Annotated in this window: 99 protein-coding genes and 2 riboswitches (2 of these 101 only partly in view); of the genes, 46 read left to right on the top strand and 53 right to left on the bottom strand. The window is 39.6% G+C overall.

Annotation, left to right across the window (positions count from 1 at the left end; translation table 11 throughout):
* Positions 1 to 1,056, top strand: partial view of an ROK family transcriptional regulator gene (locus VXM68_RS07635; RefSeq protein ID WP_293953000.1) — the 3' portion only. 195 nt of this gene lie to the left of the window's left edge; 1,056 of the gene's 1,251 nt are visible here — the last part of the coding sequence; its start codon lies off the left edge, out of view; the stop codon is at positions 1,054 to 1,056.
* Here the strand turns inward: VXM68_RS07635 and VXM68_RS07630 are convergent.
* The 8 genes from VXM68_RS07630 to VXM68_RS07595 form a co-directional block, all read right to left on the bottom strand.
* Positions 1,053 to 1,412: a CoA-binding protein gene (locus VXM68_RS07630; RefSeq protein WP_293953002.1), complete on the bottom strand. Its 360-nt coding sequence runs from the start codon at positions 1,410 to 1,412 to the stop codon at positions 1,053 to 1,055. The genes VXM68_RS07635 and VXM68_RS07630 overlap by 4 nt on opposite strands.
* 42 nt (positions 1,413 to 1,454) lie before the next feature.
* On the bottom strand, positions 1,455 to 2,645 hold the full coding sequence (locus tag VXM68_RS07625) for a serine hydrolase (protein ID WP_294187222.1): 1,191 nt from the start codon (positions 2,643 to 2,645) through the stop codon (positions 1,455 to 1,457).
* Positions 2,646 to 3,015: 370 nt separating this feature from the next.
* On the bottom strand, positions 3,016 to 4,644 hold the full coding sequence (locus VXM68_RS07620) for a 2-oxo acid dehydrogenase subunit E2 (protein ID WP_367210937.1): 1,629 nt from the start codon (positions 4,642 to 4,644) through the stop codon (positions 3,016 to 3,018).
* A gap of 29 nt (positions 4,645 to 4,673) precedes the next feature.
* On the bottom strand, positions 4,674 to 5,669 hold the full coding sequence (gene pdhA / locus VXM68_RS07615; protein WP_046674850.1) for a pyruvate dehydrogenase (acetyl-transferring) E1 component subunit alpha: 996 nt from the start codon (positions 5,667 to 5,669) through the stop codon (positions 4,674 to 4,676).
* A 243-nt stretch (positions 5,670 to 5,912) separates the two neighbouring features.
* Positions 5,913 to 7,295 carry a histidine--tRNA ligase gene (gene hisS, locus VXM68_RS07610; protein WP_294187219.1) on the bottom strand — a complete coding sequence of 461 codons (1,383 nt, stop codon included), beginning with the start codon at positions 7,293 to 7,295 and terminating at the stop codon, positions 5,913 to 5,915.
* A 24-nt stretch (positions 7,296 to 7,319) separates the two neighbouring features.
* On the bottom strand, positions 7,320 to 8,060 hold the full coding sequence (gene rnc / locus VXM68_RS07605; protein ID WP_293953010.1) for a ribonuclease III: 741 nt from the start codon (positions 8,058 to 8,060) through the stop codon (positions 7,320 to 7,322).
* Positions 8,061 to 8,144: 84 nt separating this feature from the next.
* Positions 8,145 to 9,398: a beta-ketoacyl-ACP synthase II gene (fabF, locus tag VXM68_RS07600; RefSeq protein WP_293953012.1), complete on the bottom strand. Its 1,254-nt coding sequence runs from the start codon at positions 9,396 to 9,398 to the stop codon at positions 8,145 to 8,147.
* A 27-nt stretch (positions 9,399 to 9,425) separates the two neighbouring features.
* A complete protein-coding gene (locus VXM68_RS07595) occupies positions 9,426 to 9,662 on the bottom strand; it encodes an acyl carrier protein (protein ID WP_028070665.1) in 237 nt (78 codons plus the stop codon).
* Between the two features lie 317 nt (positions 9,663 to 9,979).
* Between VXM68_RS07595 and VXM68_RS07590 the strand changes: the two genes are divergently transcribed.
* On the top strand, positions 9,980 to 10,444 hold the full coding sequence (locus tag VXM68_RS07590; protein ID WP_293953014.1) for an IPExxxVDY family protein: 465 nt from the start codon (positions 9,980 to 9,982) through the stop codon (positions 10,442 to 10,444).
* Positions 10,445 to 10,578: 134 nt separating this feature from the next.
* Positions 10,579 to 12,006 carry a pyruvate kinase gene (gene pyk / locus VXM68_RS07585; protein ID WP_293953016.1) on the top strand — a complete coding sequence of 476 codons (1,428 nt, stop codon included), beginning with the start codon at positions 10,579 to 10,581 and terminating at the stop codon, positions 12,004 to 12,006.
* A 45-nt stretch (positions 12,007 to 12,051) separates the two neighbouring features.
* Here the strand turns inward: pyk and VXM68_RS07580 are convergent, their stop codons facing one another.
* Positions 12,052 to 12,381: a hypothetical protein gene (locus tag VXM68_RS07580; protein ID WP_294187217.1), complete on the bottom strand. Its 330-nt coding sequence runs from the start codon at positions 12,379 to 12,381 to the stop codon at positions 12,052 to 12,054.
* A 451-nt stretch (positions 12,382 to 12,832) separates the two neighbouring features.
* Between VXM68_RS07580 and VXM68_RS07575 the strand changes: the two genes are divergently transcribed.
* The 3 genes from VXM68_RS07575 to metE all read left to right on the top strand — a co-directional run bounded on the left by VXM68_RS07575 (position 12,833) and on the right by metE (position 18,136).
* A complete protein-coding gene (locus VXM68_RS07575) occupies positions 12,833 to 14,665 on the top strand; it encodes a sensor histidine kinase KdpD (protein WP_293953020.1) in 1,833 nt (610 codons plus the stop codon).
* Positions 14,666 to 14,767: 102 nt separating this feature from the next.
* Positions 14,768 to 15,457 carry a response regulator transcription factor gene (locus tag VXM68_RS07570; RefSeq protein ID WP_294187215.1) on the top strand — a complete coding sequence of 230 codons (690 nt, stop codon included), beginning with the start codon at positions 14,768 to 14,770 and terminating at the stop codon, positions 15,455 to 15,457.
* A 186-nt stretch (positions 15,458 to 15,643) separates the two neighbouring features.
* Positions 15,644 to 15,746: riboswitch (SAM riboswitch) on the top strand.
* A gap of 77 nt (positions 15,747 to 15,823) precedes the next feature.
* Positions 15,824 to 18,136 (top strand): 5-methyltetrahydropteroyltriglutamate--homocysteine S-methyltransferase, encoded by a 2,313-nt coding sequence (gene metE, locus VXM68_RS07565; protein ID WP_367210936.1) that lies wholly within the window; start codon positions 15,824 to 15,826, stop codon positions 18,134 to 18,136.
* Between the two features lie 93 nt (positions 18,137 to 18,229).
* On the opposite strand, the gene VXM68_RS07560 is transcribed toward metE, so the two are convergent.
* On the bottom strand, positions 18,230 to 18,760 hold the full coding sequence (locus VXM68_RS07560; RefSeq protein WP_367210935.1) for a hypothetical protein: 531 nt from the start codon (positions 18,758 to 18,760) through the stop codon (positions 18,230 to 18,232).
* A 427-nt stretch (positions 18,761 to 19,187) separates the two neighbouring features.
* Between VXM68_RS07560 and VXM68_RS07555 the strand changes: the two genes are divergently transcribed.
* Complete coding sequence (locus VXM68_RS07555; protein WP_367210934.1) at positions 19,188 to 19,778, top strand: helix-turn-helix domain-containing protein; 591 nt, start codon at positions 19,188 to 19,190, stop codon at positions 19,776 to 19,778.
* A 31-nt stretch (positions 19,779 to 19,809) separates the two neighbouring features.
* Here VXM68_RS07555 and VXM68_RS07550 read toward each other — a convergent pair whose 3' ends face one another.
* Positions 19,810 to 20,175: a hypothetical protein gene (locus VXM68_RS07550; protein WP_367210933.1), complete on the bottom strand. Its 366-nt coding sequence runs from the start codon at positions 20,173 to 20,175 to the stop codon at positions 19,810 to 19,812.
* A gap of 174 nt (positions 20,176 to 20,349) precedes the next feature.
* Here VXM68_RS07550 and VXM68_RS07545 point away from each other — a divergent pair, with 174 nt between their 5' ends.
* Positions 20,350 to 20,745, top strand: coding sequence for a single-stranded DNA-binding protein (locus VXM68_RS07545; protein WP_293953029.1), 396 nt, complete (start codon positions 20,350 to 20,352; stop codon positions 20,743 to 20,745).
* Positions 20,746 to 20,884: 139 nt separating this feature from the next.
* Here the strand turns inward: VXM68_RS07545 and VXM68_RS07540 are convergent, their stop codons facing one another.
* Positions 20,885 to 22,420, bottom strand: coding sequence for an IS1182 family transposase (locus VXM68_RS07540; protein ID WP_367210932.1), 1,536 nt, complete (start codon positions 22,418 to 22,420; stop codon positions 20,885 to 20,887).
* Between the two features lie 178 nt (positions 22,421 to 22,598).
* The gene (locus VXM68_RS07535) at positions 22,599 to 23,258 is read right to left on the bottom strand and encodes a helix-turn-helix domain-containing protein (RefSeq protein ID WP_367210931.1); all 660 of its coding nucleotides are present in this window, start codon (positions 23,256 to 23,258) and stop codon (positions 22,599 to 22,601) included.
* A 90-nt stretch (positions 23,259 to 23,348) separates the two neighbouring features.
* Between VXM68_RS07535 and VXM68_RS07530 the strand changes: the two genes are divergently transcribed.
* From VXM68_RS07530 to VXM68_RS07505, 6 genes are all read left to right on the top strand, one after another.
* The gene (locus VXM68_RS07530) at positions 23,349 to 23,738 is read left to right on the top strand and encodes a YbjN domain-containing protein (protein ID WP_209577641.1); all 390 of its coding nucleotides are present in this window, start codon (positions 23,349 to 23,351) and stop codon (positions 23,736 to 23,738) included.
* Between the two features lie 4 nt (positions 23,739 to 23,742).
* A complete protein-coding gene (locus VXM68_RS07525; protein ID WP_367210930.1) occupies positions 23,743 to 24,450 on the top strand; it encodes a PspA/IM30 family protein in 708 nt (235 codons plus the stop codon).
* The gene (locus VXM68_RS07520; protein ID WP_293953035.1) at positions 24,437 to 24,631 is read left to right on the top strand and encodes a DUF4177 domain-containing protein; all 195 of its coding nucleotides are present in this window, start codon (positions 24,437 to 24,439) and stop codon (positions 24,629 to 24,631) included. The genes VXM68_RS07525 and VXM68_RS07520 overlap by 14 nt, the downstream gene beginning before the upstream one ends.
* Positions 24,632 to 24,642: 11 nt before the next feature.
* Positions 24,643 to 25,374 carry an OB-fold-containig protein gene (locus VXM68_RS07515; RefSeq protein WP_294187202.1) on the top strand — a complete coding sequence of 244 codons (732 nt, stop codon included), beginning with the start codon at positions 24,643 to 24,645 and terminating at the stop codon, positions 25,372 to 25,374.
* A gap of 81 nt (positions 25,375 to 25,455) precedes the next feature.
* Positions 25,456 to 27,573 carry a flotillin family protein gene (locus VXM68_RS07510; protein WP_294187199.1) on the top strand — a complete coding sequence of 706 codons (2,118 nt, stop codon included), beginning with the start codon at positions 25,456 to 25,458 and terminating at the stop codon, positions 27,571 to 27,573.
* Between the two features lie 104 nt (positions 27,574 to 27,677).
* The gene (locus VXM68_RS07505; protein ID WP_367210929.1) at positions 27,678 to 32,522 is read left to right on the top strand and encodes a DNA repair ATPase; all 4,845 of its coding nucleotides are present in this window, start codon (positions 27,678 to 27,680) and stop codon (positions 32,520 to 32,522) included.
* 310 nt (positions 32,523 to 32,832) lie between these two features.
* Here the strand turns inward: VXM68_RS07505 and VXM68_RS07500 are convergent, their stop codons facing one another.
* The 9 genes from VXM68_RS07500 to VXM68_RS07460 all read right to left on the bottom strand — a co-directional run bounded on the left by VXM68_RS07500 (position 32,833) and on the right by VXM68_RS07460 (position 44,137).
* On the bottom strand, positions 32,833 to 34,539 hold the full coding sequence (locus tag VXM68_RS07500; RefSeq protein ID WP_294187195.1) for a bifunctional alpha/beta hydrolase/class I SAM-dependent methyltransferase: 1,707 nt from the start codon (positions 34,537 to 34,539) through the stop codon (positions 32,833 to 32,835).
* A gap of 107 nt (positions 34,540 to 34,646) precedes the next feature.
* Positions 34,647 to 35,972 carry a phosphatase PAP2 family protein gene (locus tag VXM68_RS07495; RefSeq protein ID WP_367210928.1) on the bottom strand — a complete coding sequence of 442 codons (1,326 nt, stop codon included), beginning with the start codon at positions 35,970 to 35,972 and terminating at the stop codon, positions 34,647 to 34,649.
* Positions 35,954 to 36,709: an SDR family oxidoreductase gene (locus VXM68_RS07490; protein ID WP_294187191.1), complete on the bottom strand. Its 756-nt coding sequence runs from the start codon at positions 36,707 to 36,709 to the stop codon at positions 35,954 to 35,956. The genes VXM68_RS07495 and VXM68_RS07490 overlap by 19 nt, the downstream gene beginning before the upstream one ends.
* An 82-nt stretch (positions 36,710 to 36,791) precedes the next feature.
* Positions 36,792 to 37,823, bottom strand: coding sequence for a patatin-like phospholipase family protein (locus VXM68_RS07485; RefSeq protein WP_367210927.1), 1,032 nt, complete (start codon positions 37,821 to 37,823; stop codon positions 36,792 to 36,794).
* 72 nt (positions 37,824 to 37,895) lie between these two features.
* Positions 37,896 to 38,741 (bottom strand): phosphatidate cytidylyltransferase, encoded by an 846-nt coding sequence (locus tag VXM68_RS07480; protein WP_294187188.1) that lies wholly within the window; start codon positions 38,739 to 38,741, stop codon positions 37,896 to 37,898.
* A complete protein-coding gene (locus tag VXM68_RS07475) occupies positions 38,734 to 39,339 on the bottom strand; it encodes a CDP-alcohol phosphatidyltransferase family protein (protein WP_367210926.1) in 606 nt (201 codons plus the stop codon). Before VXM68_RS07475 ends, VXM68_RS07480 begins: the two co-directional genes overlap by 8 nt.
* A gap of 164 nt (positions 39,340 to 39,503) precedes the next feature.
* Entirely contained in the window at positions 39,504 to 40,988 is a 1,485-nt protein-coding gene (locus tag VXM68_RS07470; RefSeq protein WP_367210925.1) for a YgcG family protein, read from the bottom strand.
* Positions 40,989 to 41,283: 295 nt separating this feature from the next.
* The gene (locus VXM68_RS07465) at positions 41,284 to 42,606 is read right to left on the bottom strand and encodes a gluconate:H+ symporter (protein ID WP_294187182.1); all 1,323 of its coding nucleotides are present in this window, start codon (positions 42,604 to 42,606) and stop codon (positions 41,284 to 41,286) included.
* 16 nt (positions 42,607 to 42,622) lie between these two features.
* On the bottom strand, positions 42,623 to 44,137 hold the full coding sequence (locus VXM68_RS07460) for a gluconokinase (protein ID WP_367210924.1): 1,515 nt from the start codon (positions 44,135 to 44,137) through the stop codon (positions 42,623 to 42,625).
* Between the two features lie 180 nt (positions 44,138 to 44,317).
* Between VXM68_RS07460 and gndA the strand changes: the two genes are divergently transcribed.
* Positions 44,318 to 45,733, top strand: coding sequence for an NADP-dependent phosphogluconate dehydrogenase (gndA, locus tag VXM68_RS07455; RefSeq protein WP_367210923.1), 1,416 nt, complete (start codon positions 44,318 to 44,320; stop codon positions 45,731 to 45,733).
* Positions 45,734 to 45,854: 121 nt separating this feature from the next.
* Here the strand turns inward: gndA and VXM68_RS07450 are convergent, their stop codons facing one another.
* On the bottom strand, positions 45,855 to 47,486 hold the full coding sequence (locus VXM68_RS07450; protein ID WP_294187177.1) for an ABC-F family ATP-binding cassette domain-containing protein: 1,632 nt from the start codon (positions 47,484 to 47,486) through the stop codon (positions 45,855 to 45,857).
* Positions 47,487 to 47,570: 84 nt separating this feature from the next.
* On the opposite strand from VXM68_RS07450, the gene trmD reads away from it, so the two are divergent.
* The 13 genes from trmD (at position 47,571) to dusB (ending at position 62,577) form a co-directional block, all read left to right on the top strand.
* The gene (gene trmD, locus VXM68_RS07445) at positions 47,571 to 48,248 is read left to right on the top strand and encodes a tRNA (guanosine(37)-N1)-methyltransferase TrmD (RefSeq protein WP_294187175.1); all 678 of its coding nucleotides are present in this window, start codon (positions 47,571 to 47,573) and stop codon (positions 48,246 to 48,248) included.
* A 259-nt stretch (positions 48,249 to 48,507) separates the two neighbouring features.
* On the top strand, positions 48,508 to 49,911 hold the full coding sequence (locus VXM68_RS07440) for an anthranilate synthase component I family protein (protein WP_294187173.1): 1,404 nt from the start codon (positions 48,508 to 48,510) through the stop codon (positions 49,909 to 49,911).
* The gene (locus VXM68_RS07435) at positions 49,908 to 50,201 is read left to right on the top strand and encodes an isochorismate pyruvate-lyase (RefSeq protein ID WP_294187171.1); all 294 of its coding nucleotides are present in this window, start codon (positions 49,908 to 49,910) and stop codon (positions 50,199 to 50,201) included. Before VXM68_RS07440 ends, VXM68_RS07435 begins: the two co-directional genes overlap by 4 nt.
* Positions 50,188 to 50,763, top strand: a complete 576-nt coding sequence (locus tag VXM68_RS07430) for an aminodeoxychorismate/anthranilate synthase component II (protein ID WP_294187169.1) — start codon at positions 50,188 to 50,190, stop codon at positions 50,761 to 50,763. Before VXM68_RS07435 ends, VXM68_RS07430 begins: the two co-directional genes overlap by 14 nt.
* An 11-nt stretch (positions 50,764 to 50,774) precedes the next feature.
* On the top strand, positions 50,775 to 51,557 hold the full coding sequence (gene trpC / locus VXM68_RS07425) for an indole-3-glycerol phosphate synthase TrpC (RefSeq protein WP_294187167.1): 783 nt from the start codon (positions 50,775 to 50,777) through the stop codon (positions 51,555 to 51,557).
* A 34-nt stretch (positions 51,558 to 51,591) separates the two neighbouring features.
* Positions 51,592 to 52,137 (top strand): RNA polymerase sigma-70 factor, encoded by a 546-nt coding sequence (locus VXM68_RS07420; RefSeq protein ID WP_294187165.1) that lies wholly within the window; start codon positions 51,592 to 51,594, stop codon positions 52,135 to 52,137.
* A gap of 49 nt (positions 52,138 to 52,186) precedes the next feature.
* The gene (locus tag VXM68_RS07415; protein WP_367210922.1) at positions 52,187 to 52,825 is read left to right on the top strand and encodes a hypothetical protein; all 639 of its coding nucleotides are present in this window, start codon (positions 52,187 to 52,189) and stop codon (positions 52,823 to 52,825) included.
* Positions 52,826 to 52,970: 145 nt separating this feature from the next.
* A complete protein-coding gene (locus VXM68_RS07410; RefSeq protein WP_367210921.1) occupies positions 52,971 to 54,059 on the top strand; it encodes a DUF4374 domain-containing protein in 1,089 nt (362 codons plus the stop codon).
* A 113-nt stretch (positions 54,060 to 54,172) separates the two neighbouring features.
* Entirely contained in the window at positions 54,173 to 56,563 is a 2,391-nt protein-coding gene (locus VXM68_RS07405) for a TonB-dependent receptor (RefSeq protein WP_367210920.1), read from the top strand.
* A gap of 25 nt (positions 56,564 to 56,588) precedes the next feature.
* A complete protein-coding gene (locus VXM68_RS07400) occupies positions 56,589 to 57,845 on the top strand; it encodes a DUF4374 domain-containing protein (RefSeq protein WP_367210919.1) in 1,257 nt (418 codons plus the stop codon).
* A gap of 67 nt (positions 57,846 to 57,912) precedes the next feature.
* Positions 57,913 to 59,034, top strand: a complete 1,122-nt coding sequence (locus VXM68_RS07395; RefSeq protein WP_367210918.1) for a PepSY-associated TM helix domain-containing protein — start codon at positions 57,913 to 57,915, stop codon at positions 59,032 to 59,034.
* 39 nt (positions 59,035 to 59,073) lie between these two features.
* A complete protein-coding gene (locus VXM68_RS07390; protein ID WP_367210916.1) occupies positions 59,074 to 61,515 on the top strand; it encodes an outer membrane beta-barrel protein in 2,442 nt (813 codons plus the stop codon).
* 66 nt (positions 61,516 to 61,581) lie between these two features.
* Positions 61,582 to 62,577 carry a tRNA dihydrouridine synthase DusB gene (dusB, locus tag VXM68_RS07385; protein ID WP_293953085.1) on the top strand — a complete coding sequence of 332 codons (996 nt, stop codon included), beginning with the start codon at positions 61,582 to 61,584 and terminating at the stop codon, positions 62,575 to 62,577.
* Between the two features lie 60 nt (positions 62,578 to 62,637).
* Here the strand turns inward: dusB and VXM68_RS07380 are convergent, their stop codons facing one another.
* The 3 genes from VXM68_RS07380 to VXM68_RS07370 all read right to left on the bottom strand — a co-directional run bounded on the left by VXM68_RS07380 (position 62,638) and on the right by VXM68_RS07370 (position 65,721).
* The gene (locus tag VXM68_RS07380; protein WP_367210915.1) at positions 62,638 to 64,140 is read right to left on the bottom strand and encodes a lipopolysaccharide biosynthesis protein; all 1,503 of its coding nucleotides are present in this window, start codon (positions 64,138 to 64,140) and stop codon (positions 62,638 to 62,640) included.
* A gap of 5 nt (positions 64,141 to 64,145) precedes the next feature.
* Positions 64,146 to 64,427 carry an acylphosphatase gene (locus tag VXM68_RS07375; protein ID WP_312362728.1) on the bottom strand — a complete coding sequence of 94 codons (282 nt, stop codon included), beginning with the start codon at positions 64,425 to 64,427 and terminating at the stop codon, positions 64,146 to 64,148.
* A 118-nt stretch (positions 64,428 to 64,545) separates the two neighbouring features.
* Positions 64,546 to 65,721 carry an amidohydrolase family protein gene (locus VXM68_RS07370; protein ID WP_367210914.1) on the bottom strand — a complete coding sequence of 392 codons (1,176 nt, stop codon included), beginning with the start codon at positions 65,719 to 65,721 and terminating at the stop codon, positions 64,546 to 64,548.
* A gap of 227 nt (positions 65,722 to 65,948) precedes the next feature.
* A riboswitch (TPP riboswitch) is annotated at positions 65,949 to 66,074 on the top strand.
* 54 nt (positions 66,075 to 66,128) lie between these two features.
* On the opposite strand from VXM68_RS07370, the gene VXM68_RS07365 reads away from it, so the two are divergent.
* The 5 genes from VXM68_RS07365 to ggt all read left to right on the top strand — a co-directional run bounded on the left by VXM68_RS07365 (position 66,129) and on the right by ggt (position 71,338).
* On the top strand, positions 66,129 to 67,646 hold the full coding sequence (locus VXM68_RS07365; protein WP_367210913.1) for a TonB-dependent receptor plug domain-containing protein: 1,518 nt from the start codon (positions 66,129 to 66,131) through the stop codon (positions 67,644 to 67,646).
* Positions 67,559 to 68,563, top strand: a complete 1,005-nt coding sequence (locus VXM68_RS07360) for a TonB-dependent receptor (RefSeq protein ID WP_367211294.1) — start codon at positions 67,559 to 67,561, stop codon at positions 68,561 to 68,563. The genes VXM68_RS07365 and VXM68_RS07360 overlap by 88 nt, the downstream gene beginning before the upstream one ends.
* Positions 68,564 to 68,770: 207 nt before the next feature.
* The gene (gene dtd, locus VXM68_RS07355; RefSeq protein ID WP_367210912.1) at positions 68,771 to 69,229 is read left to right on the top strand and encodes a D-aminoacyl-tRNA deacylase; all 459 of its coding nucleotides are present in this window, start codon (positions 68,771 to 68,773) and stop codon (positions 69,227 to 69,229) included.
* A gap of 18 nt (positions 69,230 to 69,247) precedes the next feature.
* Positions 69,248 to 69,574: a nucleotide pyrophosphohydrolase gene (locus VXM68_RS07350; protein ID WP_367210911.1), complete on the top strand. Its 327-nt coding sequence runs from the start codon at positions 69,248 to 69,250 to the stop codon at positions 69,572 to 69,574.
* Positions 69,575 to 69,637: 63 nt separating this feature from the next.
* Positions 69,638 to 71,338, top strand: coding sequence for a gamma-glutamyltransferase (gene ggt / locus VXM68_RS07345; protein ID WP_367210910.1), 1,701 nt, complete (start codon positions 69,638 to 69,640; stop codon positions 71,336 to 71,338).
* Between the two features lie 68 nt (positions 71,339 to 71,406).
* Here the strand turns inward: ggt and groL are convergent, their stop codons facing one another.
* From groL to mutY, 15 genes are all read right to left on the bottom strand, one after another.
* Positions 71,407 to 73,044 carry a chaperonin GroEL gene (gene groL / locus VXM68_RS07340; RefSeq protein WP_209577580.1) on the bottom strand — a complete coding sequence of 546 codons (1,638 nt, stop codon included), beginning with the start codon at positions 73,042 to 73,044 and terminating at the stop codon, positions 71,407 to 71,409.
* A gap of 160 nt (positions 73,045 to 73,204) precedes the next feature.
* The gene (gene groES / locus VXM68_RS07335) at positions 73,205 to 73,480 is read right to left on the bottom strand and encodes a co-chaperone GroES (protein WP_028070710.1); all 276 of its coding nucleotides are present in this window, start codon (positions 73,478 to 73,480) and stop codon (positions 73,205 to 73,207) included.
* Positions 73,481 to 73,817: 337 nt separating this feature from the next.
* Positions 73,818 to 74,231 carry a preprotein translocase subunit SecG gene (gene secG, locus VXM68_RS07330; protein WP_294187143.1) on the bottom strand — a complete coding sequence of 138 codons (414 nt, stop codon included), beginning with the start codon at positions 74,229 to 74,231 and terminating at the stop codon, positions 73,818 to 73,820.
* A gap of 12 nt (positions 74,232 to 74,243) precedes the next feature.
* Positions 74,244 to 75,287: a hypothetical protein gene (locus VXM68_RS07325; RefSeq protein ID WP_367210909.1), complete on the bottom strand. Its 1,044-nt coding sequence runs from the start codon at positions 75,285 to 75,287 to the stop codon at positions 74,244 to 74,246.
* Between the two features lie 13 nt (positions 75,288 to 75,300).
* On the bottom strand, positions 75,301 to 75,816 hold the full coding sequence (locus VXM68_RS07320; protein ID WP_293953101.1) for an LptE family protein: 516 nt from the start codon (positions 75,814 to 75,816) through the stop codon (positions 75,301 to 75,303).
* Positions 75,817 to 75,825: 9 nt separating this feature from the next.
* Positions 75,826 to 77,097, bottom strand: a complete 1,272-nt coding sequence (locus tag VXM68_RS07315) for a sigma-54-dependent Fis family transcriptional regulator (RefSeq protein ID WP_293953103.1) — start codon at positions 77,095 to 77,097, stop codon at positions 75,826 to 75,828.
* Between the two features lie 36 nt (positions 77,098 to 77,133).
* A complete protein-coding gene (gene miaB, locus VXM68_RS07310) occupies positions 77,134 to 78,570 on the bottom strand; it encodes a tRNA (N6-isopentenyl adenosine(37)-C2)-methylthiotransferase MiaB (protein WP_294187138.1) in 1,437 nt (478 codons plus the stop codon).
* A 311-nt stretch (positions 78,571 to 78,881) separates the two neighbouring features.
* Positions 78,882 to 79,571, bottom strand: a complete 690-nt coding sequence (locus VXM68_RS07305) for an OmpA family protein (protein ID WP_294187136.1) — start codon at positions 79,569 to 79,571, stop codon at positions 78,882 to 78,884.
* Between the two features lie 198 nt (positions 79,572 to 79,769).
* On the bottom strand, positions 79,770 to 80,522 hold the full coding sequence (locus tag VXM68_RS07300) for a hypothetical protein (RefSeq protein ID WP_294187133.1): 753 nt from the start codon (positions 80,520 to 80,522) through the stop codon (positions 79,770 to 79,772).
* Between the two features lie 196 nt (positions 80,523 to 80,718).
* The gene (locus tag VXM68_RS07295) at positions 80,719 to 81,117 is read right to left on the bottom strand and encodes a hypothetical protein (protein WP_293953111.1); all 399 of its coding nucleotides are present in this window, start codon (positions 81,115 to 81,117) and stop codon (positions 80,719 to 80,721) included.
* A 7-nt stretch (positions 81,118 to 81,124) separates the two neighbouring features.
* Positions 81,125 to 82,537, bottom strand: coding sequence for a 23S rRNA (uracil(1939)-C(5))-methyltransferase RlmD (gene rlmD, locus VXM68_RS07290; RefSeq protein ID WP_293953112.1), 1,413 nt, complete (start codon positions 82,535 to 82,537; stop codon positions 81,125 to 81,127).
* A gap of 233 nt (positions 82,538 to 82,770) precedes the next feature.
* Entirely contained in the window at positions 82,771 to 83,346 is a 576-nt protein-coding gene (locus VXM68_RS07285) for a TetR/AcrR family transcriptional regulator (RefSeq protein ID WP_293953114.1), read from the bottom strand.
* Between the two features lie 123 nt (positions 83,347 to 83,469).
* Positions 83,470 to 84,510, bottom strand: coding sequence for a phenylalanine--tRNA ligase subunit alpha (pheS, locus tag VXM68_RS07280; protein WP_293953116.1), 1,041 nt, complete (start codon positions 84,508 to 84,510; stop codon positions 83,470 to 83,472).
* Between the two features lie 233 nt (positions 84,511 to 84,743).
* On the bottom strand, positions 84,744 to 85,202 hold the full coding sequence (locus tag VXM68_RS07275) for a single-stranded DNA-binding protein (protein WP_293953118.1): 459 nt from the start codon (positions 85,200 to 85,202) through the stop codon (positions 84,744 to 84,746).
* Between the two features lie 19 nt (positions 85,203 to 85,221).
* Positions 85,222 to 86,271 carry an A/G-specific adenine glycosylase gene (gene mutY / locus VXM68_RS07270; protein WP_293953120.1) on the bottom strand — a complete coding sequence of 350 codons (1,050 nt, stop codon included), beginning with the start codon at positions 86,269 to 86,271 and terminating at the stop codon, positions 85,222 to 85,224.
* A gap of 174 nt (positions 86,272 to 86,445) precedes the next feature.
* Between mutY and VXM68_RS07265 the strand changes: the two genes are divergently transcribed.
* The 5 genes from VXM68_RS07265 to VXM68_RS07245 all read left to right on the top strand — a co-directional run bounded on the left by VXM68_RS07265 (position 86,446) and on the right by VXM68_RS07245 (position 90,255).
* Positions 86,446 to 86,886, top strand: a complete 441-nt coding sequence (locus tag VXM68_RS07265; protein WP_293953122.1) for a hypothetical protein — start codon at positions 86,446 to 86,448, stop codon at positions 86,884 to 86,886.
* An 83-nt stretch (positions 86,887 to 86,969) separates the two neighbouring features.
* A complete protein-coding gene (locus VXM68_RS07260) occupies positions 86,970 to 87,530 on the top strand; it encodes a YeeE/YedE thiosulfate transporter family protein (RefSeq protein ID WP_293953124.1) in 561 nt (186 codons plus the stop codon).
* A gap of 1 nt (position 87,531) precedes the next feature.
* Positions 87,532 to 87,945 (top strand): DUF6691 family protein, encoded by a 414-nt coding sequence (locus tag VXM68_RS07255; protein ID WP_293953126.1) that lies wholly within the window; start codon positions 87,532 to 87,534, stop codon positions 87,943 to 87,945.
* A 64-nt stretch (positions 87,946 to 88,009) separates the two neighbouring features.
* Positions 88,010 to 88,825, top strand: a complete 816-nt coding sequence (locus tag VXM68_RS07250) for a sulfite exporter TauE/SafE family protein (RefSeq protein WP_293953128.1) — start codon at positions 88,010 to 88,012, stop codon at positions 88,823 to 88,825.
* 11 nt (positions 88,826 to 88,836) lie between these two features.
* On the top strand, positions 88,837 to 90,255 hold the full coding sequence (locus VXM68_RS07245) for a rhodanese-like domain-containing protein (protein WP_367210908.1): 1,419 nt from the start codon (positions 88,837 to 88,839) through the stop codon (positions 90,253 to 90,255).
* 174 nt (positions 90,256 to 90,429) lie between these two features.
* On the opposite strand, the gene VXM68_RS07240 is transcribed toward VXM68_RS07245, so the two are convergent.
* Positions 90,430 to 91,287, bottom strand: coding sequence for a hypothetical protein (locus tag VXM68_RS07240; protein WP_294345733.1), 858 nt, complete (start codon positions 91,285 to 91,287; stop codon positions 90,430 to 90,432).
* Between the two features lie 161 nt (positions 91,288 to 91,448).
* On the opposite strand from VXM68_RS07240, the gene VXM68_RS07235 reads away from it, so the two are divergent.
* From VXM68_RS07235 to VXM68_RS07225, 3 genes are all read left to right on the top strand, one after another.
* On the top strand, positions 91,449 to 93,326 hold the full coding sequence (locus VXM68_RS07235) for a M1 family metallopeptidase (protein ID WP_367210907.1): 1,878 nt from the start codon (positions 91,449 to 91,451) through the stop codon (positions 93,324 to 93,326).
* A 316-nt stretch (positions 93,327 to 93,642) separates the two neighbouring features.
* Positions 93,643 to 94,770 carry a radical SAM family heme chaperone HemW gene (gene hemW / locus VXM68_RS07230; protein WP_367210906.1) on the top strand — a complete coding sequence of 376 codons (1,128 nt, stop codon included), beginning with the start codon at positions 93,643 to 93,645 and terminating at the stop codon, positions 94,768 to 94,770.
* Positions 94,771 to 94,907: 137 nt separating this feature from the next.
* Positions 94,908 to 96,356 (top strand): glyceraldehyde-3-phosphate dehydrogenase, encoded by a 1,449-nt coding sequence (locus VXM68_RS07225; protein ID WP_293953138.1) that lies wholly within the window; start codon positions 94,908 to 94,910, stop codon positions 96,354 to 96,356.
* A 36-nt stretch (positions 96,357 to 96,392) separates the two neighbouring features.
* Here VXM68_RS07225 and VXM68_RS07220 read toward each other — a convergent pair whose 3' ends face one another.
* Positions 96,393 to 97,637: a 3-deoxy-D-manno-octulosonic acid transferase gene (locus VXM68_RS07220; RefSeq protein ID WP_367210905.1), complete on the bottom strand. Its 1,245-nt coding sequence runs from the start codon at positions 97,635 to 97,637 to the stop codon at positions 96,393 to 96,395.
* Positions 97,638 to 97,807: 170 nt separating this feature from the next.
* Here VXM68_RS07220 and galE point away from each other — a divergent pair, with 170 nt between their 5' ends.
* On the top strand, positions 97,808 to 98,839 hold the full coding sequence (gene galE, locus VXM68_RS07215; RefSeq protein WP_293953142.1) for a UDP-glucose 4-epimerase GalE: 1,032 nt from the start codon (positions 97,808 to 97,810) through the stop codon (positions 98,837 to 98,839).
* Positions 98,840 to 99,012: 173 nt separating this feature from the next.
* Here the strand turns inward: galE and VXM68_RS07210 are convergent, their stop codons facing one another.
* The 8 genes from VXM68_RS07210 to VXM68_RS07175 form a co-directional block, all read right to left on the bottom strand.
* The gene (locus VXM68_RS07210) at positions 99,013 to 100,755 is read right to left on the bottom strand and encodes a hypothetical protein (protein WP_367210904.1); all 1,743 of its coding nucleotides are present in this window, start codon (positions 100,753 to 100,755) and stop codon (positions 99,013 to 99,015) included.
* A gap of 175 nt (positions 100,756 to 100,930) precedes the next feature.
* Complete coding sequence (locus VXM68_RS07205) at positions 100,931 to 101,512, bottom strand: 5-formyltetrahydrofolate cyclo-ligase (protein ID WP_293953146.1); 582 nt, start codon at positions 101,510 to 101,512, stop codon at positions 100,931 to 100,933.
* 251 nt (positions 101,513 to 101,763) lie between these two features.
* Positions 101,764 to 102,324 carry an elongation factor P gene (gene efp / locus VXM68_RS07200; protein ID WP_209577505.1) on the bottom strand — a complete coding sequence of 187 codons (561 nt, stop codon included), beginning with the start codon at positions 102,322 to 102,324 and terminating at the stop codon, positions 101,764 to 101,766.
* 228 nt (positions 102,325 to 102,552) lie between these two features.
* Positions 102,553 to 103,182, bottom strand: coding sequence for an ATP-binding cassette domain-containing protein (locus VXM68_RS07195; protein ID WP_312332356.1), 630 nt, complete (start codon positions 103,180 to 103,182; stop codon positions 102,553 to 102,555).
* A gap of 17 nt (positions 103,183 to 103,199) precedes the next feature.
* On the bottom strand, positions 103,200 to 103,988 hold the full coding sequence (lpxA, locus tag VXM68_RS07190; RefSeq protein ID WP_209577503.1) for an acyl-ACP--UDP-N-acetylglucosamine O-acyltransferase: 789 nt from the start codon (positions 103,986 to 103,988) through the stop codon (positions 103,200 to 103,202).
* Positions 103,989 to 103,998: 10 nt separating this feature from the next.
* A complete protein-coding gene (locus VXM68_RS07185) occupies positions 103,999 to 105,399 on the bottom strand; it encodes a bifunctional UDP-3-O-[3-hydroxymyristoyl] N-acetylglucosamine deacetylase/3-hydroxyacyl-ACP dehydratase (RefSeq protein WP_209577816.1) in 1,401 nt (466 codons plus the stop codon).
* 139 nt (positions 105,400 to 105,538) lie between these two features.
* Positions 105,539 to 106,579, bottom strand: a complete 1,041-nt coding sequence (lpxD, locus tag VXM68_RS07180) for a UDP-3-O-(3-hydroxymyristoyl)glucosamine N-acyltransferase (protein WP_367210903.1) — start codon at positions 106,577 to 106,579, stop codon at positions 105,539 to 105,541.
* Positions 106,580 to 106,612: 33 nt separating this feature from the next.
* A complete protein-coding gene (locus VXM68_RS07175; RefSeq protein ID WP_293953152.1) occupies positions 106,613 to 107,863 on the bottom strand; it encodes an HD domain-containing protein in 1,251 nt (416 codons plus the stop codon).
* A 267-nt stretch (positions 107,864 to 108,130) separates the two neighbouring features.
* On the opposite strand from VXM68_RS07175, the gene VXM68_RS07170 reads away from it, so the two are divergent.
* Genes VXM68_RS07170 through VXM68_RS07160 form a run of 3 tightly spaced genes read left to right on the top strand, consistent with a single transcriptional unit; the run spans position 108,131 to position 111,175 of the window.
* Entirely contained in the window at positions 108,131 to 109,684 is a 1,554-nt protein-coding gene (locus tag VXM68_RS07170) for a PglZ domain-containing protein (protein WP_209577497.1), read from the top strand.
* A gap of 12 nt (positions 109,685 to 109,696) precedes the next feature.
* Positions 109,697 to 110,107 carry a tRNA (adenosine(37)-N6)-threonylcarbamoyltransferase complex ATPase subunit type 1 TsaE gene (tsaE, locus tag VXM68_RS07165; protein ID WP_293953154.1) on the top strand — a complete coding sequence of 137 codons (411 nt, stop codon included), beginning with the start codon at positions 109,697 to 109,699 and terminating at the stop codon, positions 110,105 to 110,107.
* Positions 110,108 to 110,128: 21 nt separating this feature from the next.
* Positions 110,129 to 111,175: an ABC transporter ATP-binding protein gene (locus VXM68_RS07160; RefSeq protein ID WP_367210902.1), complete on the top strand. Its 1,047-nt coding sequence runs from the start codon at positions 110,129 to 110,131 to the stop codon at positions 111,173 to 111,175.
* Between the two features lie 9 nt (positions 111,176 to 111,184).
* Here the strand turns inward: VXM68_RS07160 and VXM68_RS07155 are convergent, their stop codons facing one another.
* Together VXM68_RS07155 and VXM68_RS07150 are read right to left on the bottom strand one after the other, a co-directional pair.
* The gene (locus VXM68_RS07155) at positions 111,185 to 112,036 is read right to left on the bottom strand and encodes an alpha/beta hydrolase (RefSeq protein WP_367210901.1); all 852 of its coding nucleotides are present in this window, start codon (positions 112,034 to 112,036) and stop codon (positions 111,185 to 111,187) included.
* An 80-nt stretch (positions 112,037 to 112,116) separates the two neighbouring features.
* Entirely contained in the window at positions 112,117 to 113,328 is a 1,212-nt protein-coding gene (locus VXM68_RS07150) for an alanine dehydrogenase (protein ID WP_293953160.1), read from the bottom strand.
* Positions 113,329 to 113,434: 106 nt separating this feature from the next.
* Here VXM68_RS07150 and VXM68_RS07145 point away from each other — a divergent pair, with 106 nt between their 5' ends.
* Positions 113,435 to 115,343 carry the 5' portion of an SDR family NAD(P)-dependent oxidoreductase gene (locus tag VXM68_RS07145; RefSeq protein ID WP_367210900.1) on the top strand. 38 nt of this gene lie beyond the right edge of the window, so only the first 1,909 of its 1,947 coding nucleotides appear in the window; its start codon is at positions 113,435 to 113,437; its stop codon lies beyond the right edge, outside the window.

The raw sequence follows: 115,343 nt of genomic DNA, 5'->3' as shown, positions 1-115,343 counted from the left end.
TTTATACGTCAATTTGATAAAGGTGAATCTATTGGTGGGCGCAAACCTAATTTATATAAATTACGGGATGGATTGTTTCAGGTTTTATCGATTGAGCTTCAACGCTTCTCGATTACTATGAGCATCATGGATAATAATCAGCATGTCATTGCAGAAATGATCGAGCTTGAAAATGAATTATCCCGCAATGCAGAAAATCTGGTAACCATCACACAAATTATTGATCAATACCTTATCGACAAATCTGTTGATATCGAAAACTTAACAGGATTGATTATTGGCATGCCTGGATTGATTAATGCAGAGGAGGGTACCAATGAGACATTTTTACACGACGATAATCAATCTATTTCGGACTATTTCGAGCGTAAATATAAAAAACCAGTCTTCATTCTGAATGATGTTAAAGGAGCAGCATACGCTGAATTGAAATTTGGTTTGGCAAAAAACACCAAAAACAGCCTAATTATTTTAATGGATTGGGGAATAGGTTTAGGAATCGTTTCAAATGGTGAAGTCTATCTTGGTCGGGATGGCTACTCTGGTGAAGTGGGTCATATGCCTTTTATCGACAACGGTGAACTTTGTTACTGCGGCAAAAGAGGCTGCTTAGAGACTGTTGCTTCGGGAATCGCATTAGTTAACAATGCCAAGCAGGAAATCCAAAAAGGAGAACTGACTAAATTAAACGAATTACTAGCCGATGATTTACAACATTTAACACCAACCCATATTATTGAAGCTGCAAATAAAGGCGATCAATTCGCTATAAATCAGATTTCAAAACTGGGAACAAACCTTGGAAAAGCATTTGCGTCACTGATACAACTCCTCAATCCGGAATTAATCGTGTTAGGTGGAAAAATTGCAAAAGCAAATGAATTGATCACTATTCCGATACAACAGGCTATTAATTCGTACACCATGGCAATATTGAAAGAACATTGTGAAATAAAAGTTTCCAGTTTGAATCTTGACAGCAATACTGTGGGCCTTACAAACTATTTTATCACAAAGTACTTATCGGTTGAACTACTTCGAAAATCCAAAATTTAAAATTGTCCTGTACTCAATAAGACCAAGGTACAGGCTCTTTCAGTTTTAATACCGTGCTCCATTGCGAGCTGCTCTAATTCAGGATTCTCTGCGCCCGGGTTAAATATAATCCGTTTAGGTTTCGTTGCCAAAATATAGTCATAATATTCTTTCTGATTATGTTCACCGACGTACATCGTCACAGTATCGATATCGGAATAGACCTCGCCTTTCTTTTCAATAGAAACTCCAGCAGCTTCGCCCCCACTCAGACCGATATTAACAATACCGTGTCCATGCCTATGCAGCATATTAGCCGCTTTATTTGAATAACGAGAAGGATTGCTACTAGCACCCAAAATCAATGTTTTTTTCATTTTTATATTCGTTTATATCACCTATTGATCACGCCCGAAAACTTACTCATCAATGATAAAATCCCCGTGACTACTATAGGCGTTTTTACGCAATACCGGCATTCCCAAGATTTTATAAAGCTCGTCTAATTTAACCAAACTTCCATTAGTCATATTAGAAAGCAGAACAATGACAATATTTCTTTTTAGATCTCTTACATAAATATGTCTAAAACCGTGCCACCAACCTGTATGGTATACGATATGATCATTACCATGCTCAAACGTACGCCAACCATAACCATAGCTAAAAATCCCTTTTTTCGCATCAGGATATCCTCTATATGCCGAATCTAATGTGGACTGTTTTAACAGCTTTCCATCCCTCAAAGCGAGGTCAAAGCGATAAAGATCACGAACGGTACTATAGATCCCCTTGTCACCAAGCGGTCCATCCTGAAAATTTTGTACAACGGATCTCCTCCATATCTTATCGTGACCAATAACGTTGGTAGGAATTTTATCATATACAGCCTTTGAAAGAGCAGCCGTATTTGTCATCCCTGCGACATTGAACACGCTATCTTTCATATAAGTAGCGTAGTCTTGCTTTGAAACCTTCTCTATGATAGCCCCTAAGACCATAAAGTTCGAGTTATTATAAAAAAAACGTCCCCCTGGCGCCCCATAGCGATTAGGCTTAAACTCGGTCAGCATTTTCATTACATCCTGATTAGTCATCCCCTTTTTACGATCAGGCCAGTGTTTTTCTGAAAAGTATACGTAATTAGGTAATCCCGAACGATGAGTCAATAACATTTTTATTGTAATGCCTGGATATGGAAAATCAGGATAGAAGTCATTGATCGTTTGATCGAGGCGCAACTTTCCAGCCTCCACCAACTTTAAAGTCCCGACGGCTGTAAGCGGCTTAGAAACGGAAGCCAACTCAAATTTGTCGTCAATTTTTAGGCTATCCCGTTTTAAGTAATTAGCCCAACCGAATGTATTTTGATATAAAATTTTTCCATCTTTGGCAATAAGAACATTTCCGTTGAAGGCAGCTTTTGAATGAAGATTTTTCATAAAAGCATCGATCTTCAAATCTGCATTATTGGAATTATAAACCAGTCTTGTACTATCTACTTTTGCCTGCGCGATTGCTGCTTCTTTTTGTTTTTTCTCTTTTGAACTACAGGCAACTGTAGATGCCAACAAAAGAGCGACCATTCCCTTTAAAAAAAATAATTTCACTATATTATGTCTCCCGGATTTTTGTGATTTGTACTGTATATCAATAAATATCACCTATTTCTCTTTTATTAAATGATATAAAATTATCGAAGTTCATAATCGAAGAACAAGCGTATTGATAATAATGCTAAAATGAAGATTTTAGTATAAAAAAACGAATTTTTTCCTCACTATATTGTTATTCATCGTTTATGTTACCTAATCGACTTACTACGTTATTCCGTTTTAAGAACATTCAAGCCTAATTAGGTAAACATCCGGTAAATGGCCAAGATAATAGAAGCTATTCACTTTCACGAGCTTAGACTAATTTATAAAACAAAAAAAGCCACTTTATTGCTAAAGTGGCTTTCATTCCTTTGTTAAAGGACTATGCTAACAATCTCACTGGATTTTCAACCAAAGATTTCAATGTCTGTAAAAATGCAGCTCCAGTTGCGCCATCTACCACACGGTGATCACAGCCTAATGTCACTTTCATTACATTACCTGGAACTACTGCGCCATTTTTGACAACAGGAACAGCCTGAATCGCTCCAACAGAAAGGATTGCACCATCTGGAGAGTTTATGATGGAAGTAAATTCATCAATTCCGAACATCCCCAGGTTGGAAACTGTAAATGTAGATCCTTCCCAATCCGCAGGTTGCAGTTTTTTAGCTTTTGCTTTTTGAGCGAAGTCTTTCACCTCGGCAGAGATATGCGATAATGATTTACCATCTGCAAAACGCACAACTGGAACTAATAAACCATCTTCAACAGCCATTGCAACACCAATGTTGGTATGCTCATTGAAACGGATTTTATCGCCTTGCCACGAAGAGTTTACAGCTGGATGTTTTTTCAACGCAACAGCTACAGCTTTTACAACGATATCATTAAAAGAAACTTTTACTGGAGCAACTTCATTGATCTGCGCACGAGCAGCCATAGCATTATCCATGTCTATAGATACTGTCAAATAGAAGTGCGGTGCGGTAAACAATGATTCAGCCAAACGACGCGCAATAGTTTTACGCATTTGGTTAACTGGTTTTTCTGTGTAACGTTCTTCCCCCACATACGTAGGTAAAGTAATCGCCTTTGCTTCTGCAGGAGCAGCTGCGGATTTTGTCTCTACAGGTTGTGCAGCTGCAGGAACAAAAGACTCAACGTCTTTCTTCACAATACGGCCACCATCTGCAGACCCCTTAATATCACTTAAGTTGATCCCCTTTTCTTGCGCAATTTTACGTGCTAAAGGCGAAGCTTTCACACGAGAATCATCGTTGCTAACGGCCGCAGGAGCCGCAGGAGATGATGCAGTTGAAGTAGCATCAGCTTTAGGAGTTTCAGTCGTTTCCGCCTTTGGCGCATCAGATTTTTGATTCAACAACGGAGTAATGTCAGTTCCAGCAGGACCAACGATTGCTATGATGTCGTTAACCTTTGCAGCTTCTCCAGCTTCAAGACCTACATATAACAAGGTACCGTCAGCATAGGCAGTAACTTCCATCGTAGCTTTATCCGTTTCTACATCTGCAATGGCATCGTCAGATTTAATAGTATCACCAACTTTAAAGTTCCATTGCGCGATCACACCTTCTTTCATGGTATCACTCAACAACGGCATTGTGATCACAGTACACCCTAATTCTTCGGGGGTAACTGTACTCGCTGAAGATTGTGGAGTAGAAACTTCTTCTTTTTTGTCTTCAGTCTTTTCTGGTGCTTTCTCAGCTTCAGGAGCATCTCCGCTCAACAGCGCTTGAAAATCTTCTCCTGGTTCGCCCAAAACTGCAATAACAGCGTCAATAGCTACTGCTTCGCCTTCTTTGGGACCAATATATAAAAGAGTTCCTTCTTGGTAAGACTCAAAGTCCATAGTAGCTTTGTCCGTTTCGATCTCCGCTACTAAATCGCCAGAATTCACTTTATCACCAACTTTTTTGTGCCATTTAGCGATAACCCCTTCGGTCATCGTATCGCTCATTTTCGGCATTCTTACTACTTCAGCCATTCTTTATTATATTATCAAGTTAAAGAGTATTAATCTAAAATAAATGGATAGTCTTGTTGTACATAGACATCTTTGTACAATTCATCTGCAGTTGGATAAGGAGATTCCTCTGCAAATTTAACTGATTCCTCAACTACTTTTTTCACATCAGCTTCTACTTCAGCAAACCAAGCGTCATCAGCATAGTTGTTTTCTAAGATAGCATGTTTGGTCGACAACAATGGATCACGGTCTTTATAAGCTTCTAGCTCTTCTTTAGTACGATACTTCGCTGGATCAGACATCGAGTGTCCTTTGTAACGATAAGTACGAATTTCCAAGAATGTAGGTCCTTCGCCCGCACGAGCACGTTGAACAGCCTCATCCATCGCGTTGTGTACAGCAACAACATCCATTCCATCTACTGGAGCTGAAGGCATATCAAAGCCCAAGCCCATTTTGTAAATATCCTGCATATTAGTTGTACGTTGGACAGACGTACCCATGGCATAACCATTGTTTTCACAAACAAAAATAACAGGCAATTTCCACAACATCGCCATGTTCAATGTTTCGTTGAATGCACCTTGACGTACAGCTCCGTCGCCCATATAACAGATGTTTACATTATCTGTACCGAGATATTTTTCAGCAAAGGCAATACCAGCACCTAAAGGAATCTGACCACCAACAATACCATGGCCACCCATGAATTTATGCTCTTTGGAGAAGAAGTGCATGGAGCCTCCTTTACCTTTGGAACAACCTGTGATCTTTCCATATAATTCAGCCATACAAGCATTGGCAGAAACGCCTTTAGCCAAAGCGTGGGCGTGATCACGATAAGCAGTGATTAAAGAATCTTCAGGTTTAATAACCGACATCGTTCCAGCGACAACTGCTTCTTGTCCTATGTACAAGTGACAGAAACCACGAATCTTTTGCTGTCCGTAAAGTTGACCTGCTTTTTCTTCAAACTTACGCATAAGTAACATTGACTTATACCACTCCAAATATGTCTCTTTTGTTATAGGTGTTGAACTCATTTCAAAGTTTTGATTTTCTTACTATTCTAGACTACAAATCTAATAATTTTGGACGAATTTCCTTGTTCAAAAATCAATTTTATTTCTACTTTAAGACACTTCTAAGACATTTGATTTAAAGTATATAGCATTTGATTACAAATAAATGAACGGCACAACCAAATAAATCAAAAACTTATGAAAATAAAAAAGCCAAACGACTTAATAATCATTTGGCTTAACCTATTCTACACAAACAGTGCGTTATCGAAGTTTTTGGATCAGCTCACTTTCAGTAACCTTTATTTGCTCACCACTTTCCATGTCTTTTAAAGACAATTGCCCCGAAGCAGCCTCTTCTTCCCCTACCAATAACACATAGGGAATTCCTTTTCCATCCGCATACCCCATTTGCTTTTTCAATTTGACAGGAGTAGCATAAAGTTCCGAAGCAATATTTTCTTGACGAAGTTTGTTTAGTAAGCGAAGTGTATACACTTCGAGTTGCTTATCAAAATTAATAATAAGAAGTTTTGTGGTTTCGGCTTTACCAGTTGGAAAAAGATTCAATTCTTCGAGTACATCATAAATTCGGTCAGCACCAAAAGAAACTCCAACTCCGGTCAACCCCTTCAGTCCAAACATCCCTGTGAGATCATCGTAACGACCGCCGCCACCGATGCTTCCCATCGCAACCTCATTGGTCTTGACCTCAAAAATACAGCCCGTGTAATAATTTAGACCACGAGCCAATGTTATGTCCAAGTCTATGATTTGATTCAGCAATTTTTCTTCTGCACCTAATTTGCCAACATAGTCAAACACTTCCTCAATCTCCGCAATACCATTCAAACCGACAGCAGAAGTGGCTAAAATCATTTTTAAGGAAGAAATTTTCTCTTCATTCGAGCCTTCCAATAAAATGATAGGTTTCAAAATAGCAAGATCCGCTTCAGTAAAGCCTCGCTCAAGCAATTCTTTGTTGACACCATCCAAGCCGATTTTATCCAATTTGTCGATCGCTACCGTCATATCGACAATCAACTCCGGCTTTCCGATAATTTCGGCAATACCTGAGAGAATTTTCCGGTTGTTGATTTTAATCGCAAAATCTTTCAGTCCAAAACGCTCGAAGGCCTCTTGATAAATCAGAATGAACTCCGCTTCATTCAGTAAACTTTCAGATCCAACCACATCCACATCACATTGATAAAACTCACGATATCTTCCGCGCTGCGGACGATCAGCACGCCATACGGGTTGTACTTGAAAACGCTTAAATGGTAAAGCAATATCATTCTGGTGCATTACGACGTAACGTGCGAAAGGCACAGTAAGGTCATATCTTAGCGCTTTCTCTGAAATATGTGGAATGAGTTTATTGGAATTTTTATCTTGAAGCAGGCTGTCTGGCGCTTTTGCCATGTAATCACCCGAATTAAGAATCTTAAAGATCAGCTTATCACCCTCATCGCCATATTTACCGGTAAGCGTGGTTAAATTTTCAAATGAAGGGGTTTGTATTTCACTATAGCCATATTTTCTGAATACCGTTTTCAGTGTATCGAAAATATAGTTGCGTTTGATCATTTCGGAAGGCGAAAAATCACGCGTTCCTTTTGCCAAAGAAGGTTTTACTACTGCCATATTTGGCAAAGTTAACAAAATCCTTTATTCTACTTCTAGAATTTTAAGGAATTCACAGGCTTTCTCCGCAGCTGATTTCTCTGCAGATTTTTTATTGAAATCGCGACCTAGTCCGCATACGACACCATCAACAACGGCTTCAATACTAAACATTTTAGAAGATTCACCCTGCGGATTGTCTGTTTGCTGAAAGACAATCTCTTTGCCCGTATGCTGACACCATTCAATCAACCTACTTTTAAAGTTTGTTTCAGTCTGTTCTAATAGAAGAATATCAACATGAGGCTTAATGATTCTATTCAGCAGGAAGTTTTTTGTAAAAACATAGCCTTTATCGAGATAAACGGCTCCTATTAATGCCTCGAAAGCATCGCCCAGTAACGACCCTTGTTTATTAGGAAAACTAATCATTCGTGCATCAAACTGAATCAGTTCATTAAATCCTAATTTTCGGGAAAGCTGATTCAGATTTGCCCTACTGACAATCTTCGAGCGCATTTCAGTCAAGAAACCTTCATCTTTATAAGGATATTTCTTAAATAACAATTCGGCGACAACCGAACCCAAAACAGCATCACCTAAGAATTCCAAACGTTCGTTGCTATTCTTTGCGCCCTCTTTAATTGTAATAGCCACAGACTTATGTCTGAAGGCCATTTTGTACAAGTGTACATTTCCGGGAACAAATCCAAGCAGGTTTTTTAGTTTTCTAACGTATTCCCGCTCCGGCGAAATATATAATTTATATATCCTAGCAAAAGGCATCTCTTCTAAAAATAAGGCGACAAGTCCTAATTAAAGAACCTGTCGCTAGCTCATATTATCAAACCATGTTTGAAGGATCAAACATTAAGCTTTATATTTTTTCACAATAACGGTAGCATTATGCCCTCCGAAACCAAATGTGTTACTCAATGCTGCGTTAACAGTTCGTTTCTGCGCTTTATTGAATGTAAAATTCAATTTATTATCAATTTCTGGATCATCCGTAAAGTGATTGATTGTCGGTGGGACAATATCATTTTGGACAGCCAGAATAGAGGCAATAGCTTCTATCGCTCCTGCAGCTCCGAGAAGGTGCCCAGTCATCGATTTCGTTGAACTGATATTCAGTTTATATGCGTGCTCACCGAACAAGTCGACAATAGCCTTAGTTTCACTAATATCGCCAACAGGGGTAGAGGTTCCGTGAACATTGATATAATCAATATCTGAAAAATCCATCTCTGCATCGTTGACTGCCATTGTCATGGCTAGTTTAGCACCCAAACCTTCAGGATGCGAGGCCGTGATATGATGTGCATCGGCACTCATTCCACCACCAGCAATCTCTGCATAGATTTTTGCTCCACGTGCCAAAGCATGCTCTAAGCTTTCTAAAATCAAAGCACCTGAACCCTCACCAGAAACAAAACCATCTCTATCTTTATCAAAAGGACGCGAAGCTGTTTTTGGATCGTCATTCCGAGTTGACAAAGCGTGCATTGCATTAAATCCACCAATTCCAGCTTCATTAACTGTTGCCTCTGAACCACCCGTAACAATCACATCAGCTTTCCCCATACGAATATAATTGAAAGCATCTATCATTGCATTGGTAGCTGACGCACAAGCCGATACTGCAGAAAAGTTAGGACCACGAAGGCCATGACGCATAGAAATATGTCCTGGAGCAATATCAACGAGCATCTTAGGAATGAAGAAAGGATTGAAACGCGGGGTTCCATCTCCTTTTGCAAAATTTGCAACTTCTTCAGTAAAGGTTGTTAAGCCCCCAATTCCTGAACCCCAAATTACCCCGATACGGTTGGTATCAAGTTTTTCAAAATCTAAGCCAGCATCTTTAATTGCCTCATCGGTTGATGCAATTGCATACTGTACAAAAGGATCGACTTTACGAGCTTCCTTACGATCCATAAAATCATGTGGATCAAACCCCTTTACCTCACACGCAAACTGAGTTTTGAATTTTGACGCATCAAAATGCGTAATAGGAGCGGCCCCGCTTACACCATTTATTAAAGCCTCCCAGTAAGCTGAGACGGTATTACCAATTGGTGTAAGGGCGCCTAATCCTGTTACTACTACTCTTTTAAGCTCCATTTATTACGATTAGCCTAATTAAATTAGTTAGTTAACGTTTTTTTCTAAATAAGCGATTGCTTGACCAACAGTACCAATAGTTTCTGCTTGATCATCAGGAATAGCAACGTTGAATTCTTTTTCAAACTCCATGATCAACTCAACAGTGTCAAGTGAATCAGCACCTAAATCATTAGTGAATGAAGCTTCTGGCGTTACTTCGTTTTCGTCAACACCTAATTTTTCAACGATAATTGCTTTTACTCTTGAAGCGATATCTGACATGATTTTATAGTTTAATTGTTTAATAAATCTGTGCAAAGAAAAATAAATTTCATCAAAATTCAAACCTAAAATGATATTTAGATGAAAGTCACCATGTTAGGCGACCGAACTTATTCGCGTATTATACTAGCTAACCCACTCTATATTAACTTAGTTCAAGTATAATAAAAAATATTTTGTATTCCAAACGCTCAGCTAATTAACTCAAATTTTACACAAAAAGTATATTCCAACCTTAAAATTATTAGTACCTTCGTTACAAAAGGCAGACAAATTTAAGCATTAAAGTGGTCAATAAGTTAGTAACGCGATTAGATATGGACATGGAAGAAGAGTTGGATTTCACCCTACTCGCCATCACCTGCCCGTTGAAAGATTACCGACTCTGTCACTTCATCAACAAGGAGACTAACCTCAATTTTTCCAGAGGAAAGGAAAGCAAATATGATCATGATGGACGACAAAAAAATAAATCCGAAGAGGAGCTAGAATATCATATTGTCTTTGACCCAAAGAAAAAAAATAACTACCACTTCACTGCTTATCATTACATTGTACCCGACGCTGACACAGAATATTTCCTGATCAACAATAAGAGCATCGAAGGAACTTATTTAATTCCTGAAAACCCGCACTTTGATTTTTTTATCATTATCAAAAACTTCATCTGCGAAGAAGATGTAGAGCATATGATCAAAAGGATCAGCAAATTACCCGAAGTGGTCATCGCAAAAGAAATATCACCAAAAATATTGAAATCTAAAGAAAATCTCATATTTTAGCAAACTGTAGGTTAGTGTAGCAAATACACTCCCGTTTAGATCTAAATTAATTCGATTTAGTTTTGACAAAACACAACAACATAGCTCGCTATTTGTTGTGATTAATGAAGAACATTTAAAATACAAAATAACAGATGGAAAAAGTTCAAAAAAGGACTAAAATTGTCGCAACATTAGGCCCTGCTTCGGCAGACAAACAAGTTTTGACCAGCATGATTGCCAAAGGGGTTGATGTGTGTCGGTTGAATTTCTCTCATGGCAGCCAGGCAGATCACCTTAAGGTAATCGAAACTATAAATGCAATAAATAATGAAACAGGATTCAATGTTGCCATCTTAGCTGATTTACAAGGTCCGAAAATTCGGATCGGAAAAATGAAAGAAGGTGGCGCTGTTCTGGTTAACGGTTCAAAAGTTGAAATCACCACACAAGAACTTATCGGAGACGAAAACAGAATTTACATCACATACGAAAACTTTCCAAACGATGTTGAAGCCAACGAAATCATTTTACTTGACGACGGAAAACTTCAACTTCGTGTTTTAGAGACTAATCATAAAGATACAGTTACTTGTGAAGTCGTACACGGTGGTGTCCTTACTTCACGTAAAGGTGTTAATTTACCGAATACAAAAGTATCTATTCCTTCATTGACAGAGGAAGATTTAGATAACCTGAACTTTGCTTTGGACCATGGCGCTGACTGGATAGCTATGTCATTCGTACGCTCTGCTGAAGACATCGCGCAATGTAAAAAAATCATAGCGGCAAAAGGAAGTCATGCGCGCATAATCGCAAAAATTGAAAAGCCTGAAGCGATCGAAAATATTGATGCAATTATCGAAGCAACAGATGCTGTTATGGTTGCTCGTGGAGATTTGGGTGTTGAGCTTCCCATGGAAGAGGTACCAGGACTTCAAAAGATCATCGTACAGAAATGTAGAGATCTTTCAAAACCTGTAATCATTGCAACGCAGATGTTGGAAAGCATGATCACTACACCTCGTCCTACACGCGCTGAAGTAAATGACGTCGCAAACTCTGTATTAGACGGGGCTGACGCAGTTATGTTAAGTGGAGAAACATCTGTAGGTGAATTCCCTGAAATTGTGATCGAAACAATGAGTAAAATCATTATTCACGTGGAACAAACTTCTTATCCTTATTATAATGAGAAAGTTAGTGAAATCCACGATGGCACACTAATTCCTGATGCTATCTGTGCTTCCTCCGTCTATCTCGCTCAAAAAACAAATGCCTCAGCAATTGCTGTTTTGACCTCGTCTGGAGCAACAGCGTTTGAAATTACTAGCTATAGACCAAATGTAGATATCTTAGTTTTCACAGGAACACAAAAACTTTTGAAACAATTAAGCCTGCTTTGGGGTGTAAAAACCTTTATCTATGACAAGTTCGAAAGCACAGATGGTTCTATCCATGATGTTAACAAGTTTATTGTAAAAAACAACTATGTTAAACCAGGTTCAATTATCATCAATACGGCTTCTACTCCGTTAATTGAAAAAGGTAAAACAAATACTATCCGTGTTTCTCAGTTATAGGAAGTATAGGATTAGGCAAAAAAAAATAGCGTTCTAAATTGAACGCTATTTTTTTTGCCTGTTTTTATATAAAGAATCAATCTTTAATTTAAACCCTTCCATCTTTAGTGAATCACTTATTCGTTTGAGTGGAAGATCAACAGCTTCCCGATCTGCCTTAGGCATCTTTTCTGTTCCGGGCATCGGAGCCAGACTGTCCATACGCCTTAACTTCTTAACGGGCATGCGATACTTTTCATCTGCCGAATCCAATTTAAGAATAGGCATTTTTGTTTCTTTTTCCTCAATTAAGGGAACCTGTGGTTTCACCTTAACCTGCCCCAAAGCGACGGTTCCCACCGAAGCCAATGTCAGTAATAATACGTAACTTCTCATCTGTATATCGTTATTTAATAGTATTTAAATGCATATAAGTATAAGCAAACGTACACACTCCACTTATTCACTCCTGATTATTTTAAATTGCATTCAATAATATTGCTCACACCTACTCATGAATTCACCAGCGCGTTCATTCATCAGTCAAACTCCATGGCATTGATTAAAAATCGACTACTATGCTCAAATTCACAGCATAACTCGTCACTATCCACTAATTTACAAACAACAACACCTATATTTAAAAAGCTTGCTGTTAAACATTGTTAAAACAGCTTCAAAACACATCAGCATCTTTATATTTGTAACAATTCAAGAAAATGAGCTATAGCATCTCTATGGCCCTTAGAATGGTAGAAGGCATGCAGGCACAAATAGTAAATAACGAATTGAGTGCTCTAAACTTTGTGATACAGTAAAACTTATATTTATTTAACCGTCTATTCAAATGAAGAAAAATAGCATTGTATTGATCATTGGACTGATGTCATTGGCCCTTATCGGCGTTTTGGCTATGCAATTCTATTTTTTAAGAGATTCTTATCGTCAAAAATCTCAATTGTTTGATGAATCTGTCAATGCTGCGATAACAGCTGTTGCAGGAAAGTTAGAGCGGCGAGAAGTTGTTGACTTCGCTAAAGTTCAACAAGAACGAAATCTTGAAAAATCCAAACAAGAACAGGCAAAACAACGCCTTTTGGCCGAGCAACTCGAAATACAATATAGAATTGAAGAGCTAAAGAACAAGCAGCATACTATTTTCTCCAACTTCAAAGAGCAAGAAGATCAATTACGTGCGTTATATCCTAATGTTATTGAAATAAAAAATTCATTTTACGAGACATATATTAAAAGACCAGAGTACCAGAAATACATCAAATTTTCTGTTTCAAATGAGCTTACCGATGACAATCTCGTACAAGCCTTTATCATGCTCAACGCATCAAAGGTAGATGATCAGGTGAGCGGAAAAGATGATAGTACGCGCTTTGTTATTCCCTTACTGGATGGCCTGGTTGATCAGCAAACCAAATTCAGGGTAGCCACCTTACCCCCAAGAGAGGATGCAAAACTTACAAAAACGATCGCTGATTTAGAAAAAAGACTGGATGTGCTTAATAAAAAGAACTCCTGGTCGGGGTTTAACGTTTACGATTCTGTTGCCATGTTGGGGGGCAAAAAGGCTGACTATATCGAAGATGTCGCTATTGGAATGGAATTGGCTAAACGCCCATTGAAAGATAGGTTAAATATTATCATCGTTCAAGAGCTTATCAAGGAGGAATTGGCTCAACGCGACATCAGAGCGCCATTTAATATCGAAATATGGAGCACAAACAATATTTTACTTAATAATATCCTTAACGAAGCGGCATTAAAGAATCCTTCAAATACAACACGGTACTCCACTGCTCTCTTTAAAGGCGACATTGGTGCTGCGCCGGGAAAATTAACGATTTATTTTCCAGACAAAAAGGCGATTATTGCAGATAACATGGGTTATCTCCTTTTGCCTATGCTTGCACTACTTTTTTTATTAGTAGGGTGTTTTGCATACACGTTGATTATCATCTTTAGACAAAAGAAAGTTTCGGAGATGAAAACAGATTTTATCAACAACATGACACATGAGTTTAAGACGCCAGTTGCGACTATCATGATTGCTAGTGAATCGCTTAAGGACCCCGATATCAATGCCGACCATAAACGCGTTCAAAAATTGGCCAATATCATTTACGACGAGAATGTTAGATTAGGAAATCACATTGAACGTGTACTTGATTTAGCTCGACTAGAAAAAGAAACCTTAAAATTAGATCAGGTAGATGTTCATATTAACGATCTTGTTTCTGCGGTTACAGACAGTATGCAGCTCAGAATGCAGAATATTGGCGGAAAATTTACTATTGATCTGGCAGCCACTAAAGATATCGTCGTTGGCGACGAACTGCATTTCTCAAACGTATTTTATAACCTATTGGATAATGCAATTAAATACAACAAAGGTGATCTACATGTGAATATACAATCAAAAAACGTCGGTGATAGTATTGTGGTCACTATAGCTGACAATGGTATCGGTATGAGCCGAGATCACCTTCAAAAGATTTTTGACCAGTTTTACCGCATACCTACGGGGAATGTCCACAATGTAAAAGGATTTGGTCTCGGTCTAAGTTATGTACAAGATATTCTGAGGAGACTGAATGGAAAAATTACGGTTAAAAGCGAAAAAGATAAGGGCACGACCTTTGAGGTAATATTGCCTACAAAAAAATAAAAGGTTCCTTTTTTGTATATTTCCTCTGTAAAAGAATTTTAAAGGTAGAGGAAGCTGATTTATCAGCATCAAGGGAATTCGTTAAAATTTAAAGTATTCATTATGCAAAAGATATTATTAGCAGAAGACGATCCTAATTTAGGGGATCTTTTAAAAGACTATCTCGAATTAAAGGGAAAATTTGACGTCACACTATGTACAGATGGTGATGAAGCAATATCCCAATTCAAGAAAAATAACTACGACCTCTGCATCTTCGATGTGATGATGCCTAAAAAAGACGGCTTCTCGGTTGGGCGTGAAATCAGAAAAACGAACAATACTGTTCCTATAATCTTTGCCACAGCAAAAGGTATGATGGAAGATAAAACTGAAGCTTTTGAACTTGGAGGAGATGATTATATCACCAAGCCGTTTCGCGTTGAGGAATTGTTACTTCGCATCAATGCTCTGCTTAAACGCAGTGTTCGTGATAAAGAGGAAGAGATCGTTGCAGACAAATTTGAAATTGGCGATTATTTCTTTGATTATACAAGCCAGCAGATTTCCTATAAAGGGCAGATGCAAAAACTATCGACTAAAGAGGCTGAACTATTACGCCTGCTCTGCCTAAAGAAAAATGATGTATTGACAAGAGAGGAGGCTTTATTAAAAATATGGCATGATGACAACTATTTTACGGGTAGAAGTATGGATGTCTTTCTCAGTAAACTTCGAAAATATTTGAAAGAGGATAGTAAAGTGGAGATTGTAAATGTACATGGAAAAGGTTACAAACTTTTGGTAAGCTAAAAACAGAGGGAAGGAGTAATAGGATCATTCCCATTTTTTTTGTCTATAGTGTATAGAATTATGAAATAAAGTAATAATTCGATGAAAAGAAGAGAAAAAAACAATTTTATTCTTAGTAGAATATAAAAAATAAATACACTTTTCTAAAAAATTTGCATTTTTAAAATAATTACGTTACCTTAGCATCGCTTATAGAGAAAGGCAGAGGGAATAGACCCGATGAAGCCTTAGCAACCTGTCCCTTGACAAGGTGCTAAATTCTACCCATTGTATATGGGAATGATAAGCCGAAGTCACCAAATTCTAGTGTGTCCTTCTCTCTCTAGCAAGAAATATAGTTGAAAAAAAATATTAAAAACATTCATTATGTTATTGACTAACAATTTAGGTTACCCTCGTGTGGGCGCGTTCCGCGAATTGAAAAAAGCCAATGAGGCCTATTGGGCTAAAAAATCTTCTGTTGAGGAATTATTGGATACCGCAAAAAAAATACGTGAAGGCAATTGGAAAACACAAAAAGATGCTGGAATAGATTTGATCCCTTCCAATGATTTCTCCTTTTACGATCAAGTATTGGATTTAACCCTTACGGTTGGTGCAATTCCTGCCCGTTACCATTCTTTATTGAATAAAGTAGACAACAATTACAGTTTAGATCTATATTTCGCTATGGCTCGTGGTTTCCAACAGGAAGGAATCGACGTGACTGCAATGGAAATGACCAAGTGGTTAGATACCAACTACCATTACATGGTACCAGAATTTACAAAAGATCAAGAATTTAAATTGACTTCTGAAAAATTCTTAAACGAATACAACGAAGCAAAATCCTTGGGCATTGATACTAAACCAGTTTTACTCGGTCCGATCACTTACCTATTGATCGGTAAAGAAAAAGAAACTGGCTTCGACCGTATCGATTTATTGGATAAACTTGTTCCTGTATACGAGGAAATATTGGCTAAACTAGCTGATGCTGGTGCACAATATGTCCAGATTGACGAGCCTTTCTTAGCTTTGGATTTAGATGCTAAAGTAAAAGCTTTATATCAACCTACTTTCGAAAAATTAGCTGCAGCAGCAAAAAATATCAAATTAATCGCAACGACTTACTTCGAAGCTTTAAAAGACAACGAAGATATCGCAGTTAACTTACCTGTCCATGCTTTACATTTGGATCTGGTACGTGGTGAAAACCAATTGGATACGGTACTAGCTAAAGTTCCAGCTTCATTAACATTATCTTTAGGTATTGTTGAAGGTCGTAACATCTGGAAAAATGATTACGAAAAATCATTGGTTAAAATCAAACAGGCTGTTGATGCATTAGGAAAAGACCGCGTTTGGGTGGCTCCTTCTTCATCATTGTTGCATGTTCCTTTTGACCTAGATAATGAGCATAATGAACAATCATTACCTGCTGAAGTAAAGAATTGGTTAGCTTTTGCCAAACAAAAATTAGCTGAAGTGAAAGACTTAGCTGTACTGGCAGAAGGCGAAGTTGATGCGGAAACAGCGAAACGTTTTGAAGCGAACAAAGCTGCTGCTGAGAGCCGCCGCACTTCTCCATTAATTCACAAACCTGAAGTTAAGACACGTACAAGCAATATCACTGATGACGATGCAAAACGTACTTCATCATTTGCAGACCGTAAAGCAGCGCAACAAGCGAAATTTAACTTGCCGGCATTCCCTACCACAACGATAGGTTCTTTTCCACAAACAAAAGATGTTCGTAAATGGAGAGCAGATTTGAAAAAAGGTGCTATTACTCAAGAGGAATACGATAAAGCAATCGCAGAAGAAACGGAAAACACCATCCGTCTTCAAGAGCAATTGGATATCGACGTATTAGTACACGGCGAATTTGAGCGTAATGACATGGTTGAATACTTCGGTGAACAACTAGCTGGCTACGCTTTCACACAAAACGGTTGGGTTCAGTCTTACGGTTCTCGTTGTGTTAAACCTCCGATTATCTATGGTGACGTTTACCGTCCAAAGGACATGACTGTACGTTGGTCATCTTACGCACAATCGTTGACAAACCGTCCGGTGAAAGGTATGTTGACTGGTCCGGTTACCATCTTACAATGGTCTTTCGTACGTAACGATCAACCGCGTTCAACAACAACTTACCAAATTGCTTTGGCTATCCTGGATGAAGTACAAGCTTTGGAAAAAGCAGGTATCAAAATTATTCAAATTGATGAACCAGCTATCCGTGAAGGATTACCTTTACGTAAGGCTGATCAGAAAGATTACTTAAACTGGGCAGTACGTGCTTTCCGTGTTTCTTCTTCAAATGTAGAAAACGATACACAAATTCACACACACATGTGTTATTCAGAATTCAATAATGTAATCGAAGATATCGCTGCAATGGATGCTGATGTTATCACGATCGAGACTTCACGTTCTCAAATGAAATTATTGAATGCTTTCGCTGGCGACTTTAAATATCCAAATGATATTGGTCCGGGTGTTTATGATATTCACTCTCCACGTGTGCCCAGCAAAGACGAGATGGTAGATCTATTGCGTAAAGCAAAAGCAGTAGTTCCGGCAGAACAACTTTGGGTTAATCCTGACTGCGGATTGAAGACCCGTGCTTGGCCAGAAACCAAAGCAGCTTTAGAATCTATGGTGGAAGCTGCCAAAATCTTAAGAGCAGAATAATTCCTAAACGCTATTGATTAAGCCCTAGGTGAAATCTCACCTAGGGCTTTTTTTTTCGCATATTAATCTAAAAATTGTAGCCAGATCAAGGGCCTACTTATGATCAGGATTACTTTCTTTCTTCCTAATCTTCCCACTACCTTTACTAATTTCCTGCTTTCCTCTAATCCGCTCCTCAATCGACTTCAGGCTTGACGAAAAATCAAGATCAACATTTTCAAGTTTCGCGATTTTTAACGCCTTCAACGCCTTTTTGTATTTTCTTAATTTTTCAAATAGAAGTGCTTTCTTTAGCCAGATCCCTGCCAGAGGCATCCCCGGAAGTGTCAAAGCGAATTTAATCGTTTTTTTTGCAGCTTCATATTCTCCCATATCAATCAATGTCTGAATGAAATAAGGATAAACTTCCACTGCCCGCACATTATGCGCCAAGGCTTCCTGGAAATACCTTTTTGCCTGCTCATAATCAAACAACTGTTCGGCATGAACTCTTCCCATCAAACAAAGCGCCATTGTATTGGACTCATCATAGGATAGCGCATAAGATAAGGACTCTATTGTCTCCTCCAAATATATCGGATAGTTATCCAGTGCCTGAAGGACATATTTATTGACTGAATTCATAAAATTTTCTAAAACATAACATTCACATCCAGCTTTCACAATAACTTTGAAAGTACTGGATTTTAAAACTCCTTAATTAAGCTTTAAGCTAAGCATATTGGACAAGTGGACTACCATTTAGAGGGCCAAGTTTTAGCCAATAGCAACCTAGGTTACTTAACGTATTAAGAAAGAAGATTAGGAAAGGGCCGTATTCCGAAGAATATTCCCGAGAATCTTCTCTGTGGACGAAGCGGGATTTTTTAATATTGCAAACATATTCTTCCGTTTTTATTAATTATTCTGTTGAATTGCAAAGATTCAAAATATTTACCAAATTACAAAAACTTTTGATTATTAACATGTTATATTGTTCAGAACGATATTGGCATATTATTGTCGCATCAATTTCACTAAAATTCACTGACAATTTCCCCATCTTTGAACCATGGAAAGTCAGCCAGCTAATCAATTCATCAAACTATCAAGAAAACGTAAGGGACTAACGCAGCAGGAACTCGCTGATCGAGCAGGTGTATCGCTAAGAACTGTGCAAAGCATAGAAAAAGGCACGGAAGAAATCAGTGGATTTAGTCTCAAACAGATCAGTCAAATTTTGGAAATACCATTAGAACAACTCATTATGCCAAATGTAAATCAAATCAGTATCGACAACAATCAAACAGGAAGTATTAAAGCCTTATATTTAGCATCGCTTACCTTTCTGGTCAATCCATTATTGGGGTTATTGGTGCCTGCAATTATGGGCTATACGAAACAAAACAGAGACGCCTTATACAGTAAGCACCTAAAAAGAATAATTACAACACATGCTGTTGGACTATTTTTTCTCGGAAGTTTCATAGGCTATATCATTATTGCAGATTTTTTTAAGATTTCGTTACCGTCTTTTTTAAGCGATATCTTTAATAGCGCCTACTTTTTACTCATCCCAGTATGCTATTACCTATTGATTCTAACCTTCACTATTTTTAATTATATCGCAATAAGGAAGGCCAAACTCAGTTCTGCAAACTAGACCAATACTAAGGAATCTGTTGCGATTAAAATCACAGTGGTTTCTTTTGAACGATCAATACCCAATCATTCTCCAGCAACAGATAGCCTGTTTCATAAATAAAGTTATAGGTCTGTCCCTTGTTATTGGAAAAAGTATGTGTATGAAACTTAAAATCAAATCCCAACCGCTTTAACTTTTCCCGTTGTATCTTGATCATACCCTCCCCACTCAACGCTTCCAATAAAATACGACGGTTTTTTCGCAGAATATTATTCACATTGCGCACCATATTGGTCTGGTCGCTATTTAATTTATTGTTATAGGCGTTCCGGCAAGCATCATCACAAAATCGCTTGTCAGAACGGCCACGTATACCCTTGCCACATTCAAGGCAAGCTCTTTCAACAGAACTCATAGCAAATTACTAAACGACAACAAACGGTTACAATCGACTACAGTCGAATACAAATGGTAAACAGACGAATAAGATCTTTCTCCCTTCTCATCTTTGCTCTAGATCATTCGGTGTTAAAAGCCAATGAACATCAACTAAAATAAGAATTATTAAAAACATTTAAAAATTAGACACATGAGTACATTACGTAACAAAGTACAGTTAGTGGGTCATCTTGGAAATGATCCGATCATCAAAACAACTTCCACAGGTACAAATTATTCCATATTACGTCTCGCCACCAATGATCTATTTAAGAACAAAGCCGGAGAATGGGTTGAAGAAGTCCAGTGGCATACACTTGTGGTGTGGGGCAATCAAAACACAACCATAGAAAAGAAATGCCAACGCGGAACGAAGCTGATGGTTGAAGGTAAGCTTACCTATCGTAACTATGAGAATGCAGAAGGAGTAAAGCAGTATATCACTGAAATTAAAGTGGATAGTTTCATGGTTTTATCAGACCCTAACAATGCTAAAGAAGAATCTCCTACCCTTGAAGATGAAAATGAAGATGACCTACCCTTCTAATAAAAGAAAAAGAGGCTGTCTCAAATTTATTTGGGACAGTTTTTTTGTTTAAAAAGTCTATGAGATAGATTTGTGTGTTGTTTGTTGGTTATTTGAAAAAGACTCATATGGAGGGGAGAAATGAACAAAAAGCAGCTTTTTAGGCCGCTTTTTTTCTTAGATTTTGTGCTATTGCCAATAATCCCCATTCTATGGACACTTTTTCTTTACCCCGGAGCATAAATCTTCGGAACCCATGGTTCTGTTTAATGTTTGCAAAGACAGGTTCGACGTCACAACACCTCTGTTTTCGTTTAGCTACACCTACATCGCTGTTGAGCAATTGGTATGCCCTGTTCCTGTAAATCTCAAGTTGCTTATTCACCCCGATGATCCTATTTCCATGTGATTTGTGACAGGCGCCATTCAACGGGCAGTTTGTGCAGTTTTTTGCCTGATACTTTTTGATTTCCTGCCGGAAGCCTGCGGAGGTCTTTTGGCTAAATGTACCTATACAATGCATTTCCTGTCCCATTGGACAGATATAGCAATCTTGTGAAGGATTATAATGTAATTTATCTACAGAAAATGGTTTCTTATCCCCACAGCTCTTTTTCTGTCCTTTGTCAAACATACCATATTTCACATAGCCCTCAATATTTTTTGCTGCCAGTAATGCATAGTTTTCTTCACTGCCATAACCGGCATCCGCGGTAAGGGTTCCCGGTGTTTTTCCAAAGCTGTCCTCATGTTGTTGCAAATGACCGGATAATGTTCTGGTATCTGTGGGATTGGAATGTATGGTGTAATTGACGATGTATTGATTGGACGTGGATATCTGGATATTATATCCTGGTCTGAGCTGGCCATTTTTCATATGATCCTCTTTCATCCGCATAAAGGTGGCATCGGGATCTGTTTTGCTATAACTGTTTCTGTCTCCCAGAGTAGCTTCCTGCTCTTCATATTGTACGATCTTCTCCGGATAGTTTTTGGTTACATAACGCAACTTTGCCTTCATCTTTTTATTTACCGAAGGTTTGTCGGATAAGACTCTGTTCAGCTTATCGACCGTAGCCCGGACTTTTTCGCTGTCAATTGTCGTCAGATCGGGAGGATCCGGGAGGTTGTCCTCCGACTTGGCAATACTTTGGGCGTAGTCCCATATATCTTTTAAGGCAGCTTTCATCTTTTCCTTATTGGTATGGATAGCTTTCTTCCAAACGAAAGTGTATCTGTTTGCATTAGCCTCTATCTTGGTGCCATCGGTGTAGACATCTTCTATGCTTAACAACCCTTCTTCGGCCAGGAGCTTAACAACTTCTTCAAATACACTGCGAAGTGCTTCTTTTAAGCGGACACCACGAAATCTGTTGATGGTATTGTGATCGGGATAGCTTATGCCGCTCAGCCACATGAAGTTGATATTCTCCCGGCAGGCTGTTTCCAGTTTCCGACTGCTGTACACATTGCTTACATAGCCAAACACCAGAACCTTCAACAGCATTTGCGGATGATAACTGGAACAGCCTTTTATCTTGTAGGCATCCAAAAGACCCTGTATGTTGATACGGTTGATCACATCGTTAACAATACGTACCGGATGTCTTTTGGAGACCAATTCGTCCAAAGTTGGGGGAATTGCCATAATCTGATCCTGATAGTAAGGCTTAAAAGTAGGTCTTTGAGATGACATATATCTTTTTTTTGAAATATAAATATATGAAAATCAATTAATTAAATCAAATTAAATGTCATGAAATAACATAAAAAAGAGGCTGTCTTTTTGAGACAGCCTCTTAAACCGCATGTCCATTGCTGACACACTTTATTTTAAACGGTAAACAACCTTAGCCTCTGAAGCCTTACCCCTATCAGATACGCTCATATTTACCATATAACTTCCAAAAATATTCTTTTTCAGTCAATATAAAATCAACTTTCTTCCAAGCATTTAGGACTAGATTAATTTCCTTCTCCGCTAAGCTATATTTCCCAATAAAAAATTCCTGAGCGGAGAAGTATAAACCAAAAGCGTTGTCCAAGGTATGCAAACTTTCGAGATCGACCTCTTCGAAAAACAAAATTACATGCGAACCCGCTACGAAATCGCTCGGCACGGGGATAGCATCCGAAAATTCGATAGCTATACATCTATTGCGGCCTTGCAACGGAAATTCAATGATCGGAAGTTCGTTGAATTTTGAGAAATGAGCGCTCGCGTCAAGAACAACTTCCCTATCCAAAAAAGGGATGTGCAAAAACTTCTTATTGCCAATCACCGGTACATTAGCCTGGAAATAATCATTGAAATTGAGAATTTCATTGACAGAAAGATTCTTTTCAATAAGATGCTGCACAGGAATGCCAAAATAATTTGCAATCTTCAGGACAGTTTCAATTTTCGGCTCTGCGCGCATTTCTTCGTAAGAAGAAATATTACCTCTAGTAAGATTAAAAACATCCCCAAAAGCCTGCTGGCTCATTCCTTTCACTTTTCTTAATTTCTTAATGTTGTTTCCTACGTGACTCATTTTAAAAAAAATTGAATTATTTTTGCAAAATATTTTTGCATTTTATTATCTTTATGCAAAGAATATGTGCAATATATAAAAAACTTGATTATGTACTTCTCAAAAATTGAAAATTATATCGCCAATATTGGTTATACCATTACTCATAAGGATAAAAAAGAGGGGGTTTTTGTCATCGAAAATGAAGATGATGGAATTCGCAACCTCATCGTAGGCGTTGCACAGCCCATCGTTATTTTTGAGCAATACCTTTTTACCATAAGCAATGAGAACATCGATATGTTCAAATCATTATTGATAAAAAATAGAGATATTATCCACGGTGGTTTTGCATTGACGGAAGACGGTACCAAAGTTATATTTCGATATACATTACAAATACATAATCTCGACCAGAACGAATTTGATGCTGCTATCAATTCGCTGAGTCTTTTAATGAGTGAGTACTACAATCAGTTAATAAGTTTTTCAAAATTATAGAACAATGAATATTTTTAAGAGAATTTTCAGAATCGGTCAAGCAGAGATTCACGCAGTCGTGGATAAAATGGAAGACCCCATCAAAATGACGGAACAAGGTATCCGTGAGATGAAAGAAGACCTAGAGCAATCGTTAGAAGCTTACGCAAAAGTAAAAGCGCTAGCTATACGTACGCAAAATAATGGTGAGAAGAAAAAAGAAGAGGCCAATGAATTTGAAAAGAAAGCTATTCTATTACTGCAAAAAGCACAAAAGGGAGAGCTGACAACAGAAAAGGCAGAAGGTTTGGCAAAAGAGGCATTGCTGCTGAAAAAACAGCTATTAATCGAAGCTGGAGAGTTAGAGAAACAAGCAGTGATTCATCAAAGTTCAGCAGACGAGCTCCACAAAAATGTAGACATTCTAAAATTCAACATATCGAAGTGGGAAAGCGAACTTTCAACTTTAAAAGCACGTGTGAAAGTTTCCAATGCAGCCAAAATGGTCAACAAGCAGCTCGCTAATATCGATTCTAACAGCACAATTTCCATGTTGGAGCGCATGAAAGAAAAGGTCGAAGAAGATGAAGCCTTGGCCAAAGCCTATGGTGAAATCGCAACGAACAAAAAAAGTAAGATCGATGAGATCAATGAGAACCTCGGTGGTTCTGACTCTGTCAACAATGAATTAGAAGAGTTAAAACGAAAATTAAATGGCGATGCGGAGATTTGAGTATAAGACAGTCAAAATCGAGCCCAAAGGTTTTTGGGGAACCAAATTGGATTCGGACAAAATCGACGAGATACTGAATGATCTAGGTAGTCAGGGCTGGGAATTGGTTGCGATGCAAGACTTGGAGGTCAATGGTCACTCCTGGTCGTTTCATTACACATTCAAACGAGAAAAAATTTAAAAGAAAATACGATGACAGAATTAATCAATATCTTATTTAATCCATTATCGAATGGAATTATGACAGTACTAACAGGCCTGTCTGTAGTGTATTGGTTATTTATGTTTCTGATGGGCGACGGAGTGAATTTATTTGATGCAGATGCAGATATAGACCTTCACCCTACGCCCGATGTTACTGATGTTGACGGCACCCATGATATCGCACATGAGGGATCCGATCATGCAAACCATCATCATACATATACCGATAGTCATGGAGAACCAGGTTTCTTCGCAAAGGCGATGGATTACATCAATGTTGGAAAAGTACCCATCATGCTTATCGTGACCTTGTTTAAATTTATAGGATGGATTATTACGATTGTTTCCTCACTCTTTATCAACGTTGCTTCATGGGGAATAAAGTCGGTATTAATCCTAATTCCTGTATTCATTATCACCTTTATTTTAATGCATTTTCTCACTAAGCCACTAGCTAGGATGTTTAAAAACATTGGTTACAATGGAGAGGAAAGACATGATTTTCTTGGACGAATGGGAAAAATGAGAGCGAGCATTGAAGGAAAGAAAATAGGCTCCGCAGAATTTATCATTCAACAGGATCCGATCCGCCTCAATGTAGTCAGCCATAATGGGGAGAAAATCGCTTATGGAGATGACGTCATTATCGTCGATGAATCCAGGGACAAAAAATATTATTATGTCACAAAGGAAATCACCATAGATAATATTCAAAATTGATGCGGAAACAGAATCGCCGTGTCATTCAGAAGCTTTTGCAAGCAAAATTTAAATACTAAAATCTAAATAAATACGAATCATATGCTATATCAACCTCTTTTATTTTTAAGCGGCTTAAACGGAATTATATTGCTGATTGTCGGTTTAGCTGTCTTTTTAATATTTGCATTCTTTGTTGTACTGAGTGCCTTCTATAAGAAAATCCCTCAGGGTAAGGCGATTGTCAGGACAGGTGTCGGCGGCACGAAAGTTGCCTTCAACAAGGGTATGTATGTCGTTCCGGTTTTCCACAAGATGGAAATCATGGACATCTCCATCAAAAAAATTGAGATTGCCCGGATGCAAGGCGAAGGACTGATCTGTAAAGACAATATCCGTGCTGATATCAAAGTGGCCTTTTTTGTCCGCGTCAACAAAAATGTAGACGATGTGATTAACGTTGCCCAGAACCTTGGCTGCGATCGTGCCAGCGAACCTGAAACATTAAAGAGCATCTTCGAATCCAAATTTTCTGAAGCACTCAAGACCGTAGGGAAGAAATTTGACTTCATCGAATTGTATGAAGCCCGTCGTGAGTTTCGCGATGAAATCCTCGACATCATCGGCACAGACCTGAACGGCTATATCCTTGATGACTGTGCGATCGACTATCTCGAACAAACAGATATCGAACATTTGAATCCTAGCAATATCCTGGATAGTGAAGGTATCAAGAAGATTACTGAGCTGACTGCAAAACAAAATATCAATGCCAACTTTATCCGTCGAGATGAAGAGAAGCTGATTAAAAAGCAGAACGTTGAAGCGCGTGAGGCTATTTTAGAACTGGATCGCCAACTTGCTGAAAAAGAAGAAAAACAAAAGCGTGAAATTGATAATATCAAGGCAAGGGAAGAAGCGGAAATCGCAAAAGTGCGTGAGGAAGAGCGCCTGAAATATGAAAGCGTCCGCATTTCGACCGAAGAGCAGCTGGCCGTACAGGAAGAAAATAAACTACGTCAGATCATCATTGCCGAGAAGAACAAACAACGTACAGATGCTGTCGAAGCAGAACGTGTAGAGAAAGATCGTGCATTGGAGCAGACCGAACGTGAGCGTATCGTTACCTTGGCTCAGATTGACAAAGAACGTTCGATTGAGACCGAAAAGAAAAGCATCCAGGGTGTTATTAAGGAACGGGTACAATTGGAGAAGGGTGTTATTGAAGAACAACAGGGCGTCCGAGACATTGAAGTATTCCGGGAAGTAGAACGGAAGAAACAAGCAGGCGTTATCGCAGCATCACAAGAAGCCGAAGAGAAATTAATTTCTACGGTAAAAGCTGCTGAAGCAGCGAAAATTGCGGCAGAACAAGAAGCTGAGAAAAAAGTGATCGACGCCGAAGCAGCACGTAAGATTGCTGAAAAACGTGCACAGGAATTATTAATAGATGCCGAAGCGAAAAAAGAAGCATCACTCAAAGAGGCTGAAAGCCGTAAGATCATAGCTGAAGCGCAGGCGAAAGAAGAAGCCGCATTAGGTTTGTCAGAAGCCGAAGTAATGGTTGCAAAAGCCGAAGCCGAAGAAAAGCAAGGCACTGTACAGGCAACTGTGATCGAGAAAAAAGCCGAAGCCATGCGCAAAGAAGGTTTAGCACAGGCGGAAGTCGTTCGAGAAAAAGCACTAGCCGAAGCAAAAGGTATCGAAGAGAAAGCCGAGGCCATGAAAAAACTTGACGGTGTAGGTAAAGATCACGAAGAGTTCAAATTACAGTTACAGAAAGAGCGTGACATCGAACTTGCACAGATCAACATCCAAAAAGATATTGCACAAGCACAGGCTGGGGTATTATCCGAGGCACTTAAAACGGCGAAGATTGACATCGTGGGTGGTGAAACCATGTTCTTCGAAAACATCGTACGCCAGGTGTCAAATTCGAAAGGTTTTGATCATCTGATCGATAATTCCAAACATGCTACGGATATCAAGAATTCACTATTGGGCCCAGACGGGAAAGGTGATCTTGCTGAAAAAGTCCGGGGATTAGCGGATAAATACGGAATCTCTTCCAATGACATCAAGAACTTAACAGTTTCTGCGGCGTTGATCAAATTGCAACAGGCAGCTACAGATGCCGAAAACGGTGAAGATGCCGGTTTTATCAATTCCCTATTTGGACTAGCAAAAAACTTAGGCATTTCAAACAAGAAGTTGTCTTAAGACATGTTAAGCCTACACATACTGCGTGTAAGATAAGCGAAAACTTCTCTTATACGCACTACATTGATTTTTTCACAGCAATACAGTAGAGAACTGTCCATTTTATGCCAGAAGAAAACGTAATTAATCAGAACGACAGCCTTGACCAAGGTGCATATGAGATTATCCGAAAGCGACTTCTTACACAAAAAGAAGAACTAGCGACCAAGCTCCAGCAGCTGAATGAAGCCCGTAAAGAAGTCTTCAATTCAACGAGCTTTGTGCTCAAAGCCAATCAACGGATCACCACAGAAAACAACTGTGTTGCCCGCGGCATTCTAGCCTTGGATAACCAATGTATTTTTGGGTATAACGTGCATTTTGGACTGCGTACCGAGATCAAGCTGGAAGATGTTTTCAGTGTTTACGCATTTGAGAATAATCAATTTATTCCGCAGTCCCTCGACCTGATCAACGATCAAAATTTCATCTCAGATTATCAAAATCTATATAAATACTATCGGGACTCTATATTCTCCAAATTTCGTAGGACGGAGAACTATTTGTATATGATCTTTCAGACCAGCAAAAATCCCGCTGATCTGAAAGCATTCAAATGGCTGATCAAAGATGGTCAGCTCCAATATCAGGATGACCGCAGCATCCACGAAGTCAAATTGCCCAATCAATTTGAATTTGACTGGACGAAAACCACGCTTGAAGACCGTCGGCTCGGCAAGCATCCCCATATATCCATTATGGATAAGATCTTTATCGAAGCAATCAATGGCGACATCACCTTCAAGATCGAAAACAACACAGACAGCGGCAAAGGGATCTATTCCGAAAAAGTGGTCAATGCAGACCAACAACTCGATGATGCAGATTATTACTACGCTGATCTTGGCAATCTTATCGCAGTTCGCATAAAGCCATATCAGGAAGATTTCAGAGCCTTTGTCTATAACCAACGGACTAAGGAGGTGGTCAACCTCAAATCGCTGAATGAATCCGCCATATTACTACCGGACAATCAAGGCATTATTTTTTCCAATGGATATTACTTACAAAATGGTACACACAAGGTTTTTGATGCACAGTTTGAACATGTATCGTTCCTGCGTAGGATAGCCTCCCCAAATGGTGAAGATTTTCTGTATATATTCTGCCAGGAGGAAACCAATACCTATATCTTACTGTCGTATAACATCATTCAGCAGCATGTTGAGACCCCGATTATCTGCAACGGATTTACCCTGTTCAAAGATGGTAGCTTAATTTATTTCCGCACCGAAGCGGAAGCCACCAGACATCATCAGGTGCAGATCTGGGAAACACCCTATATGGCCATGCTTAAAGAAAATGAGCAGAAGAAAGATGATCCCCTTTATAAAGTAGGTAATAAACAGATCGTTCAGGCCATGGCCGAGGCCCAGGAAGTCATCCAACTGATCAACAAAGAGGACAGTTACGAAGGTTTATATGAAGATATCCTCAAAAAATCCACGGTTTTATTGGATTCCTATTTCTGGATCAAAGATGACGCTTTATCAAATCTGGGCCAGCCATTAACACAGATCAAGGAAGTCGCCAATACCGCTATAGATGAATTCGTAAAAGTACAGGCGCAACGCAAACATGCCGCAGAATTAAATATAGCAGCAGAAAAGAAAATGGAAGAACTCACCTTCTCCATCAATAGTACCGTTGTGGACAAACTCGATCAGCTCGTCCATCAATTGGCCGACTCCCGTCGTCTTCAGGGTGAGATCATCGACCTTAAAAATGTAAAATATATTGATACGGTCAGGATAGACCGTCTGTTGGAAAAATTGCAGCGCATCACCTCCGAACTGGCCGAAAAAACCATTGCTTTTCTGCTACGTGATGAAGCGCTGCTTCCATATGAACAGAAAGTAGAGCAGCAAAAGAAGAATGTAGAGGCCATAGTGAAGGTCTACGATGCCAAAGCAATTGAGGAAGCCAATTCGTCCATTTCAAGCGAACTGGAACTATTGATTGATATCCTCAATAGTCTAAAAATTGACGACTCCACGCAGACTACCAAAATCATTGAGAAGATTTCGGTTATCTTTTCCTCCTTAAATGAGGTTCGTGCACAGCTTACGCGAAAACTCAATTCATTGAAAAGTACGGAAGCGATAGCGGAGTTCTCAGCACAGCTGACGTTGTTGGAACAATCGGTTACCAACTACCTCGAACTGTCAACGACAACCGAAAAGGTAGACGAATATTACACAAAAGTCATCGTTCAGCTGGAGGAACTCGAAAGCAAGTTTTCTGAATTTGAAGATTTTGCCCTCAAAATCGCGGACAAACGTGATGAGGTTATCAAGGCTTTTAATTCTCGTAGAGAACAAATCGTTGAACAGATCAACAAGCGTACCTCCTCGCTCGAACAGATTGGTCTGCGTGTATTAAAGAACATTGAAAACAAATCCAAGACATTTTTAACGCGGGAAGAAATCCTCAGCTTTTTTGCCTCGGACCTGATGATCGACAAGATCAGACAGTTGGTACAGGAGCTAAAAACACTGCAGGATGTCTCAAAAGCAGAAAATCTCGAAAACCTATTAAAGAAATCACAGGAAGACGCTTTACGGGTTTTACGGGATAAGAATGACCTCTTTGTGGACGGTGAAAATATCATCGCGCTGGGCAAGCATAAGTTTGCGGTCAATAGTCAATCCCTCAGCCTTACCTTACTGCGCAGAAATGACGAACTGTATTTCCACCTGACTGGGACAAGTTTCTATCATAAGGTGCAGGCCGAGGAAATCAACAGTTTTCAGGATATCTGGGATCAGGAACTTGTCTCTGAAAATAAGGAAGTTTATCGTGCAGAATACCTTGCATACAAAGCTTTCGTTGCTTCAAAAGGACAACAAGATTTTGATGCCGCATTATTTATCACACAAACTGTGGAGCAAAGTTATTCGGAAGGTTATGTCAAAGGAGTGCACAATGTGGATGCATTGATGATCTATGATACGGTCAAACAGTTGGATACCAAATTGGACCTACTTCGCTATAATCCACTATTGCGTACGATGGCTCAGCTATTTTGGCAATCCCTTTCGGATAATCAACGGACAAAGCAGCTGGCACTGATACACTCGACATACACGATATTAAAAACATTTCCAAATTCAAATCGTTACCAATCTGTCATTGATGAATTGACCAAGCTATTCAATGCATGGGAGACACATTTGGATCGCTCCACCATTCACGGCCCTGAACTGGCGACTTACCTTTTTCAGACGTTTACGAGCTACAATACCTTTGTCGTCAGTGAACAGTCTGACGAACTGAAAAAGGCTTTTATTCGATTGCTTGAATCCAAGAAAAGTTACAAGCTATTTCAAGAGGATATTCAGAATGAACAATTTAGCTTGGTAGATCGCTTTTACCTGACCTTAAACTGGCTCAACTCCTTCGTTGATGAGCATCCTGAATATCATACGCTACGCAAATATATCGAGGAAGCGGCGATCTTGTTGCTTTATCCAACCCATGCGTATCACCTGATCATCGCAAAGGACCAGGCACATGTCAGCGGATTAAAAGGCAATCATGCAACCCTGAACAATGGAGAAGAACATATCCAATATCATGAATTTTTAGCACGTCTGGCTCAATTCAGTGAGTATAACGTTCCTCGTTTTGTGGCTTTCTCCACATTGAAAGAGCAGCTTGCGAAGTCATATGCCAAAGAACTAAAGATCGGTGAGTTTGAACCCAAAGTACTGACTTCCTTTGTACGTAATAAACTGATCAACGAAGTTTACTTTCCATTGATCGGAAATAACCTCGCCAAACAGCTGGGAGCCGCAGGCGACAACAAGCGTACGGCCCGTATGGGTATGCTGCTATTGATATCGCCTCCGGGTTATGGTAAGACCACCTTGATGGAATACCTTGCCAAAACGATGGGTTTACATTTTGTAAAAATCAACGGCCCCACCATTGGTCATTCGATTACATCCATTGATCCGATTGAAGCGAAAACATCCGGAGAACGGGAAGAGCTCAAAAAGATCAATCTTGCATTTGAGATGGCTGACAATGTTATGCTGTATTTGGACGATATTCAGCACCTAAATCCCGAGTTTTTACAGAAATTTATCTCTCTGGCCGATGGTCAACGTAAGATTGATGGTATTTTTGAGGGTGAGAGCAAGACCTACGACCTCCGTGGCAAGCGCTTCTGCATTGTGATGGCCGGAAATCCGTATACCGAGAGTGGCTCTAAGTTTCAGATTCCCGACATGCTTGCCAATCGGGCCGACGTATACAATCTTGGCGATGTAATCGGTGATACCGAAGCATTATTCAACCTCAGCTTGATTGAAAATGCGGCTATTGAAAACAGTTACCTCGAGAAGATTGCAAGCAAGTCATTTAACGACTTCTATGCACTGGTTAACTATGCACAGTCTGTTATGGATCAATTGCCAAATTTAGAGGGAAACTATCTGAAACAGGATATTGACGACTTTATCGCTGTGCTACGGCATGTGCTAAAAATCAGAAATGTCGTGATCAAAGTAAATCAGAATTATATTCAGAGTGCAGCGATGCAGGATAATTACCGCACCGAACCGCCATTTAAAATGCAGGGATCGTATCGGAATATGAACAAACTTGTTGCTCAGGTAGTTCCTATGATGAATGAGCAAGAAATTGATCAGGTTCTTCTCGCACACTATGAGAGCGAATCGCAGACACTAACTGCGGACACGGAAAGTAACCTTTTGAAACTAAAAGAGCTTGCCGGACTACTGAACACTGTCGAGCAGGAACGTTGGGAAGCCATCAAAGAAATCTTTCGCAAAAACAATAAACATGGAGGACTAGCAAAAGATGATAAAGTCTTCGGTCAGCTACTAGACTTCAATGAAAATCTGGAAGGTATTATTCAGGCAATTCGGGAGTATAAGAATTAAGATTTTCTACTGCTATGCCAGCTGACTTTTTTTGTCTGTTCAGCTGGGATAGCAGTGTTTTTGATACGATTACTATCAACTTTTTTAAGCTTAAGCAAATTTAGGCTGATTAATGATTGTCTTTCCCTTTATTATCTACTTCACAGTTTCATCATGACCAAATAATACGACCATCTTCTGCTCGAAGGCGATCTTAGCAATTTCAAGTAAACTTTCAAGTTCAACGATATCGGGAATATGACGTTTCATACGCAATAAATCTTCCTCAAGTCAAACGGATCGGATCTGCATTTCCGAGCAGTGGAAGCGATTATCCCGCTTTCACAGCACCAGAAGAAACAGTAAATATCCCGTAATCATCAATAAGCATCCGCTCCTTAACTACCCCGTTATAAGCCATAATCCGATCCAGTTCTTTCTGCGAACGTCGGCGCATGACCCAGTCTTTCTTCTGATGACTGTTCAGCACATAAGCGATCATTTTCAATTGTGGATGCCATGGTTGTCCGGTATACACCAGATGACTGTTTTCCTCACAAATGGAAGTCGCACCATATACCGCCCTGCTCGCCATTTCATTGTTGCCAAATAATTCGAAAATACCAGATATCACCACAATATTAGGTACAAAATCCAGTTTTTCGTAAGTCTCGGGATCAAAACAGTCGTAGTTGCTGAAACGTATTCCTTCTAGCCCATTCTTCTTGATGATTTTCTCCCCCACTGCAATATTTGACAACATAAACTCGTTGATCAGGATCTCCACTTCTGGATATTTTTCTTTGATGTCAAACAAATAATTTCCGGTACCACCAGCAATATCCAGAATCTTCACGGGTCGGCCTGTAGACTTGATCTGCTCAATCTTCTCTTCTAATAGACTTAACAGATGCTGTTTGCGTATACGGATCCCTTTCCAACCGATCGCTTCCAAGTACCCTTTATCGATAATTTTACCTAATCCCAACCGACCCTTTGGCTCATTGCGATAGACGTAATCCAATGAAATTCCTGAATCAAAACCAAACTGAAGCCCTAAGTTCATCCCATGACTCAATGATCCGATCTTGCCTAAAGTCCATTTCTGAAAAGCATAGTTTAGCTTCTCAGCCGCAGGCATCACCTTATGGTACAATTTCTCATATTCCTTTACCGAAAACTCGTCAGGCTCCAGCCCCTGTTCAGGCTTTTGCCTTGCGTAGGCTTTCGTAATAAAATCTTTTAAATAGGTATAGACTTTCTGCCTGTTGGATTCAAACAGGATACCATGATAAAAATTGCGCAGGGTAATAAATGTCTTTAGCTTGGAAGCGATAGACACAAAGAATTGCTTTTGCACTGAGTTTTTGACCACATAGTCCTTTTCAGCAGATAGCACAATCACAGGAATATCGATTGCGGCTGCATCGTCTACGATACGCTCACCGGCTTTCAACAGGTCAACTAATAAAGCGCCGTTAATGGATTTTGAGATTAAGGGATCAGCATCATAAGCCTGTTGTTGCTCAATGTCATGGGTCAGTACCTTCGCCTTGACATAGCTTTGGATAACGAGATCCTTTTTCAGCTTGGTTCCAAGCGCAATCATCGGGTTGGCCAGCGGTACATACAGTTTAATCTCAAAAGCAGGAGCCAATAAAGCCATACCTGCGATTGGAGGGGCAAAATCATGTACCCAAGCACTTACAATAACCCCGGCAATGCTGTTGGCGATGACAAAGACGTCGTCGGTGTCAACTGCATATTCGGTACGCATATAGGAGACAAAACAATCCAGATCGCGCACATTATCCATGAATACCGGTGATACGGGCACTTTGGTATGGCCATGTCCCCGCAAATCAAATGCAAAGATGGAATAATCGGCAAACTGCGGATCGGTAGCCATCTCCTGCAGGCGTTCTGAATGTTCATGCCCGCGGTGCAATACAACCAAAGCTTTTTGCCCCTCTTGATAATTCCACACACGATATAGCAGTTCACCCTGATCGAAACTCTTAAAATAACCTGATTTCATCTTTTTATAATTTATCCCATCTATACAATGGCGTATGTAAGTATGTAATTTCCGTATCTATTCAGCTGTTGCTACTAAAAACAAAGATCAAGCCACCATTTTTTTGATCAGGATCGAACAGCGACGATAATTTTCATCAACTGTATCGCGTGACCTCGCAGCACCATATGCCTATTGATCGACTTTACGTGATCTATAGCATTATTTAAATCTAAAGATAAAAACTCGCGCGTCATCAGAATAGCGAAAATCATACTTCTACTGTACCCCATGGTACAATGAATGATCATATTTTCATGTTCATCCAAGTTCCGGTAAGCAGATAGCATAGCGTCTATGATCTCATGGGCATAATCCACATCGACCTCCGCAATATCCAATAAAGGAAGAGAATAATATTTTCGCATGGCACCTGAGAGTTTTACCTCCTTCAGTTCCGCTGCGAGGTCAAAAACAACCAGATCGCGACCTAGCCCCAACGCTACAAGCTCCGAATCACTCAATCTTGGCCCCACGTAACAGCGCGGAAGTAACTCGATCAGCGGCGGATTGTTTCTCTTTCTAAAAAAACGCCACATTAGCCAATAAGCAAATTGGTAAGGAGCATAAAATACTTTCTTTATCAGCGGTATTCGCCCCAGATGATCCTTTAAAAACCTTTTATTATTGCGCTGGTAACTGTAACCTACGGCAAAGCAGACGAAGGCTATCCAAGCAACAACAATCAAAGGAAACACATATCCCTCGCAGAGGAGTGCCAGTAACGTGAATATCCAGCCGATGAGGTAATAACTATTCGCTATAGCCAACCTTTGTGCCGATTGTTCGATGGCATTCGGGAAGAGGATAAAACTGAACTGAACCAGTATACAAGCTGTCAACAGGTCGATCACGTGGTGCTGATATACCGTCAATGTTCCTAAGCCCATCATCAGTATCCAGATGCCCAAGATTATTTTCTTCCATCCGTTGAACCTCCAGCGCAGTACCGACCAAAAAAGACAGGCATAGGCGACATGAAGGGAGGGCGCCTGATTGAAAGGCGAATCATATTCCGTTAAGAAAGAAAAGAAAATGGTGAACAAAGGATTTTCAACCTGCGGTCGGTCAAAAGAAAACCGCAGCGGAACAAGAAGAAAACATAGGGCCGCAATCAGGGTGATAAACGTAAATCGCTTTGCATAGCACAGAAGTTCCTTCTTTTTCCCACAGTAAAAAGGCACTAGACAAAAAAACAGTCCACTGCTCATATAAGGCAAAATCATCCATGGAATGAACGGAATATGCTGTTCAAAGTCGAATATAAAGGAAGGTACCGCAGCTAAATTGGATGCGTAGGCAGCTGTAAAGGGATAGGTAAGTTGAAAAAGTAGCAGGCAATAGATGGCAACGAGGAGCTGCCTCCCTATTTTATTTAATCGTTTTTCATCCATTTGGCTTTCCTAAACATGATTTTACTTAATAATACATGGGGGATAAGGCCTAAAAATCCCATCAGCCATTTCATACGCTTCGGAAAAATAACGATTTCTTTCTTTTGCTGTATCGCTTTTAAGATGCGCTGCGTGGCATCATCTACACTGATCAAAAAGGGCTTTTTGGAGAGATCCTGCTGATTAAGCTGACGGAGTTTGCATGTATCCACATACCCGGGTGCGATGACTGTCACTGCAATCCCAAACGGAAGCAACGCCCTCCGATAAGCATCAGCCAATTGGATTGCTGCTCGCTTTGTTTTACTGTACAAACTTGAATTCGGAAAGTCTAAAGTTCCCGAGACAGATGCTATTGTTGCAATTTGTCCCTTTGATTGTCTACACATGACTTCGCGGGCGACTTCAAAACAATTCAGGGTACCCAACATATTGACTCGGAGCATAGCACTTGCCTCCTCATAGCTGATGCGCTGTGCTACATCATCAGCATAGCTTCCCGTACAATTGATAAAAAGATCCAATGTTTCATGGTGACAGAAAGAATCAACGGCAGCAGCCAAAGCATCCCGATCACATACATCCACTTTAAACTTGACCAGCGCATCATATGCTGGCTTATTAGTCAGCCTTGAAAGGTCCCGGCCACATACGGCAACTTCCGCCACTTGCTGGAGGTAGCTTTTTGCCAATGCTAGACCTATTCCACTTGTTCCTCCCGCGATAAATACCTTCATATTAAAAGAATGATCAAATCATATACAATTTCCATCTCTTCCGAACCTCTCCCGAATTCCACGTATTCCAATCCATCGTGTCTCAGCCCAGCTGCAGTTTCATCGTCTTGCTATATCCATAATTCCACTGAGCTTCCATAGCAGCCGCAAATTCATCCAGACTGGTCGGCAGTGACAATGTTATTTCAAATCTACGCCAATCTATACCTTTTCTGCAATAGTTTCCTACCAGTTGTTGCGCAGCATCCCTTGTATCAATCCATCGGATATCCCGAAATTGCTGATTAATATCTCGTAGGCGTTGATTCCCACTGAAGCCCAATACAGCTCTGACCAATCCTTCTTCCTGCAATTTATATAACTGCTTCCGTTCACCGATCACTTCCGTCGCCAAAGACTGCGCCAGCTCCACAGGCACCAGATCAATGGCTCCGCCGGCATAATATTCCCCATTCCGCTCTATTGGCTCAATATAAAACATATCGGACATCGAAATACGAACAGCCTCTAACAATGTTACCGATGAATTGATCACTGTCGTTGGAGCAACAGCACTTTGTGCATAATTTTCACCTTGAAGTTGAATACGATCCAGATTTACGTTCGACAGGGCAGTTGCATTCCCCATCAGGACTTTCTGATAGAGCTTACGTTCGCCACGTCTCTCCCCAACTTCCGAACGGTCAAAAAGCATTCTCGAACCAATAATAATTGAGGGTATTTCCTGTGAAAACGGGCGGTTCAAAGTCGGTAATAAAGGGGAAAGATCATGTTCCATTTTGACCAGATAACGATCAAAGACATCTTCCAAATAAGGAGCAGATCGTTTATCCCATTGCTTTTTTAACACATATAAACCAAGTTTGCCCAGATGACGCTGCTCTGTAAGCCGATGTCCACAGAAGAAGCGGTAAAACTCTTCGGACTGGAGATAGGATTTCCGGTTTTCATCCCTTGCAAAAGCCTGAATAATCGCAGCGGCCAATGATCCACCGCAGGTAGCTATCAGTAAGTCCGGCTTTAATCCTAGTTCGTCCAACGCCGCATACATTCCCAGGTACAAGCCAAAACGAGTACCACCACCTGAAAATAAAACTGTCCGTTGATACTTCATTTTACGATATATTAGATGTATGTGTATCCTTTTACAAAGTCAAGACCTATAATTCCAATTTTTTATTCACCATTACAAATTCATCATTTCTATCAAACAAATCAAACCATAGAAAACAGGCGCATTAAAAAGCAGGCTATCTATCCTATCCAACAATCCACCATGTCCGGGGATTAATGTTCCCGTATCCTTGACTCCCGTCCTACGTTTCAAAAAGGAAAAAAGTACATCACCAAAAAATCCTAAAACACCGAAGAGTAGACCCAACAAAAAAAAGCCAATAAAATCTCCAAATGGTAATAACAAATAGCCCAAGATATTACTCAAAATTATCGTCAGTCCGATACCACCGAGACATCCGGCAACCGTTTTATTTGGGCTGATGCGCGGAACGATCTTTCGTTTACCAAAGAATTTGCCCATGAGGTATTGGAATACATCATTCAGTTCCGTTAAAACGATGATAAAGGCCACCAGCCGCAATCCCATCCACTCATTCTGATGAATTTCTACTGCCCGAATAAAAGCCAGGTGGCTGAATGCAAGTAAGCAAGCAGCCGCTCCAATTGTCATTCCGATAGCAGCACCCATTGCTGTTTTCTGTCCCAACCGGAAAAACAGCCCGATCCCGATGCACAATAGTGTCGCCCACAATAGGTAGCCACTGTATGAACAGTACAATAACAGGATCAGCTGCAATAGGCCTGTTACAACCGCAAAGACCAATACAAGATTAAAATGTGGCACAAACATCTTCATAAATTCGCGCATGCCCTGAAATGTCAGCCAGGAAACAAACAGCAAAGATGTTGTTTGGGAAACGAAAGCTATCGCCAATACAAGCACGATATAGCCCCAGCTTCTTACCCGGACAGGTACATCAGCAAACTTGTCCTTCGGATTGGATAACTCACTCATGGACTACCAATGCCTTTCTCAATCGCGTTGTCGAACTCAAGACCAATAACAAACACAGCACAGCAAAAATATAGACCGAAATAGTCGTTATCGAGATCTGCAACAAGTTCAAAATACCATATAACCCCAACAGCAGTGCCCGGTCACTTTTCCCCATGGGCCCATCATAACGACGGTCATTGGCGACCACTTTTCCAATTAGACCACAGAATTCATTGATCACGCTCAGTATAATAAAGCATACAACCAGGTATAAACTCTCGGGATGAAATTTCAGCAAGGGAAAAAAGATCAGGACATCGGAGACAATATCGCCCACCTCGTTCAGAACTTCTCCTGTTTTACTCGTTTGGTTAAAAAGACGGGCCATCATACCGTCCAGTGCATTCAACGCCATACGCAACAATAATCCGACTGGCAACGCCAGAAAGAAAACAGGGAAACGGTCGGCATACCAAAACAGCAGCGCTATAAGTATAGACAGCGCGATCGACCCAATCGTAATTTGATTTGCAGTCACCTTTTTTCGATGCAAAAAGTTCAAAATCGGCATCAACAACTGCTGAAATTTTGGTTTTAATTTATAAACAGAAATCATATTGTACGAGCTATAGCTATCTTTTTTATTTTTTTTTAAAAAAAAATTTGCATAGTGTAATAAATACACTATATTTGTGTCATCATAATTTAGGTTTATAATTGGTTATTTAAGGTTTTCATTCTCCCCGTTTGAAAACCTTTTTTTTATCCTTAAATTATGGATTACCATCGTCCGCCTGCACCACCGCCGCCAGAAGATCCACCACCAAAGCTACCGCCACCACCGCTACTACTAGATCCGCCGCCAGAACTGCTCGATGTAGATCGCACCTTGACAGGAATTGAATGCTCCCCATGAGACACACGATGTCCACAATTCTTACAGAGGTCAAAACGTTCTTCTAGCCCTTGTGAACTATACGTTGCGGCTCGGATCGTTTTAGTACGCCCTGTTTCAAAGGTTCTATAATGGCATGCAGGGCAATCGACAAAGCCAGCATTTTCATCCCATGGAACCAGCTTGATTTCATTGCTTGTCTGGTTTATCCAGATCTCGTAAGATCGACTGCCAATTTTCTTTTCCAAAAGTTGGCCAGGATCCAGATATGCGCTTTCTCGCATCGATACATCATCCTTATTCATCCGTAACCAATTTCCTGAATTATCAGGCGGGGCCAGCCGCAGTTTACTTCTCCGAATCCGTTTATTTAATCCAATAAGATCAAATAAGGCAAATGGACTAAGCAATAATGGTACAAGTCCCCACACACGAAATTTACGTAAGGCCCGCTGAATATTCTCCTCATCGCGATAGGAGTTAACAATCTGTGTGCGACTAGCATTATATTTCATCGCCAAAGTGATGCTGCCAAATACAAATATAAAATAGGGTAAATTTTTCCACTGATAAACCACCTCAAAATTTTTTAAGGCAAAGGCACAGATAAACACACTGATAAACATGAGTATTCCCATGCAGCCACATCCGCTTACCAAAGGTGGAAAATATTTACTCTTTTTAGTCAGCTGCCCCTTTATCGCTCTAGTCACCTCACCCAGCCAGATATAACATATTGCAAACAAGATCAATACCAAAAAAGAGTTGCGCAGAATAGGACTTTTAAAGCTCCAAACAGGTATCGCTTCTGGCATTAAGCGCTCCAGTTCAGCTTTGCTGTCTGCAGACGTCAGTATTGTTTTTATAAAACCCGAAGCTTCTAAAACACCGCGGTCATAATCTTCATTTCGAAAGTTGGGTACGAGATACTTCCCTCCTATACGTTTAAGATAAGCATCTGGCAAGATACTCTCCATACCATATCCAGTAATAAAGCGGTATTCATGCCGCTCTTTAGCAATAAATAACAAAAGCCCATTGTTACTTTCCTTCTTACCGATACCCCAGGTATTGAATAATTTTAAAGCAAATTCGAAATCACTGTCGCCAACATAATCATTTACAACAACGATGGCAAATTCACTTTTTGTAGCAGCCTCAATCTGCGTCGATAAGCCATCTAATTCGGCCACTGTACCCGAGGAAAGGATTCCATCAGGATTGGAAACAAAATAATCCTGTCCTTTTACTTTGGGACTTGGCAAATTGTCGACGGTATAGGCGATAAATTGCCCAAAAGCTGACAGCCCGGCGAGGCAGCTTCCTACCCAAATCAATAAAAAAATATAAAAACGATATAATCTCTGCATAGTTTTATAACAACAAAATTTGGCTCATTGTCACGATATTAAGAAAAAAAAATCAAACAAAGGTTTTCATCAAAAAAAAGCCCATAATCAACCGATTATGGGCCTTTATAATTCAATATTCGTTTAAGACTTTCTGCCCCATTAGTGTATCCTAACAATTACTTTCTATAATCATTTTGTTGAGCTCCAGCGACAGCACACGATCCTGTTTATGCTGTTTGTAAAGAAGCAATACTCAGAAGGGATAGATTATTAACTAAAGCAGTATGCCGATATGAAACTTTCCCATTCGCTGTCAATGACCAAGCCAGTGCAAAACCAATACACCGATCAATCCAACCACAGAAACGAGCGTTTCCATCACCGTCCATGAGCGAAACGTATCCTTCATGCTCACGCCAAAATAAGATTTAAACATCCAAAACCCCGGGTCGTTGACGTGGGAGAACATGAGACTACCCGCTCCCGTCGCTAGCACCATTAATTCAGGAGTAACATTCCCTGCCTGTACAATGGGAAGCATAATACCCGCAGCCGTTAGCCCAGCAACACTTGCTGAACCGATAACCAGACGAATGACACCCGCTATTAGCCATGCAAGCACAAGAGGCGACAAGCTAAGGTCTGCGGTTAGGTCAGCGATGTAATTCGCTACACCACTATCTACCAAAATTTGCTTGAAGGCGCCTGATGCTGCAATAATAAAAAGGATCATCATGATCCCGCGGATTGCTTCTTCCACACTTGCTGACTGCTCCCGCAAACTTTTACCTTGACGAATACCCATCGTATACATCGCCACTAAAGCTGCAATCATTAAAGCAACAACCGGGTCGCCCACGAAACGTAGCGCCGCCAGCCAAGAGGAGTCTTTTGGGAATAGTAGATGTGCAAATGAACCTAAAGCAATTAAAACTATTGGAAAAAGACCCGTGAATATACTAATTGCAAATCCGGGAAGCTCTTTTCGATCTGCCTCATTGTCTTCAGGAAAAAACTCGGTCGGTGGGTTGGTCGGAATATGCTTAAGCATCCTGCCAAAGAGTGGCCCACCGATAATGATGGCAGGAATTGCTACAACAATGCCATAAGCCATTGTTAAACCTATATCCGCATTGTAAGTAACCGCTATGGCTGTAGCTCCCGGATGTGGTGGCAAATAACCGTGCGTCACGGAAAGCGCTGCGAGCAGCGGAATAGCGACATAAAGTAAGGGCATTTTATTGGAAGCACATACCATGAAAACAAACGGAACCAAGACAATAAAACCGACATTGTAAAATAAGGGAATTCCTACTAAAAAGCCCGTGAGAACCATTGCCCACGGTAAGTTCTTTCGCCCAAATACAGCCGTTAGTACCGTTGTAATCTTTTCTGCAGCACCACCCTCCGCCATCAACTTCCCGAGTAAAGACCCGAAAGCCAACAAAAGTGCCAACTGGCCCATGGTACTGCTCACTCCGGTTTCAACAGATTTAAGGATATCGACAGCACTCATATTCATAGCAAAACCGACCGCAACAGAGGTTATCAGTAATGAAAAGATTGTGTTTAACCTGACGACAGTAACTAAGAGAAGTAATAAAGCTACTCCCAAAATAACGATGATTAGCGGCATAATAATTTATATCTAGTTAAAACTCGCCTTCCAATACATGGTACAGGCGTTCAAATTTCTGGAAGTTTTTCATATATACAGCGTGATTCTCCTCACGCGGTTTATAATAGTGCTCGGTATCTTGCTCTGCTTCCGCTTGATTCTTTTTTATAGTAGGATGATCACCCCCCAGTATACCCAAAGCTTCCAAGCCGATCAATGCTGCGCCCCATGCAGAGCTTTCAACCGTATTTTTGGTGTATACAGATTTATTGAAAATGTCTGCAAGCATCTGTACCAACAGTGATGAACGCGCTAACCCGCCGCTTGCGAAGATCGTATGAATTGGACCGGTGTTGTCCTCTAATGCAACTCCTACACTGTAAATTGCAAATAACATCCCTTCCATCATGGCACGGGCAAAGTGCGCTCTGCCATGATGCAACTGTATTCCAAAATAAACGCCCTTTGCATTGGAATTCCAATGTGGGGCGCGTTCACCAGTGAGATAGGGTAAAAATATCAAACCCTCTGCCCCGGGAACGACGGAGTTGATTAAAGCATCTAACGACGCGGAAGGATCTCCATCTGCTTCCATTTGAATAAATTCGCTTAAAAAGTTGTCATGAAACCAATTGCGCAATACTCCGCCATTGTTGACCGCGCCACCGATTATATATTCATTTGGTCTCAGTAGGTATGTAAATAGCCTTTGCTTTTTTTCTCGATTTGCCTGCGAACTCGCTACGCGAATAGCTCCACTCGTACCAATAGTTACCGAAGCCACTCCAGGACGTATAGCTCCTACACCGAGATTAGCCAGACAACCATCACTTCCACCTATCACAAAAGGGGTATCTTCAGGGATGTGCATCAAGGCCGCAATTTCTCGGTTAGGCACATTTAAAATATAATCGACGGGAACTGGAGATGCTAATTGCTCTTCCGATATACCGGCCAACCTTAACGCCTGATCAGACCATATTAGTTCATGTATGTCGAAAAGCCCTGTTGCAGATGCAATGGAATGATCGACCACATAGACGCCAAAGAGCCTGTAAAAAAGAAATTCTTTAATACCAATAAACTTATACGACTGAGCAAATAATTTTTGATCATTAGACTTTATCCACATTAATTTGCAGAGCAAAGACATGGGATGTATTGGTGTACCCGTTTGTTGATAAAGCAGCCTGCCGGCCTCACTTGCCTCCAAGGCTACCGCAATATCCTCGCTTCTGCGATCTGCCCATATTATGCAATTGCTAAGTGGCTTTCCAGCTGAGTCAACAGCAATCAGTCCGTGCATAGCACTGCTCACCGAAATGCATACGGGTTTCTGTATCTCGGCACTAGATTGCTTTAAGCCAATCATGACATACCTAATAGACTCAATACATGCAGCATAAACAATCTCCGGATCTTGCTCGTACCAGCCTTCTGACGGGTTTAATATGGGATAGGATATACTATGCTGTGACAAGATGTTACCCGCATAGTCAAATGCTACAGCTTTCGCAGATGAGGTACCAATGTCTAATCCAATGATCATAAATAAAATTGATTTTAGCAGAGTTCAATATACGGATAATCCGTTGGTTTACAACAAAAGACTCAAAACCAGCAAGGTAATTTGAAGAGAGAAAAGCGCTTTATAACGAGCTGCTGATAATTGTCTTTCATAGTATCAACAAAAATGGTAAATTTCAACTTAGAAAAACGATATTAAACGATGAGTATAAATAAAAAGAATAACTACGATTTTGGAATAGTTGGACTAGGCGTAATGGGACGTAATTTATTGCTGAACATGGCCGACAACGGTTTCGCAGTAGCAGGGTTAGATCTCGATTTACAAAAAGCGAAGTCATTGGAAGCTGAAGCAAGTGAAGGACATCGCATCAAAGTGACGACACAAGTCGAAGAGTTTATAGGAGCTTTGCAACAACCCAGAGCAATTATGCTGTTGGTGCCGGCCGGAAAGCCGGTTGATATGGCGATTGCCAGTCTTGTTCCGCTTTTGGATAAAGGAGATATCATCATTGACGGCGGAAACACGTACTTCGCGGATACGGACAGAAGATTTAATGAACTTTCCGTTATGGGTATACATTTCTTCGGAATGGGCATCTCGGGAGGAGAAAGTGGCGCTCGTCGTGGTCCAAGCTTGATGCCCGGTGGCGATCGAAAGGCCTACGAAAGACTGAGGCCAATATTCGAGGCGGTTTCGGCCAAGGTAGCCGACGAACCCTGTGTGGAATTTTTAGGCAACGGGTCGGCCGGAAATTATGTAAAGATGGTACATAACGGTATCGAATATGGTATCATGCAGTTAATTGCAGAGACCTATGACCTGATGAAAAGATTATATGGTTTTGACACCCAAACCATACAGCAGACTTTCGAAGAATGGAATAAGGGCGATTTAAACTCGTTCTTGCTTGAAATTACCGCTCAGATTCTGAAGAAAAAAGAGGGTGACCAGTATTTGGTAGACCTGATTTCAGATTGGGCAAGATCGAAGGGAACAGGTAAATGGACTTCGCAAAATGCAATGGATTTACAGGTGCCAGTGCCGGTAATCGATGCGGCGGTCAATATGCGCGATATGTCCAAATACAAACCCGAACGTGTAGAGGCGGCAAAACTACTTAAATGGGATGGACAACCTATTGACCTGCCCGCCGAAACGCTTATCGCTCGCTTAAAAGATGCAGTGTACTTTGTGATCATCACGACCTATGCGCAAGGTTTGGCACAGCTTACTGTTGCATCGGAAAGCTATAGTTATGAGCTAGATTTACAGGTGGTAACGAAAATTTGGCGCGGCGGCTGCATTATTCGTGCGTCTTTGCTCGAAGATTTTAGAAAAGCCTATGCGACTAATCCAGGCTTGCGCAATATCCTACTCGATAGCACCATTGCACAGAAGCTACTGAACACGCAGGCAAGCGTTCGAGAGGTATTGAAAGATGCTATCGCAAACGGGATACCCGTATCCGGATACGTAAACGCACTCGCTTATTTTGATGCCTACCGATCGGAGAAATTACCTACAAATCTTATACAAGCACAACGAGACTATTTTGGCGCACATACCTATGAACGTATTGATCAGGAAGGTATCTTTCACACGCTTTGGGATTAAAGAAAAATGCTTAAAGATTCCATTGGATCTTCAGTTGAAACGCAAAAAAGCGGCTCTTTTTATAAAAGCCGCTTTTTAAAACTGTACTCCCTATCGATTTTATATGCCGTTTATCTAGAGGCTAACGTTCGATATCTTTTAAGCTGCTCATTTTCTTGTATTCCAAGAAACCTTTGATATCCTCGAAATGCTCACGCACACGCTTGTTTCCAAATTCAAAAACTTTCTCGGCTAAGCCATCCAAAAAGTCACGGTCGTGCGAAACAAGGATCAAAGTACCATCAAAATCTTTTAAAGCATCTTTGATAATGTCCTTGGTCTTCATATCTAAATGGTTGGTCGGCTCATCGAGAATCAAGACATTGACCGGTTCCAACAATAATTTTATCATCGCCAGACGCGTTCTCTCCCCTCCAGATAATACTTTCACCTTTTTAGTTGTATCATCGCCGCTAAACATGAAGGCTCCTAAAAGATCTTTCATTTTAACACGCACTTCACCCACAGCAATTTGATCAATGGTATCAAAAACAGTCATTTCACCATCAAGTAAGGCTGCCTGATTCTGTGCGAAATAGCCAATTTTTGCATTGTGCCCAACTTTTAACGTACCTTCGAAATCTATTTCCCCCATAATTGCTTTGATCATGGTCGATTTACCTTCACCGTTCTTTCCGACAAAAGCGACCTTTTCACCACGTTCGATGACCATATTTGCTTTTTGAAAGACGACATGATCGCCATAAGCTTTCGTCAGATCTTCCACAATAACCGGATATTGGCCTGAGCGTGGAGATGGCGGAAATTTAAGACGCAACGCCGAGGTATCCACCTCATCGATCTCAATAATCTCCAATTTTTCCAGCATTTTCACCCGCGACTGTACTTGCAAAGTCTTTGAATACGTACCCCTAAAACGGTCTATAAACTCCTGGTTGTCTGCAATAAAACGTTGCTGTTCTTCATACGCTTTTAGCTGATGCTGACGACGCTCCTGACGTAATTCCAGATAATGACTGTACTTGGCACGATAGTCATAAATTCGTCCCATCGTCACCTCAATGGTTCGATTCGTAATATTATCAACAAATGCTCTATCGTGCGAGATTACAATAACGGCTTTCGCCGAATTGACCAAAAAATCCTCAAGCCATTGAATACTCTCAATATCCATGTGATTGGTAGGCTCATCCAATAAAATCAAATCTGGCTTTTTCAGTAATATCTTCGCCAACTCGATGCGCATACGCCAGCCGCCAGAAAATTCAGAGGTCTGCCTAGTAAAATCCGTGCGCTCAAAACCAAGACCCTTCAAGACCTTCTCAACCTCCGCATCATAGTTGACTTCTTCAATCGAATAGAACTTCTCGCTTAATTCCGACACACGTTCGATCAATTGCATATAATCATCAGATTCATAATCCGTACGAATATTCAACTGCTCATTCAGGTTTTCCAACTCATCACGCATACCATAGACTTCTTCGAAAGCCTTTGATGTTTCCTCAAAAACAGTCACATTATCCTCTGTTAGCAAATGTTGCGGTAAATAGGCTATAATGGCATCTTTCGGGCCAGCAACATTACCTGTCGTAGGTTTACCCACTCCAGCAATAATTTTCAACAAGGTGGACTTACCAGCACCATTTTTTCCCATCAATGCGATTTTGTCATTCTCATTGATGGAGAAAGATACATCTGAAAAAAGAGTTGTTCCCCCAAAGGAAACAGAAATATTATTTACGTCAATCACTGTATATACACTTAATTTTGGCACAAAGATAAGCGAATCAATCTTATAAATAGACAATGGTGCATTTTTGTGTATCTTTGCGCCATGCGTTTTGATATTATTACGGTCTTACCAGACCTACTGGAAAGTCCATTTGCACACTCCATTTTGCAACGAGCAAAGAACAAAGGTTTGGCTGAAATACATGTTCACAACTTAAGAGACTATTCAACCAATAAACACAAAAGTGTCGATGATTATCCCTACGGCGGCGGATCCGGTATGGTTCTCCAAATTGAGCCTTTTGCAAAGTGTATTGAGCGATTGCAATCCGAACGTGTATACGATGAGATCATCTACATGACTCCAGACGGTGAAACATTCAATCAGGATATTGCGAACGGACTATCTACAAAAGGAAATATGATGATCCTTTGTGGACATTATAAGGGCATTGACCAACGTATCCGTGATATTTATGTAACAAAAGAGATTTCAGTCGGTGACTATGTGCTATCTGGCGGAGAACTTCCAGCCGCAATTGTTACAGACGCTATTATCAGATTGATTCCTGGAGTATTGTCAGACGAAACTTCCGCTCTTTCCGATTCATTTCAGGATGGATTGCTCGACGCACCAATCTATACACGCCCTGCAGAGTGGAAAGGCCATAAAGTACCAGCTATTCTACTTAGTGGTCACGAAGCAAAAATTGCGGCCTGGAAAGATGAACAACAGTTAAAAAGGACACAAGAAAGACGTCCTGATTTATTAAATGATTAAGAAATAAGGGGAATTTTTGTTTTTTTGTCACAAAAAGTTTGCTTATTTATTTTTTTTTATAAATTTGTGTAATAATGACACGAAGATATACAAATACAAATTGGTGGTGGCCTGGAGCAATAAGCATCGGGAATCAATTGGTATTGTTATAATATTTCATAATCAACCAAAACCATTTATGGAAATTCCAACCCCGATGCTAACCAGTATCGGGGTTTTTTTATGCATAAATTTACAACAAGAAGATAAGACACAAAAAATGAAGTATACATTCAAAACACAAAGCAGAAAGTTGCTTGCGGATACAACTACGCCAGTGAGCATCTATCTTCGTCTAAGAGATATCTTTCCAAACTCATTGCTATTGGAAAGCTCCGACTATCATAGCCGCGACAATAACATTAGCTACATCTGTTGTCAGCCAATTGCCGGGATCCAGCTCGATGAAAAAGAGCTAACGCTTACGTATCCTAACAGCAAGCGTATCGTAAAAAATGCGAAGGAAATCGAATTACGTCAGGAAGTATCCGATTTTAGAAATTCCTTCGAAGACCATACAATCGCCGAACTTAACCTCATCTCTAATGGCTTATTTGGATATTTCACCTTCGATTGTATCGAACACTTTGAAGATATCAAACTGACTACTTCAGCCGATCCGGCGCGGAAAATACCATTTATGCAATATTATATCTACAAATATGTCATTGCTATTGACCACTTCCGAAACCAACTCTACATCTTTGAACACCTGCTGGATGATGATGAATCAGAACTGGAAAGAATGCAGTTTCTTATTCAAAACAAAAACTTTCCCGAATATTCCTTCAAACTTGCCGGTGAAGAAAGCTCCAATCGTACCGATGAAGAACACCGTCAGTTGGTCAAGAAAATGAAAGAACATATCCAACGTGGAGATGTTTTTCAGATTGTTCCATCCAGAGGGTTTAAAACACCGTTCGCTGGTGATGAGTTCAACGTCTATCGTGCATTGCGATCCATCAATCCCTCTCCTTACCTTTTCTATTTCGATTACGGTGATTTTAAACTTTTCGGATCCTCGCCGGAAGCGCAATTGCGCATTCACGGAAAACAGGCAACCATCTTCCCCATCGCAGGAACATTCAAACGTACGGGCAACATGGAGGAAGATCAGAAAATAGCCTCTAGACTCAAAGATGATCCAAAGGAGACTTCTGAACACGTTATGCTTGTCGATCTTGCCCGCAATGACTTAAGTAGACATTGTACACAAGTTAAAGTTGAGTCCTACATGGAACCGCAATATTACTCCCATATTATCCATCTGGTATCCAAAGTAACGGGCACATTAAAAGATAACATCAATCCGTTTGACATTGTAGGCGATACATACCCCGCTGGCACATTGTCGGGGGCACCGAAACATATGGCGTTGACCTTAATCGATCGCTATGAAGGATTGCAACGTTCTTTTTATTCCGGTGCAATTGGATTTATGGGTTTTAACGGAGACTTTAATCACGCCATTATGATTCGTTCCTTCCTAAGCAAACAAAACACCTTACATTACCAAGCAGGCGGTGGTATTGTTCTCGATTCAGATCCCGAAATGGAGCTACAAGAAGTAAATAACAAAATTGCTGCGCTACGAAAAGCATTACAATTAGCAGAAACATTATGATCAGACCATTAGAATACTGCGTCGATAAACATCATATCCGCACGTCAATAGATACCATTGATAACCGTATTGTGGAGTTACTGGCCCTACGAAAATCCTATATTGACAAAGGCAAATCGCTAGACGATGAGCAAACAGAAGAACAGCCACCAATTCGGAATTTAAACAATCATTATGGGGTATTAGCAAAAAAATTTAATTTGCCCACTGAATTTATTCAATCCATATTCCAAGAAATTGAACATTACATTCATCAAGATTTTATAGCAAAAGGTTATGAGCAACAATAAAATAGTCGTTATAGATAACTACGATTCATTCACTTACAACTTAGTCCATTTATTACAGGAGCTAGATCAGGAGTATGTTGTATGGAGAAATGATAAGTTTAAACTGGAAGATATTGATGCTTTCGATAAGATACTCCTTTCGCCCGGTCCAGGTATTCCGGAAGAAGCAGGCCTACTGCTTGATGTCATCCGCACTTACGCCCCGCACAAAAGTATATTGGGTATTTGTTTGGGCCAACAGGCTATTGCGGAGGTATTTGGAGGCACACTGTTCAATATGGAGAAACCATTACATGGTGTGGCAACAAATATCACCGTTATTGATGAATCGGAAAAGCTTTTTCAAGACTTCCCAAAAGATTCGAAAATTGGACGCTACCACTCCTGGGCCGTAAGTAAAGACACATTACCGACGAGCCTTAAGGTAACAGCAGTTGATGAAAATGGGATTATTATGGCCTTAACCCATACTGAATACGATGTTAGAGGAATGCAATTCCACCCAGAATCTGTACTGACTACAAATGGTAAGAAATTAATTGAAAATTGGTTGGGAATCTAAAACCTAAAAAAATGACTATACTGGATAAAATCATTGAACGAAAAAAAGTAGAAGTAGAAAAAGCAAAAGCACTAGTTCCGTTGGAACAGCTATTAAACTACCCCTATTTCAGTGTAGCTTGTCTTTCACTGAGAGAATCTATTCTTGATCCTGAAAAAACAGGAATCATCGCCGAGTATAAAAGAGCATCACCATCAAAAGGAGACATCAACAATACTGCTGCGGTTGAAGATGTTGTTAAGGGATACGAGGAGGCTGGTGCATCAGCAGTGTCTGTCCTTACTGACGGAGAGTTTTTCAAAGGAAATTTAGCGGATCTATCGAAAGCCCGTGAAGCAATCAGCATCCCTATCTTAAGAAAAGAATTTATCGTGGATAAATATCAGATTACTGAAGCTAAGGCCTATGGTGCAGACATCATCCTTTTAATCGCTGCATGCCTGAAAAAGGAAGAAGTAAAAGAATTCGCGGCATATGCTAAACAAATTGGTTTAAATGTCTTGCTAGAAGTACACAATGAACAGGAGCTATTAGACAATCTGTTCGAGGAAATTGATGCAATTGGCGTCAATAACCGAAACCTAAAAGACTTTTCAGTGGATCTTCAACATTCTTATGATCTTTTAAATCAGATTCCATCGGAATACATTAAAGTATCTGAAAGTGGCATATCGGATCCTGAAACTATTAAGGCGCTAAAAGCAGCTGGTTTTCAAGGTTTTTTAATTGGTGAAAATTTCATGAAAACCTCCGATCCAGGGCAAGCGATTAAAGATTTCGTAAAAGAAATTTAAATTCTATTTAAAACGAATCTAAATAAGCCTATCTTTGCGTCAGAATAAGCAGCGCACTGGTATTTTGGAAAAAGAGTTTTTTATTATAGATAAAGCAGGTTTTGAGCAAATATATCTTCAATACTGGGAAGGTATGTTTGCCTTTTGCCTGAGCAGTATCAAAGATGAAGAACACTCCAAGGAAATTGTACAGGATGTTTTCAAATCGCTCTGGGAACGGCGTGATGAGCTTCGTCTCATCGAGGTTGAACGGTATCTGATCAGATCGGTAAAGCTCAAAACATTTGAATATATTCGCAATAAAGTATCCCGCCAGCAACATCTTGACAACATTTCAAATACGCGAGAAGAGCATTACGTAGATAATTCACTGATCGCCGACGAACTTGCCGAGAAAATATCAATGCTGATCGATAGTCTACCCAAACAATGTAAGAACGTCTTTCGCATGAGCAGAGAACAGGGACTCACCAACAAGCAAATTGCACATAAACTCTACATTTCAGAAAGAGCGGTAGAATACCATATTTCACGAGCACTAAAAACATTAAAAACAGAACTAACAGAATATATATCCTAAATTTAGCTATACAAAAGAAATCCTGTACTTTTGTCAGGAAGTATATTATATGAAAATAGACCATAAACTCATCGAGAAATATCATTTAGGCAAATGTTCTCCCGCAGAAAAAAATCTTGTGGAAGAATGGTTGTTGGATGATAGCCTCGAGTCGGAGCACTTGTCTATTTCCACCACTAAAAGAGCAAAATTAGAAACGGATATCTGGGCGGTGCTGAGCAGCCATGTTGATCAGTCCGAAGTCACGAAAATAGTTCCTTCTAAAAAATATAACTTTAAATATATTGGAATAGCAGCCAGTATGGTATTTTTAATCTGTTTTGGTTTTTATCAATTCAGTAAGGATGCCGAAAATACTGCCACCATCTTTGATAACAGAACGAGTGCTGGACTAAAGTATATTAACCAGAATGGTTATAATATCATCCTGGGTAAAAACGCACGGGCTGAGATCAATACGGATACCGGTGAATTCAAAACCTCGGGCAATATGATGTTCATTCCCAAAAAAGATTTTGCCTTTAGCGTTTCTGGAACCGATAAAAAGAAGGAACTCAAACATGGGGAAACCTATTTTGTATTACAACCGAAAAAAAATGGCAAGCAGGTAATAATTTCCAAATCGGAACTTACTTTTTTAGCCCCTACCATCCAACACGAACTGAAAGTCCAATTTAATATCATCTAAATAAGAAGAACTTCAATTAGTCCATACACTCATGCTATCCTACCGCTTAACACTATTCTTATCCTTGTTTTTACTCCACTTAGTAATAAGCTGTAGAACGGAAGATGGGGGCAAAAATATCGACGGGAAGTTTAGTCTCTATACGATGAATAAAGATCTCGGAAACACGATCATCACCTCAAATACAATCGATAGTGGAAATCTAACCATTTCAAAAAATGGCATCGACATTCCAACACAACAATTCGATCGAAGCATCATCGTTAAGGACAGGCATTTTTATTTTTTAAGAGCGGGAAAGTTCAGAAAATATTCACTAGGATCAAATGGTTTAAAGGAAATTGCACAATTGGCTATGCAAGATCAGCATATTGAAAATATAAACTGGCTTGATCGAGACACATTGCTCCTATTTACTTCAGACAACAAAACTAACCGTCGGCTTTGGGCCTATAAAATTGCAGTCCATGATTTCAAAATTCAACAACAACGAGAGATAAAACTACCCACGGCAGCAGCGGATTTTAATATTCTTTCCGTCGGCTTTAGCACAATCCATCAACACCAGTTGCTGGTCGGTTATACCTTTAACAAGGTAATAAACGAAACTGATTTTACCACAATAGACACACTCTATGTCGCTGCATTGGATCAGACGACTTTGACGTTGGAAAATATACAAAAAGATACACGATCGACTTACCCCGGAGGAGTAAATACTGTTCAATCTTACAGCTTTCATGACGAAAATGGCAATTTCTATTTTATGTCCTGCCCTGGTATAGCACTCGGCAACAGCCCATCAAAACCTACTGGAATTTTTAGAATAGACAGCAATTCCACGCACATCAACCCTACTTATTTTTTCAATTTAACAGCCAACACGCGCAATCATGCGTATGGAATGTGGTATTTGGGTAACAGTCAGGCTATCATCCGTAGTGAACGTAGTGATCGCTACACCGACTTTAGTGATCATCATTCCACCTATCAATTTGAGTACTATGTGGTCGATCTTATCAGCCGAACGACCAAAAAATTAAATCTACCCTTTGACAAAGGGACACGCAAAGAATCCGTTCTCGTTGAAAATGGGAAAGCCTATATCGCGATTGATGATGTAAAGGATCAGCACCAGGTTTGGGTCTATGATATCAAATCAAAAAACATTCAAGTTGGTCTTACCCTAGATCAAGCGACTGATTTTATTGTCCGAATAGACCGATTACATTAATTTACAACTGATATTCAATACATTAAAAAATAATCATTTTTATTTACTTTTTTGACCTTCGGTAGATTTAGAGTTACGCAACTTCTCTATGTGTAATTAATCTAAATAAAGTAATGTCAAAATTTAAAATAGTATGGTTATTGTTTTTACTAATCATATCCTTTCCTTCACATGCCCAACAATTAGCCGAAGTAAAAGGCCGTGTTACCAATACATCGAACGAGCCTATTCCTGGGGCCACCATTCTGCTATCTAGTACAAAGAAAGGAGCCAAAGCAGACAGAAATGGTTTTTTCAAAATAAGCGGAATTTCTTTCGGTAATCATCAGGTTACGATTTCCGCGGTCGGATATCAGATCATCAATCGGCCAATAACCTGTAATAAAGGTGTTATTGATCTATTTGAAATACAGATGATCCCAGATCAAAAAATCATGGCGGAGGTTGAAGTGATAGGTCGATCTACTGCAAATGAAGTAACACGACAACCTTACAACGTCTCCGCAATAGATGCAAAAAAACTGTACAATACGACTTTAGATATCGGTCAGGCACTGAATAGAGTCTCGGGCGTACGTTTGAGAGAATCCGGAGGCGTCGGATCTAATATATCGTTTAGTATCAATGGATTTTCCGGTAATCAGGTCAAGTTATTTTTGGATGGTATTCCAATGGACAATTTTGGTTCATCATTTCAATTGAATAATATCCCCATCAATTTTGCCGAACGCGTGGAAGTGTATAAAGGTGTTGTTCCAGTATGGCTAGGTGGCGATGCTTTAGGTGGTGCTGTGAATATTGTCACCAAAAATGACCCTGGCAAATACCTTGATGTTTCTTATTCTTATGGTTCCTTCAATACACATAAAACTGCGGTAAACGCAGGATATATATCGAATAATGGATTAACGATGACCTTGTCAGCCTTCCAAAATTATTCGGACAACAATTACTGGGTGAATGTGCGGACGGCTGATTTCGAAACCGGAAAATATACTAAGGGAAGAAGAAGGCGCTTTCATGACACCTACCGAAATGAAACCCTTGTGTACAATATCGGGGTCTCCAACAAGAACTATGCAGATCAGCTTCTCTTTGGAATAACACTAGGAGAAAACAAAAAAGAAATCCAGACCGGAAACCACATGGACGATGTTTATGGCGGCAGAGAAGCTTTGGGCAATATCATCCAACCCAATGTAAAATACGTCAAAAAAGATCTATTTGTAAAGGGGCTAGATGTCAACATATTTGGTCGATACAACTTCGGCAAAGAACGCAGTCTGGATACAGTGAATAGAAGATTCACCTGGTCCGGAGAGAGTGAACCCAAAGACAAGAATAACCCGAATGCTCCCGGCGGTGAAAACGAACTACGCGATTATCGTTTCAACAATAACAATGGCAACTTCATTGCCAATCTCTCCTATGCGATCAATGAAAAAAACCATCTTATGGTCAATCACCTATTGACAACATTTGACCGCAAAGGGAAAGATAAATATTACCCTGATCTCGAAATCAACAAGTTACCACGGAAAACAATTAAAAACAGTACTGCATTAGGTTATCGTACCAACATAGCCGATCAATGGGACGTAAATATATTTGTAAAAAATTACAACCAAAAAGGGAAGTACTTTGAAGAAGTCAAGAAAAATGAAAGCTACAAAAATGTAGAAACGACGGTCAATAAATTAGGTTATGGATTTGCGGCTTCTTACTTTGTCAATCCAACCCTACAATTGAAAGCTTCCTATGAGAAAGCTTCCAGATTACCTGAAAACAACGAATTATTTGGCGACGCGCAGGATCTCAGCGCAAACCCAACGCTTAAACCAGAGGACAGCCACAACATCAATATCGGCCTCTCCTACACAAAAAAATGGAATGAGAATAACCATATCATTATAGATGCTAACTATACCTATAGAAATGCAACTGATTTTATAAGACTTTACATCAGTCCGCTAAACTCAAGCAATAAGAGAGAAAGTAAATACCTCAATTTAAGGAGTGTACTCAATAACGGGGTCGATATTAATGTAAAATATTTCTATAAAAATAGGTTCTCTATCGGTGGGAATCTAACCTACCAAAACATAATCAATAATACAAAGGTTGAGCCCGGCCAAGTCGTAGAAAGCAGTGTTTATAAGGATCGCATGCCCAATATCCCGTATTTATATGGGAATGCGGATGCCGCCTATTATTTGCATCACTTCGGAGGTAAACACAATACATTGACGATCGGTTACAATCTCCAATATATCCATGCTTTCTTTTTGGATTTTCCAAGTTTGGGCACACCAGCACAGCGTTTCATTATCCCTGAACAGCTATCCCACGATGTCAACATTGTCTATGCGATGGCTTCGGGGAAATACAATGTGGCATTGGAATGTAATAACCTAACCGACGCAACACGATACGACAACTTTGAGATGCAGAAACCGAGTCGATCCTTCAATGTCAAATTCAGATACTTTATACGTAAAAAATAACAAACAATTTATTAAATAACTCAAAATGAAAAAGTCAAATTACTTCAGATTGCTTACTGTAGCCTGTAGCGTATTAGCAATTACCGCATGCTCCAAGGACAAACCTGTCGAAGGAGGAGAAGATCAGGGAAACTCGAAAAAAAAGGAAAAATTTGTCTTTATCGTAACTGGTCAAGGGAGTTCGGAGTCGGGCTCATCAGGTACTTATATTGTTACTACGGACGATGTTAGTCAAGGTAATTTAAGTATTGTTGGTAACGGTATGCCTGCAACAGAATTCTCTTTTATCAATCAAAACAATCATGTTTTTGGCCTGACATACGGTGGACAAGGCCCTATCACTCCTTATACTATCGATACCAAAGGCGATCTGCAAAGACTTACAGATGATCAGGTAAACGCCGAAACCGCAGGTATCTTTGGTAATTATGGCGAGAAAAATGTGATTTTAGGGACAACCAACAGAAGCATGGCAAATCCTGTCGCCACACTACGAAATTATGATGCGCAAAATTTCTCCATCGCCAACAAAAATACGGTCGACCTTTCAAAAGTATTAGGGGATAAACGTATGGCAATATGGACCGGTGTATTCCAGGTAGGTAATAAAATCTATATTCCTTTCCAATCCGGAGATGGTTCAGATAACTGGGGTGGAGATTTTACGACGACAGATACGACCTATATCGGTATCTTCTCTTACCCTGAACTTAAATTTGAAAAAACAATCCGTGATGGACGAGGTTCCCATATAGGGAACTGGTTTGCTCAACAAGGTTTAGCAGTAGACGATCAAGGTGATGCATATGTTTGGTTCTCGGCAAATGAAGCATCATTGCCCACAAAAAACAAATCTGGATTCCTGAGAATCAAAAAGGGGACAGATGAATTTGATAAAGACTATTATTTCGATATCGAATCTCTTGGAAAGGGCAAAATAGGAAGGGGTAGTTATCTTAAAGACAATAAATTTTTAATGACGATCTATAATAAAGGCGAACAAGCTGAAGGTATCGGCGGTGGTCTTGTCAAATTGTATATCGTTGATATACAAACAAAAAAAATGACAGAACTCTTAGAGATTCCTGCACATGAACAACAGGGATACAAAGATGTCGTGTATGTTGACAAAGGTGGCGCTCAGGCTTACTATACCTGTCAGGATAAAGACGACAAACAATATTATACCTACATCATCGATATCAACAACGCTACAGCAAAAAGAGGATTGAAGTTTACTGGTATATCCCAAGTATCATCAATGAGCAAAATCAGCTATTAATCATCATCAATCATCCGATCTGCCAAACAACATGTACAGATCGGATGATAAAAAACCGTTTCTCATTATGCTTAGTAAAATTAATGCCTGGCTACACCTTTGGTTAGGAATCGCTGCGGGTATTCCAGTTATCATTTTAGGCATTACAGGCTGCGTACTTGTGTTTGAACATGACATCAAAGAATTGACTACAAACTATATACAGGTCGCAGCGCAGAAATCAGAAGAACAGCTCCCTCCATCTGCGATATATACATCTGTTAAAGCGACTCTTCCTGAGTATGAAATTGCGAGTGCCTGGTATTATGGACTTGATAAATCAGTTAAAGTCACCCTAGATCATTCTGACAGTCTTGTCTATGTAAACCCTTACACAGCCGAAGTACTTGCGATCGTCAACCATGAGGATTTTTTCCATTTCATGGATGAAGGGCATCGTCATCTTTGGATGCCACAAAAAATAGGCAGGCAAGTCGTTGGCTGGAGCACTCTAATCTTTTTCATACTACTGCTCACCGGCCTAGTATTATGGTGGCCAAAGAAATGGAACCGCAGATCGAGAGAACAGAGCTTTACCATCAAATGGAAAGCAAAATTCAAACGTATCAATTATGACCTTCACAACGTATTGGGTTTCTATTCACTAACAATCGCATTTGTCATGTGCTTTACGGGGCTCATTATGAGTTTTCCATGGATTCGAAGTTCTGTCGTTTGGATGGCGGGAGGCTATCCCAACAAACCAAAAACGGAAAAGAATAATAAACCTGAACTTCCGGATCAGCCACTAAATGACGCGCTAGCTGTCGCAGACCAAATTTGGTATAAGGTACGCCATGAGTATGCAAAGTATAACAAAGAGGCAGTTATTGTGCATTATCCTGAACCTGACGAAAAAACGGTATCAGCATGTACAGATATGGAAGGCGGCACCTGGCGAGATCTCAATTTCGATCGAAATACACTTGAACTTACAGGCCGGAAACAAGGCCCCATTGATGAAGCCAATGCAGCAGAATGGTTGATGCGATCCAACTATGCGCTTCATACGGGTTTTATTGGTGGAATGACAACCAAAATCATCTACTTTGTTGCCTCACTTGTATGCGCAACTTTACCTATCACAGGATTTTACATCTGGTGGGGAAAGAAAAGAAAAACGATAAAAAAACGAAACGCACTCCATTAGCAACACCTTAAATTTTAGCAATACCGTAACTATACCATTATGCTCTACTTCAATCGTCATATCTTTAGTCTACTATTAATTTGTACAGTATACAGTAGCTTTGCCCAAAAAAACAGCCACATCAAAGGTCAAATTATCGGTGAAGATAAGCAGGCAATTCCGTATGTGAATATCAGCCTCCATCAAGCGAAAGACAGCACATTAACAAAAACTATTGTCGCAGATAGTACCGGACATTTTATTTTCCGTGACACAAAGGCCGGCCGTTATTATATAAAAGTAAAAAGCATCACGCACAAAGAGACCTTTAGTCCACATTTCAGTTTGGACGAACAACTCGGAGGATACGACCTTGGTCAGATTGTACTGCTAACAAATAACGAGTACTTAGCCGAGGTACTTGTGGTACGCAAAAAGCAATTTATTGAACAGCAACGGGATAAACTAGTATTTAATATTGAAAACTCCATGCTTGCGGAGGGAAATAACGGACTTGAACTGCTCAACAAGCTACCGGGTGTAGTTGCAGATGACAACGGAACATTATTCATTAAAGGGAAATCAGGCGCAACGGTAATGATCAATGGAAAACTGACTTATCTTTCTGGTGACCAATTGGCCAATCTATTGCGTAGCACATCTTCCGTTGATATCAGCAAAATTGAAGTCATGACCAATCCTAGTGCCAAAGAAGATGCGGCCGGGTCGGCCGGAATCATCAACATTATCTTGAAAAAAGGAATAAGAGAAGGATGGAATGGTTCTATTTCCCTCAATGGCGGTGCAGGCCGAGGGCCGCATTTTGGCGGAGGTATTAATCTTAATTACCGCACTGAAAAACTAAATGTATTTGGAATCTATAATCAGTATCATCAAAACCTTGAATACTTTAATTCCCTCACACGCTACTTCTATACGGATCAAGGCACCCGCCCCGAATCGTATACACAACAGGAAAATAAGATACAGCCCAAACTTCGATCTAATAACTTTAGAGCTGGTATAGATTACAACATAGATTCTAGACAAACACTTGGAGTGCTTATTAATGGCGGATTCGGCAAATACCCGAAGTATGAACCCACGACAAATAACTTCAGTACCGTTGACAATAATCGATTAATATGGTCTTCATCTACGATAACGGAAGGGAAAGAACGTTGGCGGGATATGCTTTATAATTTCAACTACGGCATTAAGTTTAATGAGACAGGGCACGAATTAAAAATCGATCTTGATCTTATAGATCATTATTCCAAAATGGATCAACAACTGAACACAAATTATTTAAAAGCAGATGGCACTCCGCTCGACCGGCCTTCGTCACGTCGAGGCGACATCCCCTCAGACAATAAAGTATATGTTGCCAAACTAGATTATATACACCCGCTGGCCCATGCCTATCGACTGGAGGCAGGCTGGAAAGCCAGTCATGTCCGCACAGAAAATGACCTGCATTACGATACCTTACAAAATGACCAATATGTCGCTGACCTGACAACGAGCAATCATTACATTTACAAAGAGACCATACAGGCAGGCTATATTAATCTTTCCAAAAGTTGGAAAAAAATTTCGGTTCAGGTTGGTTTGCGAGGAGAACATACACATACATCAGGCCATCAAATCACGCTAAATGAACACGTTGAAAAATCCTATTTCAAGCTATTTCCATCAGCATTTCTAACTTACGCAGTCGATGAAAAAAACAAATTACAGACAAGTTATAGTTATCGTGTTCAGAGACCCTCTTTTTGGGACCTCAATCCATTTCGTGTATACACCGATCCGTTTTCCTATACGGAGGGCAATGCCAGTCTGAACCCGGCATATGAACATGCATTTGAGCTGGGCTATACTTTTTCCAATAAATATATTTTCACACTGAATTATGCTTCACGAACAGACGTTGTCAACGACATTCTAGGAAGGGATTTATCCAATCCGTATATAACTTACGAACGGCCAGAGAATATCGGCTCATTCAAAAACTTTGGAATTTCTTTTATCGCTCCGACTCAATTGACAAGTTGGTGGTCAGCCACGCACTTCACAAACTACTATCGTAATGAATATGAAATTCCGCAGGACGGCATACTGATTAGCCGCAAAGGCAATACGCTGACCCTGAATAGCCAGAACACAATCAAACTACCGAACGACTGGTCCATAGAAGTGGGCGGAAGCTATACCTCCGGATTGACGACAGGGTTAAGCCAGATCAAGAGCTATGGCCAGTTGTACAGCGGAATTCAAAAGAAAATTCTCAATAAAAAAGCTTCTGTTAAACTGGTGGTAAATGATATTTTTAGGACTAACAGTCGCCGATACGAAACGGTTTCTTCAACAATTCGGCTTAATGGGAGATCAAATCCCGACAGCAGGACAGCCATCCTATCTTTCAATTATCGCTTTGGAGGAGCTGGAATCTTGAACAGTCAACGTTCAACAAGCTCCGAAGAAATCAAAAGTCGACTCTAAACTCCTGACAGTTCGCTAACTTTATACTAACACCAAATTTTGTACCTTTGTAAAAAATTATCGAAGATGTCGGTCAAGATTGGTGAAAATATTGATTTGGGTGAATTCCCGTTGCTATTAGCTCCTATGGAGGATGTAAGTGATCCCCCGTTTCGTTACGTGTGCAAACAAAATGGGGTTGATTTAATGTATACTGAATTTATTTCATCCGAAGGGCTAATTCGTGATGCTGCCAAATCTGTTCAAAAGCTAGATATTTTTGAATATGAACGACCTATTGGTATCCAGATCTTCGGCGGTGATATCGAAAGCATGCGTCAATCGGCTGAAATCTGCGCAAAAGCAGGACCTAATTTAATTGACATCAATTATGGTTGTCCTGTAAAAAAAGTGGTCTGCAAAGGTGCTGGCTCATCCCTTTTACAGGATATTGATAAAATGGTTGCCATGACCAAAGCTGTTGTTGAAGCTACTGATTTACCCGTAACTGTGAAAACACGCCTTGGATGGGATGACAATACAAAAAATGTGTATGAGGTTGCTGAAAGATTACAAGATGTCGGCATCAAAGCACTTGCTATTCATGGACGTACGCGTGCACAATTGTATAAAGGACAAGCAGACTGGTCCATGATTCGCGATATCAAACGCAATCCGCGGATCAAGATCCCAATTTTCGGTAATGGCGATGTCGATTCTGTCGAAAAAGCAGCAGCTTGGCGCCAGGAGTTTGAAGTGGATGGCATCATGATTGGCCGTGCAGCAATCGGATACCCTTGGATCTTCAGAGAAATCAAACATTTTTTCAATACTGGGGAACGTCTTGAAGGACCTACCATTGCCGAACGCGTCGAAGTTTGCAGAACCCATTTGAACAAATCCATCGAATGGAAAGGTGACAAATTAGGTATTTTTGAAATGCGTAGACATTATGCGAATTACTTCAAAGGAATTCCTAATTTTAAAGAGTATCGAATGAAATTGGTCAGTTTGCAGCGCCAGGCTGAAATTTTAGAGGTACTGCATGAGATTGAAAATTCCTTCATTCCCGAAGGAGTCTAAAAAAGAAGCAAGGCAATAATGATAAAACTATTGCCTTGTTTGTAAGATGTATAAATAAGACTATTTTCGTCTTAACAACTCCATCAACCGATTCTTTTCAAGCATAAAAGTGACGCCTAATAATAACAATAACATCCCATTGCCTATCCAAATGTTATTATGAAAAACTTGAAAGCTCATGCAGGAAATCAGAAGCCCTACCCCAAGATAAATGGCAATTTTTATCAATTTATAAGGTATAGGATAATACATTTGACCCCAGTACAGTGAAAATCCAATCATCACCAAGTACACCACTGTCGTAGATAAAACAGCCCCAACATAGGAATACACCGGAATTAGCCAAACATTTAGCATAATCGTTAATAAAGCTCCTATTCCTGAAATATAAAGTGCATATCGTGTCTGGTCTGTCAACTTGTACCAAATCGATAGGTTCATATATATCCCTAGCAGGACATAGTTAAACAGTAAAATTGGAACAATTTTAAGTCCGGTCCAGTAGACAGCAACCTCCGATTCATTTCCTTTAATGAAGTACTTAAGCCAATCGAGATTGACTGTTAGTCCAACCATTGCAATGACCATCAAAATAACAAAATACTCCATGATGAGTGCATAGGTTTTCGATGCATTCTGATTTTTCGAATACGAAAAGAAAAATGGTTCTGCCCCTAGCCTAAAAGCCGTAACAAATAAGCTTAGAAACACGGCCAATTTAGCAACCGCACCATAGATTCCTAATTCGTCTTTCCCAGTCTTTCCAGGCAACAATTTTAGAAAGAACATCTTGTCTAGATTCTCATTAATAATAAACGAAATATTAGCCACTAAAATTGGGAAGCTATACATTAACATTTCATTCAGTAATTTTCGATCTAGATTAAATCGGAAAGTTAGCAATTCAGGCAGAAGTAGGATTAATGTAACAACGCTCGCGAAAAGATTGGAAATAAAGACATAGCCAATCCAACCTTCTTTATACCATGTTCCGGCAAAATCAGCCCAAAAGCTATACTGGTGAATCCAATCAGGCAAGAAATAAATGAAGAACAGGTTTGAAATTACCGTAACTCCAATATTAACAAATTTTAGGGCGCTATATTTATAGGGCCTTCCCTCAGCGCGAAGTTTTGTAAATGGTATGACAGCAAGCGCATCAGCAACAAGAATAAAAGCGAAATATTTAATATATCGCTCATAAAGATCAACATCACCGCCATCTGCAAACCACGCTGCAATGGGCCGAGTAAATACAAAGACAGATAACAATAGAATAAGCGAAGTGACTAAAGTAATAAAGAAACTATTATTATAAACTTTAGATCTATCTTGCGTTTCGACTTTTTGCAAATAGCGAAAATATGTCGTTTCCATACCAAATGCCAGTACAGCATTCAACATAGACATCCAGGCATAAAAGTTAGAATAGATGCCGTAGACTGCGGCATCTTTAAATTTTCGCAGATAAAGCGGCGTCATCAAAAATCCTATCATTCTTGAAACGATAGTCGTTATACCATAGATGAAGGTATCGCTGAGAAATTTTTTGATTGTAGACACTGGGCTTAAGATTGAACTCTTTTAACTACTTCAAAATTGGAAAAGCCTTTCATTTCGCCTTCCTCTATTTCTACACTTTCAACAACCGCACCCTCTGGACCCTCCTTGCAGAACTCCAAAAGTGAATCAAGTGAAAATTCGTCACCTTCAGCCTCAATATAGACAGAACCGTCTTTTAAATTGACCACGAAGCCCCTCACACCAACTTGATCAGCAACTGCCTTAGTTGTTAATCTAAAATAGACTCGTTGTACTTTACCTCTTATTGAAATATTCAAATGTTTCATCTGTAACTTATTTTTTCTTCCATCTGTCAGATGGAGCAACCCATGACTATAATTTCATTCATATAGTCATGGGTTGTTCATTAAAAACAAAAGTACAGAAGTTTTGGGGAATAAAATACTAGACTAAGCGTTTTACCTTCACATCATCAGTTAAGCGCATATGTTCCATCCCCTGCAGCAAAACAACACCTGGCTTTTTACCCACCTCCAACGATCCATATTCGTCCTGAATATTTAACGCAATAGCGCCATTAATCGTGGCCCATTGGATAGTCTGTAAGAAATCAAGATCCTCGAAGTGTGCATGTAACACCTTTAGTTCATCCAGAATGGACAAGGTATCGTTGGAAGCTAAACTATCGGTTCCGATCACAATACGTTGTCCCGAATTTAAAAAGTTCTGTATTTTAGGTAGAGTCCCCTCAATATAAAGGTTAGCTTTCGGACATAAGCACCACGTGACGTCACGCCCCATACGCTCAACAAAATCAAAATCTTTTAAAGATGTATAGGTATTATGAACCAACAACAATTTATTTGGGTAAGGCAAATAAGGCAGATAAGATTGAATTGAATTTCTTGCCTGCGCTTTTATCGTATCTGCATTTTTTCCGATACTTTTATAAAAGTCTAAGAATTCGCCCATTTTATAACGGAACAACTTATTCTCTTCCTCACTTTCCTGATTATGAATACTGATAATGTTTGTTTCCGAAATTACTTTCTTGAATTTTTTAAAAAGTACTTTGGAGCAAGAATAGGGGGCATGTGGCGTGATAGACACATGGCCATTCCTAAACTCTTGGATCAGTGATTTAGCCTCCTTCAACTTAAAATCGGCTTCGTCCGGCTCAATTCCGATCACTTCTACAAATGTGTGATACAAGATTTCAGAATCGTCCTTCAATTTTGAAGAATTATCCGTATTAGCGTGATCGCCAACTGCGACAATACCATTTTCGTACATCTCTCTGTCGGCTTTTGCCATTGCTTCATCTATTTTTTTCATCGAAGCCGAACGCGTTGTCATCACCTTACTCAAAAAGCTCGGAAGCCCTGTACCTTTAGCAACGATACCTTTCATATGCGACAATTCAATGTGGCAATGCGCGTTGATGAAACCCGGAATTATAACCCCTTCGTATTTCTCGACCTGACCATTATCCATAGGTGTAAATGACGTTGGGTCAAATATACCTTGAATTACCCCCTCCTCATCTACCGCAACAATACCATCTTTTATCGGCATCGAGCTAATCGGCAGAATATAATTAGCGCTTAAATATTTTAACATATTATCTCCTCACTATCAATTTAGTAACTAAAATTTTTAGACTTGTATAAATACATACCACTAGTAGAAAAATCTATGCCAAGGTACCTAAAAAGAACAATATATACCAAAAACAACAATTTACATAAAATATTAACCAAAAAGAAATAACAACACAACTTCCCTTGTTTAATTTGTCATAAAATACTTCTTTATATCGCTTTTCAATTTTTAATCTATATATTCGCAGCATCAAATAGGGGTGCCTTGTTTTGTCAGGAACACAAATACAGGCTGAGATTATACCCAACAGATTAAATTCTGTACACCTGATCCAGATAATGCTGGCGTAGGGAGAGGTTAGTTAAATAGTGCGGTCATAGTAACCCCTTGCTATGATTTGTTTAACTCAAACAAAATACATTACCATGATCAAATTTTTGATTTGTAGCTCCTTAGCTACTATTTCGATGCAAGTTGCCATTGCGCAGCAAAATCTGACAATTAAAACTGTAGATAAGAGTAGCCAAAATCCTTTACAAAACGTTTCCGTATCTATCGATGGCCAAGCTTCCTTCCATGGTCAGTCAGACAACCATGGAATCATTAAGCTCCATCATATCAACACCGGGCAACATCACATTCAAATCTCCTCTATTGGATATAAAACATGGATCCGCAATGTAAACATAAAAGATAATATGGAAATACTGGTCGAATTAGAACCAACTACCATACAAATGGAAGAGGTGCTCGTCCAATCTACCCGCGCTAAAAGAAATGCGCCTACAACCTTCAAAAACATCTCAAAAGAGGAAATTACAAAAAACAATCTCGGACAAGATATCCCTTTTCTGCTTAACCAAACACCATCGGTACAGGTAAATTCAGACGCCGGAGCGGGCATCGGTTATACAGGAATGACCATCCGCGGATCAGATAATCAACGAATCAACGTAACGTTAAATGGCATTCCGCTAAATGATGCGGAGAGCATGGGCTCATTTTTTGTCAATCTTCCTGACTTTGCTTCTTCCACAGAGAGCATCCAAGTTCAACGAGGAATCGGCACCTCAACAAACGGGGCCGGATCATTTGGAGCTTCATTAAATATTCAATCCAATACATTGGCTGAACATCCCTATGCAGAACTTAACAATTCGTTCGGTTCGTATAACACATGGAAAAATACCGTGAAAGTGGGCACTGGACTGATCAATGACAAATTTGCATTCAATGCCAGATTATCCCGAATTAGCAGCGATGGCTATATTGAAAGGGGGAGTTCAGACCTACAATCTTTCTATGTAGATGGTGGTTATTATGGTAAGAAACACATCCTAAAAGGAATTGTATTCTGGGGAAAAGAAAAAACATATCAGGCCTGGAATGGCGTTCCCGAACCGTTAATTACTGGAGATCGGTCACGTATGGATGATTATGCCGATAACGCCCTCGAAATAGCAGGAGCTGAAAAAGATCGATTTATGAATGCTGGTCGAAACTATAACCTGTACACCTATAAAAATCAAACTGATAATTATACGCAAAAACATCATCAGCTTCATTACACCAATATCCTAAGTGACAAGGTAACACTTAATACCGCCCTCCATTACACCAGAGGTTATGGCTACTATGAAGAAATGAGATCTGCCGATAAATTGAGTAAATATGGTCTGCCTGATGTAATTATCGGAAAAGATACCATACAAAAAACAGATCTAGTGCGCAGAAGATGGTTGGACAACTATTTTTATGGTTTGACTTACTCCCTCAATTATAAACCCAACGATCAGCTGGAGATTACCTGGGGGGAGCCTACAATCAATATAGAGGAAAACATTATGGTCAAGTCATATGGGCACAATATGCCTCAACAGGATTTCTGGATGAAAACTACTACTTCGGAAAATCACAAAAAAATGATTTCAGTAATTTCCTAAAGATCGATTACAAATTGGACCAATGGATTCTGATGGCTGATGTCCAATATAGAAATGTCGACTATCACATGTATGGCGATGACGATAAAGTCAAAAACTATAACTATCACCCAAAATTCAACTTCTTAAACCCAAAAGCAGGCGCAACCTATCTTTTAAATGATTATTCAAATGTGTACGCTTCCTATGCCTTTGCACAAAAAGAGCCTGTTCGCAAAGATTTTATTGAAAAAAACAGCAGTTTACCTGATCCAACACCGGAGAAAATGCAGGATATCGAATTTGGTTACCGATTTGCAAACGAAAAACTTAACATCGGGTTGAATGGATATGGTATGTTTTACAAAAATCAGCTGATTCCAACTGGCGAAATCAGTGATACAGGTTCTCCGATTCGCCAAAATGTCAACAATAGCTATCGGATCGGCATCGAGTTCGATGTCTCATGGAACATCAATAAGCAGCTTAATTGGAAAGCAACTGCGAGTTTTAGCCAAAATAAAATCAAAAACTTTGAAGAGGTAATTGGTGATACACGGATTTTTTATACGAAAACGGACATCGCATTGTCTCCAGGAACTATTTTGTCAAATAATTTCTCTTATAGCCCTATAACACCACTTACATTTTCCCTTTTGTCCAAATTTGTGGCCAGACAATACCTGGATAATTCATCTGCCAAAGAAAGAAGCATTTCATCTTATTTTGTCAACAATCTTCTGGCAAACTATAGTTTTACAGCATTGGGCTTTAAAAACATCAGTGCAACATTACAGGTCAACAACATATTCAACGAGAAGTATGAGGCCAACGGCTATACTTTTGGCTGGATGGAAGGTGATAGCCGAAAATACTATAATTTTTATTTCCCACAAGCACCAACAAATTTCCTATTGGGCCTTAATATCAAATTCTAGAATTTTTACAAGAACCTGTTAATCCAACAGCCGATAACAACGGGCAAACCACACTGAATATGCTCTCTGATCAAACACTGCTAACAAAGAGATCTCTCTTTTTTCCTTCAGAGGAAAGAGAGATCTCTTTTTATATGGTGGATAAAATTGAATTTCTGATCGCGTTTAACAATTGGAATTTTTACCTTTGGTTTTATACTTTTCATTATGCGCGCAGTTATACAACGAGTTACCAAGGCTTCTTGTACAGTAAATAATCGGATTACAGGCCATATCCAAAAAGGACTAATGATCTTATTAGGAGTTGAAGAGGCTGATACAATAGACGACCTCAAATGGCTAGGGCAAAAATTTATCAACTTGCGCATTTTCGAGGATGAGCAGGGCTTGATGAATAAATCAATACAAGATGTAGACGGAAATATCCTACTGATATCACAATTCACGCTCTTTGCTCAAACAAAAAAAGGAAACAGGCCTTCCTTTATCAGAGCAGCAAAAGCGGATAAAGCCAAACCAATGTATGAAGAGATGGCTTTACTGCTAAGTCAATTGCTCCAAAAAGAGGTTCAGCTTGGCATATTCGGAGCCGATATGAAAATTGACCTACTGAATGATGGTCCAGTTACCATCGTCATGGACACAAAAGATAAGGACAACTTTTAATTTTTAATTGAACACAAGATGACTATTAAAGAAGCACAAGAGGTTATTGACAAATGGATCAATAGTACCGGAGTACGTTATTTCAATGAGTTGACAAACACCGCTATACTCATGGAAGAAGTCGGTGAAGTTGCCCGAATAATGGCTCGGCAATACGGAGAACAATCTTTCAAAAAGTCAGACAAAGAAGTTAATTTAGCAGATGAAATGGCCGATGTATTATTCGTTTTGATGTGCCTTGCCAATCAAACGGGAATTGATCTAACAGCGGCTTTGGAACAAAATCTTCAAAAGAAATCAATTCGGGACGCCGACAGGCATAAAAACAACACCAAGCTTAAGTAATAACGTAATAAGATTATTTCTACAACTCCCTGAGATACTATTTAAAACTTTAAGTCGGATACGATGCATAAATTCATCACCTATTCGCTCATAGCTAGCGTCTTCATTGCTTCTTGTACAACAAAACAGCGGCTAAATTCAAGCGTTGAGCACCCCAGTACGTTTAATAAGGCGGCCGTAGTCACTGCTCACCCTTTAGCTTCAGAAATTGGTGTAAAGATCTTAAAACAAGGTGGAAATGCAATAGATGCTGCAGTTGCCGTACAATTTGCCCTTGCAGTGGTTTATCCAAATGCCGGAAATATTGGCGGCGGCGGCTTTATGCTCTATCGCGATCATAATGGCCAATTAGATGCGCTGGACTTTCGCGAGAAAGCTCCTCTAAAAGCAACACGAGATATGTATCTTGATGCGCAAGGTAATGTTGTTCCAGAGCTGAGCCTTTATAGTCAATTAGCATCAGGCATTCCGGGTTCTGTCGCGGGTATGTGGGAAGCACACAAAAAGTATGGTAGATTACAGTGGAAAGATCTCCTACTCCCCGCAATCCAGCTAGCCAGAACAGGTTTTAAAATCAGTCAAAGACAAGCCAATGAGTTTGAAAGCCATAAAGATCGTTTTGTCAGGCTAAACCCCAAAGGTGCAGCGATTATCAAAACTACCCCATGGAAATCGGGAGATCTATTTCTTCAAGAGGAACTTGCAAAAACACTGGAAAGAATCGCAAAGGAAGGCCGAGACGGTTTCTATAAAGGTAAAACGGCCGATTTAATTGTTGCCGAAATGGACAAAGGGAAAGGTATTATCAATCATCAAGATCTACTGGATTATCAGGCACTTTGGCGTACCCCAATTTCCGCAAATTATAGGGGCCACAGAGTGATTTCCATGCCGCCGCCTTCGAGTGGGGGAACATCTCTTTTAGCCCTGCTCAAATCAGTCGAACAGTTCCCACTTCAGCGCTGGGGCTTTCAGACCGATTCAACCATTCGTGTCATAGTCGAAGCTGAACGCTATGTATATGCCAATCGGGCTAAGTATTTGGGCGATCCTGATTTCATTAAGGTACCCATCCAACAGCTTATTGACTCTGCCTCAAATGCGCATAAACTCCATTCATTCAATTTCCATAAAGCGACATCAAGCAAAGATGTCAATGCAGATGTCATTCCTGGCTATGAAAGTGAACAAACGACACATTTCAATATCGTAGACGAGCAAGGGAATGCAGTATCCATTACAACAACACTTAATGATTCTTATGGCTCAGGAGTATTTGTGGAGGGCGCAGGTTTTCTCCTAAACAATGAAATGGACGATTTCTCCGTAAAGACCGGTGTCCCAAACATGTATGGGCTTACTGGGGAAAAAGCGAACGAGATTCAGCCTGGCAAAAGGATGCTCAGCTCAATGACACCCACTATTGTAGAAAAAGATGGCAAACTATTTATGGTTGTAGGAACCCCTGGAGGATCAACTATCATTACCTCTGTTTTTCAGACCATCCTCAACGTTATTGACTTCCGACAAAATGCCCAATCAGCTGTAAGCCTGCCAAGATTTCATCATCAATGGCTTCCTGATCGTATTGACGTCGAAAATAACGCAATCGATGTCAATCTACGTGATCAATTGACAAAAGATGGCTATACGATAAATCCGAGAGGGACAATCGGTCGTGTGGAGAATATACTTGTATTACCAAATGGTAAATTACAGACAGGAGCCGACCCGCGTGGAGACGATACGGCAAAAGGCTATTAAAGAACAAAAAGAAAGGCTCATTTGGAATTCCAAATGAGCCTTTCTTTTTATTTAGAAATGGGATGATCTTACATCATTCCGCCCATACCGCCACCCATTGGAGGAGCACCAGCACCTACAGGGTTTTCTTCAGCTTCGTCAGCCAATACACACTCTGTAGTTAATAACATTGAAGCAACTGAAGCTGCATTTTCTAATGCTACGCGAGATACTTTAGTTGGATCAATTACACCAGCAGCAATTAAGTTTTCGTAACGGTCTGTACGCGCATTGTAACCGAAATCTGCAGTTCCTTCTTTTACTTTTTGAACAATTACTGCACCTTCAATACCTGCATTGTTACAGATCTGACGTAACGGCTCCTCAATCGCACGTTTGATGATATCAATACCAATTTGCTCATCTTCATTTTCACCTTTAAGATCTAACAAAGCTTCAGTAGCACGGATAAATGCAACACCACCACCAGCGATAATACCTTCTTCAACAGCTGCACGAGTTGCGTGTAAAGCATCATCAACACGGTCTTTTTTCTCTTTCATTTCAACCTCAGTAGTTGCACCGACATATAACACGGCTACACCACCTGACAATTTTGCTAAACGTTCTTGTAGTTTTTCGCGATCGTAGTCTGAAGTTGTTGTTTCGATTTGTGAACGGATTTGAGCAACACGTGCTTTAATATCCTCTACATTGCCAGAACCATTGATAATCGTTGTGTTATCTTTGTCAACTTGAACTTTTTCAGCTTGACCTAAGTAAGATAACTCAGCATTTTCTAATTTGAAACCTCTTTCTTCAGAGATAACAGTACCACCAGTTAAGATCGCGATATCTTCCAACATGGCTTTACGACGGTCACCGAAACCTGGAGCTTTGACAGCTGCAACTTTCAACGAACCACGGATTTTATTAACCACTAAGGTTGCCAAAGCCTCACCATCTAGATCTTCAGCAATGATCAACAAAGGTTTGCCAGTTTGAACTTGTTTCTCCAAGATAGGCAGCAATTCTTTCATGTTGCTGATTTTCTTGTCATAGATCAAAATATATGGATTATCCAATTCCGCTTCCATCTTATCGGAATTTGTCACAAAATATGGTGACAAATAACCGCGGTCAAATTGCATACCTTCCACAGTTTTAACTTCTGTTTCAGTACCTTTAGCTTCTTCTACAGTGATAACACCATCGTTACCTACTTTTTCCATCGCCTGTGCAATTAACGAACCAATTACTTCGTCATTGTTAGCTGAAATTGTAGCAACTTGTTTGATTTTATTGTTGTCTTGACCAACTTCTTGAGATTGTGATTTCAAGTTGGCAACTACAGTAGCAACCGCTTTATCAATACCACGTTTTAAATCCATTGGGTTAGCACCAGCAGCCACAGATTTGATACCTGGAGCAACAATTGCTTGCGCTAATACTGTGGCAGTAGTTGTACCATCACCGGCTTGATCAGCTGTTTTGGAAGCTACTTCTTTTACCATTTGCGCACCCATGTTTTCTAAAGCGTCTTTCAATTCGATTTCTTTCGCTACCGAAACACCATCTTTAGTAATTACTGGAGCACCAAATTTCTTCTCAATAATTACGTTACGTCCTTTAGGACCTAATGTTACTTTAACTGCATTTGCCAAGGTATCTACACCTTTTTTAAGGGCTTCACGAGCCTCAACGTTATATTTTACTTGTTTTGCCATTTTTTATAAGTATTAAGTATTTCAAGAAGTGTAATGAAGATAGTATACTAAACCGTAAACCGGTTTTATCTTTTAATATGCACATTTACAACTCCACTAAAATAAACTTGAATTTTTAACCGAGCCAGTAAGCTCATTTTTAAATAATCTTTTGTATGAATTAGATGACTGCGTAAATATCAGACTCACGCATAATTAAGTACTCTTTTCCTTCGTAAGTAATTTCAGTACCTGCGTATTTTCCGTATAATACTTTGTCACCAACTTTCACAGTTAACGGTTCGTCAACTTTACCTGTACCTACAGCAACTACTGTACCTTGAGATGGTTTTTCTTTTGCTGTATCGGGGATATACAACCCTGAAGCTGTTTTTTCTTCTGCTGGAGCAGCTTCTACTACTACTCTGTCTCCGATAGGTTTGATACTTAATGCCATAATTAATTTACTTTTTATCTGTTTTTGAATTTATTTTTATGTTATAATCGCTATAAGCACATCATCTTTTATGCCAATTGTAATTGGAAGAGCTTTTAAGACAATTTTTCACACAAAAGTTAACATCCCAATCGACAAAAATTCATTTTGCTGTCACACTGTCATTTTATGTCTGCCAGTCTTACTTCTGCTTACCAAATATCCATTCAATTTAATACGCTTAATCCGCTTAGCAAAACGTTCACGATCCTTTCATTGACAACAACGTCTAAAAAATACAGAAAACAAAAAGCCCCGTTTGCTTTCACAAACAGGGCGTATAATTTTTTATTGACAACTATTTTTTAGCCTCTTCTGCCGGTTTAGCGGTAGGCGCTGTTGCAGGTACTTTTTCCTGAGATTGAGCCGGAGCTGTTTGCTCTTGTCCAGCAGGAGCACCAGCAGGATTTTGTCCAGTACCTAAGTTCAATGGACCTTGTTGAGCAGGCGCTTCAATTTGCCCCCCCAATCCTCCTTTGGATGTGCTTGGAGATGTTCCAATAATATTTACACCCAAGCTAAATACCATGATGGCAATAACCATGATCCAAGTACCTTTTTCCAAAATGTCACCTGTACGTTTTACACCCATAAGATTCGTTCCACCCGAAAAACCAGATGATAAACCTCCTCCTTTAGGATTTTGGATTAAAACCAAAAACGCTAAAATAATACTAGCCAATATGATTAAACCGATTAATAATCCTTGCATCTCTTTATGTTATTAATTTAATTTCTTTTCTAATTCTGTTATGCGTGCCGCAAAGTAAGCATTTTTTTCTGGATATTTCAAAACTAATTTTTTGTAAACCTCTATTGCCTTTGGATATAAGCCCTGTTCCACATAGATTTTTGCAAGCGTTTCGGTAACGAGTGAGTATTGATCTTCCGAACTTTTCCTGGCTTTATTCTCTAAATCCAACTTCTCCGCTTGTAGCGGCTGAATGATAGGTTCTTCGCGGATAAACTTCTCAATGACCTTGTCAGATTTACGCGGTATCTGAAAAGCGACCGTTGTTTTAACCTCATCACTTAATTTCGCCTCAGGCGGTTGCAAATGAAAAATATTCTCACGGATCTGTTGATCTAATAGCTGGCTATCCAGTTTTTCATGAATTTTTTCAACATCATCACGCGATGGCTTCATTGGACTCAAAGGAGATTTAACGTAAGGCTGATAAGTATGCGCATACTCCAATCTTGTTTTATGTAGCCACCACAAAAAACTGTAGGGCATCGTATCATCATCATAAACAGAAACATGCTCGTGATTATCATTACTTTCGTCGGCAACAGATTCCTGAGGAACCGCGGCCACAACTGGAGACTCCTGCAAATCACCACTAGTTACATCCTGTTGATTATTCGACCGAAAATAATCTGTTGCAACCCCAACCTCAATCAAACGATTCAACTCATCCTCCTCTATTCCTCCATCGGCCGCAATTTCGACAACACGACAATCGCCAATAGATTCCTCATCCACTAATAATTCATCCGATGGCATTATTGCTGCAGAATCTACGGCAGATTTAACATGCACAAATTCATAAAGCCAACTCGGGGAACAAGCATATAACAAAGTGGAAGATAAATTCTGAACAGTTTGATTTTTTTCAAAAACTTTACGTTCATAAACAAATCGTAGGCTCTGTGCGTAAGGGTATTTTTCAATCAAGGCCAAAATCAAATCTTCCTCTACCGTATCAGGGGAGTTGAGTGCTCGAAAAAAAAGCTCCTTATTGGGTAATGATACATTAAGATTCATCTTATAAATAGAGTTACCAATTAGCAAAAGCTTTATTGTATATATCTTCCGTTAGCATTTGAATAATTTCCTTACCCAAAGTCTCTTCCTGTGCACTCTGAAGGTTTCCAGCGAACTCTTTAAAACGTGTAAATGGCTGTTCAAAGTCGTCCTTCGGGTTAATTTTATTATGATAAGTCACTTTAACTGTGATTGTCAATCTATTCATAGCAGCACGATCAGTGCCCGCTTCAACAGCAGCAGGACTTATCGTATACTCTGTGATAAATCCCTCAAAGTTAGCATCACCATCCTGGTTCACCTGACTCAATCGAGACTGATTACGAATACGCTCTTTAAGTGCCTCCGTAAAATTCTGACTTAATGTCGGGTAAACTAATGGAGCAATGTTTTCGAAATATTGAATATTAACTGTTTTCATTCCCTCAGGAATAGACCCACCAGTAAACCCATATTTTACCCCACAACTATTCATGACAAACAAAAAGATTGTCGTGAGAAAAGTATATCCTATTTTTTTTGACAACATCTGTAACCCCTAATCTAAATTTAAGTCTTTAATCTTTCTATACAAAGTTCTTTCAGAAATCCCCAACTCTTGTGCGGCAGCTTTACGCTTACCACGGTGCTTTTTTAATGCCTTCTTGATTAAATCAGATTCCTTATCAACAAGAGATAAAGATTCCTCTACCTCTTCTGCATCCTGCAGATAGTCATCCTTTGAAACAGGATTTTTTAATACATTTGCAGCATTTGATGGCGAATGTATCGTCAAAGTCGGTGTTGTATAATTTTCCGGCTCCGATTTCAAATGTGGCTCAATCTCTTGATACAATTGATTAATGTATGGAGAATTTTGATCAAACGTGCTAGAATCAACGCCCTTCTGAATTAATTCAACCACCAGTTTTTTCAGATCAACCATATCTTTCTTCATATCAAATAAAACTTTATACAGCAAATCTCTTTCTGAAAAATCCTCCTTCCCCCCATTATTTGATGGAACTACTGCAGGGAGACTCGTTCGGGATTCATTGGGCAAATAATTTTGAAGCGTATACGCATCTACAACACGTTCTTTCTCCAGAACAGCAATTTGTTCGGCAACATTTTTCAGTTGACGCACATTTCCAGGCCAACTATAGTTGCGTAGCATATTCTGAGCATCGTCCGTCAATTGAACACCAGGAGTACGGTACTTTTCAGAAAAGTCCACGATAAACTTACGGAATAATAAGTTAACATCTTCAGGACGCTCACGTAAAGAGGGCACACGCAAGGGTACAGTATTTAAACGATAATAAAGATCTTCGCGAAATCTACCCTTTTGTACAGCTTCAAAAACATTCACATTTGTAGCGGCAACGACACGAACATTTGTTTTCTGCACTTTGGATGATCCGACCCTTATATACTCTCCAGACTCCAGCACACGTAACAATCGTGCTTGTGTCCCTAAAGGTAACTCACCAACCTCATCTAAAAAAATCGTACCACCGTCAACGACTTCAAAATAGCCCTTTCTAGCTTCATGTGCTCCCGTAAAAGAACCTTTTTCGTGACCAAATAACTCGGAGTCAATGGTTCCTTCTGGTATAGCCCCACAGTTGACCGCAATAAAGGGGCCATGCTTACGTGAACTCAATTGATGGATAATATGCGAAAAAACTTCTTTACCACTACCACTCTCACCTTGTATTAATACGGAAATATCTGTCGGAGCCACTTGTCGCGCAATATCAATTGCCCGATTCAACAATGGCGAATTACCGATAATCCCAAATCTATTCTTTATATCTTGGTTATCCATAAATTTCCAGTTGGAAATAAAATAATCTAAGTTAGCTTAATCAACAATTTTTCCTAACAGCGTCGCAGAAGTACATGATTCAACAAGGACATTCACATAGTCCCCTTGTTTAAATCGAGGATCTATTGGAAAAACAACTAATGCATTTTGGTCATTACGTCCACAGAAATCGAACTCAGATCGTTTTGAAAACCCTTCAATGAGTACCTTACAGACTTTCCCAACAAATTGTTGATAACGATACAAACTATGATCGCGTTGTTTATTGATAACTTCCGTCAAACGCCGTTTTTTAACATCTTCAGGAATATCATCTGCATATCTTTTCGCCGCCAATGTGCCCGGTCTTTCCGAATAAGCAAACATATAAGCGAAATCATACTTCACATAGTCCATCATAGAAAGTGTATCCTGATGCTCTTCTTCCGTTTCCGTGCAGAAACCAGTAATGACATCAGTAGAAATAGCACATTCCGGTATAATACGACGAATTGCATCGACACGCTCCATATACCACGCGCGATCATACGTACGGTTCATCAATTCCAATACTCTGGAATTCCCAGACTGAACAGGCAAATGAATATAATTACAGATATTTTCATGTGATGCTATCGCATACAATACCTCATCCGTAATATCTTTTGGATGAGAAGTTGAAAAACGAACACGCAGCAGCGGGCTGATTTCTGCAACCATCGTAAGCAAAGTAGCAAAAGTGACCGTTTCGCTAGGAACATCGCCTTCTGTTAGAGGAGCAGTATATTTATAGGAATCGACATTTTGTCCCAACAACGTAACTTCCTTGTAACCCGCATTAAAAAGATCTTGAGCTTCCTTCACGATAGAATGCGGATCACGACTACGTTCGCGGCCCCGTGTGAAAGGAACCACACAGAAAGAACACATATTATCACAACCGCGCATAATTGAAATAAAAGCGGTGACGCCATTTGAATTCAAACGAACAGGATTGATATCAGCATACGTTTCCTCTCTTGATAATAAAACGTTTACGGCTTTAGCACCATCGTCAACCTGATCAATCAAATTTGGCAAATCACGATAAGCATCTGGTCCCACCACAACATCAACTAATTTTTCTTCTTCCAGAAACTTCGACTTTAGACGCTCGGCCATACAACCCAATACACCGACGATCATCCCAGGATTTTTTGCTTTAGCAGCTTCAAACTCCTTTAACCTATTACGAACACGTTGTTCGGCATTCTCGCGAATCGAACAGGTATTAATAAAAACAACATCAGCCTCCTGATAGTTCTTGGTAGTCTCAAATCCTTTATCCAACAAAATAGAAGCAACAATCTCACTATCCGAGAAATTCATCTGGCAACCGTAACTTTCAATATAAAGTTTACGGCCAGTGCTTAAAGTCGGATCCTGTTCCAATAATAATGCCTCACCCTGACGAGATTCGTCATGTTCCTTAGTGGTATGTGTTAAATCTAGCATAGCTCGCTATTCAATAGAATATAATTTTTATTATTTAATGAAGTCAACCCCCGTGCAGAAATCCATAATTTGATCAATTAATTTCCTATCAATGGTTGTTTCAAAGATTACAAAGTTAGAAATTTAAATCCATATAATGACAGTTTGTCAGACAGAAATATGATTTATGAATTGTCACATTTTAGGTCTAAATGAATCACATTAGGAATTTTTACCCGCTATATTCCACAAAAAAAGCGTTGAGTTTATCAACGCTTTTTATGATTAAACATCAAATAGTACAAATCGGAAAGACTAGAGTCTTAAACCGGTTATTGTCCTGCCTGTTGCTTCGCTTCTCTTTTCATTTGGTCGCCCGCTACGATGACAATCTCGACGCGACGGTTTTGTGCACGTCCCGCTTCTGTATCATTACTTGCAATCGGTTCGGAGAAATTTCTGCCTTCTGTACGGATACGTGATGAAGCCAAACCTTTAGATACGGCAAAAGCACGCACTGAATTCGCACGATCCAAAGACACCTTTTCATTTGCAGCCAGTGTACCTACATTATCGGTATGTCCGATTACCAAAATTTCAGTACCCTGTTCTTTATTCAATGTAGTGACCAAATTAGCAATATTATCTTTGGCAGATGCTTTAAGATCTGATTTATTAAAGTCAAATAAAATACCTGAATCGAACTTAACAACGATACCCTCTGCAGACTGCGTAACTTCAGCTCCTTCAACAGTTTTAGAAATCTCAGCTGCTTGCTTATCCATTTTTTTACCAATCAATACACCAGCAGCACCACCAATTGCAGCACCGGCCAAAGTACCAATTGCCGTATTACCGGCTTTCCCTCCGATTAATGCACCCAATGCACCCCCGGCAACACCACCAATAACTCCGCCTTTAGTGGCATTATTCGTATTTTGAATGGTAGAACAACTTCCAAATAACATAGCTGAGGTTGCAACCGTCAAACCAAATACAGCCAATTTTCTATTCATTTTCATATGTATGCGATCTAAGACTTTATATTTAAACTTATACAGCTCTATTAAAATCAAACTAAGTGCCAAAAGATATTTTTATCAACTTTTTTGTTACCAGACAATGAAAAAAGTACTATTAAATTTCCTATATGCAGTCAAAACGCTACATTACTAACTCATTTTTATTTAATAGAACATTAGCTATAAACATAAAATGTTCTATTTCTCCTGTGTCTTCACTTCAATATCTGGCAATAATGAGCCTTTAGGTCTCCCCTTCGCATCAAAATCTTCCATAGACTGTTGCACGTAATGCATCAAATCATATTGCCCCCAATGTTCAGCGAGATCAAAAGATGGACGATAACGTATCATAAAAGCATCCAGCTCAGCACTGTCTAGTTTCGTCAGATTCTTAACAGCTTCACGGGAAAAAATACGGTCAACTTGCAACTCCTCTTTCTCTCTATCCATAAATCGTCCAAAGCGCTTTGCATTCTTAGCCTCGCGCCCAAAAAGATTATAAAGTGCAGTGGCCGGACTACCTAAATAAGTTCCGAACTTATTTTTACCTCCATTATAAACACCCTTTTTAGAATAGTTATTCATTGCATCGTTTAATTCAGCTTCTTTTGTCTTCCTTTCCACAATAACAGTCTCCAATCGTATGCCCTCCTGCAATTCCACATAAAACTCATTCAAATTGGTCAAGACAGTCTTTACGGGCGAATACCCCACTTTAGTGAAAGACAACGAATCTCCCACTGATGCGTCGATTGTAAACACACCGAAAGAATTGGTCAGCGTAGATCTATGCGTACGCAGATTGATTACCACCGCATCCCCAATGCGATTACCATTATCCTTTTGTAAAACCATACCCGAAACCTTCTGCTGTTGCTGAGCAGTAGCGCCGAAATAGGTAAATAAAAGTAAAAAAAAACCTATTATCTGTATCTGTAATATTTTCATCCTATTATCTCTCTTCAATTATGCCAATTAGTTTTAGCTTACAGCAGTTTCATTGGATCCAATAGCACACGCTCAAGATAGCATGCACAGTTATTTTCAACCGTATAAAATTGTATTTTATACGTTAGCTATTGACTAAAATTAATAATAGTTGGACACTTGTACTGTTAAAAAAGTTTAAATATTCTTATGTACGCTACTTGTAAGGATAAAAAACAAAATTGGCCCCTTCCGCAACCACAACAAACAGACACATAAAATCTTTAGCAGGTTTATAGTTCTGAATAAAGGACGATTTACGATCTTCCTGTATGATATCCTTCGAAACAAACTCTTCTAGGGTGGACGCATTAATTGTCCATTTTGTATCCAGCTCCTTGCGATCCAATATAACCTCGCCAACAGAGACATCATGCTGATGAGCGATGAAAATGGGGTATTCAGAATACCCTTCTTCCACGATTTCCAACGCTACCTCGCGGATAGATTCACTATAAAAATCGAGATCGACCTGCAGGCTCTTTAATGGACTTTGTCCTGTAGATGTTGTATTTTCCCCTCTTGCAGACCCTGCAAATAAATCTTCTACTTCCATAATGGTACTATAACTTTTTCAATTCCAATAAAACGACATTCTCAACATGTTGCGTATGCGGAAACATGTCCACCGGTTTAATACGCTTTACCTCATATTTCTCCGCTAACAACAGAAGATCTCTCGCCTGCGTAGCAGCATTACAACTTACATATACGATACGCGGAGATTCCATTTCCAACAAACGTGCCACAACATCAGCATGCATTCCTGCACGTGGCGGGTCTGTAATCACCACATCAGGTTTACCATGTTCGGCAATGAAGGAAGGGGTCAAAACATCCTTCATATCACCAGCATAGAACTTTGTATTCGTAATATTATTGATGGACGAATTGACTTGTGCATCTTCAATAGCTGTAGGAACATACTCTACACCCACAACTTCTCGGGCTTGCTTAGCAACAAAATTTGCTATCGTACCAGCACCCGTATACAAATCATATACCAATTCATCGCCATTCAGATCGGCAAAATCACGGGTGATTTTATATAACTCGTAAGCTTGTGCAGAATTCGTTTGATAGAAAGATTTAGGTCCAACTTTATACCGTAATCCTTCCATCTCTTCATAAATGAAATCACGCCCGGCGTAGATATGGATGTCTTGATCAAAGATCGTATCATTGCGTTTCTGATTGACAATATATAATAGCGAAGTGATTTGTGGGAACTTTTCCTTGACATAATTCATCAGCAATTCGACCTGCCCCTCTTCCGGATAAGCAAAAACAACGATCACCATCATCTCTCCAGTAGAAGAAATGCGGATAATCAAATTACGCAAAACACCTGTATGCTCACGCAAATCGTAAAAGGTAATGCCTTGGCCAAGTGCAAAATCACGAATTGAATTGCGAACTTGGTTTGAAGGGTCTTCTTGCAAATAACAATGATCAATATCTAAGATTTTATCAAAACGTCCCGGCACGTGAAATCCCAAAGCATTCATTTCCAATACAGACGCATCTTCATCTACAGAAGTCAACCACTTTTTATTTGAAAAAGTGTACTCCAATTTATTCCTATAATATTCCGTTTGCACCGAGCCTAATATAGGCTCCATAGCAGATGTATCAACCTTCCCAATACGCGATAAGGCATTATCAACAGACTGTTGCTTAAATTTCAATTGAGCATCATAGGTCATATGCTGCCACTTACATCCGCCACAAACTCCAAAGTGCTCACAAAAAGGATTTACACGATAAGATGAGGCTTCTTTTAAAGCAGTTACCCGAGCTTCTGCAAAATTCTTTTTCTTGCGCATAAGCTCCACGTCAACAACATCTCCCGGAACAGCTTTTTCAACAAACAAAACCAAATCTTCGGTTTTTCCAACACCTCTACCCTCTTCGGCAATATCAATGATGGCAATATCTTTCAAGAACTTTTTATCTTGCGGAATTCTTCTACTCATAGGATGCAAAAATACAATTTTTATAACGATTTTTCACCTGCACATTTTTTTTATAAGCATTGATTATCACGATGATAAAGTAACTCTTCACATACTAGCGGCGTAGTATAGGGGATAATGGAGCAATTAAATATCTACCAACGTAAATATGAAAAAGCAAATCATAAGAAAGGAACAACATTGAAAAAGGAGAGTGCCGGCCATTGGAGCAGCAATGACAGCGTTAACGAAATTTATTGAACAGTTGCCTGAACAAGATAAGGCAGGATTTCCTTCTGAAAGGATATAAAATTTTTACGCACATCGGCATCCGAAACCGCTGTAAACGCAAATGAAAACACAATACTTTTACTGGATTTAATCAGAAAGGTTAACTTCTCTTCACTAATCGCTTCATTAATTTTTTCATTTTGGATGAATGTACTTAAGAGCAGAAACTCCAAATCTTCTGAAAGCGTTTTTAGGTATTCCTGAGCATTCGCAGATTCCCGAATAAACTCCCATCCGATCAACTCATTGCAAACAGTATAGGTAAGTCGACTTACCCGCAAAATAGTAAAGCCCAAAAAGGAAGCCATATCATCTTCATATTTGGTCGTTTTTAAAATATCCTGCAAGCTCGCACGAAGATAGTCCATCAAGATGGCATGCAAAATCATTTCTTTGCTATCAAAATATTTGTACACAGTAGCTTTCGCTATGTTGGCCTTTTTCGCCAAAGTATTCACACTGGTCTTATGATAACCATTCTGACGAAAAAGCTCCCGTGCTGTTCTTTTTATTGATTCAATGATATGATCTGGTTCCATGTAATTTTATAATAGGCATATCGAATTTCAGCCACAAGATCAAAGACTAAAAAGCACCATATTATTCCCAGACTTCGTCATAATAGAGAATAATATGATGCAATATTAGTTTTATACATTAATTTATATTAATTCCGTCTCAAATTGAGCTAAGAAACGCGTATCGTTCTCAGAGAAAAGACGCAAGTCCTTAATTACATATTTCAAATTAGTGATACGTTCGATACCCATACCAAATGCAAAGCCCGCGTATTTTTTACTATCGATACCACAATTGTCAAGAACATTAGGATCCACCATACCACAACCTAGAATCTCAACCCAGCCAGAGTATTTACACAGATTACATCCAGCACCTTTACAAATGGTACAAGAAATATCCATTTCTGCTGAAGGCTCCGTAAAAGGAAAATATGAAGGACGGAAACGTACTTTTGTACCTTCACCGTACATTTCTTGGACAAAATGATATAGAGTTTGTTTCAAATCAGCAAAAGAAACATTTTCATCTACATACAAACCTTCCACCTGATGAAAGAAACAGTGCGCACGTGCCGAAATAGCCTCATTTCTATAAACACGACCCGGCATAATGGCACGGAACGGAGGTTGACCAGCTTCCATTAATCGTACCTGAACAGAAGAAGTATGCGTTCTCAAGGTAATATCATTACCTTCTTGTTTCTTGATAAAGAACGTATCTTGCATATCACGCGCAGGATGCTCTGGAGGAAAATTTAAGGCCGAGAAGTTGTGCCAGTCGTCTTCGATTTCTGGGCCTTCTGAAACAACAAAACCTAATTTCTTGAAAATTTCAACGATTTCTTTACGAACCAAGGAGATTGGATGTCTAGATCCCAGCTGAAATCCCTGCCCCGGTAAAGTTAAATCGCCCTCAAACTGTTCAGATTTTTGCTTCTCTCCAGTTCCGAATTTTTCTTGTGCTTCCTTAAACGTATTTTCTGCCAACTGCTTAAATTCGTTCAACACTTTACCCAAAGCACGTTTCTCTTCAGGTGTAACCGTTTTGAATTCATCAAAAAGATTCTTCACAATCCCTTTGGAAACCAAAAACCTCAATCTGAAATTTTCTACATCGGCTGAAGAAGTTGGCGAAAACGCCTTAATTTCCTCAGTATACTGCGTAATTCTATCTTGCAACATAATTAAAGCAAACATAGCCAAAATTTCGGCGAAAAAGAAAATTTATGGACATTCGCCGATCATGGACACAACATCAGCTTTAGATAATTGAAAAACGAAATGCAGCCAATTATGCTGTACGAGTAGTCAAAATGTATTATAAACAAAAAAGCAGACTTATTTGCCTGCCTTTATAAATATCATCGATTGATTACCAAAGTCAAGTTTTTACATAAACATCACTTTTTACAGATTTAAAATGGCAAGGGATTATCCTCTTGATCATTTTCGGTAAAATCAACTTCAACTTCTTTATCTTCCACCTTTTGTGCCTGCGTATTGGATGTATTGCCCGCAGCTGTACCAGTGTTCGGCTCAAAATCTGATTTACGACCCAAAAGTGTAAAAGTTTCTGCAACTACCTCCGTAGCGTATCGTCTAATACCTTCCTTATCTTCATAAGTACGCGTCCTTAATCGGCCTTCAATATAAACTAACTTCCCCTTTGTTAGATATTTCACAGCCACGTCAGCCAGACCTCGCCACATTACAATATTGTGCCATTCGGTTTGCTCCACCCTTTTTCCATCTTTATTATAGGTTTCGGATGTTGCCAATGGGAAACTGGCAACAGAGACATTGCCTTCTAAATAACGAATTTCGGGATCTTTTCCAAGATGTCCCACTAAAATGACTTTGTTAACTCCTGACATAATTTAAAAGCATAAATGGTTAAAAATTTGACCTTTCCAAAAAAGTAAAGATCAACTTGTGTTTAGCTAATTTATCTAAATCTTTTAGAACTACATAATCCCAATTTGATTTTTTTTGAATTAAATCACCTTTTAACCGCACTTCAAAAAATGTGGCATAAATATTCTGATGACTTAAAATATGCTTAGTCTGCTTCTGCAAGATGCTCAGGTCAGCGTCTTGCCCAAAATAAGACACAAACCACTTATCGTTCAGAATATCAATAATATCCATCGTATGATCAGATTCTAATAGTGGAAACTCATACAAATTTTGCCAAACATCACCTTCACCGCGTTTAGACATCAGAAGATGATCGCTGTTCTTTAAAATAAAATAATTGAAATATCTATCTCTGCTTCCTTTGCCTTTAAGCTTTACAGGCAATTGATTGACCTCGCCGCGTGTAAAGGCGTAGCAAGAAAGGCGAAACATACATTGCTCGCAAAGCGGTTGCTTAGGCTTACAATGGATCGCACCAAAATCCATAATAGCCTGGTTATATTGGGCAGGATGATTGTGATCCAGATTTTCTTTCGCTATCGCCGCGAAAACCTTTTTCCCTTCCGTTGAATTAATGGGAGTTTCTATTCCATAATAGCGTGCAAGTACGCGAAACACATTCCCGTCCAAAACAGCCTGAGCTTCATTATTAGCAAAAGAAGATATCGCTGCAGCAGTGTACTCCCCTACACCAGGAAGGCTTAGTAGGGTCTTATAATCCACTGGAAAAATCCCATTATATTGATCCCGGACAATTCGAGCGGCTTTATGCATATTCCTCCCCCTAGAGTAATACCCCAAGCCTTGCCAAAGGTGAAGAATGTCGTCTTCATCCGCATTTGCAAAATCGACTACGGTATTGAATCGCTCCACAAAGCGATAATAGTACGGCATGCCCTGCTCCACCCGCGTCTGTTGCAAAATAATCTCCGAAAGCCATATTTTGTACGCATCATGTGTTTCTCTCCATGGTAGATCTCGCTTATGCTCTTGATACCATGCTTGCAATTCTTCACCAAATATCATAAACACAAAAATGCATAATTTTTGCCTATTCCAAGCATTAACCCAGTCCCAAGGCTGCTCTTCCTATATTAATTTATCCACAATAGCCGACGTTTCTAAAAATCGATAAACACATTGGAAGGAAGACTTGGAGAATTTTTCCTATATTGACGCCAAAGGGAAGTTTATCAAAGTATGAAGAGTAATTCGCAGACATTTCAATTGTCGACATTGCACCGTGGAAAATACATGTTTATATTGTTGACTTCAATCCTGTTCATTGGAATGGGCATGTCCAAAGTTCCGGTACAGGAAATCCTCAAGATTATCATCGCTCTTTTAATGATTCCCTTCGCCTTATACTTGGCCATTAAGCTTTCGACATTATCGTCGACATGGATTTTAGAAGAAGAAGTGCTCCGCATTAGCAATGCCAAGAAAACAGTCGTTTTTCCTTTAAGCAGTATTTCATATATCCGAAATCTGAAGCGCTCTGGCGGCAACCTAATTATTATCCACCCGGTCAAAGGCCCGGCTTTTCGAACATGGCGCAACAAATTGTTCCAAAAGGAAGACGATCTTCCACTGTTGAGCGAGGCGCTGAGGGCTGCCGATATCGAATATTACGACCTATAAATTCTTGATTCCTTCAGTAACATTTGTTACAAGCTTTTGCAAAGGCAGTATGTACCTTTGTAACATCACTTAAGAACATTGTTATGGTATTGGAATACATCAAACAACCGTGGCCCTGGTATATTTCAGGTCCTTTAATTGCACTGGTCATGTACCTTCTGCTCAAACAGGGCAAGGATTTTGGCATGTCCAACAATTTACGTACAATGTGCACTGTATTCGGTGCAGGCAAAACTTCATCTTTTTTTAGGTTCGACTGGAAGACACAATCCTGGAATCTTCTGCTGGTACTCGGAACCGTTATCGGAGGTTTTATCGCACATTATTTCCTCGACGATGGCACACCGGCACAAATCCATGCGAAAAGTGTGGCAGATCTCAAAGAACTGGGTATTATCGACCATATACAAGGTTACCTACCCGAATCCATTTTCGTTTTTAACGGATCTTTGTTTCAATTTCTAATTTTAAGCATCGGCGGTATATTAATCGGCTTCGGGACGCGGTATGCTGGCGGCTGCTCTTCTGGACATGCCATTTCAGGGCTCAGCAACTTCCAGATCCCATCGTTGATCGCCGTAATCGGCTTCTTCCTCGGTGGAATAATTATGATCCATTTTTTATTTCCCTTAATCTTTGCATAAAATGAAAGCATTAAAATTCATATTAATAGGCATATTATTTGGCATCATCTTGTATAAGTCGGAAGCAGCATCCTGGTATAGAATATACGAAATGTTTCAATTTCGCTCCTTTCACATGTATGGTATCATTGGAACAGCGCTAACAACAGCCATTATTATCGTACAGATCATCAAAAGGAAACAAATTAAGGACAGCCATGGAGCGCACATCACCTTCGTAGATAAAGATAAAAGCATTACCCGGTATCTAGTGGGCGGCACCATCTTTGGTTTGGGCTGGGCGCTGACCGGTGCTTGTCCAGGCCCCATGTTTGCTTTGATCGGAGCCGGTTACTGGACGATTGGCATTGTACTATTGTTTGCCTTATTGGGTACATGGATTTACGGTATCTTGCGCAACAAATTGCCCCATTGACCTACAGGTAGTCTACTATTTTGAAAGCCCACGCGATCAAAAATTAAATTTTTAGCAACAGAAAATGGAATTAATATTTATAGCTGGATTTACATTAGCTGTCGTCGTCGGGCTATCTATGGGCCTAATGGGTAGCGGCGGAAGCATCCTAACACTCCCCATATTTGTCTATATCTTCCATATTGAACCTCAATATGCATTGGACTATTCGCTGTTTTCTATTGGAATATTAGCCTTGGTCGGATCAATTTATCCGTTAAAAAAGAAGGAAATTGACTTGAAAACCACAACTATTTTTCTACTTCCCTCGCTAATTTCAGTCTATTTCACCAAGCGCTATCTTCTCGTTTCTATACCCGAGTCATTCAACATCGGGAGTATGGAGATTTCCAGAAACCATATCATCATGCTATTGTTCTCGATGGTCATATTAATTTCTGCGACGGCGATGGTAAGAAGACAAAAACAGGTACAGGATGCAACATTCAAGGGTAGACCTGCACAAATTTTCAACGTTATCCTTGTCGGCTCACTGGTTGGCATTATGACAGGCTTAGTCGGTGCGGGAGGCGGTTTTATCATTGTACCAGCCCTAGTGTTACTCTTAGGGATTCCACTTAAGCAGGCGATTGCCACTTCTTTGTTCATAATCGGATTAAACGCGTCATTTGGTTTGATCGCAAATTATCATTTCTTACAACATATGAATTGGTTTATATTAGTAACTTTTACATTAATCACGTTAATAGGCCTCCAAATTGGCTCCAAATGGAAAGATAAATTAGATGCAGCAAAATTGAAAGGCATCTTCGGATATTTTTTAATTAGCATTGGCACCCTAATCTTTGCTTTCGAATTCATGCAATTTGTAAATCATTAAAATCACACGTTATGTTTTTTCAACACATTTTTGAATCATCTCTTGCTCATTCGAGTTATATCATTGGCTGTCAAGCAAAAGGAGTAGCTATAGTGATTGACCCCAAAAGAGATGTAGATACCTATCTTGAGATTGCACAAAAGAATAATCTGATCATAACGCATATTGCGGAAACACATATCCATGCCGATTACCTATCCGGCACACTGGAATTGGCAGCATTAACAGGCGCACACCCGTATTTATCCGATGAAGGTGGGGTGGACTGGCAATACGATTTTCCACATAAAGGACTAAAAGATGGCGATCAATTTCAAGTTGGAAACCTCGTTTTCAAGGTTATACATACCCCTGGTCATACACCCGAGAGCATTAGCTTTGTATTGATTGATACACCGGCAACGATGGAACCTGTTATGATTTTTACTGGCGACTTTGTATTTGTTGGCGACATTGGCCGCCCTGATCTATTGGAAAATGCCGCTGGAATGATCGGAACCAAAGAGATCGGAGCACAGCAAATGTACCGTTCATTGCAACATTTCTTGACTTTGCCAGATCATATTCAGATATGGCCTGCTCATGGCGCCGGATCCGCCTGTGGAAAGGCCCTTGGAGCCGTCCCCAGTTCGACCGTTGGCTATGAGAAAATACGGAATTGGGCACTTCAATACCAAAACAATGAAGCTGCCTTCGTGAATGAGCTTTTATCAGGACAACCCGAGCCACCACGCTACTTTGCCATGATGAAAAAACTCAACAAAATAGCACGGCCGTTACAAACAGAAGTTCCTCGATACAACAGGTTAACGAACGAAGCTTTTCTTGATTTATACCACAAAGGAAACACAATTATTGATACACGCCACAAGTTGGACTTTGCAAAGGGATATTTGCCTGGTAACATCAGTATTCAAAACAACAAGACTTTTAATACTTGGGCAGGCTGGATACTTAATTACTCCGATCCTTTTATACTTATTGTAGAAGAAAACCAATTGGACGACGTTGCACGTAAACTTATGCGCATCGGATTGGATCACGTTACCGGATATATTACACCGGATGCAATCCCCAGTTTGGACATCGCATTAGCACATCAACAGCTCATCGGGTTTGAAGAAATGAAGAGCGCTTTGGACAAATCCGACACGCAAATTCTAGACGTGCGCAATGCCAGTGAGTTCGCAGAGGGCCATTTACCGAATGCAACACATCTCTTTGTTGGAACAATTGAGGACAACCTCAGCAAAGTTGACCAAAGTAAACAGCTGTATCTCCACTGTCAATCGGGAGACCGGGCAACCATAGCGGCATCGATATTGGCGAAAAATGGTATTAAGGAAGTCAAAATTTATAGCCCTTCTATTAATGAATGGAAAGCAAAGGGCGGTATTCTTGTTGCCGACTCATTCGCCCCTTATTCGTAACTCGTTCGGAGTTCCCCCACTGTTCGCCCACCTTGCGCCCACCTTGCGCCCACTTATTAGGTGGACGCACAGTGGGAGCAAGGTGGAGAAAACGAGTACGCAAGGCGAACAAGCGGCGAACAAAAGGCGAAGCAGAGCCGAAAGGCACCCGAATAGATTACCTTTCCAACTATTCTACAAACTATTTCTGTTTATTCGCAAGAACTCAATCACCTCATCCTTCTTTTCTTCCAGCTTGCCTTTCTTTTCCGTAAATTGATGATTATAGATCGTCAAATATTGATGGTCGTCCGTTTCAGATTCATATAATTCAGCGGTGGCGAAAGAGAGATGTTCTTCTTCTTCCGATAGATAGTCGTATACATAGGCAAAATCATGGTTGCCCAACGAGCTGACTACGGCATCTTTATCAGCCACATACTTTAACCTTCCCGGCAAAGCGCGTTTATTCATCCATACTTCGTCTTTTTCAGAAAATGGATAGATAGTGATGCCGCGGAAAGCCATAATGATTGGAGTAATCAATATAATACCCATTTCAATAGCCCACACGGCCCACAACATACCGCCCGAAACCGGGCTCTTTTTCAGGGTAAACGTACCTACTTCATTTAAACCTTGCATCGCTTCCCAAATAAATGTCGGGTGTAAGAAAAAAGCTTTAAAACCTTCAAGGTTAAAAGACGATTTTACCCAGGTATCTCCGCCCATTGTTCCTTCCGCATTGTACATTAATGATACAAACAAAGCCCACTGTGCATAAAAGGCTAAAATGGCGACCAATAATGTGATCAAAATGGCTATCCCCCTATTCCTTAATTTCCATTGTTTGAAACAAAAATTCAGCACATAGAATATTCCAGCACCAAAACCTAAGGTAATAAATACATTAAAGTAAATAATGGGTATAAACCATTGTAAAGCGATGTAAACAATAGCCAATACAATGGCACCCAAAGTACCTAGTATCAGGGAACCAACAATAGCTAATACAGGAGCCTTTCCAGAGGACTTATAATATAGATTATCCATAAATAAAAAGTAAAATTGATTTTAACTCAATAAATAAATCCCATAACCAAAACCAAGCCAATTGCACAACCAATGGTAGATTTTCGTCAAGATTTGATGACATTAGCGTCATCAAGCACGTATAAGCGCCATTTATTGAGACAATTTTGTAAGTTTGAGACATGAAAATTAAAATTATATCCTTTTTTACACTTATCTGTGTATTCAATATTTGGGGGGCAGTAGTGAAGGCCCAAAGGAAAGGATTCTGGCAACAGAAAGTTGACTACAAAATGGACGTCAACGTGGATGAAAAAGCATATCAATACGATGGAAAAATGATCTTGAAGTATAGCAATAATTCAGGTCAGTCCCTAAAAAAGGTCTATTTCCATCTATATTTCAATGCTTTTCAACCAGGATCGATGATGGATTATCGCTTAAAAAACATCAGTGATCCCGACAAGCGCATGGTGATTAATGTAGGTACGAAAGAAAAACCAATATATCAAAGCCGTATCGGAGAGCTCCAAACCAATCAAATAGGTTATCAAAAAATCAAAAGCTTAACAATGAATGGGGCTCATACCTCATTTAAAATTGATGGGACCATCTTGGAGGTCACTCTACCGTCGGTTATACAAGATGGCGAAACAGCCCGTTTTGACATGGAGTGGACCGCCCAAGTGCCAGAACAAATCCGAAGAACTGGCCGAAATTCTGCCGAAGGAGTAGCACTCTCTATGGCACAATGGTATCCAAAAATGGCTCAATTTGATGAATTCGGCTGGCATTTAGATGAATATACAGGCCGTGAATTCATTGCTCCCTTTGGTAATTTTGATGTCACTATACGGCTCAACAAAAATTATGTAGTCGGTGCATCAGGTGTTCTTCAGAACCCAGCAGAGGTGAAAGGCTATCAACCGAAGGCAAAGATAAAATTAGACGGCAATAAAGCCACCTGGCACTATAAGGCCCAAAATATCCATGATTTTGTATGGGCCGCGGACCCCAAGTTTGTCGTAGATTCAGCTTCAAGTAAAAACGGAATAAAAGTGTATACCGTATTTTTGCCAACCGACAAAGAAGTGATATCCAATTGGAAAACAGCTATAGGTCTATCCACCGAATTCTTCGATTTTTGTAGTGCAAAGTTTGGAAAATACCCTTGGCCAACATATACCATCATTCAAGGTGGCGATGGGGGAATGGAGTATGGTACAGCTACCCTGATCACCGGTGGACGCAATCTAAAAAGCCTTGTTGGTGTAATATTCCACGAATCAGCACACTCTTGGTACCAGCAATTATTTGGAATCAACGAAACTGTAGATGAATGGTTTGATGAAGGCTTTACCTCCTATGTCGAAGAGCTTGCCATGCAGCATATCTTTGAAAAAAGAGGAGCCATAGCATCCAACCCGCAAATTGCAGCTTACCGTGGTTATTACAAATTAGCGCTTTCTGGTAAAGAAGAACCCATGAGCTTATTGGCAGATTATTATAACACCAATTATGGATACAGCAACGAAGCATACAACAAAGGTGCTGTACTTGCAGAGCAGCTGGGTTATATTATTGGACAGGAAAACTTAGAGAAAACCTTTCTGAAATTTTATGATCTCTGGAAGTTTAAACATCCGACCCCTAATGATTTCAAACGCGTTGCTGAAGAAGTTTCGGGGATCAACCTGAAATGGTATTTCAACCTGTTTATCAATACCACCCGTCAAATCGATTACGCCATTGAAAAAGTAACAGATAAAGAAATTCTTTTGGCTAACAAGTCTAATTTTGCCATGCCACTGGATGTTCTCGTAGAATACACCGATGGAAGCAAGGAACTCTTTTATATCCCTTTGCGTGAAATGCGTGGAGAAAAAACGGAAGAACATTTTGACATTTACAAAGGTGTTAAAAGAACCGTGCTCGAAGACTGGTTCTGGACGAAACCCGATTATACCATTCCGCTATCAAAGACACCAAAAGCAGTAACAATTGATCCTTCACTGCGCTTGGCAGATGTAGAATCGTCAAATAACACCTTTAGCAAATAACGAAACACAGGCTATCGCAGCATAAAGGACAAAAAACAGCTTCCAATCCAAGTATATTCCATACGGTTTGGAAGCTGTTTTTTTATTTGGACACTTTCGTCGCAAATTGGATACCCATTATCGCAAATCCATCTTGCTTGGCTGCCCGTGATGGACGTCATAAAATATTCATCCTACGCTAAAGCCAATACATGGATGGCTACTTTTAAGGGCTATCCAGTGAAATACAACACGTATTACGCCGACAAGAGTCTATAGGAGAAGAAATCATACGAATAAAGAGCCAAGTTGATTAGGTCTTGGTATATTTGTACCTATGATTTATGTCCATATCCCATTCTGTAAACAGGCTTGCCATTATTGCGATTTCCATTTTAGCACTTCACTTCAGTACAAAAGCGAGATGATCAATGCTATAAAACGGGAAATTGCGCTTAGAGCAGTGTATTTGGAAGACAAAAAGATCGAGTCTATCTATTTTGGAGGCGGCACACCGTCCTTATTGGAAGCGGATGAGATCGCGCGGATCATCGAGACGATCGCGAAGCATTTTGATATTGCAAATCACGCTGAAATTACACTAGAAGCCAATCCAGACGATCTAAATGCCGCCAAAGTAAACAGTCTGCGGAATACAGCAATCAATCGATTCAGCATAGGTATACAGTCATTCTTTGAGGAAGATCTCCAATGGATGAACAGAGCGCATAATCAACAGGAAGCAGTCGCATCGATAATGCGCGTGCAAGATGCAGGCTTTGAAAATATTACCTGTGACCTTATTTATGGCTATCCGTTATTGACAACGGAAAAATGGCGTCATAATATGCAACAACTGATTGACTTTGAAATTCCTCATATTTCTTCCTACTCCATGACTGTGGAAAAGAAAACAGCATTAGACCACTTCATAAAAAAAGGGATAACTCCAGCCATAGATTCTGATCAGGCAGCTGATCAGATGAGTCTTCTTATTCATACCTTGAAATCCGCGGGATATGAGCAGTACGAAATTTCCAATTTTGCAAAAAACGGCGTTTATGCCCGTCACAATACAAATTATTGGAAAGGCAAACATTATCTTGGTATCGGCCCTTCAGCTCATTCATTCAATGGAACTTCAAGGTCCTGGAATGTTTCTAATAATGCTAAATATATGACATCCATTAATTTAGATCAACTTCCCCTGGAAATTGAGGAGCTTTCCACGCTTGACCAGATCAATGAAAATATCATGACATCGTTGCGAACCATGTGGGGACTAGATCTAATTGCACTGGAAAGTAAGTTTGGACGATCCGTTAAAGATCGCGTCTTAAAAGAAGCTGAACCATTTATAGCAGCGAAGAATCTTATTTTGGAGGCAAACAACTTACGTTTAACAGATGCGGGCAAATTAATGGCAGATCGTATCATGTCTGATTTATTTATAATAGAAGATTAGCAAATAAAGATATTATATTTTATAAAATCATTAATACAAAAAGCGATTTAGCGCTAAAAATTGTGAAAATGGAAATTTAAGACAGTTTTCTACCTACTTTGTCCTATGTTTGTAACATAATCTATTATAAAATTATTATGTCACACAAGCCATCTTTTGACTTAGAGATCAAAAGTTACAGAGAGCAACATAATGCTGCCGTAAACTTAATTCAAATTGTCAGCAACCTGTGGTATAACCACGCCGTAGAGCTCGTATTCTTTCGAAATCGACTCTTTGATGCAAAACCGAGTGCTATCCTAAACCTGATTCAGGAAAGTGCCCTGCTTACCGACGAGCCGGTCGACATTCTTGACACACTGCAAATCGCACAGCTATTGGAAAAATCGCCACTTTCTCCCGCTCGTATTGACCTTGGGAAACTCACTTTACAGGCCAAGAAAAAAACCTTTTCCGCTAATGACCTACACAATTTCATCACTGCGGAGTTACAGGACATGCATCAACAGGAGAAATTGAAGCCACGTGATGTGGTGCTTTATGGCTTTGGTCGTATCGGTCGCTTACTCGCCCGCGAACTTATGCTTAACACCGGTGCGGGACAGCAGCTTCGTCTCCGCGCCATTGTAACTCGCGACGTCAATGATAGCAAATCGATCCTGAAAAGAGCGGCACTATTAAAAACGGATTCCATACACGGTGCATTCGAAGGCGATGTGCAGGCCGATATAGCAAATCCGGCACTCGTCATCAATGGAATTACCGTCCATCTGATCTCCGCAAAACAACCCGAGGATATTGATTACACAGTCTATGGTATAGAAAATGCTTTAATCATCGACAATACAGGGGCTTTTCGCGATGCGCAGGAACTTAGTCGCCACCTGAAATCCAAAGGCGCCGAACAAGTATTATTAACAGCTCCCGGGAAAGGGGTCCCAAATATCGTATATGCGGTCAACGAAAATGATAGCGATTTGCAAAAACATAAGATCTTTTCCGCGGCCTCTTGTACCACTAATGCGATATCTCCAATTTTAGCTGTACTTGAAAATACAATAGGAATAGATAGAGGGCATATTGAAACCATACACTCCTATACCAACGACCAGAATCTTGTCGACAATATGCACAAGAAATCCAGACGGGGCAGGGCAGCCGCACTCAATATGGTCATCACCGAAACTGGAGCAGGGGATGCCGTTGCAAAAGTGTTGCCTTCGCTAACGGGCAAACTGACTTCAAACGCTATTCGTGTTCCCGTCCCAAATGGGTCATTGGCGATATTAAATCTTCAAATCAAATCCAAAACTACAGTCAACGACATCAATGCCCTTTTAAAAAAGGCATCGCTGCAGGGTAACCTTGTTGAACAGATTATGTTTTCCAAAAACAATGAACTTGTTTCATCGGATATCATTGGCACCAGTGCCGCTGCCATAGTCGATGCTCCGGCAACGATAGTTTCGACGGACGGCAGAAACATTGTTCTGTATATCTGGTACGATAATGAATATGGATACTCACATCAGGTGATGCGCTTATCCCGCCATATTACCGGTGTAAGAAGGTATACTTACTATTAAACTGTAAAGTATAAGCGGTAGCTGTGCAGCCTCCGCTTATACTTTAGCAAGATTACTTTTAAGGTATTTCATAATAATCGGTGTTGCTCCAGCATTCTGCAGCACGTAATCACGGGCCAACTTCCCTGCTTCCTGACGGAAAGGGCCATCTTGAAGAGCAGCAAATGCTTTATTAAGTTCTTTAACACTTCCAATAGAAAAACCTGCACCACGCTGTACAATATCTTTCGCCTCCTGAAACTTTTTGAAAATGGGACCAAATAGAACCGGTATGCCATAAGTTGCGGCCTCCAGCGTATTATGTATCCCCACCCCAAATCCACCACCAATATAGGCTATTTGGCCATAACCATACAGCGAAGAAAGCATACCGATATTGTCGATAACTAATACACGAGCATCTGCTATTGTAACAGCATCATAATTGGCCATATTCGAAAAACGGAGCGCTTTTGGCCAAAGGTTGAAGATACTCGCCAAATGTGACTCATGAATCTCGTGCGGAGCCAAGATGAGTTTATAGGCCGGATAATCCGCAAATAATTCTCTTAGTATTTGCTCATCTTCTGGCCAGGTACTTCCAGCCACCAAAGTTGGATGTTCTCCAATAAATTGGATGACCTCCGGAATCACTTTCTTACTTTTAGGAAGGTCTACTACCCGATCAAATCGGGTATCTCCAGCAAGCCCGGCGTTGCGTATCCCAAATTCTTTTAAAAGACGTAAACTTTCTTCATTTTGCACAAAAAAGTAAGTCACATAGCCTAAAATCTGAAGAAAAAAGTTACCATATGCCTGAAAAAAGATCTGATCGGGTCTAAATATTGCTGAGATCAAAAACAAAGGAATCCCTCTGCTATACAGCCCCTCAAAAAAATAATACCAATATTCATATTTTGTGAATACGGCGAAGCTTGGCTTGATGAGGTCAAGGAAAAGTCGCGCGTTCTGTGCTGTATCATAGGGAAGATAAAACACATAATCAGCCAAAGCCGTATTTTTTCGGATCTCAAAGCCCGAGGGAGAGTAAAATGTTACAATTATTTTATGATCCGAATAAGTATTTCTTACGGACTCCAAAACAGGTCTTCCTTGCTCAAATTCTCCCAATGAAGCAAAATGAAACCAAACATGTTTTTGGGTAGAATCAACCGTTTGTTTCATCCTGTGATACCAGTCTTTTCGCCCTGTTACCATGAGCCTGGCCTTACCATGAAAAGGAGCCAAAATACGCAGTAAGAGTCCATAGAGAACGATTCCAATTGAATAAAGCAAACGCATGTTTTTAAAATAATGTTTATCTTAGTCAAAGATATTAAACCCATTTCATTAAAAGGAAAGCACGAGTGGAAAATAAAAATCAAAATTATCCGCGTGCCGGAGCATAGGGAACAATATCTTATATTTTGCCTTACCCGCAAGAAAGACTTTACTTACTATAATCAACAATAATGAACAAAAAAATATTAGTCACAGGAGGAACAGGTTACATCGGCTCGCACACCGTGGTCGAACTACATCAAGCAGGATACATACCTGTCATCATAGACGATCTATCCAATTCAAACATCAAGATTTTGGATCAGATTGAGAAGATCATCGGGGTTAAGCCCGAATTTCACCAATTTGACCTGTGTGACACAAACCGTGTGGACGAATTTGTGAAAGAAAATACGGACATTTCAGGGATTATACACTTTGCCGCGTCAAAGGCCGTTGGTGAATCTGTAAAAAAACCTTTAAAATATTACCACAACAATTTTTTCTCGTTAATCAATTTGTTAGAAGCGTATCAAGATAAGCCGATAAATTTTGTTTTCTCTTCAAGCTGTACTGTATATGGCGAACCAGATACACTTCCTGTCAATGAAAGTGCACCTGTAAAAAGAGCTACTTCTCCTTATGGTAATACCAAACAAATTGCGGAGGAAATTCTAGAAGAAACAGCTACTGCATACGATAACTATAATATTATCGCATTGCGCTACTTCAATCCCGTTGGAGCGCATGAGTCTGCATTGATAGGCGAATTACCAAACGGTGTGCCCCAGAATTTATTACCATTCATTACACAAACCGCAATCGGTAAAAGAGAAAAACTAACAGTTTTCGGTGACGATTACGACACCATAGATGGCTCCTGTGTAAGGGATTATATCCATGTGGTTGATTTGGCAAAAGCACACGTTGCAGCAATCAACTTATTGGACAAAGGAAATCCGAACGGGAAATATGATGTATTCAATGTGGGTACCGGAAAGGGGTATTCAGTACTCGAAGCCATCAAAGCGTTTGAAAAAGCATCCGGTCAAAAATTGAATTATGAAATTGGCCCACGCCGGGATGGCGATGTCATCAAGGTTTATGGTGATGTGACCAAATCTGCGGAACAACTACATTGGAAAGCCGAACTGGGAATTGATGAAATGATGGCTTCTGCTTGGGCTTGGGAAAAGAATCTGAAAGCAAATCCTTTGGATTAAATAGGAGCCCATTGAGCTCTACGTTTAATATGACCGTCCAGTTTAACTGAGACGGTCATATTTTGGGCTTTCAGAGCTTCCATCTCTCCATGATCACATGCTGATCTAATTCTCAACTATCAGTAGCGCTCTTCGCTACCTTCAATTTGTCCACCCTTTAATACGCGTGCAAATTAAACAAATTCTTTGTCGGAAATGTATTCCATGAGTATCCCAGCCTGATCTCCAAGTTTCTTTTTCAAACGCTGCATCGATTTTTTGATCGCATCTGGAGTAACCCCCAAAACATTGGCAACTTCCTTATTATTAAGTCCCAATTTCATCAGTACAATTACACGTAAATTGGATTCGGTGATATCGGAAAATTTAGATTGTATCTCTTGTAATAGATTAGGAAACTCTTTCATAATCAGCAGTTTAAATTCCTGCCATTTTTCCTCTGTTATCAAATGCGACTGCAATAATATTTTAAGCTCCTCTCGATCTCTTTCAACATTATTGCCCTTTTCTTCTAGTAATGCTGAAAGCACATTGATCTGTTCATTGTTTCGCTTAAGATAAGCTACATACTCTTCAACCTGACTTTTTGAACTCATTAGCTCCCTATCTAGTTCAGCCTTTGTATACTTCAGGTTGAGTAGCTGATATTCATAATCGCGAATACGTTGTCTTGTCCGATAGCGAACGGCGTTGTAAACAAAGAAAAATAGCACCAATACCAATAAACTCAATATGAGCCATAATCTTCTTTCGGCTTGCTTTTTCTTAATTACAGCCTGCGCTAAAGATAATTTATCCGCATACTTCTGTTTATCAGCCATAAATTTCAATTGGGATAATACAGGATCTCCGTCGAGAAATTGTAACGAGTCCTGCAGACGCTCAATCCTCCTACGTGCATCTAATTCATGCCCAATTTCCCGATTATGAACGGCCAAATGTAATTTATGAATTTCAAGTTCCAATATCGTCTTCTTATCATCTGACCCTGATAAAAGCAATTCAGCCTCTTTAATCATGTGGGGAACATCATTTATTTCTTGCCTGGCAATATTTATTCTAATCTGCATCATTAAGGCAAAAATCGTATTTCGTTTATCGCCTATTGATCTAGAAATTTCAAGATCCTTATCTAACAAAGATAAGGCCTTACGATAGTCTTTCATGCCTTCAAAGACAGCGGCTTGATTGCCCAAAACCTTCGCGTAGCGCAATGAGTCATTTTCTGAAAGAGCCAAGGATTGAGCTACTTCAAAATTTTTCATGGCCTGCAACGTATCCCCTCTACTTTTAAGCGTCAACAGCCCTAAATTGTCTAGAATTTCGGCCCTCAATCTAGGCGAAATTATTTCCTGTTGTTGGCCTAAGGTCAAGTACTTGATTCCAGAAGTATAATCACCCAAGGTCCCAAAAAAATAACCAAGCTTTTTATAGGTCTGTACGATATCCAACACCAGTTCTTTCGGTAAATCTTCAAGGCCTCTTTCGCCTTCAAGAATAAATGGCAAAGCTTCAGATGCTTTTAAACATCTATACAGATAAAAGCCATACATGACTTTCACCCAAGTTTTCACATTTTGATAACTGTATCCCTCATCTAGATCCAATGCTTTAAGATAGTATTTATCGCTAAAGCTATTTCTCCTCCCTTCATTATTAAAAGAATGGTCGGCTAGCAAACAATAATAGATTGCAAGAAGCGCCTTGTCATTTTTTCGTACAGCTTGGCTAAAATACGGTGCAAGATATTTATTCAACGCCAGATTGGAAGATTGATATTGCGCGGATTCTTTTATGATTGTTTCATAAAAGTTTTTTTCTTCTATCGACGGGTTTGAACTCATAAGTCCCATTCCACGGGTAATGTGAAACGGTATAATTGCTACCAAAAAAACAATTAGAAAAAATCTAGACATATAGGTGCAGGCATTGAAAATCATATTAAAATTAAAAAATAATTTTAATTAAATCACCATGGGGCCTAATCAAACCAAAATTGGAGGCTAATCTACCTACCGTAGGCTATTATAGAAAAAAGATCGTATACTAGTTAATATCCGCTGGATAAGGCCTGATTAGTTACACTAATTACTATTCATTGACAAAATGATAGATATGATATGGTGTTATCGCTTGAGTTAACTGAACATCGTGTTCGTTTCGATCCGTAATAACATCAATCGGCTCAAAAAAAGACAATCCAATACGCTGAACATCAACTTTACATTGAGAAAAGAAACGGTCATAAAAGCCTTTTCCATATCCCACTCTATAACCAAAAAGATCAAAGATTAATAAGGGCACAAGAACCATATCGATATCCGACGGAGCAACTTCAACACCTGCAGTTGGTTCTGATATTCCCCATGCATTCTTTTCAAATCTCATTTGCGTATCAAATAGATAATGCTGCATCGAATAGTCTTCAAAGCTAGATCTTGAAACAGCGATTTTTATCTGCGGATAAAATTCTTGAAGATAATTTAGGATTGCATAAGTATCTGGCTCGTGATATTTTTCAATAGGAATAAAAACGTGTAAAAGGCTCACTTTGGAGAGATCAATTTTCATAAATTGCTTCAAAAGCATACTATTGAGGACTGCCTCTCTGGCAACAGACAATTGACATCTCTTCGCTTTGTAAGTACGCCTAAGCTCATTCTTCGATTTCATCTAAATAATTTTTTCATGACAAAACAACTCCTATCTATAACTTAAAGATGGCATTCCATCGGGCTCATTCAATTATAAACAAGACAACCCATCATCAATTGCATTCACATAAGCCATAAGATCAAGGCGAACCTTCCCAAAAACTAAAAAGTCCCCTATTCTACTTTATTGGATTTTATAAAGATAAAAAAACGGCCTTGTAGCGAGCGCTAACAAGACCGAATAATCAACCTAAACCTAAAATCTTTATGTTATTTTACGCGCTCGATATAGTTACCGGTTTGCGTATCAACTCTTACTTTCTCACCTTGATTAATGAACAACGGTACCATAATCTCTACACCTGTTTCTACGGTTGCCTTTTTTAAGGCGTTTGTAGACGTATCTCCCTTTACTGCCGGTTCCGTATATGTGATTTCCAGTTCAACACTTTTCGGTGCTTCTGCCATGATAGGCTCATCACTTTCAAAAGCAATAATGACAGTCATCCCCTCTTTCAAGAAACGGGCTGAATCACCGAACAAAAACTTAGGAATATTAAATTGCTCATAGGTACTATTATCCATTACAACGAAGAATTCACCATCTTCATATAAATATTGATAATCGTTTGTTTCTACACGTGCAATTTCCACAGATTCGTCAACTCTGAAACGATACTCAACTAACTTACCCGTCTTAACATTACGCATTCTAGCTTGATAAAACGCGCGCAAATTACCTGGTGTACGGTGTATATATTCTTCTACGGAAACTAATTCTCCGTTAAATCTTAAAATATTTCCTGATTTTACCTCTGATGCCTTAGCCATTCTTTGAATTGAACTTTAAACGGTTATCTCATTATTGAGTCGTCAAAAATACAAAAACTAATTGTGTTATAAAAATTTCCTTTACTACTTTTTATGTAAAATACTGTTTTCAATAGGAAGAAAAATTATCCTTAGCATTCGGAAGGTAAATACACTAAAAACGTAATTTATTAGGGATTATGGACACAGCGATCGAGGTGAAAGAAAGATGAAGGGAACCAGTAATACTTAGGTTTTAAAGTCCAGAATTGAAATATGTTCATCACAAAACGCATATTCTTTTTTCTGATTTGAACAGACGACAAGAATTCTTGATTTTAATTTTGTTCGTTCGATTAAAGTTAAGTACCACTCTTCGCCGGAACTATCCAAATTACTTGTAGGTTCGTCCAACATGACCAACGAAGATGCGGAACAACACGCTAGCGCCAGTTTTACCCGTTGTCGCATACCTGATGAAAAAAAACGTATCTCTCTATCGAGCGCATGCTCTAATCCCAATAAGCTGATAACAGCTTCTTTATCAAAAGAAGGAAGATAGCTTTTAAATTTAAAATGGAAATCAATCAGCTCCATTAAAGTAAATTCCTCTATCAATTCAACGTATGGAGCTGCAAGGGAAAGTTGCTGATATACTTGATCCACATCTAAAAATTCGTCTCCATAGTGATAGAACAATTCACCTTCAGAAGGTGTCAAACTACTTGAAAGCACTTTCAGAAAAGTAGATTTTCCCGAACCATTATGACCAAGGATGGCATAACTCTTTCCGGACTCAAAGGTATAGTTTATATGCCTAAAAATCCATTCATTGTTATACCTCCTACCAATATCCTTTAATGTAATTTTCAAATTCACAAGAATCGATAACGCGATTACATCGCTCTATTATTGAATCCTTTCATAATACCTCGGCCGGAATTCCGAATAAAATCCAAAATTTCATCCCGAATTTCTGTTGCCTGATATTCAGCCTCTATAATTTCTATAGCCTTGGCTAAATTTCTATTTTGGACAAAAAGAATTCGATAAAGGTTCTGAATTTCGGCGATCTGATCTTCCGAAAATCCTCTTCTTCTTAATCCAACTGAATTAATCCCTGCATAAGAAATAGGTTCGCGCGCTGCTTTAACAAAGGGGGGAATATCCTTACGTACCAATGAACCACCGGTGACAAATGCATGCGAACCAATTTTGACAAATTGATGAACAGCTACCATTCCAGCCAGTACGACATAGTCACCCACGGTAATATGTCCTGCAAGCGTACTATTATTTGAGAAAACACAATTATCTCCTACTTCACAATCATGCGCAACATGACTGTATGCTTGAATTAAACAATTTTTTCCAATGACTGTTTTATATCTATCTTTGGTGCCTCTATTGATCGTTACGCACTCCCGTATGGTCGTATTATCACCAATTTCCACTGTCGTAATCTCACCATCAAATTTTAAATCTTGCGGCTCTCCAGAAATTACTGCACCGGGATATATTTTACAATTTTTTCCTATTCGTGCTCCATCCATAATCGTCACATTTGAGCCTATCCAAGTGCCTTCACCAATGATGACGTCTTTATAAATGGTTACAAATGGTTCGATGACCACATTTTTAGCAATTTTTGCTTCAGGATGAATATAAGCTAATGGCTGTATCATCTATACTACTTTAGTTGTTATTTACTCTTACGATCTGAGCCATAAGCTCGGCTTCACATACGATCTTCTCCCCTACCATGGCCACACCTTTCATTTTTGCGATACCTCTTCGAATCGGCTCCATCAAATCGCATCTAAAAATAACAGAATCTCCTGGAGTTACCTGCGCTTTAAAACGGGCATTTTCAATTTTCAGAAATAAAGTTAGCCAATTTTCCGGATCAGGAACTGTTTTAAGAACCAAAATCCCACCTGTTTGCGCCATAGCCTCTACTTGCAATACACCTGGAAATAATGGCGCCCCGGGAAAATGTCCCATAAATAAATCTTCGTTCATGGTAACATTCTTCAAGCCTACAACATGTGTTTCGGTCAATTCAAGAATCTTATCCACCATAAGCATAGGCTGACGATGCGGCAAAATCTTCATAATTTCTACCGTATCGTATAATGCTGGCATATTAGGATCGTAAACTTTAATTTTTTTACGTGTTTTATCTTTCTTAATCTGCTCCTTTATTTTTTTCGCAAAGGCAACATTGGCGGCATGCCCCGGCCGAGCAGCCATAATATGGCCCTTCAGCGGTCGCCCAACGAGTGCCAAATCTCCAACCATATCCAACAATTTATGTCGGGCAGGTTCATTTTGGTAGCGCAATTGATTATTGTTTAATATTCCTTCTTTGGCAACTGCAACGGTTTCCTTATGAAAAAGATGAGCTAATTTCTGTAATTCTTCAGGCGAAGTCTCCTTATCCACAATAACAATGGCATTACTTAGGTCACCACCTTTAATAAGCCCATGATCCACCAACATCTCTAACTCATGCAAAAAGCAAAAGGTACGTGAAGATGAAATTTCGGATTTAAAATCGTCAATTGACGTAATCGCAGCATGCTGGCTTCCCAACACCGGCGAGTTAAAATCGATCATGCAGGTCATCCTATAGCCATCCATCGGCATACCCAATATCTCGACTTTTCGATCAGGCTCAGCATAATGGATATTATTGGAAATCTCATAATAATCTCTGTCAGCATCCTGCTCCTCAAAGCCTGCCTCTTCAAGCAGCTTTACAAAAATAGCTGAACTTCCATCTAAGATAGGTATCTCGGGACCATCGATATCAATCAGGACGTTATCAATTTGTAAACCAATTAACGACGCCATCAAATGTTCAATTGTACTTACACTTGCACCGTTCTGAGTAATTGTCGTCCCCCTCGAAGTGTCCGTCACGTTATCTGCATCAACCAAAATTTCTGGCTGCCCCTCCAAGTCTACACGCCTGAACTTAAACCAGTGATTTTCCGGAGCTGGTTTGATGGTCATCGACACAATTTTCCCTGTATGAAGACCTACCCCCGAAATCTCAACCTCGTTTTTGATGGTTCGCTGTTTTACATTCATTTCTAATAACATATTTTTAAATCAAAACTTCTTTTGACAAAACATTTGTTGATTATGCTATATCGGTCAATGATATAGTTATACGATAAACTACTGTTTCATCACAATTAAAGAACAGCTTATTTTCAATGAAAAATAATTATTTTAATTTTTTTTCTACTAATTTTTCTAACTCCTGGATCCGCTTTTCCAATTCAGGAAGGCGAGCAAAGATTACATTTGACCGCAATTGTGGCTGATAAGGCATCAATGGCGTACCGCCCCACTTCTTGCCCTCTTCTTTGATCGATCTATTCACTCCGGACTGGGCCTGAATTTGGGACCCCTTAGCAATAACGATATGCCCAACTACACCAACCTGACCGCCCAATACCACATGCTCTCCAATTTTTGAACTACCGGAAATACCCGTCTGCGCCGCAATAACAGTATTCTTTCCAATATCAACATTATGGGCAATCTGAATCAAATTATCCAACTTCACGCCATGACGAACAATGGTAGCTCCCATGGTTGCTCTGTCAATTACGGTATTGGCACCAATCTCAACATTATCCTCTATCTGAACATAGCCAATCTGAGGAACTTTTTTATATGTCCCGTCTTCTTGTGGTGCAAATCCAAATCCATCTGATCCGATGACAACACCTGAATGTACTACCACATTTTTACCGATCTTACAATCATGATAAATCTTCACTCCTGGATAGAGCGTTGTATTATCTCCAATAGTAACTTTATCTCCAATATAAACCTGTGGGTAAATTTTCACATGATCACCGATCGATGCTCCTCTGCCTATATATACAAATGCACCGATATAGCCCCCTTGGCCGATTTCAGCCTCGTCATGTATAAAATGAGGTTCCTCTCGCCCACTTTTGTCAAGGCGAAACTCATTATACATATTTAGGACAGTAGAAAAAGCAGCATAGGCGTTCTTAACCCGTATAATCGTTAATGCAGGCTTAGTCGAATGTGTCAATTGCAAATCTTCATTAATAATAACAATCGAGGCATCAGTAGTATATATAAAATGCTCGTATTTGGGATTTGACAAAAAAGAAAGATCACCTTTTTTACCCTCCTCAATTTTGGCAAGGTTACCTACCGCAACCTCTGGATTTCCTTCAATCCGTCCTTCTAATAATGTCGCTATTTGTTGCGCAGTAAATTGCATGGTACAAATCTATGTTTTTTTATTAAAAAATAACTACTTGACAGAAGGAATTGCAACATATCCCACCTCTTTTGGATAACACAAAGCATATTTTGCGACATTTTTCGACAGCGCTTCTAAATTCCCCAGATCAGAAGCCTCCGTTATATCGACAAGTTCGCCCGATTTTAACAAAATTTTTATTTGATCCTGGGATGAATTATACGCGCGATTCTGAATTTCCTGAGTAAATACATAATAATGCATATCCTCCATCGCCACGCCGATTTCGGCTTGTACTTTTGCTTTCACCAAATCAATATATTCGCGCGAAAAAGGTTTGTTGCTCAATACAGAGCGATATAGATCACGCTTCATTACCCGTTGACACATTGTACTTAGAATATGGTCCTCATGACACTCCCATGTTTTTATGGCAGACATAATGTCTGTATCATCCAAACGAGTAAACCAGTCTAAATGCAACGGGTTGTCCAAAAAATTACTTTTATTGATTTGTTGGCTTAAAAACCAATGAAAAGCTGGAGTAGAAAAGAGTTGATGGCCAGCAGCCGTCAAATATTTTGCCCGCTGCAGAATTTTAATCAGCAACTGTTCGGCACCAATAACGGTTTTGTGCAGATATACTTGCCAATACATCAGTCGCCGTGCTATAAGAAATTTCTCCACTGAATATAGCCCTTTATAATCCACAACAATTTCATCCGCTACCACGTTGAGCATTTTTATGATACGGTCAAATGAAATCACTCCCTCAGATACTCCCGTAAAAAAGCTATCCCTATTGAGGTAGTCCATTCGATCAACATCCAACTGGCTCGACACCAATTGGTGAAGAAATTTGCGCTCGTATTTGTCATTAAAAATGGTAATTGCAAGGCTCAACCTTCCGTCTAAATCCTTATTGATTCGATCCATTAACAACGAAGACAGCAACTCATGCGAAACGCCTTCAATTAAGCTATGTTCTAACGAGTGGGAGAAGGGGCCATGCCCAATATCATGGAGTAAAATAGCTGAAAGAGCGGCTTCCTCTTCCACGTCCGAAATGAATACACCCTTGCTTCTTAATGTTTCCAAAGCCATTGCCATCAAATGCATGGATCCAATGGCGTGCTGAAAACGAGTGTGTAAAGCACCTGGATAGACGAGATGTGTCATACTCACCTGCTTGATATAGCGAAGTCGCTGAAAATAAGGATGCTGTACCAAATCAAAGACCAATCCTGTGGGGATCGAAACAAACCCGTATACCGGATCATTTATAATTTTATTTTTGTTCAAGGTGGCGACAAATTAAGGCAATCATCAACACTATAAATTATGAAACCTGGCTCTTAAATCCTGAACGCTGGGTTAACATCAGTATAAACTTAAAACAAAGATAGTTAGTTCATCGTTAAGAAATGTTAAAAATAAAATCTAAAGCACGATATTTGCTTAAGTTAGCATGAGATCAAAAATCCGTTAAATAGGTAAGAGTTGTTCTTTTACACTATTCTATTCATAGAAACACGGTCCTCCTCTAGTAATTAAACACATATATAGCAGATGCAAAAAACACATATTCTCTGGGCTGATGATGAAATTGACTTTCTAAAACCACATATCCTATTTTTAGAAAGCAAAGGATATAAAGTTGACACCGTCAATAATGGAAATGATGCAGTTGAAGCCTTTAAAAATGGTTTTTTTCATCTCGTTTTTTTAGACGAGAATATGCCCGGTCTGACCGGACTTGAAACACTCGGTATACTAAAGTCTATCAATCCTTCTGTACCTATTGTGCTGGTCACTAAAAATGAAGAAGAACATGTCATGGAAGATGCGATAGGTTCTAAAATTGATGATTACCTGATCAAGCCGGTCAATCCCAAACAGATCTTGATGACCATAAAGAAATTGACTGAAAACAAGCGCCTCGTCAATGAAAAAACATCTATGGCCTACCAGCAGGACTTCCGTAATTTGGGGATGACTCTCAACGAAAACCTAGATTACGACCAATGGTCGGAAGTATACAAAAAGCTTGTGTACTGGGAGTTGTCTCTAGAGAAACTTGAAGATAATAATATGCATGAAATTCTGACCATGCAAAAATCTGAAGCAAACATGCAGTTCTCAAAATTCATAGAGAATAACTATATCCATTGGATTAATCGTCCCGAAAACGGCCCTATACTCTCACATCAGTTGTTTAAGAAAAAAGTATTCCCTACGCTGGAAGATGATGTACCTACATTTTTCTTCTTAATAGACAACTTGCGGTTTGACCAATGGAAAATTATCAATGAAGTCATCACCGACTATTTTAGACTGGAGGAGGAAATAAACTATTTCAGTATTTTACCAACAGCAACACAATATGCTAGAAATGCTATTTTTAGTGGACTAACCCCGTTAGAAATGGAAAAACGTTTTCCGAAATTGTGGCAAAACGACGAAGACGAAGGCGGTAAAAATCTATACGAGGATAAATTTTTGGAGGATCAGATTAAGCGCCTTTATCGAAAGCCAATAAAACACTCTTACACAAAAATTCTGACATTGGAACAAGGAAAAGACGTTGTAGACAATCTCGGAAATTTAATGCACAATCAGCTTAATGCATTGGTGTATAATTTTGTGGATATGCTATCTCATGCACGTACAGATAGCTCTATGATTCGCGAATTAGCAAACGACGAGGCAGCATACCGTTCACTCACGTTGTCTTGGTTCGAGCATTCCCCCTTATTAGAGGCGATCAAATGGCTCTCCCAAAAAAAGGTTCGGGTGATTATCACCACTGACCATGGGACAATCCGTGTGAAAAAGCCAAGTAAAATTGTGGGGGATCGAAATACAAATACAAATTTAAGATATAAACAGGGCAAAAATCTGAATTATATCGACAAAGACGTCTTCGCTATCAAAAACCCACATGAAGCACAATTGCCCAAACTTCACGTGAGCTCAACCTACGTATTTGCCAAGGAGGACACCTATTTTGTCTACCCGAACAACTACAACCAATTTGTCAATTACTTTAATGGAACGTTTCAACATGGCGGGATCTCTTTGGAAGAAATGATTATCCCCTTTGCGACATACTTACCGAAATAGTAATTTTGCAGCATGGAAATTATTGTAAATTCGATAGCAGATTTATCGCAAGCAGCTGAAACACTTTTAACCAGTTTTCCGGAGGATCGCATTTTTTTGCTATATGGTCCAATGGGGGCAGGGAAAACAACTTTTGTAAAACACCTCTGCGAACAATTAAATGTCCAAGACAGCACATCGAGCCCGACATTCTCCATCGTCAATGAATACGAATCTGCTATTGGCCCCGTATATCATTTCGATTTTTACCGTATCAAAGACGAACAGGAGGCATTTGATTTTGGCTACGAGGAATACTTTTATTCAGGAGCATACTGCTTTGTGGAGTGGCCAGAAAAAATCCCCAATTTACTTCCTGAAGAAGCAAAGGAAATACACATCAGCATCATAGATGCAACAACACGTCAAATCTCTATTCATTAACTTACTTTTTTGACCCCCAATATGGCTCAATCATCCTCTTGTCAATATATTCCATCTGATATTCATGTGCCTGGTTTATCTGCTATACACGCCGAAAATCTTAGCTTTTCCTTTCATGAGAACAGCATGCAATTTGCTGTCGAAAACAGTTCCTTCGACATTGAAGAAGGAAAAATAACCGCGATTATCGGTGAGTCCGGAAGTGGGAAAAGTACCTTGTTGAGGCTTATATACGGATTATTGGAACCCACAGAAGGTGTGGTGCGCTATAAAGGCTGGCAGGTACCTACACGCAAAGATAAGTTAATTCCCGGTCACGATGCGATGAAATTAGTCTCGCAGGGTTTTGACGATTTAAATACATATGCCAACGTGTGGGACAATGTTGCATCGCAATTGCCAAATACAAATATCAAACGTAAACAAGATAAAACTGCGGAAATACTGCAACGTCTTCGCATAGACCACCTTGGGCGAAAAAGAGTAGCAGATATCAGTGGCGGAGAAAAGCAGCGCGTTGCAATCTGCCGTGCGCTCATCAATGAGCCCGAAGTTTTACTTATGGATGAACCCTTTAATCAGGTTGACGCCTCTTTTCGCGACACGCTCCAACAAGATATAAAGGATATCGTTAAAGAAACTGGGCTAACTGTTATCCTCGTTTCTCACGATCCGACTGAAGTACTTGCTTTAGCTGATAATCTTATCGTGATGAAAGAAGGTAAAATTCTAGATCAAAATAACCCACATCAACTCTATGACAATCCTTCGCACCCTTATACCGCCCAATTGTTGGCAAAAAGTAATATCTTGAATGTCCAGCAAGCTCAAAGCTTAGGGATAACAACCGAAAAACCTATAGCAATCCATCAGGAATGGATTTCAATAAGTTCTTCACAAGAGTCCACTTTTTTTGTCAAGGATGTGCGATTCCGAGGATTTTATTATGAAATTGTTGTCAGCAATAATGTAATCAACTTACATACCATTAGGACTTCTCAAATCATTCCGTCAAAACAACAAACAGTTGATCTGACAATATCCCATTGGATTTCTTTTGACCATTAATTTGATATCCTAATCCAGTGTAGCTAGCCAGGACAAAAATGCGTCAAACCATAATTTATCCGAAGTTTTATTAATTAATCCAAAACCATGTCCCCCCTGCTCAAAGACATAAAGCTTGTTGGGCACTTTTGCTTTGTCCAAAGCAGCAATCATCCGATAACTGTTTTCTATCGGTACAGCCATATCGTCTTTGGCATGTACAAAGAAAACCGGGCAAACTTCCGGAGAGACCTGTAATTCAGAAGAAAATGATCTGACCAAATCTTCCGAAGGGTTTTCTCCGATCAGATTAATCCTTGACCCTCTGTGCGTGATATCATTATTCATGGAGATGACCGGATAAATTAATCCAGCAAAATCAGGTCTTAGGGATACATGTGTAGAATTTGCTATATAGTCCTTCTTGAATTGGGTAATTAAAGTAGAGGCCAAATGCCCGCCAGCAGAAAAGCCAATAACGCCAACCTTGCGAAGTTCAGGGTGCAACGTTCTAATCAGTTGAACCGCCCGCTGAGCATCTTGAAGAGGTCCTATTGATTTGTTACGCATAATATTTGGCGAAGGTAAACGGTATTGTAAAACAAAAGCCGAATAACCATTTTTTACGAGTTCTTTAGCGACAGCATGTCCTTCATGATCCATAGCAATATGCGAATACCCACCTCCCGGGATTACCAGTACAGCGATATTTTTAGCGCTACTTTTATCTGCCGGATAAGCAAACAACCTGGGAACATTTTTTTCTAAATTCACTTGCGCTTTATCCGTCGAATTTGGAATGGAATCTACATAAAGATTGATTACTTCCTGCGCCTTAGCGAGTGAAATCAACGAACATAAAATCATAAAAATTCTTTTCATTAAATATAGTATTTTAAAAGAGAGTTCCAGACCACATCGACTCGAAAAGATGTAGCAAATATGAACTGTATACCCCTGGTTTATAATGAAGAAACGACTAAAAGATCCAAATCTTTTGCAGTCATATTAAACCTTGATGCCATATCAGCATTTGTAAGATTACCTTGATACAAATAAATGGAACTTCGGATTCCGGGATTTTTCCAAATTGCGTTTTTCAATCCGCCAAGCTCAGCAAAATCGAGCAAAATTGAAGTAAAAATATTACTCATGGCATAAGTTGCTGTTCGTGCCACCCGAGAAGCGATATTCGGAACACAGTAATGAATAACATCAAATTTTCGGAAAACGGGTTGATCATGTGAAGTGACTTCTGACGTTTCAAAATTCCCGCCCTGATCGATACTTACATCTATAACAACAGAGTTGGGCTTCATTTTAGATACCGTTTCCTCCGAAATCAAACAAGAAGACCTTCCATTGCGCGCCCGCAAAGCACCAATCACAACGTCTGAACTGATAACAGCTTTATTTAAAATAATTGGCTGTATAACAGATGTAAACACACGGCTACCAAGATTGTTCTGTAAACGTCTAAGTTTATATATGGAATTATCAAAAACCTTTACCTGTGCGCCTAAAGCTAAAGCTGTTCGGGCAGCTTGTTCACCAACAGTACCAGCGCCGATAATAACAACTTCTGTCGAGGCTACCCCGGTCACACCGCCTAACATCAGCCCCTTTCCGCCAAACGCATTACTCAGATATTCGCCAGCAATCAGCGTTGCCGTCGCCCCAACAATTTCGCTCATGGCCCTAACCACCGCTAGACACCCGCCCTCGTCTCTTAAATACTCATAAGAAATTGCTGTAATCTTTTTATGCATTAATGCCTTTAAGACATCCAGGCTCATGAGTGAGGGCTGCTGAGAAGACAATAAAAGTTGGCGTTCTTTCATCAACTTTACTTCCGCCGCAGTAGGACTACCGACCTTTATAATCAAATCCGCTTGGTATACTTCTTCGCGAGACGAAACGATCCGAGCCCCTTGTTCACTATAATGATGATCTAAAAAGTTGGCTCCACTCCCTGCCCCCGTCTCAATGATAACGTCGTGCCCATTCTCTACCAATAATGCAACCGCTAATGGTGTTAAACATATCCGCTTTTCCTGTAGCGAGATCTCTTTTGGAATCCCTATAAATAAACTTTTTGCATTCTTTTTCTTTTCAAAAAGCATCTCTTTTGGAGAAATCATAGCCTGACTAGCAAGCTTCCCTAACTCATTCATCTTGTCAAATTGATCGTTAGCTAAAATTACAATAAATAATCAATCTTATCAAACGAAGATAAATTTGGTTTGGCACACCTTTGGAATGAAACAAATTTATCTACATTTGTCTAAATTAATCAGATATAATACCATGCTCAGTAAAGTAAATATAGTGCCGCGGTGGATCATTTTTTTATTGGACATCTTTAGCGTATCCATCGCCTATCTGCTCGCAAATGTCATTTACTATGATTTTGACTTCGCTTTTCTGCTTGACATTGATTTTAGTATACGCTATATTTTATTTATAGGTGTATGCTCTTTTTCATTCTACCTTTTTAAAATGTATACCGGAATAGTTCGTTACACAAGTGCGATCGATTCCATACGTATATTATCGACGATAACATTTAGTGTTTTCATCCTCCTTGTTATAAAAATAATAATCCAAGCAAATGAGATCGAGCGTAACATCCCAACTGCCCTCATTATTTTCTTTGCCCTCTTTTCATTTCTAATTTTAACAGTCTATCGAACGATTATTAAGATTTTCTTTCTATACACAAAAAAAGCTAGTGGCTCCAGAAAAAAAACGCTGATCTATGGAGCAGGCGACTTGGGAATTGCTGTAAAAAGAACATTAGACCATGATGTAAGATCCAAAAATGCCATTGTAGGATTTTTAGATGATAACGAACAAAAAATAAATAAGGTAATTGATGGAACGAAGATATATTCTTCGCAGAAGTTCAGCCACCTGATCAAAACGTTAAATGTCGAGGAGGTCATTATTGCTTCGCACAATATTCCTTCGGACCGCAAAAATGAAATCACTGACGTCGCGCTGGAAAAAAATGTTAATATATTAACGCTGCCCCCAGTTAAGAAAATTATGAATGGCGACCTTAATCCCAATCAGATCCAAAAAATAAAAATTGAAGATTTATTGGAAAGGGCACCTATAAAGATCAACGATGATCACATCCTCAGCCAAACGAAAGGCAAAAGGATATTGGTCACTGGTGCTGCGGGCTCTATTGGAAGTGAGATCGCAACCCAATTGGGAAGATACGAACCACAGATGATTATACTGTGTGATCAGGCGGAGTCCCCCTTACATAATCTCCAACTCGATCTTCAAGATGAATTTCCAAATCAAGTATATCATACTTACATAGCCGATGTCCGAAGTTCAAAAAGGATGCAATTACTTTTTGAAACGTTCAAACCACACTATGTTTATCACGCAGCAGCCTATAAACATGTGCCGATGATGGAAAACCATCCATTGGAAGCGGTACAAACGAATGTGATGGGAACAAAAAATCTTGCTGATTTAGCCGTTGAGTTTCAAGTTGAAAAATTTGTTTTTGTCTCTACGGACAAAGCGGTCAATCCCACCAACATCATGGGAGCAACGAAACGGATTGCTGAAATTTACGTCCAGTCATTGAACAATCATTTGGAAGCATCATTGCAAGATAGTATCCATACTAAATTTATTACGACACGCTTTGGAAACGTGCTGGGTTCAAATGGCTCCGTAATTCCACGATTCAGAGATCAAATTCAAAAAGGTGGCCCTGTAACAGTTACCCATCCAGAAATTACCCGATATTTTATGACCATTCCCGAAGCATGCCGATTGGTTCTTGAAGCTGGGACGATGGGACAAGGCGGCGAAATTTTTGTATTCGATATGGGAAAATCTGTGAAAATAGTCGAATTAGCTAAGAAAATGATTCGTCTTTCAGGATTCAAACCAAATGAAGATATTGAAATAAAGTTTACAGGATTGCGCCCCGGAGAAAAGCTGTATGAGGAATTATTAAATGATTTAGAAAACACCCTACCGACTCACCATGAAAAAATTATGATTGCCAAAGTGAGAGAAAATAATTATGACAGTGTGCTCATGAAGATCCAAAAACTGCAGCAACGATTGGCAACGCAAAACAAAAACGAAGTCGTGTATCAAATGAAAATCATTGTACCCGAATTCAAAAGCAAAAATTCGATCTACGAGCAACTGG

Source organism: Sphingobacterium sp. R2 (assembly GCF_040760075.1).
In the GTDB taxonomy this organism is placed as follows: domain Bacteria; phylum Bacteroidota; class Bacteroidia; order Sphingobacteriales; family Sphingobacteriaceae; genus Sphingobacterium.
Note: the sequence above shows the minus strand (reverse complement) of the source record. Positions and strands in the feature narration are given on the sequence as shown.

Excerpts from the sequence above, each read along its gene's own strand:
- VXM68_RS07630 (WP_293953002.1), bottom strand. The coding sequence starts at position 1,412 with ATGAAAAAAACATTGATTTTGGGTGCTAGTAGCAATCCTTCTCGTTAT.
- VXM68_RS07620 (WP_367210937.1), bottom strand. The coding sequence starts at position 4,644 with ATGGCTGAAGTAGTAAGAATGCCGAAAATGAGCGATACGATGACCGAA.
- pdhA (WP_046674850.1), bottom strand. The coding sequence starts at position 5,669 with ATGAGTTCAACACCTATAACAAAAGAGACATATTTGGAGTGGTATAAG.
- hisS (WP_294187219.1), bottom strand. The coding sequence starts at position 7,295 with ATGGCAGTAGTAAAACCTTCTTTGGCAAAAGGAACGCGTGATTTTTCG.
- rnc (WP_293953010.1), bottom strand. The coding sequence starts at position 8,060 with ATGCCTTTTGCTAGGATATATAAATTATATATTTCGCCGGAGCGGGAA.
- fabF (WP_293953012.1), bottom strand. The coding sequence starts at position 9,398 with ATGGAGCTTAAAAGAGTAGTAGTAACAGGATTAGGCGCCCTTACACCA.
- VXM68_RS07595 (WP_028070665.1), bottom strand. The coding sequence starts at position 9,662 with ATGTCAGATATCGCTTCAAGAGTAAAAGCAATTATCGTTGAAAAATTA.
- VXM68_RS07590 (WP_293953014.1), top strand. The coding sequence starts at position 9,980 with ATGGACATGGAAGAAGAGTTGGATTTCACCCTACTCGCCATCACCTGC.
- pyk (WP_293953016.1), top strand. The coding sequence starts at position 10,579 with ATGGAAAAAGTTCAAAAAAGGACTAAAATTGTCGCAACATTAGGCCCT.
- VXM68_RS07580 (WP_294187217.1), bottom strand. The coding sequence starts at position 12,381 with ATGAGAAGTTACGTATTATTACTGACATTGGCTTCGGTGGGAACCGTC.
- VXM68_RS07575 (WP_293953020.1), top strand. The coding sequence starts at position 12,833 with ATGAAGAAAAATAGCATTGTATTGATCATTGGACTGATGTCATTGGCC.
- VXM68_RS07570 (WP_294187215.1), top strand. The coding sequence starts at position 14,768 with ATGCAAAAGATATTATTAGCAGAAGACGATCCTAATTTAGGGGATCTT.
- metE (WP_367210936.1), top strand. The coding sequence starts at position 15,824 with ATGTTATTGACTAACAATTTAGGTTACCCTCGTGTGGGCGCGTTCCGC.
- VXM68_RS07560 (WP_367210935.1), bottom strand. The coding sequence starts at position 18,760 with ATGAATTCAGTCAATAAATATGTCCTTCAGGCACTGGATAACTATCCG.
- VXM68_RS07555 (WP_367210934.1), top strand. The coding sequence starts at position 19,188 with ATGGAAAGTCAGCCAGCTAATCAATTCATCAAACTATCAAGAAAACGT.
- VXM68_RS07550 (WP_367210933.1), bottom strand. The coding sequence starts at position 20,175 with ATGAGTTCTGTTGAAAGAGCTTGCCTTGAATGTGGCAAGGGTATACGT.
- VXM68_RS07545 (WP_293953029.1), top strand. The coding sequence starts at position 20,350 with ATGAGTACATTACGTAACAAAGTACAGTTAGTGGGTCATCTTGGAAAT.
- VXM68_RS07540 (WP_367210932.1), bottom strand. The coding sequence starts at position 22,420 with ATGTCATCTCAAAGACCTACTTTTAAGCCTTACTATCAGGATCAGATT.
- VXM68_RS07535 (WP_367210931.1), bottom strand. The coding sequence starts at position 23,258 with ATGAGTCACGTAGGAAACAACATTAAGAAATTAAGAAAAGTGAAAGGA.
- VXM68_RS07530 (WP_209577641.1), top strand. The coding sequence starts at position 23,349 with ATGTACTTCTCAAAAATTGAAAATTATATCGCCAATATTGGTTATACC.
- VXM68_RS07525 (WP_367210930.1), top strand. The coding sequence starts at position 23,743 with ATGAATATTTTTAAGAGAATTTTCAGAATCGGTCAAGCAGAGATTCAC.
- VXM68_RS07520 (WP_293953035.1), top strand. The coding sequence starts at position 24,437 with ATGCGGAGATTTGAGTATAAGACAGTCAAAATCGAGCCCAAAGGTTTT.
- VXM68_RS07515 (WP_294187202.1), top strand. The coding sequence starts at position 24,643 with ATGACAGAATTAATCAATATCTTATTTAATCCATTATCGAATGGAATT.
- VXM68_RS07510 (WP_294187199.1), top strand. The coding sequence starts at position 25,456 with ATGCTATATCAACCTCTTTTATTTTTAAGCGGCTTAAACGGAATTATA.
- VXM68_RS07505 (WP_367210929.1), top strand. The coding sequence starts at position 27,678 with ATGCCAGAAGAAAACGTAATTAATCAGAACGACAGCCTTGACCAAGGT.
- VXM68_RS07500 (WP_294187195.1), bottom strand. The coding sequence starts at position 34,539 with ATGAAATCAGGTTATTTTAAGAGTTTCGATCAGGGTGAACTGCTATAT.
- VXM68_RS07495 (WP_367210928.1), bottom strand. The coding sequence starts at position 35,972 with ATGGATGAAAAACGATTAAATAAAATAGGGAGGCAGCTCCTCGTTGCC.
- VXM68_RS07490 (WP_294187191.1), bottom strand. The coding sequence starts at position 36,709 with ATGAAGGTATTTATCGCGGGAGGAACAAGTGGAATAGGTCTAGCATTG.
- VXM68_RS07485 (WP_367210927.1), bottom strand. The coding sequence starts at position 37,823 with ATGAAGTATCAACGGACAGTTTTATTTTCAGGTGGTGGTACTCGTTTT.
- VXM68_RS07480 (WP_294187188.1), bottom strand. The coding sequence starts at position 38,741 with ATGAGTGAGTTATCCAATCCGAAGGACAAGTTTGCTGATGTACCTGTC.
- VXM68_RS07475 (WP_367210926.1), bottom strand. The coding sequence starts at position 39,339 with ATGATTTCTGTTTATAAATTAAAACCAAAATTTCAGCAGTTGTTGATG.
- VXM68_RS07470 (WP_367210925.1), bottom strand. The coding sequence starts at position 40,988 with ATGCAGAGATTATATCGTTTTTATATTTTTTTATTGATTTGGGTAGGA.
- VXM68_RS07465 (WP_294187182.1), bottom strand. The coding sequence starts at position 42,606 with ATGCCGCTAATCATCGTTATTTTGGGAGTAGCTTTATTACTTCTCTTA.
- VXM68_RS07460 (WP_367210924.1), bottom strand. The coding sequence starts at position 44,137 with ATGATCATTGGATTAGACATTGGTACCTCATCTGCGAAAGCTGTAGCA.
- gndA (WP_367210923.1), top strand. The coding sequence starts at position 44,318 with ATGAGTATAAATAAAAAGAATAACTACGATTTTGGAATAGTTGGACTA.
- trmD (WP_294187175.1), top strand. The coding sequence starts at position 47,571 with ATGCGTTTTGATATTATTACGGTCTTACCAGACCTACTGGAAAGTCCA.
- VXM68_RS07440 (WP_294187173.1), top strand. The coding sequence starts at position 48,508 with ATGAAGTATACATTCAAAACACAAAGCAGAAAGTTGCTTGCGGATACA.
- VXM68_RS07435 (WP_294187171.1), top strand. The coding sequence starts at position 49,908 with ATGATCAGACCATTAGAATACTGCGTCGATAAACATCATATCCGCACG.
- VXM68_RS07430 (WP_294187169.1), top strand. The coding sequence starts at position 50,188 with ATGAGCAACAATAAAATAGTCGTTATAGATAACTACGATTCATTCACT.
- trpC (WP_294187167.1), top strand. The coding sequence starts at position 50,775 with ATGACTATACTGGATAAAATCATTGAACGAAAAAAAGTAGAAGTAGAA.
- VXM68_RS07415 (WP_367210922.1), top strand. The coding sequence starts at position 52,187 with ATGAAAATAGACCATAAACTCATCGAGAAATATCATTTAGGCAAATGT.
- VXM68_RS07410 (WP_367210921.1), top strand. The coding sequence starts at position 52,971 with ATGAATAAAGATCTCGGAAACACGATCATCACCTCAAATACAATCGAT.
- VXM68_RS07405 (WP_367210920.1), top strand. The coding sequence starts at position 54,173 with ATGTCAAAATTTAAAATAGTATGGTTATTGTTTTTACTAATCATATCC.
- VXM68_RS07400 (WP_367210919.1), top strand. The coding sequence starts at position 56,589 with ATGAAAAAGTCAAATTACTTCAGATTGCTTACTGTAGCCTGTAGCGTA.
- VXM68_RS07395 (WP_367210918.1), top strand. The coding sequence starts at position 57,913 with ATGCTTAGTAAAATTAATGCCTGGCTACACCTTTGGTTAGGAATCGCT.
- VXM68_RS07390 (WP_367210916.1), top strand. The coding sequence starts at position 59,074 with ATGCTCTACTTCAATCGTCATATCTTTAGTCTACTATTAATTTGTACA.
- dusB (WP_293953085.1), top strand. The coding sequence starts at position 61,582 with ATGTCGGTCAAGATTGGTGAAAATATTGATTTGGGTGAATTCCCGTTG.
- VXM68_RS07375 (WP_312362728.1), bottom strand. The coding sequence starts at position 64,427 with ATGAAACATTTGAATATTTCAATAAGAGGTAAAGTACAACGAGTCTAT.
- VXM68_RS07370 (WP_367210914.1), bottom strand. The coding sequence starts at position 65,721 with ATGTTAAAATATTTAAGCGCTAATTATATTCTGCCGATTAGCTCGATG.
- VXM68_RS07365 (WP_367210913.1), top strand. The coding sequence starts at position 66,129 with ATGATCAAATTTTTGATTTGTAGCTCCTTAGCTACTATTTCGATGCAA.
- dtd (WP_367210912.1), top strand. The coding sequence starts at position 68,771 with ATGCGCGCAGTTATACAACGAGTTACCAAGGCTTCTTGTACAGTAAAT.
- VXM68_RS07350 (WP_367210911.1), top strand. The coding sequence starts at position 69,248 with ATGACTATTAAAGAAGCACAAGAGGTTATTGACAAATGGATCAATAGT.
- ggt (WP_367210910.1), top strand. The coding sequence starts at position 69,638 with ATGCATAAATTCATCACCTATTCGCTCATAGCTAGCGTCTTCATTGCT.
- groL (WP_209577580.1), bottom strand. The coding sequence starts at position 73,044 with ATGGCAAAACAAGTAAAATATAACGTTGAGGCTCGTGAAGCCCTTAAA.
- groES (WP_028070710.1), bottom strand. The coding sequence starts at position 73,480 with ATGGCATTAAGTATCAAACCTATCGGAGACAGAGTAGTAGTAGAAGCT.
- secG (WP_294187143.1), bottom strand. The coding sequence starts at position 74,231 with ATGCAAGGATTATTAATCGGTTTAATCATATTGGCTAGTATTATTTTA.
- VXM68_RS07325 (WP_367210909.1), bottom strand. The coding sequence starts at position 75,287 with ATGAATCTTAATGTATCATTACCCAATAAGGAGCTTTTTTTTCGAGCA.
- VXM68_RS07320 (WP_293953101.1), bottom strand. The coding sequence starts at position 75,816 with ATGTTGTCAAAAAAAATAGGATATACTTTTCTCACGACAATCTTTTTG.
- VXM68_RS07315 (WP_293953103.1), bottom strand. The coding sequence starts at position 77,097 with ATGGATAACCAAGATATAAAGAATAGATTTGGGATTATCGGTAATTCG.
- miaB (WP_294187138.1), bottom strand. The coding sequence starts at position 78,570 with ATGCTAGATTTAACACATACCACTAAGGAACATGACGAATCTCGTCAG.
- VXM68_RS07305 (WP_294187136.1), bottom strand. The coding sequence starts at position 79,571 with ATGAAAATGAATAGAAAATTGGCTGTATTTGGTTTGACGGTTGCAACC.
- VXM68_RS07300 (WP_294187133.1), bottom strand. The coding sequence starts at position 80,522 with ATGAAAATATTACAGATACAGATAATAGGTTTTTTTTTACTTTTATTT.
- VXM68_RS07295 (WP_293953111.1), bottom strand. The coding sequence starts at position 81,117 with ATGGAAGTAGAAGATTTATTTGCAGGGTCTGCAAGAGGGGAAAATACA.
- rlmD (WP_293953112.1), bottom strand. The coding sequence starts at position 82,537 with ATGAGTAGAAGAATTCCGCAAGATAAAAAGTTCTTGAAAGATATTGCC.
- VXM68_RS07285 (WP_293953114.1), bottom strand. The coding sequence starts at position 83,346 with ATGGAACCAGATCATATCATTGAATCAATAAAAAGAACAGCACGGGAG.
- pheS (WP_293953116.1), bottom strand. The coding sequence starts at position 84,510 with ATGTTGCAAGATAGAATTACGCAGTATACTGAGGAAATTAAGGCGTTT.
- VXM68_RS07275 (WP_293953118.1), bottom strand. The coding sequence starts at position 85,202 with ATGTCAGGAGTTAACAAAGTCATTTTAGTGGGACATCTTGGAAAAGAT.
- mutY (WP_293953120.1), bottom strand. The coding sequence starts at position 86,271 with ATGATATTTGGTGAAGAATTGCAAGCATGGTATCAAGAGCATAAGCGA.
- VXM68_RS07265 (WP_293953122.1), top strand. The coding sequence starts at position 86,446 with ATGAAGAGTAATTCGCAGACATTTCAATTGTCGACATTGCACCGTGGA.
- VXM68_RS07260 (WP_293953124.1), top strand. The coding sequence starts at position 86,970 with ATGGTATTGGAATACATCAAACAACCGTGGCCCTGGTATATTTCAGGT.
- VXM68_RS07255 (WP_293953126.1), top strand. The coding sequence starts at position 87,532 with ATGAAAGCATTAAAATTCATATTAATAGGCATATTATTTGGCATCATC.
- VXM68_RS07250 (WP_293953128.1), top strand. The coding sequence starts at position 88,010 with ATGGAATTAATATTTATAGCTGGATTTACATTAGCTGTCGTCGTCGGG.
- VXM68_RS07245 (WP_367210908.1), top strand. The coding sequence starts at position 88,837 with ATGTTTTTTCAACACATTTTTGAATCATCTCTTGCTCATTCGAGTTAT.
- VXM68_RS07240 (WP_294345733.1), bottom strand. The coding sequence starts at position 91,287 with ATGGATAATCTATATTATAAGTCCTCTGGAAAGGCTCCTGTATTAGCT.
- VXM68_RS07235 (WP_367210907.1), top strand. The coding sequence starts at position 91,449 with ATGAAAATTAAAATTATATCCTTTTTTACACTTATCTGTGTATTCAAT.
- hemW (WP_367210906.1), top strand. The coding sequence starts at position 93,643 with ATGATTTATGTCCATATCCCATTCTGTAAACAGGCTTGCCATTATTGC.
- VXM68_RS07225 (WP_293953138.1), top strand. The coding sequence starts at position 94,908 with ATGTCACACAAGCCATCTTTTGACTTAGAGATCAAAAGTTACAGAGAG.
- VXM68_RS07220 (WP_367210905.1), bottom strand. The coding sequence starts at position 97,637 with ATGCGTTTGCTTTATTCAATTGGAATCGTTCTCTATGGACTCTTACTG.
- galE (WP_293953142.1), top strand. The coding sequence starts at position 97,808 with ATGAACAAAAAAATATTAGTCACAGGAGGAACAGGTTACATCGGCTCG.
- VXM68_RS07210 (WP_367210904.1), bottom strand. The coding sequence starts at position 100,755 with ATGTCTAGATTTTTTCTAATTGTTTTTTTGGTAGCAATTATACCGTTT.
- VXM68_RS07205 (WP_293953146.1), bottom strand. The coding sequence starts at position 101,512 with ATGAAATCGAAGAATGAGCTTAGGCGTACTTACAAAGCGAAGAGATGT.
- efp (WP_209577505.1), bottom strand. The coding sequence starts at position 102,324 with ATGGCTAAGGCATCAGAGGTAAAATCAGGAAATATTTTAAGATTTAAC.
- lpxA (WP_209577503.1), bottom strand. The coding sequence starts at position 103,988 with ATGATACAGCCATTAGCTTATATTCATCCTGAAGCAAAAATTGCTAAA.
- VXM68_RS07185 (WP_209577816.1), bottom strand. The coding sequence starts at position 105,399 with ATGAATGTAAAACAGCGAACCATCAAAAACGAGGTTGAGATTTCGGGG.
- lpxD (WP_367210903.1), bottom strand. The coding sequence starts at position 106,579 with ATGCAATTTACTGCGCAACAAATAGCGACATTATTAGAAGGACGGATT.
- VXM68_RS07170 (WP_209577497.1), top strand. The coding sequence starts at position 108,131 with ATGCAAAAAACACATATTCTCTGGGCTGATGATGAAATTGACTTTCTA.
- tsaE (WP_293953154.1), top strand. The coding sequence starts at position 109,697 with ATGGAAATTATTGTAAATTCGATAGCAGATTTATCGCAAGCAGCTGAA.
- VXM68_RS07160 (WP_367210902.1), top strand. The coding sequence starts at position 110,129 with ATGGCTCAATCATCCTCTTGTCAATATATTCCATCTGATATTCATGTG.
- VXM68_RS07155 (WP_367210901.1), bottom strand. The coding sequence starts at position 112,036 with ATGAAAAGAATTTTTATGATTTTATGTTCGTTGATTTCACTCGCTAAG.
- VXM68_RS07150 (WP_293953160.1), bottom strand. The coding sequence starts at position 113,328 with ATGAATGAGTTAGGGAAGCTTGCTAGTCAGGCTATGATTTCTCCAAAA.